Source organism: Parabacteroides sp. AM17-47, assembly GCF_003434625.1.
GTDB classification, from domain to species: domain Bacteria; phylum Bacteroidota; class Bacteroidia; order Bacteroidales; family Tannerellaceae; genus Parabacteroides; species Parabacteroides distasonis.
In genome coordinates, this window is the sequence record NZ_QTLI01000022.1 from 14,212 (window position 1) to 102,853 (window position 88,642).

Genomic DNA, 88,642 nt, shown 5'->3' on the forward strand with positions numbered 1-88,642 from the left:
AGAAAGGTTCAAGAACCTGCTCGCTTCATCGAAGCTAAGCACGTTCTTTGAAAGGAACAACATCTTTTCGAGTTCGGAAACTCTTAACTCCAAGTCTTTTTCCATATCGTTTGGGATTTTAGGTGAAACAATATGAAGGTGCGCACCCTCGTCTTTTGTGTTAACGGGAGCAAAGTTAAGAGGTTGAAAATGAAGTCTAATTGACCTTTGTTTGAGCGTTCAATCTATGCTCAACCTTTTTGCAGTTGTTTGATGTATTTGTCTATGATTTCATATCCTTTCGGATAGATGTTCTTCGCCTGGTCTGTCGCAATCGACAAGTCAGTACGTGTAAGCGGTTCTCCTTTTATCTTCTTCAATATCAACTTGTTGTTTGCTATAACTGACTGCCACTCATAAACGATGTAGTTATAACAGCTGAGTTGCATCATTAGGTAAGCCAACAGACGGGTATTATTAACTTTCAATACACCGTCCAACTTACAGTTGAAAAAATCGGTAAGTATTTTGGTGCTGACAGTAGTAGTAAACATATTCGCTTCGTTCACACATTCAGTCAGAAGTTTGATTTCATTGGCTTTCAAAGTGGATTTGAAGGGATTGCTTTTACCCACAATCTTGGCTGGAGTGGTTTCTACACTTTCATCTTTTTCTTTTGGCAAGACTTGTTCTTGGGAGGCAATAGAATCTGTATAGTATTTGCTTTCCTGTTCTTGCAGAAAGTACAAATACTTGGAAAGTACCACAAGGCTAACAATGATGGAAAAATAAGGAAGTCGTTCATCATAGCAAGACGGTTCATGCAAATATGCGTCCATATCAAAATCAGAACAGCGGAAAACGATGTACTTTTTCCTCTCATTAGAGTTTAAGTCCTCAAAATAACCGCTTTCCCACAAAAAATCGGGAACATCCATATCCTGTACAATATCACGCACGACACGGTATTTTTGCTGAATGGCTACTATATTTTCGGTAACACGGAAAATTTCCTGCCGCAAATAATCCTTTAGCTGAGCCTGTGTCAGATATTCACGCTTTAAAAATAGTGCATCTACTTTAGTTTTATAGCCATGCGATACGCAACTATCTAATATCTTCTGTATCTCTCTGAAATTGGTTTCTATATGATTTTCCATAACTGTACCTTATATAATTTTGTTCTCAGATACAAATATAAGGTGGAAATCGCATTTTCCGAGAAAACATCAGCAATAATAAGACAGAAAAGAATGCATAAGAGTTAAGAAATCATAAAGATGAAAGGATGAAAACCACAAAAGTACACTCTATTCTTGTTTTTGTCGCTCAGTACACATTTAGTACGCCTTACAGAAAGGAAAAACCCTGATAATCAGTCGATTATCAGGGTTTATTAGTACCCAGAGCCGGGATCGAACCGGCATGGAAGTGAATCCACTGGTGTTTGAGACCAGCGCGTCTACCAATTCCGCCATCTGGGCATTTTTGATTAACCTTTTAGCTTTAGCAGTAGGTTTGTTTCTCAAATGCGTTGCAAAGGTACAGCTTTTTTTTAAACCCGCAAGCGTTTGGGTAAAAATTTTCAAATATTTTTTTCACAGTGGGAATATGTATGGGATTGTTTCGCATAGAAAGATTATTTCGTTACATTTGTAAACGTATAATCATAATAACAGCCAATATCATGAAAGATAATTATTGCGTCATCATGGGAGGCGGAATCGGTAGCCGTTTCTGGCCTTTCAGTAGAGAAAGTTACCCAAAGCAATTCCTTGATTTTTTTGGGAGCGGACGGTCTTTACTGCAAATGACATTTGATCGCTTCGCAAAAATCATCCCTACTGAAAATATATACATCGTTACCAACGAATCTTATGCGGACTTAATCAAGGAGCAGTTGCCGGAATTAGCGGAAGAACAAATACTTTTGGAACCGGCTCGTCGCAATACAGCCCCTTGTATCGCTTATGCGGCTTATCATATTAAGGCATGCAATCCGGAAGCCAATATTGTCGTAGCCCCTTCCGACCATCTGATCTTAAAAGAGGATGTTTTCTTGAGGGACGTTCAAAAAGCGTTGGATTTCGTGAAGAGAAACCGTGCGTTGGTCACCTTGGGCATCAAGCCTAGCCGCCCGGAAACAGGATACGGATATATCCAAAGCAGTGATACGGTAGTAGATGATTTCACCAAGGTAAAGACCTTTACTGAAAAACCGGATCTCGAGTTGGCAAAGGTATTTATGGAAAGTGGAGAATTCTTCTGGAATTCTGGCTTGTTCGTCTGGAACGTGAATACGATCTTGGAAGCGTTCTCTAAATATCTCCCGGATATCAGCAGCCGTTTCGATCTAGGTAAGGATAAATTTAATACCCCGGAAGAAAAAGCGTTCATCCAAGAGAATTTCCCTTATTGCCTAAATATATCCATCGACTACGGTATCATGGAGAAAGCGCACAACGTATATATGCTATGTGTAGATTTCGGTTGGGCCGACCTCGGTAGCTGGGGATCTTTGTTCGACCTAGCGAATAAAGACGAAAATGAGAACGCAGTATTGAAAAATAACGAGGCAATGCTATACGAATGCTCCGGCAATGTGATCGCATTAAATAACCCGAAACGTCTAGCCGTTATCCAAGGGCTAAAAGATTGCATCGTGGCTGAGTCCGGAAACGTATTATTGATTTGTAAGAAGGATGACGAACAACGTATCAAACAATTCGTAGCCGACGCTAAAATCAAATACGGAAAAGAATACAACTAATTAAGAATTGAGAATTGAGAATTATCGGCAAGCGGTATTCATTCTCAATTCTCAATTTTCAACTTCTTAGCAAGATATCGTACAGGATACCACGCAGCCAAAAAGCCTATCGTTAATACCGTTACAAAGACTGTTATTATATCCACCGTGACTACACGTACTGGATAAGCCTCTATAATAAACGCTCCGGCAGCTTCCCCTAGTTTTATAAAGCCAAACTCTTGTTGTAGCAAGCAAAGTACAACCCCGATCAAGACTCCGATCAAAGCTCCAAAACCGGAGATCATCCAGCCTTCAAACAAGAAAATCCGACGGATCAGACTGTCATCAGCCCCCATATTACGCAGTGTACTCACATCCTCCTGTTTCTCGATCATCAACATGGATAAAGAACCCACCACGTTGAATAAGGCGATCGCCAATATAAAAGTAAGGATCAAGAAGGTCATCCATTTCTCGACTTGCATCATCTTGAAAGAAGCCTCTTGTTGCTCAAAACGGTCTTGCACGATATATTGATCACCTAGGATACGTTGAATCTCTTTCTTTACCGGAGCGATATCTCCGCTATCTTTCACCTTCAATTCCACCGCTGTCACTTCTTTATCATAATTAAATAAAGAACGGGCCAATGACAAAGGCACGATCATATATGAATCATCGTAAACCTGTTGGTCCGTACGAAAGACAGCACCGATATAAGCATATTCCAAATTGAAAGAAGAAGCCGGATTCGCCATGTTCACCTTCTCCTCCCGCTTCGGAGCGTAGATCTCTAGCGGAGAGACGAAGCCAGCGTTTATTCCTAGCGAGAAAGCCAATCCGATCCCCATATTCGCATAATTCGCCACCTCGTCATTCAGAAGGAACTTTCCATCGATCAAGATACTATCGATCTGCGCCAGTTTCTCATATTGCTCGTCTACACCTTTCAAGGTAGCTACACCCTGACGATCTCGATAACGGACCAAGGCATTGTCCTGCAATACCTCACTAAAACAAACAATGCCGGGCAATTCCCTCACCTTACGTATCTCTTCCGAGGTCGGGTCGAAAACCTTCCCTTTCCGAGGCATGATCTTCAACTCCGGATCAAAATTGCTGAAGAGAGAAGAGACCAAATCGTTGAAACCATTATAGACCGACAAGGCGCATACTAAGGCGATCGTGGCGACAACAACCCCGCATACCGATACCATCGATATGATATTTATGGCATTGTGCGACTTCTTCGAAAAGAGATATCGCCGGGCTATATAGAACGGAAGATTCAAGGCTCCTCTGATTACTTATGCAAAAGATTGTCGATATTCTCGATATAATCCAATGAATCGTCTATAAAGAAGCTCAATTCAGGAATCTTACGAACCTGCAAACGAATACGTTGCCCCAAATCAAAACGGATCGCTTTCGTATTGCTCCGTATAGCCTCCAATAGCTCTTGCGATTTATCCGACGGGAAAATGCTTAAATAAGCTCTCGCCACACTTAAATCCGGACTTACACGAACTACGCTGACAGAGACCAATACGCCATGCATTCCTTGCGTCTGCTTCTGAAATATATCACTCAACTCCTTCTGAAGAAGGCGTTCGATCTTTTGTAATCTAGTACTTTCCATACGCTTTATTATTTACTTTTTCCAGATCATCGTCAAGCCGTCACGTAAAGGGAGGATCACCTTCTCTACCCGATCGTCTTGCTTAACCTTTTCATTAAAAACCAGTATTCCCTTCGTTTGTTTATCGGAAGGATGCACTTCTTCTACCACTTTACCGTCCCAAAGCGTATTATCCGCGAGAATCAAGCCGCCCGGACGGACCATCGGGAATACCAAATCATAATACTCGGAATACAGGCGTTTGTCGGCATCGATAAAAACCATATCGAACGTCTCATCCAAACGGGGGATAATCTCCATCGCATCCCCCAAATGGACTTTTATCTTGTCCTTATGTAGCGAGCGGGAAAGATATTTCATGATAAAATCCTCCATCTCGTCATTGATCTCGATCGTATGGATCAACGCCCCCTCTTCCATGCCTTCCGCCATACACAAAGTGGCATAAGACGTATAAGTCCCGATCTCCAAGACTCTTCTCGGACGAATCATCCGGCAAAACATCTTCAATATCCTACCCTGCAAATGCCCGGATAGCATACGCGGACGGAGAAGGTTCACATTGGCGTCGCGATTCAACGCCGACAGCAAATCCCCTTCTTCATCTATATGAGAAAGAATATACGCATCAATCTCGCCCGTAAACATTCCTCTTACTCTTTAAAAGTAGGCAACTGATATTGCGTGCCGGCATCCAGCACCTTTCCTACGTTGTTAATCTCCAAAAAGCTGGTACCGCCACCTTCGCCGAAGCTACCGCTCAAATACGCTACCATATCGTTGCGAGTGATACGTCCGCTATGGATCAGCTGGTTCAACGCATCATAGAAATATCCCCTACGACTGTCGTTGTACGGCTGATGAACCGCCCATACCCCATAAGAAAGACCCAACATACGCATCACACGAGGATTATAGCATATAGCGAACACAGTAGAGGTTCCGCGGAAAGCGGCCAGATAACGTGCCGTACGACCCGTATAACTATCCGTGATAATCGCCTTCACATGTAATTTAGAAGAAGACTTAACGGCTTGTTTCGCCAAGAAAGAAGTCACGTCTAAATCATTCCCCTCGATCGGCACACGGATATCATTCGCAGAAAGCTTGGTCTTCTCGGCTTCACGAGCCACTTTCGTCATGGTCTGTACCGCCTCGATCGGATATTTTCCATAAGCCGTCTCACCGCTTAACATCAAAGCATCCGTACGATAATAAATAGCGTTGGCGATATCCGTAACCTCGGCACGAGTAGGACGAGGATTATTAATCATGGAATGAAGCATTTGCGTAGCCACGATAACCGGCTTCTTCACCTCCACGCATTTACGGATCAGCATACGCTGGATACCCGGGATCTTCTCAGCCGGAACCTCGATACCCAAGTCACCACGAGCGATCATGACGCCATAAGCCACTTCCAAAATCTCCTCGATATTGTCTACACCCTCTTGATTCTCGATCTTAGCGATAATCTTGATAGGGCTGTTACGCTCGTCCAAGATACGTTGGATATCCAATACGTCCTGTTTGTTGCGAACAAATGAGTGAGCGATAAAATCGAGATCATGATCGATCGCCCAAAGGATATTATTACGGTCTTTCTCAGTCAACGAAGGCAAATTGATACGTACGCCCGGCACATTCACGCTCTTGCGGCTACCTAGCGTAGCGTCATTCTGGATCTCGCAAAGCAAACAATCGCCGGATTTCCCGGTAACCTTCATTTCCAGATCACCATCATCGATAAGGATGTCGCTGCCAATCGCCAAATCGTTCACGAAATTCTTATATGACACACAAATACAATCATGCGAAGTTTCCTGATCGGGATTACCGATTACCTTCACGATCTCTCCAGTCTTGAAAGGGATCGGTTCCTTGTTTACCGTCGTCGTGGTACGTACTTCCGGCCCCTTTGTATCCATCAAGATACCGATACGGTCGGATACGGTACGGACGTTATTTACCACACGGGTCAACCCCTCTTCCATCATGTGAGCCGTATTCAGGCGCACCACATTCATTCCCGCTTTATATAACGCCTCAACGAACGCAACGTCGCAGCGCTGGTCGGAAACTGTAGCAACAATCTTCGTATGCTTTAACATATACCTTAAATTATTATAACCTAATTATTAATTCTATTTGATAACCTACTAAACCTTCTATCACATAAACGATTCGATCGCCAACCGATACGAATCCAGCCCAAACCCAAGAATCACTCCCCTGCATGCCGCCGATATCATCGACACATGACGAAACGATTCACGGGCATGCACATTCGAGATATGCACTTCCACGACTGGCGTAGTAACCGCCTTGATAGCATCGTGCAACGCAATGGAAGTATGCGTATAAGCGCCGGCGTTCAACACGATACCGTCATATTCAAAACCCACCTCATGGATCTTGTTAATTATCTCTCCTTCCACATTACTTTGATAATAAGATATCTCACACTGAGGAAAGCGGGCACGTAACTCGCTCAAATAGTCCTCGAACGAGGCATTTCCGTATACTGTCGGTTCTCGCTTGCCCAACAGATTCAAATTAGGGCCATTGATGATCTGAATCTTCTTCATTCTTATTGTAAGTTTATTACCTTTGTACCGCCCGTTGAGGCCGGAATTATCCGGCAAAGGTAAGGATTTTATTTGACACATTCATAACGACATACCGACAATGCGACAAGGAAAAGATATAATAAACCGATATAACACCTATTTACGGTTAGAAAAATCGCTCTCAGCCAACTCCATCGACGCCTATTTGACAGATCTTGACAAATTGCTACGTTTCGCAGAGGATGAGAAAAAGGACGTTAAGGAGATCAGCTACGACGACTTGCAACAGTTCATCGCCCAATTACGTGACATCGGTATCCATCCCCGATCGCAAGCACGCATCATCTCGGGTATCAAATCGTTCTATCGTTTCTTATTGCTTGACAATTATATAACAAATGATCCGACCGAATTGTTAGAGTCTCCCAAGATCGGATTGAAGCTGCCGGAAGTATTAACCGTCAACGAGATAAATAGCATTCTCGACACGATAGACCTCACGCTTCCCGAGGGACAGCGGAACCGTGCGATGCTGGAGGTTTTATATAGTTGTGGACTGCGCGTATCGGAGCTTACTGGCCTGCGTTATTCGGATATATATCCCAAGGAAGGTTTCATCCGGGTAGAGGGTAAAGGAAGCAAACAACGGCTTGTTCCTATCTCCGAAGTTGCTTTGCGGGAAATTAAAAACTATCTGTATGACCGGAATTCGGTCGTGGTTAAAAAAGGCTTCGAGGATATTTTATTTCTAAGCCGGCGAGGGACGGCCCTCTCCCGTATCATGGTATTTCATATCATCAAGCAACAGACGGAGGCCGCCGGTATCCATAAAAACGTAAGTCCCCATACCTTCCGTCATTCTTTCGCCACCCACTTGCTGGAAGGCGGCGCCAACTTACGCGCTATCCAAGAGATGCTGGGGCATGAGAAAATCACCACCACCGAGATATATACACATATCGACCGGGAATTCCTTCGCAAAGAGATACTGGAACATCATCCGAGGAGCAGGCCAAGAACTTAAAAGAACCGATCCTGCTCCGCTAGCAAAGCCTCAAGGATGTCATAAATTATTTATTTCCTCCTCTGACAAACCAGTATAACGCACGACCATTTCCATCGAAAGCCCATCAGACCGCATACGCCGAGCTGTTTCTAGACGTTCTTCCACACGGCCTTCTTCTCGACCTTCCGCTAATCCCTCTTCCCGTCCTTCAAACTTAGCAGTGCTCAACACGTCATTCTGGATCATAATCGCATTCAGATGTTCGTCATAAGCATAACGTTCCTCGGGAGACATTGAGTAATAGCGTAATTTCTCTCGTGCCTCTTCCAAGCCAGGGGCTGTCGTTTCGGAAGTTATGATCCCATCTTTCAAGTATCGCACCCATTCCTCCAAGGGGGTCACGGCCACCTTATCAAACTCATTCACCCGGACCAATATATACTCCGGAAAGATCTCCGAGGGAAGACGCTTGACGATCGCACCCCTCTCCTTGGTATTTACCTGTAAATGATCATGGGTATGCACGCCGACAAATTGGTTCTGCCCGTGATACAGATAATCGGTTCCTACGCCTATATCAAAATAAAGGATACTGATAGAATAGACCTTTTTCACCCCGGAATAGTCCTGTCCCAAATGAAGATGCTCGGTGACGGCTTTCGCCACGCCATAGAGCACACGTTCCAAATAATAAAGCTCGCGGGTATTCTGGATCTCGATAAGGATGATATCTCCCTTTGTGTTCTTAGCCTTGATATCCACCCGATTGAATTTATCATCGGCCATTTGCTGGTTTCCCTCACTCTCCAATATCTCCTCAATCTTGATCTGCTCGCCCAAGAACACGGTAAGAAAGCCTTCTAGCACTCCGAAATTCGCTTTTTGCCGGAGTAGGCGTTTGATGGCCCAGTCGAAACGGATATATCGATCTTGTAATTCCTTCATATACTTCTCCTCTTTTTCTGTTTTCTTTTCCATAGTCATATCATGTTTTAGTTACCCCACTATTGGGTGGCTTCAAATGTACATAAAAAGATCTGGAATACAAGCCTATCCCATCTAAAAAGAAATGTCCTTCTTTTTGGATCCGTAAGTGAATAGCCAACGAACGGGATCGTAAGCGGTCGCAAATGGGTATTCGTGTACCGTTATTACTCTATTTTAATCTCATATTTTATCGATTTAAACTATTTACTTAAAGACAAAAAACATGGATGTGGACAAATGATCACACATCCATATCTAATTATCAACAAATTAAAAGCTATCAGGTTCTCCTAAAATGAACAAATGTAAATACAGCTCAATTCTTAGAAATGAGGGTTCTGTACCAAATGGCCATCCGACTTATCAATCTCCGACTGAGGGATCGGTAAGTATTTCTTTGTATCATCCCAACCTTTGATAAAATCTTTTGCTTGGTTCGTACGTACTAAATCCCAATAACGAATACCTTCCATCGCAAACTCATAACGGCGTTCCTTATAGATATTATCCAATGAAACCACCGGAACCTTATAATCATCCCCCATCGCACGTTTAACGACTCTCGCATAATAATCCTGTGCCTCGCCTACGCTACCTCCACTTCTCAACAAAGCTTCCGATGCCATCAATAATACGTCGGAGAAACGAATTACACGGTAATTGTTCTTATAATTCAGCGCTTCCGTGCCAACCGTAGAAGAATACCCCGCACGAGGATGATATTTGCGTACGCTATATCCTGTATATTGATTCACATCCGAGCTAACCGTCCCGCCTTCCGCTCTAAACTCCTCATGATCTATGATTGTTGTCCACTTTCTAGGATCATTTGGTAAAAACGCATCATTCAATGCTTTTGTTACAGGCGCAAAACCCCAACCTTCCACATATACATTATTAGGATCTTTCAAACCTCTGGCTCCTAGCATTATTATATCGGAGTTACCTTGATTAGCCTTGCCTGCCCAATCATTCGAGTTCCCGATTTCCGTATAATTGACTTCAAAAACAGATTCTTTGCACCATTCATACTCATCATCAAAAAGAACTTTATAATCCGGGATCAAATCATATTGATAGGCAGGATCGGTAATTAGTTCTTTCAATTGGCTGGCGATCTCCTTCATTTTAGTATCATCATTCTGATATAGAACGATACGTGCTTTCATCGCGATAGCGGCACCATTCGTAGCTCGTCCTTTCTCATTAGCCGGGACTATCTTAGGTAACTTCCCAATAACATTATTATCTAAATCCTCGATTAATTTCGCATAGACCTCATCCGGCTGTAACTGAGGGACAGTTGTTATATCATCCAACCCCAAATTCGTCTCGTAATACGGTATGTATCCAAAGAAACGCCACAACTGGAAATAATAAAATACACGCAAGAAATGAGCCTCAGCCACATAACGATCACGAAGCTCCTCCGACATCGTCCCCTCCGGAAGAAGAGGGCATTTCTCTATCACGATATTCGCACGGTTCACACCCTCATACGAACGCCCCCATAAACCCTCGGGTAAGTTTGTCGGTGTCACCCAATTGGTAAAATCATTCACTCGCTGCAACTGCGGTTGATCCGAGACCGTCGATCCACCGGTCTCCGCATCATCCGACATGATATTACTTACCAGTTCATAAGAGCTATACGCATTATAAGCGTTCCATTTCAACGGGTCATAGGCAGCGACCAATGCCTCGGTCAAATCCTCCTGTGTCTTGTAATAATCCGTTTCGATAACCTTATTCGTCGGAGACAACTCTAAAAAATCATTGCAGCCACTTAGTCCGAATACAACGGCTAGCAGATAAATATATTTATTCATAACACTAATTTTAATGATTAAAATGTCAAATTCAATCCAAATGTATAAACCCGGGCTTGAGGATATACACCCTTATCTATACCCATTGTCGAACCGATTTCCGGATCCATTCCCTTGTATCCCGTAATAGTCAACAAATTATCGAACGACGCATAAAACCTCAAGCGTTGTATATAAGCTTTTCGGGTCAACTGGGCCGGCAGCGTATAACCTACCTGTAAATTACGTAAGCGCAAGAAAGAAGCATCGTGAACCAACAAAGTAGACGGACGGAAGTTCTTAGGCGTATCACCCAAGACAATCCTTGGCATCGAATTGGAGGTGCCCGGTCCTGTCCATCTTTCCAAAGCATCCGACGTATAATTGACCGCCGCCAGCTCATAACGGCGTAACGCATCGAAAACATCCGCCCCGAAAGAACCTTGGAAAAAGGCACTTAAATCAAAGCCATTCCAATCAGCCGCAACAGTAAGTCCAACTATCCAATCCGGATTAGGTTTGCCTATCATCGTACGGTCCTCGTTATCATCGCTGATCACACCGTCTCCATTCAAATCCTCAAATTTCGTATCACCGGGTACCGCATTCGGTTGTATAGGCTTACCGGTAGCAGGACTGATATAGTTATCGATCTCCTCTTGTGTCTGGAAAACCCCAATCGCCTTATATCCGAAGAAATAACCGATCGGATAACCATTTTGGTTCCTTGATACCGTACCTAAAGTCGGTAAACTCTCCTTATCGATATATCCTGTTTGATTTCCTAGATTCTTGATCTCATTCTTCACATAAGAAGCATTCGCCAAGAAAGACAGATTCACTTTATCTACACTTAATTTATAACCGACTTCAAGCTCGATACCTTGGTTGGTCAATGTCCCGACATTCGACAAAGGCGAGCCACTTCCCACATATAGGGGTATCGGACGCTCCATCAACATGTCTTTTGTATCTTTCTTGAACCAATCAAAACTGAAAGAAAGGGAGTTATTAAAGAAGCGGGAATCAAATCCAAAGTCCAATTGCTCCGAGGTTTCCCAACGCAAATCAGGATTGGCCAAAGAAGTAGGTTTTGTTCCGCTATGGATGACACCGTTCGAACTTGCCCCGAAACTATAGTTATTTCCTCCGGTCATCGTCGTAGTATATCCAAACGACCCGATTTTCTCATTTCCGTTTTGGCCCCAGCTTCCGCGTACTTTTAAGAAATCGAACCATCCCGGTTTATTTTCCATGAAAGGCTCGTTAGTCAACGTCCAGCCCGCGGAGACAGAAGGGAAATAAGCATATTGATTATTCCGGCCGAAGTTAGAGGAACCGTCCCGACGAAGGGTTAACTCTAGCATATACCTTTCGTCATAATTATAGTTTAATCGTCCGAAAACGGACGCCATCCGATGCTCTGTCGCACCACCTTCCGAATGCTGATCGCCGGGAGAGGCACTATTGGTAAAATCGATCCATGCTTTATGATCATCTTCCGCTCGTAAATTCAATGCTGTTCCCTTTACCTTTTTACTATCATACCGTTCCATAGAGGTTCCCAGTAAAACGGCGAAATTATGTTTATCGATCGAACGTTTATAATTCAACGTATTCTCCCAAAGAAGCTTCATGCCACGATTCATCGTTTGCTCCACCCTCGATTTCTCAGTCTTGACCATATAACACAAATAGCTAACTGGGAACCAATTCCTTTCGCCCCAAAAAGCCATATCCGTGGAGAGAGAGGTCTTAAACGTAAGATTCTCGAATACTTCCAATTCACCCCAAACAGAACCTACAAATTTATCCCAGTCCTTGTTATTGTTTAAGGTCTGCATCATAGCGACCGGATTCACGATCTCTTGATTCTCGATCACGTTATAGATGCGGCCTTCATCATCCTTGACATAGCCGGGATAATTTTTCTCGTAATAAGCGAGATCTTCCGCCGAAGGATTCTCCAGATAGACCGATTCGTTCGGTGGAGTCATCACCGCACTTGCTAACGGGCCGGAGAAGTTGTCATTCTCCGAAATACCTTTGGATATGATCCGTGTATATCCTAGGTTCGTACCGACCTTGAAACTACGGAAAAATTTATTCGCCTTATTCTCAAACACATTATAGGTATTGTTGAAACGTAAGCTATATCGTTTATAATCCGACTTATCTTTTCCTCCAACAATTCCTTCTTGATCTAAATAACCAAAAGAGAGGAAATAGCTTCCCTTATCACCACCCCCACTGATGCTCGCTTGATGATTCATGATCGGGGCATTCTCGTTATAAATCTCATTCTGCCAGTTCGTCCCTACACCTGCTTTCGAAGGATCATCGTAAATAGGGTCCATCCCGGCATTCACGTAAGCCTCATTCATTATTGTCTCATATTCGGTGGCATTCAAGACCGACATTTTTCGCCAAGGATTTTGCCAACCGATTGAGAAATCATAATTGACAACCGCTTTTCCTTTTTTCCCGCTCTTTGTCGTAACCAAAATAACACCATTAGCCGCACGCGAACCGTAGATAGCGGCTGAAGCGGCATCTTTTAAGACCTCGATAGATTGTATATCCTGCGGATTCAGATAATCGACACCTCCTTCAAGTGGCATTCCATCCACAATATATAAAGGGTTACTATCATTAATAGTTCCTGTACCACGGATACGGACTCTCGACTCGGCTCCCGGTTGTCCGGAATTCTGCATAATGCTTACTCCCGAAACCTTTCCCCGTAACACATCCTCTACCCGGGTAGGTGTCAGCTTCTCCAAATCATCGGAGGTGACCCGGCTTATGGCCGCTGTCATCACGCTCTTCTTCTGGACGCCATAACCAACCACGACCACCTCATCCAAGGCTTGCGTGTCCTCTTTCAAGACAACCTGCAAATCAGTCTGCGTACCGACCTTAACCGTATGGGAGAGATAGCCGATAAACGAGATTTCCAAGATATCGCCATTTTTCACATCTAGCGTAAATACACCATTCATGTCAGAGATCGTACCGGTAGTAGTTCCTTTTACGGAAATACTCGCACCGATAACCGGAGTTCCATTCGTATCCAAGATCGTTCCTCGCAATTTTCTTACCGTTTGAGAAACTTCCATCGGATTTACATCAGGATGGGAAAGGCCGCTTGCCTCCAGATTGCCACTTAAGGAAGCGAGCAATAATGACCCGGCACATATCCAACGCCATCGCTGATCCTTACTTTTCTTTTTCATAAATTATTCGAATTTAAAGGTTTAAACAATATTCCTAACATTACTTTTTGGTTATTCGGACTCTGAGTATTTTCAAAAAAGGGGTAGCATTCCCCTCGACAGCACTCACGAGGAGTGCCGCCGTAGGAAATTGGATATAAAAGCTAACCTAACTAATTTAATGTATACTCAAAGTAATCCTTGAAAGAGGTTACCGCATCGCCTACTTTTAGATAACGGCGACTAAGTACTGGTTTCGCCCCCCCCTTCTCATGATACTCGGCTATCAAAAGATAACCTCCTGCTTTTGAGGGCAATTTCAGAAGGCAAGGTTGAAGCCGCTTGCCAAAAGGTTCAATCACAATAGACTCTTCTTGTGTCGAAATAATAGTTCCTTTCTCGTCTAGTAGTTTCAAGAGAACTTTTCCTGACGAGTCTTTATTCAAGTCGTTCACCCCAACCAAGTTGAAGACTAAATCACTACCCGGTTTCAAGGCAGGGAGATGTTTTGTATAACGATGGTCCGTCAAGTCGATAAAGACCGCCGTTGGAGCGAAGCAATGCTTGAACCACCGGAAAGCCGGCGAAGGTTGCAAGTCCTTAATATCATTGATAAACCAATCTCCCGTGAAACCATAATTATTGGTCAGATGGCAAAAGGCCAAGATTCCACCCACCGAGCGTTCTGAACGCAGCCACTCGGTCTCAAGCTGTAACCAATAGGCTTGCAATTCACGGCATTGAGCCGGAGTAGCGTTCTCGCCGAGATAATAATTATAATTATTGAGTGTCAATTTCGAGGGCCGTCCATCACGCCATAACCAAATCCATCCGTACTCATTGACCAACTGAGGAACGCCCGCATCTAGTATAGAAGAGAAACCTACCCAATTCTCATGCAATGCACCTAAGTTATAGGGATTGTTTTTGAAGTAGTCGTTCAGTTCACTGGAATGCATCAACGTTAGCGCACGATATGGGTGTGGCTCATCCATCTCATCATTCGTTCCCATCTGATCAGATGTCATATAGCCGGCATCCCAGATCCGGGTCGGGTCTAATTCCTTTAGTTCGGGAATCAGCGTATTTCCTATATAACTGTCCCAATTCTCATTGATCGCATCCCAGATCACGATACTGGGATGATTGCCATCGCTCCATACCCAATTCGTATACTCCTTACGTACCTGTTCATCCCATCCATGATTTTGCCAATAAAGCCACTCATTTTGCAATACGATGCCATACTCATCGCAAAGATCATACCAGAAGTCCGGAACAATACCGACACATATTCGCATAGCGTTCCAATCAATCGACTTTGGCAAGTCTATCATCAGCTTCTTCACCCATTCCCGATCCCAAGCCAACGCTTGACAATCCGGGTCCTCAAAGAAACGTTGAAGCGTGATATTGGAGCCTCGTAAGTAGAATTTATCCCCATTAAGCGTAAAGAATTTGCCTTTTCTCGAAAAATCACGCATCCCGAAGTTCACCGAATAACGATCTACAAGCTCATCTTGGTCATACACCGAGACCTCGCCTTCGTACAAGAAAGGGGAGTCCGGAGTCCAAGCCTTCGGATTATCCAAAGAGATACTCGTTTCGAAATAAGTCCTATTATCCCGTTTAACCTCACCTTCAATCACTTTCTTTCCAACCACCTGCCCTGTGGTCTTCTCCTTGACACAGAACTCAATCTTACAAGAGTCCTTCATTTTATCCCCATACAACATTTGGGGTGGATACAAACTTCTCACCAAAGTCTTAACTGTCACCAATCCTTTAGCCAGAGAAGGTAGGAACAAAATCTTGTCGACCCGCATCTTACCGGTAGCCGTGATGAACACGTCGTCTCAGATTCCGGGTAGGTAATGGACTTTCTCCTTATCCGTACCACCGGCAGCCTCGCTAGGCAACCACGCCCGGTCGCCCACCTGAATTAAGATCTCATTGTCCGAGCCATATTTTACGGCACTCGTAATATTAAAATCCATTGGAGTATAGCATTCCATGAAAGACCCTACTTGATGTCCATTCACGAAGACTCGTGTAACGTATTGGCTTTTCTTTATCGTAAGGAATAATTGCTCATCCTTGAATTTCTCGTCGATAAATACTTTTCGCTTATACCAATTATACATTGGCGTATAATCTCTCTCCAAGAAATTAAACTGTTCCACCAACTCCACGCCGTCAGGCTTCTTGAAGAATTTCTCGTATTGAGAGATTTTCGGCCTAGCTAGATGCACCAATCCCGGAACCGGTATCTTACGGGTATATTTCCGTGGGGGAAAAGCCTGTTCCGTCTGATCAAAATCCCATTCCCCATTTAATGAGATCGTTGTCCTCCCGTCATCGGCCCAAGCGAATACGGATAGGAAGCAACACATAATTAAAATTATTCTTTTCATGACATCCGATTTATTTAACTCTTTCACGAAGGCAAGTTACAATTATTAGAAACATAAACTTTTTAGAAATTTACCTCCTGCTTTTAGAATCTTATCAAAATATAAGAATGATCGTAATACATACCATCCCAAGATTAAAGTCGTTTCAACAATTTGGCTGCTACCTCATTATTCTTCATGAGAGACGCATCAATCGGAGAAGAACGGATAATAGAAGTCAATCGTTTATGCCATTCCACATCTCGCCACATCCCAACAAACTGAGGCCCACAAAAATTACTGGTCGCTACACCGACCCACATACCCGTACGGGCCGCTGTAATAGCTCCTAACTCGCAAAGATCCTTTATCCAATCCCATTTCAATAAAGGCCAATCCTTATAATCCACCAATCCCCAACATTCTGTCGTAACAAGAGGACGGCGATTCTTCCGGGCCACAGAAGCCATAAGCTCTATCTTATCAGTCAACAACTTCTGCCAATATCCAGGTCTTTCCCGATAAACCCGTTCCGCGTTTTTCACCACATTCTTATAGTCATCCGGAGAAAAACGATCGTAGCCATATCCTACCTGTTTATAAAATTCGCCACCATTCTGTTGCGCCATCCAAATATGATGCTCATACAAATCAAGGAAAGAACAATCTACCTCTTCATACTTCTTGACATCTCCATGATCAAACGAATATAAGAATGGCATATCCGGATATGTTTTCCGCATCTTTTCCAATGAGGTCTTCATCCATCGTAAGGATTCCTCCTTATACCAATTCCCCCAACCGACATTCGGGTATATCTTAGCGAAAAAAGGCGCCCACGAATCACCGGGCCACTCATTACAAAGATCCACATAAAGGATCGTATCCAATAGTCCATCCTCCTCGATCGAACGAAGGGTTGTCAACCAGCAATCTGCCAATTTTTCCGGTGTATCCAATTTCAGGCAAACCTCATCCACATCGAGGCGATACCAAGAAGAAAGCCCCACCTTAATATCCCGCTCCTTACACTTCGACAAAAACAAGTTCAAATTCGGTTGAACTTGCACCTCATTCATATCCGGACTTCCCCAATCTTGTTGATTCCAGACTTCTTTAAGCAACCATTTCTTCGTTGGATTCTCTGCGATTAAATGGGGATAAGCGTCAATACGTATCGCATTATACCCCCGTTCCGAGAGTTCGTTCAATACTTGGTCCCAGTTCTCATAACCGGCTCCGGGCCAACGTCTCTCCAACCAAGAAAAATCCCACATGGTAATTGCACGGGGCGATATCTTTCCTTTCCCCGCAAAAGCCATTTCATTTTTAGCTGATGCCTTTGATAAATCGAAAGCCGCTAAGCTGCCTAATGCCACTACCGCTGTTTGTCTAATAAATACTCTTCTATCCATATTATGTTATATTATTTTATCTTTCGGATGTCCTCCTTTTCTCCAAAAAGCCTCGATCTTTTCCAACGGTACCCCTTTCGTTTCCGGTACATAGAAATATCCCCAAATAATCGCCAAAATTCCAATGAACGCATAGAACAAGAATGCTCCCGCCGGATTCCCTTGGCTTTCGCCATTGATCGTTAAATCGGTTCCCGGTATTGAAAACACCTTCAATATCTTGAAGAAAGTAAACGATACGATCGCATTGAAAAACCATACGGACAACGAACCGAGAGAAGACCCCAGTCCTCTCAACTTTTGCGGAAACACTTCCGATACAATCAGCCAACCTAGCGGTCCGATACTAATAGCGAAGAATCCCACATATAAGAAAATAAGGACGATGGAAAGCCATTTCCCAGAATCCCCTAATCGCACAGCGAATATAAAAGAAGTAGCGAGTAGCAACAAGGAAATCACGATACCGCTCAACCCCAGAAAATAAAGCTTACGCCTTCCCAATCGATCTACAAAGTAAACGGACAACAGCGTGAACAATAAATTGACAACTCCTACCCCGACAGAAGCCCCTATCGCAGAAACCGCACCATCGAAACCAGCCATCAAGAAGATTTTAGGACTATAATAAATCACGGTATTGATACCTACAAACTGCTGGAAGAACATGATACCGATAGCGATAACTAACGCATTCCGTAACCAAGGCTGAGCCAGATCCTTAAAACGTCCTTGTCGCTCATCATTTTTTCGCATCTCATTCCGCATCTGCTCAAACGAGGCATTTACCAAATCCGGATGCTCAACCATCTTTAATACGGATAGACTCTCTTCCTCCCTGCCAACAGACATCAACCACCTTGGAGATGGCGGAACGAGCAACATACCCACGAACAAAATAATAGCGGGAATCACCCCCACATAAAACATCGGCCTCCAACATGAGACAGACGCCTCATCCGCAAAATACAAATCCGAAAGATAAGATACCAGAAGCCCGATCGTAATCATCAATTGGAACATAGCGACAAACATCCCCCGTGATTTCGCCGGAGAAACTTCTGCGATATAAAGAGGCACCGCAAAAGAAGATATCCCGATAGCCACTCCCAAGAATAAACGGGCGGCGATCAAATGATAAATGTCCGGAGCCCATCCCGACCATAACGCACCGATAGCGAAAATAACAGCCGAAGTCAAAATGACTTTCCTACGCCCTATGCGATCCGTCAACTTACCACAACACAGCGCTCCCAGAATAGCTCCCAGCAAACCGGAGGAAGTAACGACCTCCACCATACTATCGTCTATGCCAAAATCTTTCTGGAAGAAAGGAATCGCCCCGGAAATCACGCCGGTATCAAAACCAAACAATAGTCCTCCCATGGCGGCGACAATCGCTATCACATAAATCATCCAATATCTATAGCTCGTGTTTCTCATGTTTTTCTTGTGTATTTAATCCATCTATAAACTCAAGGCTCGAAATCACGCCAGACCTCCGCTTTCAACGCAGGATTAGGCACATATAAGAAAATCTCCGGATTTTCCTCGAATTGTCTGTAAATAGACACCCCTTTCCGAATATCTAAAGAAATATAATCCGAAGGAGATTTACAAATCAAATGAGAGGAATCGTACATCGGATTCGCGATCCATTCTAATTCATCACGTCCATTAAACACAGGAAACCAAGCGATTCCCTTGTGCTTACGAACCCCCTCATATACAAAGCCATATTCCCTATCGCACCACGCCCCGAAAGTCAAAGGCAACCTCGGATTCGCGCTAATCGTCGCATGTACCCAACAAGGCGGTACGATTACCACATCCCCCGGAAAGGCATGCACCGCATAACACCTACCCGGCTGATCCTCCGCATACTCCTGCATATAAATAATCGCCTCTCCCGACCAAATCTCATAGATTTCCGGCGTAGACCAACCGCTATAAGGAGAAATCTTGTGAATATGCCCTTGGCTTCTGACCGGTTCCTGCCCCAACTTACCAGCGCTATATGTCACTACCCCGAATAACAAATGTAACTTATTCAGCAACGCACGATGTTCTTCTTTGCCGACATCCATAGCGATCGAGTAAACCTGCTCCGGTCCCTTGCATTGAGGATCACGCAAACTAGCCCGTATATCTTCCAGCCGGCGAATCTCGACCTCCGGACCAAATACACCCGCCCCATAGGTAAACCCCATAAGCGATTGAACCGGTGTTATATCAATTCCTTTATCAAATACAAATCCGTTCATTTTGCTGTTGTTTTACCATGAAATACTCCAAGCCGAATAAAGCGGCGTCATCGCCCAAGATTGCCGGGACAATCGGGACTTTCCCGGAAGGACACCAAGCTAATTCATCCACTCGCTTACTGATATAAGGAATGATTACCTCTTGGCTTTTTAAAATCCCCCCTCCCAGAATCACCACTTCCGGATCATAAGCATGTATATAGGTTATTATCGCCGATACCCAGATATCCATGCATTCGTTTCTAATCAATAAAGCGTCTGTATTCCCCTCCTGCGCCAACCTAAAAATGCGCTTGAAATCATAGATATCCGCATCTCGCTTAAATGATTCCGATAAAAGGGCATGCTCCCGGATAATGGTCGGCAAGAAGAAAGAGGAAGACAGAGCTTCTACACAGCCTTTATTCCCGCATGAACATCGACGGCCCTTATAATCCAACACAAAATGTCCTCCCAAAGAACCCGCTTGAAAATGCTGTCCATACAGAAGCCGTCCATCAATCACGACTCCCGTACCGATACCGGTTCCGATTGTCATCATGACTACATTGTTCTTTCCCCGGGCCGCACCCTGCCACCATTCTCCAGCTACGGCCAAACGAGCGTCATTATCCATGCAGAAAGGAACTTCCCAATTCTCCCATGCCCATTTATCCAGACTAATCGAACAGGCATCATCATACTTCTCATTCGTAGAGATTACCCGGTTATGAATTGGATCTACCAGCCCGGGAAAAGCCAGGCCGATACAACGAAGCGCCGCCACATCAATACGCCAAGCGGCCAACAACCGATCGATCGCCTCCTTTATCTTAGGTAAGTTCGGAGCTAATCCCAGAGCCAGACGGGAAGGTAATCTCACACAGTCTACGATCTCACCATCAGACAATAGTCCGATCTTTACGACCGTCCCCCCTAAATCTATCGCTATCGTATACATAAGCTATCGCAATTTAGGGGTACCGTCCACTTCTACCAATCGGGCCGAGAAGCCCTTATTCGCGATCTCTTCATAATTATGCCCGGCATCCGAAGGCCAGCACGCGGCAAATGACAAGACGCTATTTCCAGTATTAGCTACCCGGTGCGCTACACCGCCCGGTATATAATGCAGGCTACCCGGCATCATCCTTTCCGCCCACGTATTCCGTTCCCGGTCCATCAAGATCAACATACCTTCGCCTTCCAATCCCCAATAATACTCCGAACGATCCTCTTGTTGATGAAAATGGCCTTTCGTCATGAAATACTCATCTCCCACCTTTCCCGGATATAATTGAGTAATACCAAAATAAAGCCCTCCCGGAGAGCCTTCCCGCTCCGGTAAATAACTATATACCTCGTATGCTAATTGATCTAATGGTAATTGGGAATAAGCATCTTGATTCTCAAAAATTCCGGCAAGCTCGCCTAAAGTTCTCCGGCTCTTTACCACACCTTCCCCCTTTAGCTCATCTTGAAAAAATGACAAGGATGGGATTACAATCTTTTTATGTTCCATGATATTCTATTTTACGATACAACTTATATCGCAAAAATAGATCGAATACCTTGGGCTTTATTTTAGTATTTTTCCAAACAACTATGAAATCCTGTCCTTATTCTCCATCCAGGCGCTCCTTATATTTTTTCTGGTACTCGGATGGAAGCATATTCGTGGTTTTCTTAAATTGGCCGATGAAGTTGGATAGATTATTGAATCCGGCCTCGGAACTAATCGTGGATATCTTCAGGTTTCCCTCTATCAATAGTTTTTTCGCGTGTCCTATGCGCATGTCATTCAGGTACTCCACGAAAGTCTTCTTGGTCCGTTTCTTGAAATAACGACAAAAAGCGGTCGGAGTCAAACCTACCAAAGCGGCGACTTCCTCCAGCTTCACTGGAGACGTGAAGTTCTTCACCAGATATTTATAGACCTTATTGAAACGCTCGAAATCATCCGAGTTGACCGTTTCCGTAAACCCCGTACTGGCTAATATCTCATATTCTTCGGAAGTCGCCATTAATTCCAGTAAAGCAATCAATTTGATCACCCTACTCGCTCCCGTCTCATTGGCGGATTGGCTGATCAGCTCGGCAATCTTCTTCCGGGACTTACCCACAAACTTAATCCCTCTACGGGAACGCTCTATCAATTCCCGGATATTATTCATCTCCGGAAGACGGATTAAATTAGGTTCAAAAATCTGACGCTTGAAGAACAAGCAAATACAAGTAGCCCGCAAGCCGGAACTCTTATCGAAATAAACAGGGTCATTTCTCCACTCATGCGGTAGTTGAGGGCCGATCATACAAACATCGCCCTCGAAATATCCTTCCACATGATCCCCGACAAAGCGAGTACCCGTACCACTTGTGATATACATTATCTCAATAGCCGGATGGTAGTGCCAAGGCACTATAAAATGCGGTAGATCCTCCACATAGAAATGAATGTGACTATCTATCGGGAATGGCAGTTCTTGAAATAATGGTTTCATAGGCTTTATACTAAAGGTTTCAACCTCTCGATCAGTTCATCCCCAAGCGCCCGTTTATTCACGATATGTTCCTGCACGGCGGTAACAAACGGATTATTCATGAAATCTCCTCGAACACCCTCGAAATCCTGTTGTTTTTCCTTGTTGGAACCATCCACACCGAAACCGATCATAGAAGTCAAAGAGAATTCCTTACGGGCATCCTCATAAAGCATCTCATCCAAGCGGATCACACATTCTTGCCAACGACGAACCAGATCAATAATCTCCGCGGCGGAAATCGAACGGAGATCCACCCCATAATAACGTTCGATCATCTCGTAGGCCCATGTCCATTCCAAGGAATAATAACGTCCGTGAACCAAACGGAAAAAGCATTCCACATCCTCTAAGGAAGCAATTTCCCCCTGTTCGATATCTTGCAACAAGGCATCTAGCGGTTCCCTCGGGAGGATCAAGCCCGCCAAGTCCAGCCATTCTCCGGAGCCTTTGGATTCCGTAGGACGCAATTGCTCCCAGACCTCTTCCATAGAATAATAGGTCGTACCTTCCAAACGCTTGATTAACGAGTTACCAAAGAACTTATTAATTGCCATGCCATAAAAGTTCAACGCATTCCGGAGGGAGGAACCTTTTATACGAGTATTCTGATAATAATAAATCTCGGAAGTCTCTCCAACCAATGCTTGTAGGTTTTTCAAGATATCTACTGCTTTCAACATCTTCTGGATCGTATAGGGACTCAATAGATTATAGTTAATCATATCCAAGCGATCCGGGTCCGTACGTTTATCACGCTTCGGCCATTTCTGGGCATCACGGATCGTACCTACGCTGCGAAGATTAATTCCCGGGACTAAGTAAGTCTCATCATCCTTCTCTATTAAATAGGAGAATGGAATATCGGAAGTATCGCTATGATGATGATGGCGGCCCATTACCAAAGAGAAAGCGCCGATACGGGCCGGCCAAAGGATATACGAGTCGCTGGTCGTCTTGGAACCACGTTCCACGATCCCTTGATGAATCGGTCCCAGCTTATACATATGATTACTCTGGTTGGAGCCACTTCCCGCGTTCAAGAACGAATACATTCCCGCTATCAGCAAACTGCTCTTATGCATAGACACCGTAAACGGACCGGCGAAAATAGCGCAAGCCTCCCCATTCTCGAAAGCGCAGTTGCTGAACAACAAGGAATCATGGGCCGAGAAGTTATGCGTCACTTGGCAAGCCTGTCCGATAAAGCAACGGATAATCTTAGCGGCATCCGCGATCTTGGCTCCCGAAGAGACAATGAAATCTTGCGCGATCACACTATCCCCGATAAATACCGGGGCCTCTCTCTTACTATTTACGGAACCATTTTCCAGACGTGCGCTATTCTCTATGGTCGCGTAATCACCAATCTTCACGTTACGGATCGTACCGGTATTGACAATCTTGACCTTATCGCCAACCGTTCCCTCCGTAGAGGCGATACCCTCCGTATAAGCGGTAATCATATCCCGCAAGCGTTCGATCAAGGCCGGACGATGGCGGTACAAAGCGATAATATAAGCCAATGAAGCCGACAGGCCATCGTAAATCGGAACCTCACGCCCGCCGGTCTCATTCAAGACCGACACCTCGACATTATTCCCGAACGTAGCCTTGCCTTCCACCAACATAACATTTATATTCTGGATAAAGCAGTCATCACCGATCCGGTAATTAGCGATATAATTCTGTACGTTCTCGATCAGCACATTATCCCCCAACGTACAATTATGCAGGGTAACATGACGAAGCCCGCTATGCTTTACCAATCCTCCCGGCAGGGTAAACACCTTACGAAAGGCTCCTAACTTAACCACTCCTGAAAAACGTACATGGTTCACATATTCAATATCAAACACCTCTGGAACCCAAACTTGATTCCAATCATCGGCCCGGCAAGCCTGAGATCGCAAGGTGGCGATCTCATCCGGCCGCAAATTTCTCAAATGATTCATTGGTACTAATTTTGTAAGACTCTACTCTTCATCATATTGCTGAAAGAGGAAGTCATTGTAGGGGAAACGGGTGATATGGATTTGTTTGACCCGTTCATACAACATCTCTTTCAACGCCTCTATATTCGTACGTTCCTTGGCGGAGATAAAGATGCAATTATCTTGCAATTTTCCCATCCACGTACGTTTCAGTTCATCCAGATCGATATTCTCACGACCACGAGGGGTCAAATCATCTTCCTCTTTCGGGACAAAGGTAAATGCGTCCACCTTATTGAAAACCATAATCATCGGTTTCTCGGTCTTATCGATCTCCGCCAACGTACGGTTCACAACCTCTATTTGCTCCTCAAAAGTAGGATGTGAGATATCCACGATATGTACCAGCAAATCCGCCTCCCGTACCTCATCCAAGGTCGATTTAAAAGATTCCACCAGCTCGGTCGGTAACTTGCGGATAAATCCGACCGTATCAGACAGCAAGAACGGCAAGTTCTCGATAATGACCTTGCGTACGGTCGTATCTAACGTAGCGAACAACTTATTCTCGGCAAAGACCTCACTCTTGCTCAATAAGTTCATCAAGGTAGATTTACCTACGTTCGTATATCCGACCAACGCTACACGTACCATCTTACCCCGGTTTTTCCGTTGTACGCTTTTTTGCTTGTCAATATCCACCAGCTCTTTCTTCAATCGTGCGATCTTATCCAAGATAATACGTTTATCAGTCTCCAACTGTGTCTCACCCGGACCACGCATACCTACGCCGCCTCGCTGACGCTCCAAGTGTGTCCACAGACGAGTCAAGCGGGGTAACATATATTTATATTGTGCAAGCTCCACCTGTGTCTTCGCATGGGCGGTCTGTGCACGGCTAGCGAAGATATCCAAGATCAAGCTCGTACGATCCAAGATTTTCACCTGCAATTCTTTCTCAATATTACGGAGTTGCTTCGGACTCAGCTCATCATCAAAGATCACCAAACCGATCTCATTCTCTACCACATACTCCTTAATTTCCTGCAATTTACCGGTCCCGACAAAAGTGACGGAATTCGGGTAATCCATTTTCTGGGTAAAACGCTTTACCGCATCCACCCCTGCCGTATCGGCCAAGAAAGCCAATTCGTCCAGATATTCCTTAACTTTTTGCTCATTTTGCTCAGGGGTAACCAAACCCACCAAAACGGCCTTCTCGGTCTGTGCCTCAGATATGATAAATTCTTTCATGCCACAAAGATATATTATTTCAATTATTTACGTATATTCGCGAACATATTTACAAATATAAATCAACTTAGCTATGAAAAAGAGAATTTGGCATCTATCCAGACGCGTTGTCGTTTGTACGGTATTCCTATTCGTACAACAATTTATCCAGTCACAAGTTTCAAATCCGTCTACATGGGAAAGCTTTGTGCAAAGTAACGCAAATATATCTATTCGAGATACGTTTCGGATGCAGACATTTGAGGGACTTGCTTCTGATAATTGGGATTATGCCATTACAGGTGAAGCCCTTATTGAAGATATCTCCGGCGTGAAAGATATTCCTAACAGCCACGGAAACTACGGGTTACGAATGCCAATGAATACGCAAGCGGCTTTCGAGCATTTCACGTTAACAGATCATCAAGATATAAAAATCAGTATACGGAAAGGGGGCATCCATTTAATGCTCGGAGAAAAGATGCAAGTTAAGACTTACCGCCCTAACAAACCAGAATATGTGTCGATCATAACTTTAAATAAAGACGATGCTACTGCTTCATTCGAAAAGACGGATATAGGCAGCAATCCCCCGGGATTGGATATTATCGTCCCCACACAGGCCGCCAATACCAAAAACGGCTATTATTATGTAGACAGCGTTTACGCACACGGCATGATTCCTACCTATTCCCTATTTACCGGAAACAGCGATTGGAACCATGAGGATCGCTGGAGCCACCTACCCGCCTACCGTCACCGCAACGCCTTGATTAACGGCAATATCTCCATAAATACAAATATCAGCTGTAAAGATATCTTTATTGGCAATGGAAATATCCATATTTTACCAACCGGAAATCTATCCGCAAATAACCTTACCATCTATCCTAATGATGGTATCTTGGCGTCTTCCTCCACCTTGCGATCGTCTGGAACTATTAACATCTCCGGCAAAATAACAATCGAGAAGACCTTCGCTCAAAAAGGCAAATGGTATTTTATCTCCTTCCCCTTCGATGTATTCGCTTCCGGCATAGACCCGGATTTCCAACTGGGTGATGACAAAAGCGATACAAACGGTAATTACTTTTACGTACAAACCTATAACGGAGAAAAGCGAGCTAATTCACAAAGCCCTTCCAACAACTGGGAAGTCATACCACAAACAATAATCAATACATCCCAGCCCATCTTCAAGAAGAACAAGGGATACCTAATCGCTATTGACGCTTCCGCCGATCGTCAGAACCTTCGTTTCTCCTCGAAAGCAGGAGATATCCCTATAGATTTCGGAAAAAACGGTCAAGCCTCTATTCCGGTAAGCATTAACAACCAAAGCCAGAACCAGAATCATAACGGCTGGTATCTATGCGGTAATCCTCTGCCGGCTCCTTTATCTCTTAGTCAAATAGAATCAAACTCGGCCTTAGACGGATACATTTATATATATGACGGCTCCACCTACCAACCCTACGTGATCGGTAGCGATTTCGCCATCCCTCCATTCTCCGCTTTCTTTGTCAAAGCGAATAAAAGTACCAGCCTATCTGTATATAATACATCCGAACCAGCCAATTATAAATTATTATCAACGAACGCACCCATATCTTTCCCGACATCGGAACCTCAAGCCCGACAAGATTCCCCTGTTTCCAATCAAGTATTTTCATTTCCGGAATTAAGCTATCAGCTAGAGAACAAGACTTTATTCATTACTAATCTTCCATCCCCCGGTAAAGTCGAACTGTTTACTCCGGCAGGCATATTAGTATTCACGCAAGCGGTACAGGCAGGGAACCCTATCCTCCCGATTCCCCTCCCACAAGGTTTATATATCTTAATTATTCAAACAGAACATTATCGGGCACAGTACAAATGCGTTTTAACCTCCTAAAGCCCGAAACAATCTTATATCTTTGCCCTGTTTTTAGAATAAAACGAATATGAAGAAGATCAATATCACAACAATTGCCTTACTTGTTTACTTAATCGTAATGAGTATCATCGGCTGGCCGGGAAACAATCCCGGAAACAATTATACCGAATATTTCTTGATGATCGGCGCTACGCTCGTCATCATCATCCTTCTACGCTATCTGCAAGTCAAACGTCTGAGAATGCGAGATAAGTGGAATAAAGACGATGATCCTGCCAAGCAATAAAAACACAGCCTGTTTTTCTTCACAGAAGAACAGGCTGAATGAACTTTATTTTATTACACTAGTATTAATATTACTGCTTTTTCGCCCTCACAGGCTACTTGAATGTCTCATAAAGACTACGCACAGTATAAATTATTCGATTATAAATAAGTACAATCTTAACAGGACACACACACCACTTGTTTCGCTTACTTTCTTAAAATGAGTTACTTTCATAATTCTTACATTTTATTCACTAGTACTAAAACGTCATTAACCAATACGCAAAAGACAGCCAATATCATTTTTGTAATCGTAGCCTAATCGTCATATCCCTGAAAGGCAATACAATCGTGAACATATTTTTAATAACATAGACATATCATCGTAATATAATCACACGTCCTTTGCGTTCTGAAAAAATAGATTAATTCTAATATATTTTAAGGACAAAAGGATGGACAACAGAAATTACTTTACGATGGCGATTCCCGCTCTTTTGCTAGGCGTAGCATACTTACAGCCAATCAATGCGGCACCGGCGGAGGATCTGCCAAACGTTACTGGACGAATGACGATCACTCAACAGACATTCACGGTAAGTGGCGTAGTCACCGATACGAACGGAGAACCAATTATCGGGGCTAACGTGATTGAGAAAGGGACTACAAATGGAGCCGTAACCGATTTTGACGGCAAATTTTCTCTCTCGCTGCAAAACAAGCAAAGCATATTGGTCGTTACTTATATCGGTTATAACACCAAGGAGATTCCAGCCGGGAATGGTTCTCCCCTCACGATCCAATTGCAGGATGACACCCAGAACCTAGACGAGGTTATCGTGGTAGGTTATAGTGTACAGAAGAAAAAAGACCTTACCGGTGCTGTTTCCGTACTGGAGGTAGGCGACCTGAAAGATACCCCGGTATCCAGTGTAGATCAAATGATGCAAGGCAAATTGTCCGGCGTAAACGTAATCCCGGATAATATGCCCGGCGGGGGTGTAGCGGTACGTGTACGCGGTTTCAGCACGATCCGTAACAATGATCCGCTTTATATCATCGATGGCGTGCCAGTAGAGGGCGGCATCAATTTTCTCAACCCGAATGATATCGAAAGTATGCAGGTATTGAAAGATGCTTCTTCCGCTTCCATCTATGGCGCACGTGCGGCAAACGGCGTGGTTATCATCAGTACAAAAAAAGGGAAGGAAGGTACTTTCCGGGTAAACCTAGACGCTTACGTGGGTGTACAAACCTCGGCAAAACAGATGCGTATGCTAAACGCCCAAGAATATGGCGACTTATTATGGCAGGCACAGCGTAACGACGGGAAATCACCAGTAAGCGACGTGTATGGCTCCGGCGAGACCGCCGTAATTCCGGAATTCCTTGACGCAGATCACCGTCTTCCCTCGGGAGACGTGGATTGGGTTGACGAGATCATGCAAAAAGCCATGGTCCAGTCCTATAACCTCTCTCTGGCGAAAGCAGATAAAGTTAGCAGCCACTTGTTCTCCCTAGGCTATTTCAACCAAGACGGTCTTATGAAATATACTGGTTTCGAACGTATATCCGGACGTTTCAACAATGAGTTCAAGCTCTTCAACGATCGTTTGAAAATCGGTGAGAACGCCACATTATCACATGCGTGGGGAACCTCGGTCACCAATAACGCCGCACTGGGAGGTATGTTATACAACGCCTATAAGACCGTATCCATTACCCCTGTTTACGATCTGGACGGGAATTTCGGCAGCAACCCGATCGCCGACATCTCCAACCCGTTAGGCGAATTATACCGTAATAAGGATAATAAAGATCGTACCACCCGTCTATTCGGTAATCTATTCGCCGAACTGAATATCCTAGAGGGACTTTATTTCAAGACCAACTTCGGAGCGGATTACAAAAACCTGTATAAACGAAGCTTCAAGGCCAAATACAACGAATTGAACACCCAGCAACCCTTGAGTACGTTGAGCACGCAAAACCGTTGGAACTTCAATTGGGTATTCACGAACACGTTAAACTATTTACGGACATTCGATAAACATACGATCGGAGCCTTATTAGGTATCGAGACAAACCGTTATCAAGAGGAATACTTCTCCGCCTCCCGTGAAGGCTTTGCCTCGGATGACGATAACTTCCATTTCCTCGATGCGGGCGATAGTGGCTCCCAGAAGAACGCAGGTTCTGCCTTTACTTCCAAGATGATGTCTTATTTCGGTAAAATTGATTATAATTTCGACAACCGCTACTTATTCGCAGCCACGTTCCGACGTGACGGATCTTCTAAACTTGGTAACAATAAATGGGGTAATTTCCCGGCTGTCTCCGCAGGCTGGCGTATCAGTAGCGAACCGTTTTATGATATTCCGGCTATCAGCAACATGAAAGTCCGCATAGGTTGGGGACAAAACGGCAACTCTGATATCCCGGCTTATTCTACGATCGATTCTTACATGAGTAATCCGAACCACTCCAACTATCCGATCGACGGTAGCCAAAGTTCCGTGACAACCGGATACACCCAAACCCGTTACGGTAACGCAAACCTGAAATGGGAGACCACCACGCAAACTAATGTCGGGCTGGATCTAGGCTTCCTAGATAACAGCCTAACCGTTGTGCTGGATTGGTTTAACAAAGATACCAAGGACTTATTATGGGAGCGTCCCTTGATCGGTACCGTGGGGGGTACGAACCAAACGGTATGGGACAATGTCGGGAAAATGCGCAACCGGGGTTTCGAAGCTGAGGTCAGCTACAATAAGAGCATCAATAAAGATTTCGGGTTCAATGTCGCCTTCAATATGTCCGCTATCAAAAACAAGATGACTGAATTAGACGGTGATGTCTCCTATATCGGACTGCCTACCAGCGTGATTCACTCCCTCAACTTCGATCAAGAGGTTTCTCGTTCCGCCATCGGACAACCAATCGGCTCTTTCTACGCTTATAAAGAAGACGGTTTATTCCAGAGCGAGGCGGAGATCAAATCATATACCAATAATAAAGGCGAACTGCTCCAACCTAACGCAAAACCGGGTGATATCAAGTTCGTAGACGTAAACGGAGATGGCGTAATAGACGGTAACGACCGTGACTATATCGGTAACCCGCTCCCCGATGTCACGGCAGGCCTTACATTAGGAGTCAACTTCCATAATTTTGACCTCAGTCTATTCTTTCAGGGAATGTTCGGAAACGATGTATACGACTTGACCCGTTATGTGGGTGATTTCTACAATCAATCGCAATACAACAAAAACAGCCGTGTCGTTAATGCATGGACACCAACCAACACGAATACGGACATACCCCGTGTCACCATGGACGATCCGAACAATAACATCCGGCCCTCGTCTTACTATGTGCAAGACGCTTCTTTCGTTCGCTTAAAGAACATGAAAATCGGTTATTCCGTACCTCAGTCCATCCTATCCAAGATTAAGTTCAATAGCTTGTATATCTATGCGCAAGCAACCAACTTATTCACGATCACCGGATACGACGGTATCGATCCGGAAGTGGGATTGCAAAGTTACTCCAGTGACTACCGTAACCTAGATATGGGTGTGGACCGCGGCATCTATCCGTTATCCCGCACCTTCACCTTTGGAGTAAACGTAAGTTTTTAATCATCAAACAACAACAAACAAGAATATGAAGAAAATGATTATAGCGGCCTGTGCCGTATTCGCATTGACATCATGCAGCGATTTTCTGGAAGAGACACCTGTAGGCGAACTGACTCCCGAACAAGCACAAGATCCCAATAACATCGAGGGATTGATTATCTCCGCCTATTCCATCCTAGACGGGCAGATGGACGATGCCAGCTCCGGCTTGAATTCAGGATGCTCCAACTGGCAATTTGGCGATGTGATCTCAGACGATACCTACAAAGGCGGAGGTGGTACGGGAGACCAGAACCCGGTTCACTTGATGGAAATCTTCCATATCGACCCGACTATCCAAGATTACAATCGGAAATGGCTAGCCTTATACGAGGGCGTGAACCGCTGTAACCAAGCGATCCGTATCCTCAAAGGCAGCGATTATGATAAAAAGGAGACCCGTATCGCCGAGATGCGTTTCCTGCGTGCCCATTTCTATTTCAACTTAAAGATCATCTATAACCAGATCCCATATTTCGACGAGAGTGTCAGCGATCCTTCTGCGTTCGCCTCTATCTCGAATAAGGAGTATACATCCGATCAATTATGGGAGAAGATACTGAATGATTTTAAGGCCGCCTACGAAGGTCTCCCGGATTCCCAGCCGGATGTGGCACGTCCATGTAAGATGACGGCCCGGGCTTATATGGCTAAAGTTTACTTGTTCCAAGGCAAATGGCAGGAATGCGCTACAGCGACGGATGAGGTGATCAATTCCGGCAAATACCAGCTACTCCCCGACTTCCGGAATATCTTCTTGCCAGAAAATGACAACTGCTCTGAAATTTTATTTTCAGTCCAAGCCTCTATCAACGATGGCTCCCCGAACAACTACAACGGAAATCCGGGCGACCGTTTGTTACCTCCGGGAGGCCCTTATCCCAACTATGGTTTCCTTCGTCCTTCCCAAAACCTAGTAAACGCTTATAAGACCGACTCCAACGGCTTGCCTTTAGAAGACGGCATAGACGTTTCGGAAAATGATTATGTAGACACCCGCCTAGACCACACGGTAGCCCGCCCCGGAATCATGTTCCTTGATGTCCAACTCTATGACTGGACTCCTCGTGAGGCTACGGTTTACGGTCCGTATAGCCCGAAAAAACGTATTGTCTCCAAGAACTCAAGTTACTATTTGGCTATCTGGCCATACGTAAACGCATTGAATGTTTATATTATTCGATATGCGGACGTGTTATTGTGGCGTGCCGAAGCTGCTATCGAACTAGGCGATTTGGCTACCGGATTGAAATACATCAACCAAGTTCGCGAGCGTGCCATGAACAGCCAGACCGTAAAAACCGCTGACGGGACAGCGGATGCCGCCAAATACCGGATCGGATTATATCCGTCATTTTCCGACAAAGAGGAGGCGATCCGAGCCTTACGTACCGAACGACGTCTGGAATTCGCCTTAGAAGGTGAACGTTTCTTTGATCTAGTCCGTTGGGGAATCGCCTCAGACGTGATGAACACTTATTTCGAGCATGAGAAGACATTCCGCTCTCATCTCCAAAATGCCCGTTTCATCAAAGGGACTCACGAATACGGCCCGATACCGCAAGCGGTTATAGACCTTGCGAAAAATGGAATCATCGAGCAAAACCCAGGATATTAATGGGAATGCTCCCATTCCTCTTAAAAGAAATAGCTCCTATCCGAATATTCGGGCAGGAGCTATTTACATTTGTCTTTTTATATCGTCTCTTTATAACTTATCCCTTAAAAACCTTCCGGTATAGGATGCCTCGCAAGCCGCGATCTCCTCCGGTGTACCGGCACAAACCAACTGCCCGCCGGCCTTTCCGCCTTCCGGTCCTAAATCGATCACATAATCCGCGCATTTGATCACATCCATATTATGCTCGATAATTACCACGGAGTGACCTTTCTCGATCAAGGCATTGAAAGCTTTCAACAAAGTCTTGATATCATGAAAATGTAAACCGGTCGTAGGCTCGTCGAAAACGAACAAGGTAGGTTGCTGCTTCTCTTGGCCTAAGTAATAAGCCAGTTTCACACGTTGATTCTCACCACCGGATAAAGTGGAGGAAGTCTGTCCCAGCTTGATATAGCCCAAACCTACGTCTTGCAGCGGTTTCAAGCGTTTCACAATCTTCTTCTCTTGGGAGCCGGAACCTTTCTCGAAGAACTCGATCGCTTGATTCACGGTCATTTCCAATACATCGTATATGTTAGCGCCTTGATACTCTACATCCAATACATCCTGCTTGAAGCGTTTACCGTGGCAAGCCTCGCATTCCAAGGTGATATCCGCCATAAACTGCATCTCTACCGTGATCTTGCCCTCGCCCTTACATTCCTCGCAGCGACCTCCTTCTTTATTAAAGGAGAAATAGGCGGCGTTATATCCCATCTGTTTCGCTAGGGGCTGCTCGCCGAATAGTTTACGGATCTCGTCGTAAGCACCGATATACGTCACGGGGTTCGAGCGAGAACTCTTTCCGATCGAGTTCTGGTCTACGAACTCGATCGCCTGAATCATATTCAAATCTCCACTGATACCGGAGCAATCCACGGTCAGGCGGGCGGCATCATCCAAATGACGTTTCACGCCCTCGTAGAAGATATCACGAACCAAGGAGCTTTTACCCGAACCGCTCACACCGGTAACCACCGTCATCACGTTCAAAGGAAACTTCACGTCCACACCCTTTAAGTTATTCTTCCGAGCCCCTGTCACTTCTATATAATTATTCCACGGACGCCGATAAGGCGGGATCTCGATCTGATCCTCTCCCGTCAAATAACGTACCGTGTGGCTATCGGTACATTTCCGGAGGTTATTCACATCGCCTTGATAAACGACCTCGCCCCCCAAACGCCCTGCTTTCGGACCGATATCGATGATATAATCCGCCGCACGGATAATCTCCTCATCATGCTCCACCACGACCACGGTATTCCCCAAGGCTTGCAACTGTCGCAATACCTTGATCAACAAATCCGTATCCCGGGAATGCAGACCGATACTCGGCTCATCCAAAATATACAACGAACCCACCAAGCTACTACCCAACGAGGTAGCCAGATTGATACGTTGGCTCTCTCCTCCGGATAAAGAGGCCGAGAGGCGATCTAAAGCCAGATAACCCAACCCCACATCCAACAGGAATTGCAAGCGATTATTGATTTCCGTGAGCAAACGTTTAGCGATCGCCGCATCCGTCTCGTCTAGTTCCAGTTGATCAAAGAAAGCCTTTGCCTCCGAAACCGGCATCGTTACCAGCTCGGCGATATTCTTACCACCCACTTGCACATACAGCGCTTCCGGCCTCAAGCGACTCCCCTTACAAACCGGGCAAGTCGTCTTTCCCCGATAGCGGGCTTGCATCACCCTGTATTGTATCTTATAAAGATTCTCTTCCACGAACTTAAAAAAATCGTCGATGCCGTGTAAACCTCTCGCCCCATGCCACAACAAATCTTTCTCTTTCTGTGTCAAGTCGTAATACGGGCGGTGGATCGGGAAGTTATATTTCTCGCTCTTCACGATAAAGTCTTTCAGCCATTCCCCCATCACCTCACCTTTCCAGCAAACCACGGCTCCTTGGTAGACAGACAAACTTTTATCGGGCACCACCAGATTCTCATCGATGCCCAGCACCTTACCGAACCCCTCACAAGTCGGACAAGCGCCCAACGGATTATTAAAGCTAAACATCATATCGGTAGGCTCCTCGAATATCATGCCATCCGCCTCAAACTTCTTCGAGAATTCCTTCACGACTACCCCTTCCTCCGTATAAATACGGATCAAACAGGTACCATGGCCCTCAAAGAAAGCGGTCTCGGCCGAATCCGCCAAACGGCTTTTCAAGGTCTTATCGTCCGATACCGTCAGGCGGTCCACCAACAACTCGATCGGGTAAGACAGTAACTCCTCGCTGGCCAGTACCTCCGAGATACGATATACCGTATCATTCACCGACAGACGGGCATATCCTTCTTTCCGCAAGATCTCCAGCTGTTCCTTCATATCCCGGCCTTCCGGCAAGACAACCGGGGCGAATACGGCAAAACGAGTCCCCTCGGGGTATCGCATGACCTCCTTGACAATATCGCTCACCTGATGTTTTTTCACCTCGGTGCCGGAAACCGGCGATATCGTCTTCCCGACGCGAGCATATAACAAGCGTAAATACTCATAAATCTCGGTAGATGTACCGACCGTGGAACGCGGATTACGGGTATTCACCTTCTGCTCGATAGCGATAGCCGGCGGTATTCCCTTAATATAGTCGCATTCCGGCTTACTCATCCTCCCCAAGAACTGGCGGGCGTAAGCGGATAAACTCTCTACATACCGACGCTGTCCCTCCGCATAAAGGGTATCGAACGCCAACGATGATTTTCCACTCCCCGACAGCCCGGTTATCACCACCAGCTTGTCCCTCGGAATCTCTACATCTATATTTTTCAAGTTGTTGACACGTGCCCCCTTGATGAAAATCGAATTGCTCTCAGACATATTACCTTTATCTTTTTCTTTAACGCAAAGATAGCCAAAACTAACCGATTCTGCCTTATCTTCATCGAACTAATTCACACAGTTAGACAGGGTGTGCCTCGTCTCTACTGCCAAGTAAATAAAATAACAAGGGTGAAATATTTCATATTTACAGGGAATCTTCTACATTTGTTGAAAATTTCATAGACAAACACAGCAAGGCACCCATGTACATTAAATATTTTCGCTTCTTAGTAGCGATTCTCTTTTGTGCGATAACCTCATGTTCTACGGTTCGCGAGAAGCCTCGTCCGGCTACGAGTACGGGCAAGGAGGCCAAGCGAGAGTTTAGGGGAGCATGGATACAGACCGCTTTTCAAGGCGAATACAAGGATATGACTCCCGCCCGGATGAAAAAAGACTTCATCCGCAAGCTTAATTACCTGCAAGCATGCGGCATCAACGCCATCATCTTTCAGGTGCGCCCCGAGGCGGACGCTTTCTATAAATCCGATATCGAGCCGTGGAGCCGCTTCTTCACCGGAGAGCAAGGCGTAGCCCCGGCAGGTGAGTTCGACCCGATGGCCTTCCTGATCCAAGAATGCCATAAACGGAACATGGAGTTTCACGCTTGGTTGAATCCTTACCGGGCGAGCACGGCGGGAAACACCCGTTTCGCCGATTCCCACATCTATCATAAGCATCCCGAATGGTTTGTCACCTATAATAAACAAATCCTTTTCGACCCGGGATTGCCGGAAAGCCGTCAGTTTATCTGCCGGGTAGTGCGTGATATCGTCGGCCGTTACGACGTGGACGCTATACATATGGACGATTATTTCTATCCCTATCCCGCGGCGGGTATGCCTTTCCCGGATGATAACAGCTTCCGGAAATACGGCTTGCGAAAAGGATACAGCGAGGCGCAAAGGAACGATTGGCGCCGGGAGAACGTGAATACCCTGATCCGGGAATTGAAACGTACCATCCTGCTCACCAAGCCTTGGGTACGCTTCGGTATCAGTCCCTTCGGCATCTACCGCAACAAGAAAAGCACCGCAGACGGATCGGGTAGCAATACCAACGGTCTGCAAAACTACGACGACCTCTACGCCGATATCACCTATTGGGTACAGCAAGGTTGGATCGATTATAACATCCCCCAGATCTATTGGGAGATCGGACACCCGGCGGCGGATTACATCACGCTTATCAAATGGTGGGACAAAAACGCCAACGGAGGTCATTTATATATCGGGCAAGACGTGGCCCGCACCATGAAAGCGGACCAATTAACCCGCAAGATGCGTTACGAGCGTGCCTTGCCTCACGTGAGCGGCAATTGTTTCTGGCCCGCCAATGAGATTCTATGGAACAACAAGGGCGTAGCCGACAGCCTGAAACGGAACTACCACCGTTACCCGGCCCTTATCCCGGCCTATACCCATATGCATAACCGTCCGCCAAAAGACGTAAGCAAGCTAAAGACCGAATGGACACCTAAAGGCTTCTTGTTACATTGGCAAGCGGAGCAAAGCCCCACGAATCCGGAGCTAGCCTCCTATTTCGTGGTCTATCGCTTTAACGACAAGGAGCCGATAGACACGAGCGATCCCTCGAAGATCGTGGCTATCACCCGGGAAACCGGCTACTTGATGCCTTACGAGAAAGGAAAGGTAAAATATCGCTATGTAGTGACCGCCGTAGATCGCTTTCACAACGAGAGCGAGGGCAAGACAAAGAAAGTAAAATTATAAAGACAACAATATATGTTAACCGACCATCGCTGCACCAAATATACCGACTGTTCCTCTTGTAGTTTCTACCAGAGGGACATATTCAAGTATCGTCTTTATCCGAAAGGGTACGTGATCCCTCAGACAAGATGCATGCAGAACATGGTCTTTTTCCTAGTCAAGGGAGAGATCTGGCTGAACAGCGAGGAGCACCCGGACACTACGTTCCGGGGCGGACAGTTCGTGTTGCAACCGATCGGCTCGAAAGTGGAATGCAAGGTACTCGACTACACCGAATGTATCATCTATCTCTTCGAGCGTCCGCAAAACATATGCGACAATCGTTTCAACAAAGGCATCTCCATCGTGGAGAACGAACGCCAGCAGCCCATCGTAATGACGATGGTCCCGCCGATACAACTCTTCATCGAGGGCATGAAGCTTTACCTCAACGATGATTTAAGATGCTCCGGACTGATGCAAGCCAAACGCTCGGAGATGGTCTACTTGCTGAACTGCTACTACCCCATCAAGGAGCTAGCCGCCTTTTACGCCCCGGTTTACCGGTATAGCCACAGTTTCCAGTATTTCGTGATGCAGAACTACCAAAAGGCAAAAGACGTGGAGACCTTCGCCCAATTGGGAGGCTACAGCGTACCCACCTTCCGCCGTATCTTCAAGGATACGTTCGGAGAGCCCGCTTATCAATGGATGCTGAAACGCAAATGCCAAGACATTCATAACGACCTTATCATGACAGAGCTTTCCATATCCGAGATTTGCTACAAGTATGGCTTTGAGTCGCTTTCCAACTTCTCGCACTTCTGCAGGGCTAATTTCGGCCAATCTCCCCGCTCTGTCCGTTCTCTAAAGGATGAAAATACATAATATTCAATGATTTTTTTTAAATCTCTCAACTTTTGCAACTCTTTGGACAAAAATAACAATTCTCCCCTTTAGCATTCCCTATACATTTGCGTCCAGAAGATCAATCATAATTGATTTTCAAAGATAAATAAAATGTATAGGTACAATAAGACAAGTATTATCTTAAAGATCTCTATTGCGGTTTTATTCATTATCGGCATGGTGCTGGAATGTAGTTGCGAGAGATCCGAGGAACCGGAGAAAAGAGGCACGGGCTACATCACTTGCACCCTTCGTTGGGATAGCGTGGTAGCAGTTTCCCCGGTACCGGAGAAACTTCGCTATTGTATCTACCCGTCGGAGGGCGGGCCGATGATACAGACGGATGGGAACGCCAATGGCATCACCCTGTTCTTACCACCGGATAAATATAATGTATTGGTTTTCAATTACGACGCGAAAAACATAGGTTTTCGTAATATGTCGAAGTTCGAGGAAGCGGAAGCATATATCTCCTCTCTAAAGGATCTGGAGGCATGTCAAGACGAGGTGATCCCGTTATATGTCGCCACGATCCGTTCGGTAGAGGTTGAGGGGGACACGGAGAAGCATAAGGAATTGACCTTGTCGCCGTTTTTCCTATCGAAGGACAGTTCCTTGAATCTAAGCAATGAAAGGAAAGGGATCGCAAACAATATCAACGGGCTAAAGAAAACGAGTATCCGATGAGAGAGAGCCGGTTATTTATCATCTTGATCTCGCTTGTCATGGGATTGGCGGGATGCTCGAAAGAGACTATGATCGGCGAGTATGTAGACCGTTGCGCAGTGCGCCTCGACATAGATTGGGGTCCTTGCGGTATCGACCCGGATGGTATGACCGCGCTCTTTTACCCGGTCGATGGAGGGGAGCCAAGCCGTTTCCTTACCAACACGGTGACGGGCGACGAGGTGCGATTGAGGAAAGGGATCTATAACGTAGTGGTATTTAACCAAGCGGCCGAAGAATACAGTTATCTCACGATCGAGGGTCAAGATCAATACAGCACCCTGCGGATCGTGATGAAGACGACGGATAGCGATTGGTACACGCCCACCGAGGGAGAGCGGCTGATCTACGATCCGGAACCTTTAGCGGTAGCTACATTGGAGGGTTTTGAGGTGACGCAAGAGATGGTACGGGCGAACCTTAAGGAGGGAAAGGAGTTTTCCTTGGCTTGCCGGCCCGAGAAGGTAATCTTCACGACCCATCTGTCCTTAGAGATAAAAGGATTGCACAACATGCGGACTGCGAGGGGATCGATTAAAGGGATGGCGGATACATATTGGATAGCGGATAGAAAGACCGGAAGTAGCGTAGCGACGCAACTCGTGGACTTCTCGGAAAAGACCTTTCACGAGAACTCAACGACCGATGGTATCTTATCCGGCTCTTACTTGACACTCGGCAGACCAAACGTCACATCGAAGGCCACGGACGAGATCAGTAATTTGCTTACGCTCTCCATCTTATTGGTCGATAACAGAACGGTCATTACGAAGCAATATGATATAGCTCCACGTGCCGCGATCAATAATGAGACGAAAGAGGTAGAGGTGGTGCTGGGTACGAAAATTGATCCGGATAAGGAAGAAGTTCCCGAGGATATTCCGTTGGAGCTACCAAACGTGGAGCCGGAAAAGAATGGCGGCGAAGGGGGATTCGATGCGACAGTAGACAATTGGGGAGATGAGACGAATATCGTAATCCCCGCATAACTATAGAATGATAAATAGTAACAACATAAAACAACATTAAAAGACTAAACATTATGAAGACAAATTTATTTATCGCAGCATTAAGCCTAGTAGTATTGGCGGGCTGCTCAGGCGAAGATGAGATTGGCACATTGGTAGCAAAGAATGACAATGCGATTAATTTCGGAACTTATGTGGGGAAACAGACGAAGGCCAGTATTATGGATGACACCAAACTACAAACAACGGGATTCAATGTTATAGCAACTTATACAGGTGTCGATACATGGGCATCATTAAGTGGAGACAAAGCTAAAGCTCCAAACTTCATGTACGATCAAGCCGTTACATATACTGATAGTAAATGGTCTTATTCTCCTATACAATATTGGCCAAATGAACAAAATGAGGATGGAGATCTTGGTAAAGTAACTTTCTTTGCCTACAGCCCTAAAACAACTAGTATCACTACAATATCAGATAAAGCAAAAACAGGAGCACCGACTATTAAACTGACTGTTTCCGATGAAATTGATACGCAAATAGATTTAGTAGCAGATATGGTCACAGATCTTACTAAAACAAGCACAACTATAGATGGAGTTGCAGTAGATGCAGGTACTGTTAAATTCAAAATGGATCACCTTCTTTCTCAAATTAAGTTTCAAGCAAAGCTCAAGGCACAGTACACTGGAGCAACAAAGATTACCGTAACAGGATTTAAGTTATCATTTGCAACCAACAAAATTAAGAATGCAGGAACATATACATTTAACACTAATAACACAGATAATATATGGGTGCTGGATAATACTTACCACAACGTAGCCATCGAAAAAACGAACTTAGCAAATGAGTTGGACAATACCGTAGCACTAGCAGCGACCGACTTACTAGATCCTATGTTTTTACTTCCTCAATCATATGCAGAAAAAGATATAACAGCTGTGATCAGTTACACTGTAACCACAAGTGCAGGTGATGTTAATAATGTAAAGAAAATCGATTTACCGGTAGTTACAGACGGATGGAAGCCTAGTAAAAAATATTTATATACTTTTGAGATCGAATTACAGAATGTAACAGTTGGAGTAGAATCCGCAGAATGGGGTAATGGTGAAATCAAGTAATATATTATCTTTATTTTCATAGATTAAGGGATTAGGCTTCTTCAACATAGAAGACCTAATCCCTTAATTAATTTTTAATAGCCGGTCTTCATATCACCGCCTCTCTTCTCTATCATAAAATCCATTCTCATAAAAACACGCCACTCTATATTTAGCTAGGATTACTTACAATAAAATAAATATCAGAAAACCTTTCGATAGCAATACGGTCATTATCCCACCTTTTTGAGCAATATAAGCCATATATCGTGACATCCCCTTCCCGCAAGAACCACAAAACAACGAGAAGGAGATAGCCATTAGTGCCCTTTTCCATCTCAAAAGTACCCCTTTTCACACACAATAGGTTGCGAAAGCCAACGCGAAAGGCCGCGTTAGGCGACACATATGGTTACGTTGGGCATCGTAAGCAGCTAAGAATAGGGTTATAACCTAATGAGAAAGGCGTTATAACCTTATTATAACCCTATCGTAACCTTATGGAATCGCCCAAACACCCGGCAAACCATGAGTTACGATGAATTAATTTCGCTAGAATAAAAGGCCATTTTCCAACATCTGTCTGTCTACTAAACAATTGCTGTTTTTTTCTTGCGTATTTGGAAGCGAGACGTACATCCGCCCGAAATAATCGACTCTCACGGACTTCCGTTTACATTTTGTCAAAATGTCAATCCGCGAGGAAACTTCTCCCCACATAGCATACGGATATCAATTATTCTTCCTATATTTGCGATAATCCCTCATATCTAAGCGTAGGTCACTGAAGGAGGACATAAGTTAACGAAGAGCGTTTAAAGATATTATCCCGTATTGAAATCTGGACAATTTCATATCCATGGATAATAGACAATAAACGCTCACGTCGGTGCTATATTTACCAGTAATCGCTCTGGACGATATAACAGCATGGCGTGGGCTATTGTTTATTACATGGATAGGGCCGTCCAGAGCCTCAATACGGTAATATCAATAGTTTCCACGCTTCTGTATTTTTAGCCCGGCAACCGATGGAGACAGGTTGCCCTTATCCATTAAATGAAGACGATCCTCCTGTTACCCGTCTTGTCGCTATGGCTCCTGCTTGCCACGCAAGCCCATGCCCAAGTCTATCACCTACATTTATCCGACAACACTTGCCGGATAACAGAATGCGTTGATACTCCACAAGGCGTCAAGCCCTTGGGTCAGACATGGAAAGGAAACACCTTCCATGATCGTTTCACGCTAGATTTCGATCGCGCTATCTTCACGTGGGAAAAGGAAGGAAAAGAGACGTATGCCAACAAGATCATCAACCACACTGCCAAATACGCTCACCACTCATTCTCCACGGAGCAGATTACCGCCAACCTCACCATCAACAGCCATCGGGCCGTCCTTCAACTTATCCACTTTCAGAATGGCCAATGGATACAAGTCACTTATTTTTGCGAGATAGGGAATTAACGGCTCATGCGAACATCTACAACATCTACCACTTATACTTGATATTTGTACTTTTTATTTGTGAGTGAAAATTCCAGCCTTAAAAAAGGAGGCCTTAAAGTTTACGATAAACATCTTCAAAAGGTACTCTGCAACGTTCTCCCCAAATGCCTTTATTTCCATCCCGTATCCCACAAGGAATAGCCATGTTTATTTCAGCACCATGAGGTAGTTTCAATGTCCTTTTTAGCCGACGGCTGTCCAGCCCTTCTAAGGGACACGTGTCATAGCCTTCGTTTGCCATCGCAATCATAAACGTTTGTGCGGCAAGCGCACAGGATTTATGGGCTGTCACACGTATGTCATTCTCGGAAACTTCAAGCATCATAGGACGGAAAATACTGATTATATTAGCCAACAATTTCCTGAGCAATCCGAGAATACCGAAGAACCGGGCATAAACAAAGGGCATCAATATACCGTAATATATTTCCCGATCCTTAATACGTTTGTCCTGACGTTCTTTAGGACTGTAATGACGAATGTTCTCCCGTTCAAAATTGAGTACGAATCGCGCATGTTTCTTGTACCAGTCACGCCGAACCACAAAAATGACAATTTGTGAAGCGGTAGAAGCCGCTTTCTGACCAAGGCAGTCCCTTGAAATTTTTGCCAATAATTCAGGTTCTGTAATATGGTAAAATTCCCATAATTGCATATCAGAACTGTTAGGAGCCAATGTAGCCAGTTCCAAACAATGTTTTACCTTTTCCGTATCTATTGGTTTTTCTTTATCATACACCCGTACAGAACGACGTTGATGAAGGACTTCATCTAAATTCATAATGATACTGATTTGAATTAAACATTTATTCCCAGCTGATTACTTCAGCCATTTATTATTGTGCTTTATTTAATTGCCGCATAACGACCTTCGCCATTTCTTTAGAACTGAACGGGTCCTGCCCAGTAATCAGATTATTATCTACAACTATTTTTGAAGTCATAGGTATCAATGCTTTTTCATAATCCGCTCCTCTCTCTTTCAACAACGCTTCAAGATCAAAAGGCACGTCTTCTTTTCTTCTGGCAAGACTTTCCTCAAACCAACTGAATCCCGTCAGCTTTTTGCCTTTAATCATATATTCGCCATTGGATAGTTTGACATTCAACAACCCACTGACCCCGTGGCAGATGGCCGACACTATCCTCCCACTTTCATCCTGTTTCCTTACGATAGTCTTTAAAGCTTCATTGTCAGGAAAGTCATACATCGCACCGTGTCCGCCGGCTAAATAGACACAATCAAACTGTTGTTCCAACAGGTTATCCAAACTGTTTGCATGATCCAACAGCTTTTTGAATTCTGGCTTTTCCCAATACTTTTCGGACATTTCATCTAAAAAAATTGGTTTTAAACTTTCGGGATCAATGGGAGTATAACCTCCTTTCGGATTGGCTACCGTTATGTCATAGCCGCTTTCTTTTGCACTATGATAGATATGAGTAAACTCACTAAGCCATAATCCGGTCGCGAGTTTCCCATTGGCAAAAGTCCCTGTGCTAGTAACTATTATTAAAATCTTCATGATAATCAAATTATTGATTCATATTCTTTAAAAGAAAACATACACATGGATAGATTGTTTTTCAGAATATGGAATCTTTAACATAATCCGAAAATATGAAAACCTGCAAATCCTTTTTTCGCCTCGGATGAGAAAATGTGCTATTTTTGAAAGACATTGATCCGTCTAGTTTTTCAAGCGTATGAGACCTTTTCAAAAATTCGCAAAGTAAGTTAACTTCGTTGGCAAAGTAAGCCAGCTCAAATCACATAAAGTCATAGAAAAATCATTATCTTTGTCAATCCTGTTTAAATCACATAAAGTCATAAAATGGAGACGATCATAAATCATATTCATATAAGCAACTTCAAGTCACTCAAAGATGTGACTTTAGACCAATGCCGGAGGATCAACTTGATTATTGGCAAGCCGAATGTGGGTAAAAGTAATCTATTGGAAGCGATGTCCTTGTTTTGTCTGCCCTATTTGAAATATACCCGGAAAAGAAGCATCCAGCAGTTTATCCGTACGGAGAACGATGCAGAGTTATTTTTCGACGGCCATGTAGATAGCCCAATTTCTGTGAAAACGAACAAGGTGAATGTAGAAGTAAAAATGGACAACATGGGACTTCTTTATTCGCAAACCAATCCGGCTCATCCCGCACAAGATGTAGCTTTTACTATTTCCAACTTGACGATACCCGCCAAGAAGAATATAGATATTCCAACGGCAAACCCTTTCAAATGCTATCTCTATCCACCAGCATTCGATAAGGAGAAATTACCGATCCCTTTCCTATTACCTCCGGGAGGAAGCAATTTGATGAATATTGTTTCCATGATGCCCAAGTTGAAAGAAGAATTAAGAACTATTTTCAACGACTATGGCTTGAAATATGTCTTCGATACCAATAGCCAGGAGATTAAAGTAATGAAAGAAAAGAAACCGGGAGAGATATTTTTAATTCCATTTCATTCCATAGCCGATACCCTGCAGCGTATGATTTTCTACAAAGCGGCTATTGAAAGTAACAGTGAGTCCGCATTAGTTTTTGAAGAACCGGAAGCCCACTCATACCCTCCTTTCATATCAAAGGTAACGCAGGATATTATCCAATCGGACAGAAACCAGTTTTTTATAACGACACACAGTCCTTATGTGGTTAACGACTTTCTGGAATTACCGAGTGACGAACTTGCCATTTACCTAGTTGACTTCAGGAATGGGGAAACTTTCGTGAAAAGAGCCAGTGACACAGAAATACAAGAAATGTACGAATATGGCATCGACCTATTTTTCAACACCGAAACCTTCTTAAGATAATGGCAGAACTCTACATAATTCCGGAATGCTACGTCGATACAAACCTAATCGAGACGTTGGTTCCCACCGCTAAAGGATATAATCATCAGAAAGGCTGTAACAACGTCGTAAAAGTGATGAAAGAAAAGTTATCGGATAAATTCGCGGTTGGAATAGTGGATAAAGACAAACGACAGGTCAGTTACGTCAACGAATTTGAGGAAATAGGACATACGGACTCCCTATATTTTTACAAACACCCGGACAAGGCTCATTTCTTAATAATGATCGATCCTGCCGTAGACCGCTTTATCCTAAAATGCGCTAAGGAAGAGAAAGTTGAGATGAAACAATTCGATCTTTCAGATGAATTGAGATCTTTTACAGCGCAGACAAAGCAAGTATCGAGCAAAGAGGATACGAACTTCAAAAAGTTATTTCACGAAATTAAGAGCGCAGAAGAAATAACAATCCTAAGGAATGCCATTAAATATTTGAAAGGAAAGCAATATAGTTCTAAGAGCGCAGAAATGAAAGCTCTTATTGATGGGCAAACATCAAAACTGTAGCAAGCTTCTTGGGATATTGTGGACTGAAACATAGCGAAAGATACAGAACACATTGCAGGCGCAAGCCCATACCCAAGTCTAACGCCTACGCTTATTCGACAGTACTTACAGGATAACGGAATGCGTTAAAAACTATTTTACGGAATGTCCAAATGTTCTGTCAATACGTTTACGAATGTTCGTAATGGCGCACCTTCATAATTATCCAACTCCCCAACCAAGATCAGAGCGGCGTTCTTCATCCATGGGTGGTATGGAATGGATAGTTCATAGGGGATTTCTCGGATCAGTTCCGGGGTGTTCTTGATTACCGTATAAGCGTCGCCATCGGCGGCTTTCTTGTCTTCGAAAACTAAGGTACGGTCGTACATTTTTTGCTTGTTTGCCCCGTTTAGTACTACCGGGGCCATGACTACGGAATCTCTGTCGCTACGCAACATCGGCATCAAGGACAGGGTTTGATATCGTCCCACGGAGAGTCCGCAGACACTGATCGTTAGGTCTAGACGCAAGGAGTTGCCCTCCCGCTCGATGCGGTTTTGCTTCACGGAGACTTGCCCCCGGTAAGATTGTATAGGCACCTGCGCTCCTGCCGGAAGAACAAGGCCGATCACAAGCAAGCATATATAAATGAATGTCTTCATAGATTTATCTCTTTATTTGATGATGTAAACGATACTGATACCCGCCTTTGTTAATCCCCAATACTCGTTGCGGAACTTGCCGATAGGCGCATCTCCTCTAGGAAAAGCGTACTTATCATATTCGAAATGCAAGTATCCGAAACCCGCCGTGAACTCCACGTTCCAACGGGGCGACACGTATAACTGATAACCATAAGAGATACCGCCGCCATAAGCGTTACCGTTATAACTATTCTTTTTCTCCATCCCATACAGGAGCTTCAAACCGGCGAAATCGTAATCCATATACTGGGCATGAACCCCGAAGAAATGTCCGTTGAAACGCTCGTGTATCCAGTAGCGCGCCTCTGGTTGTATCATCCAATGCTTAAAGGACTTATCGCTCGAGAATGTCCAACCGTTATAATACCCCGATGCCTCAACCGACCAATGCTTGTTGAACGCGACCTCCGCCCCTACGTTCGGCGTAGTGATCGCGTCATAAAGCACATTGGTCTTCACGGCCACGACCTGTCCTTGAATATCCATAAAGGTTGACAAAAGAAATACTAACAGTAAATATAGTTTATTCATATCTCCCGGTTCATTAGGTTTGTTTATTTAAGAGGCAAAACCGTACAAATATAAATATTATTTATCAGTTCATTTGTACGTTAACTTATATAATATCCATGATTTACGGATGAAAAACGTTATCTTTGTAAAATAAATCCAGAATATGACTCATGAAGGCTAAATATATCGTGATTTTTTTCCTGTCACTCCTTTCGTTTGTCGCTTGCGATAAAGAGGAGGTCGTTATCCCTACTACCGCCCCTCGTACGGTTCTTATCTATTTCGCGGGGGATAATAGCTTGAGTGGATACGTGAGCCAAAACCTGAGGGCGATAAAGGAAGGGATTGAGCGAGATGGATTGAACAACGGCAATTTGTTGATCTATACGGATAAGCAGAACGAGGCTCCCCAGCTTTTTCAATTAAAGCTGGAAGCGGATACCATCCGGCAGATCGTGCTCGAGACCTACGACTCGAACCAGAACTCGGCCTCTACCGAGACGCTGACGCAAATAATCGACAAGGTACAAAAGGAATATCCGGCGGATAGTTACGGGTTGGTGCTGTGGAGTCACGGAACAGGATGGCTGCCTTCTGATATCTATAGTTATTTGCGTTCCTTCGGGCAAGACGGGAAAAATAATTTCATGGAGATCAATGATCTGGCCTCCGCTTTATCGAAGTATCATTTTGATTTTATTTTGTTCGACGCTTGTTATATGTCGTGTGCCGAGGTAGCTTACGCTTTCCGGGGATGTGCGGATTATATTATCGGCTCGCCAACGGAGATATTGGCGAACGGCTTCCCTTATCAATCGATAATGGGGGATATGTTCAAGAAAGAAGCTGATGTGGTGGGGATAGCGACAAAGTTTTATACGTATTATCAAAGTGAGGCAGGAACGATCTCGGTCATGAAAAGCGATGAGTTGGATGAATTGGCTGCTACTTGCCGTACCCTATTCCATGATAAGACGGAAAGAGATCTTTTCGCCGTACCCGTTAGCGAATTGCAGATCATGGAGTATTTGACGCCGAATTATCATGCCTTATATGATTTTGATGATTACGTGAGCCGTCTGGCCACGGAAGAGCAATATAACGCATTCAAGCGGAGCATGGAAAAGGCGGTTATTTACAAGGCTACTACACCCAAGGCGGTTTACGCTTATCCGTATCCGTATGGAAGCTATCTGCCGGTCAATAAATATAGCGGCTTATCTATCTACGTCCCCCAAGAAGCCTTGCCCAAACTAAATGAGTGGTACAAGGATCTTGAGTGGTATAAAGATGTATATCAATGATTAAAACTCATCTCTTAGCCAGCGTTTACCACGAGGGGTATACAGGAATATCAAGAAGCCTGCCGCCATTATAGAAATAACCGTAAAGAATACTGCTAATAACATATTTCTCTATTTTAATAATGCGCTTCCTACTCCCAATACAAGAGCGGCAAAAGTTAATTTTGACAAATCGAAGAAATACTTTGAAGTATTTTCTCTTCTGTTCTTCATTAAATCCTGAGCCGCTTTTCTTTTTTCAATGTTACCGTTATAGTTACTCATAGCAAAAATACTAATATTATTTCACAAATGAACTTATTTCACTAAAAACACTTCCTTATATCGTTTTACCTGTCCTTGAGGATGAACAAGTTCCGCATAGAAAATATAAACGCCGGTTCTCACCTTGGAACCATTCACCGCAAGGCCGTTCCAAGCCAATTCACCTTCTATCCCTAATAAGTCATGATTTACCACCTCACTGATATGCCTTCCGGAGATATCAAATATCCAGGCTCGACAGGTATAGCCGGATTCATCAAGATGGTAGGAGATCGTATATTCCTTCGTTGCCTCAGAATAAACGGGAGACTCTATGCCCGTGACCTCGCCTTCATCTTGCTTTCCATATTGGGAATTCCGATAGCCGGGCGTACCGTATCCCGCCGTGGCCGAAGCCGAAGTCCAATTCATCTCATCCTGCGTATCGCTATCAGGATTAATCCGCTCCAAGGCAATCCCCTTCTCATTTTTCACGGATGGGGCATGCCATTTAGAGGAATAACGAATCTCATCGATCATAACCTCATCTTCTGTACGAAACAGGACTAGCGTAGCGGAGGTATTTGCCAAGACCGGAAGTTTTAATTCATGCAAAGCATCCGGCGAAGATATCAGATAAAAATCGCTCACTCCTCCCATACTTTTAGTCAGCAACACATAATCTTGTGGTTCTACCAGAGAGACTATAGAAGATAAAGGATAATGCGTACTCAATGTACCATCGGATTTGCGGGTAGCAACAGACAGTCCAGCCAAAGACAATGTCCGGTCCGAACGATTATAAAGCTCGATATACTCACTCCCTTCCGGATAAGGATTCGGCAACAACTCATTAAAAACGATCTCATTGGGTAAGACTATAATGTCCGTGGGGATACCCGGTTTATGGGGAGTGTCCGGACGATCCGGATCTTCTGGTTCATCGTCAGGAGAAGAGTTTGCGGAACCCGGCGTGCCTCCTCGCTCATCCGTTGATAAATAAAAACCGATTTCAGAACGTTCCCAAGCGATTCCGGCTTTCGCTTTCTCATAGGCAATCCGGTCGATCTCCTTACCGGAAGGATCGAATAAAGCAAGCTCCTTCCCCGTGTTCGCCAAAGACGCCGGGAATTTATCCAAGGGCATATCTTGTCCCGAATCGTCAATATGTATATCCCTACCAGACCGATAAAGCACGATATATCCATCCGCTTCCAAAAGCAAAGCTGTCAATACCGTTGGCTTACTACCATATAAGAATGACCAACCATTTAACTCTATAGCCTTATCCGTCGTATTATAAAGTTCCACATACTCCGTTTCCGGAAAAGCCTTTTGTCCTTTCGGATCAGCCATCACCTCATTAATACGGATACTACCGGCGGGGAAAGAAGGAGTATCCGGCACTTCTGGTTCCTCCGGAGCGTCGGGCTCTTCTTCATATTCTAACCGAATCTCGGTAGAACTCTCCGGAATCTTATTTCCCTCAAGATCCATTAACCCCGAGCACAACAAATCATAACCCATACCAACCTTCAACTCCTTATCAAAGCTGACATTCACATGGATCCGCATATCATCCGCATAGGTCATACGAGAGGCATTACCGATACCCGATATAGAGAATATCGCCTCACGGATATCCACCGGAAGATTATATTGTAATTGGAAAACAGACTCGGTGATCGGTTGGATAGCAAGAAGCCGCGGAAGAACCAACGGCTCATCGGGTTCATTGGGTTCTTCTGGCTCTTCGGGAGTATCCGGCTTCTCTGGTTCGATCGAGATATTATCGGATATAATGATGTAGTTACACGCAAAATCATTTACTCGAGTTTTAGAATAGCGGCATTCAAAACGTAGTTGTCCCCCTTTACATGAAGAAGAAACTTCAGACTCACAACTCCCTATCAAGACAAACCTACCCTTCTCTAGCACATATAAGTTCCATATCTTATGATTTTCTAAAGTAAGTTTCACTTTCAAATCCACGGCTCCCAACAAGACATCGAGCGCTTTCTCTATTAAGATCTTTGGATTCTTCTCCGTTGCGGTATGTTTCCGAAAAGTTATCGTTTTCTTATTACTGCCGATTTGGACATAGTAATCAGTTTCAAGTCCAAGCATCCTCTGATCATCTAAATAAACATGTAGCCGGATATGGTTTTGATCGCTTGGTTTGAAATCCATCCGAATCTCAAATTCCCATTCCATTGTAGCGGAATAAACGAGAGGAGTTTCTATGGAAACACTTTTCCGGGTAGGATCCGCACGTGAGACCAGCCATCCGTTCTCAATCACAAAGCAATCTAAATCACCCGTCCAAGGGTTATCCGATGTAATCTCCGGTCCATTAAACGGTTCTTTTAACTGGGGATAAGCGCAAAGCGGAAGTAAAAACGCAAGAATTAATAATAATTGTTTCATAGCTATATCGTTTTAGTTATAAATTTCTCTATCTTTGCACCCTAATAAGTTACAACTGTAAATAATAGGGCGCAAAAGGCAAAAATATGAAAGCCCTTTACAGACAGCAAAGTTATAACTATTTTACATTATTCAAATTAAATCAGTGCTCAAAATGAAAGTAGCAATTGTTGGTGTAAGTGGAGCCGTAGGACAGGAGTTCCTGCGTGTACTCGACCAGAGAAACTTCCCGATGGATGAGCTGGTACTTTTTGGCTCATCTCGTAGTGCCGGACGTGTTTATACCTTCCGTGGTAAACAGTATACCGTTAAGGAACTGAAGCATAACGACGACTTTAAGGGAATCGATGTTGCTTTTGTTTCAGCCGGAGGTGGTACTTCCAAGGAATTTGAGAAGACGATCACGAAACATGGTACGGTGATGATCGATAACTCCAGTGCGTTCCGTATGGACGAGGATGTTCCATTGGTCGTACCGGAAGTAAACCCGGAGGATGCCTTGAATCGTCCTCGTGGTGTGATCGCTAACCCGAATTGTACCACAATCCAGATGGTTGTAGCGTTGAAGGCGATCGAGAACTTATCTCATATCAAGCGTGTTCACGTATCTACTTATCAAGCTGCCAGTGGAGCAGGCGCTACCGCTATGGCTGAGTTGGTAAAACAATATGAGCAATTATTAAAGGGCGAGGAGCCTACAGTGGAGAAATTCGCTTATCAATTGGCATATAACGTAATCCCTCACGTAGACGTATTCACGGAAAATGGCTATACGAAAGAGGAGATGAAGATGTATAACGAGACCCGTAAGATCATGCACTCGGATATCGAGGTGAGCGCTACTTGTGTTCGCGTACCGGTTATGCGCGCGCATAGCGAATCTACTTGGGTAGAGACAGAGCGTCCGATCAGCGTGGAAGAGGCTCGCAAGGCTTTCGCCGAGGCTGAGGGTGTGGTATTGCAGGATGAACCGGCAAACAAGGATTATCCGATGCCGTTGTTCGTAGCGGATCACGATCCGGTTTACGTAGGCCGTATCCGTAAGGATATCAGCAACCCGAATGGTTTGACATTCTGGACCGTGAGCGACCAGATCAAGAAAGGCGCCGCTTTGAACGCCGTACAAATCGCCGAGTACTTGCTAAAGGTGGGTAATATCAAATAACAGACAACTTTGTAAATTCTATATACGTGGAAGCGGGATCAAGAGAATACTCTTATCCCGCTTTTTTATGCTTAGCGTAATTCCTTCATGCCTTCTCAAAACGTATAAATCAATACGCCCAATACCCGATGGTTGGTTATCGAATGTGTGTCATGAATCCGTCCGCCATCTTGCAAATCCACATTGCCATACCATGCGATGGAAGGGCTATATTCAACACCTAATTTCCAGTGCGGAAGATTATACGAAAGCTGCAGGTTGGTCGTAAATACCTGATCTACGTCCAGACCTACGCCATAGGTTTTGCCTACCAGTGCCTCGTTCGCTCCCAAGTTCTTCAAATAGCCTAAGAACAAACCCGGTTTCCATTTCTTTCCGTACACGATATTCAACCAAGAAGTAGAGAAAAGATACGGTGAATATTCCTGTTCGCCGGTACGTGGGTCGATAGAGGTGACGCCGTAACCACCCAACATACAAGTCTGCGTCAAGTTAGAAGCCAGCAATGTTTTCGCCATCACCAACCAATTCGCATCCTGATATTTCACGTGCGCCTCGCCGGATACGGAAGTAACCCGCTCGCTGACTTTATAAATCTTGCCATCCACCTCGTTCTGCGTTCTCGGCACTAACGACAAGATTTCCATACCGGCTCCTACCTGCCAACCGGGTTTCTTATAATCCACCCCGAGATAGACTTCCGGTACGCAACTATTCTTGATATATTCCTCACTCTTTCCATTCGGGCCGGCCGATAGATATTGCAACTGCCATAGAACCGACCCGGTCAATTGCCATCCATTGTCCGTATAACGATAACGAATTTGCGGGCTGCGGTTAAAGGGCTGGAACGGGGCGCCGGTAGAAAGATTCAACATCTGTGGAAAGACCTCGCCAAATAGCGGATGCCACGTCTGTCCGATCAAGACAGCGGACTTGCCCCAATCCAGATTCACATAGGCATGACGGATACGAAGCACCGCCCAATTGCTACCCGAACCCCGGAAATCGGCCTCCAGTTTCAAGGAAGTCTTGGCCGAACCAACCTTCGGTCCTTGTACATCGATTCCCAAACGGGAGTAAAGCAGGTAAAAACTACCGTTCGGACTAGCGTTCAAGTCCTTGCCATCCGCATCCAACGCCACGTCCTTCGGATATAGGTGGAACAAACCATCCACGATCTCGGCGTTCGCACGGGAATTATAGAACAAGTCTCCACGTACCTGTCCGTAAAATTTGTAAGAGAAGTTTTTCTTTTGCGCCTGTACGCATACCGCCATACATAGGCCGATCAAAAGAAGCAAGTTGCGTTTCATTTCCATTCCGGTCAATCTATCTTTAAAAATAATACATCATCAAACCTAATATACGATGATTCGTTATCGCATGTGTTTGCTCGATACGTCCGCTCTCTAAGTCGGTCGTGCCATAATAAGCTGTCGCCGGACAATACTCGAAACCGAACTTCCAATGCGGTAAATTATACGATACGTTTAAGCTGACGGTTATTAATTGATCGATATCCAATCCCATACCATACACCTTATCCGCTGAGACCAAGGACTTCCCGGTTCCCAAATTCTTCGTATATCCGACGAAAACTCCCGGTCTCCATTTCGTTCCGTAGGCGAAATTCACCCATGTCGTAGAATGGCGAAAAGGCGTATATCCCTGCTCGCCCGTACGGGAGTCCACCGAGCTCACCCCGTAACCGCCCAATAAAGCGGTATGATCCAAGGCTGAGGCCATCAAGGTTTTCGCCGCAAAGGTATAGTTTCTTCCGCTATACTTCAAATGTGCCTCGTAAGAGAATGCGGTCATTCGCTCGTTCACCTTAAAAGTTTGCTCCTTCCATTCCGTGGAAGTACGGGGTTTCAAGGAGATCATATGAGCGCCGAGCCCCATCAACCAACCATCCGCAGGGGTAAAATCCGCCCCCACGAACATCTCCGGAATGCAGCTATTCTTAATATAATCCTCGCTCATGCCTTTCGGTCCGCTGGAAAGGTATTGTAATTGCCACAACACGGAAGCCGTCAATTGTACCCGGCTATTCGCCTTATACTGGTAACGGATCTGAGGGCTACGGTTGAAAGGCTGGAACGGCGCTCCGGTGGAAAGATTCAAGACATCCGGCATCACGGCGCCAAACAAGGGATGCCACGTGATCCCTACTAATACCGCCGATTTTCCCCAATCCAAGTTTACGTATGCCTGCCGGATACGTAACATCGTATTACTACCGGAAAAACCGCCAAAGTCCGTCTCTATCTTAGCGGAGGAACGAGCCTTGCCGATATCGGGACCCGTCACGTCCAAGCCCAAGCGGGAAGTGAACGTATAGAAACTGCCATTCGGCGTGGCGTTCAAATCCTTGCCATCCGCATCAAAACTCTTATCCAAAGGATAGAGATAAAAGTTCCCATCGATCGGAGCCATATTAGCCCGGGAATTGTAGAAAAGATCTCCACGGACGAAGCCGTAGAATTTGTAAGTGAAGTTTTTTCTTTGCGCTGTCGTAGAAAATAAGGCTAGCATCCCCACGAGCAACAGGGTAATCCGTCTCATTATAATTCAGTTTGTTATTTTTCTTACCTTATAAGCCGCGAATGTATATATTTTTATGGATTCAATTTGAAGAAACGAAATATTATTTGTTCCTTTGCTTCCAAGTTGTAAGCCTTAAAGGTCAAATTAGATTAATATTGTAAACACCAGATAAAGAAAATGAGTACTAAAAAGTTTTTGCTAGAAGAAAAAGATATACCTACGGCATGGTATAATATCGTAGCGGATATGAAGAACAAACCGCTGCCGATCTTAAATCCACAAACTAAACAGCCCTTAAAGGAGGAAGATTTATATCCTCTATTCTCGAAAGGCGTCTCTCATCAAGAAATGAACACGACAGACACATGGATCGAGATCCCCGATGAAGTACGCGAGCTTTATAAGGTATGGCGACCGACTCCGTTGGTTCGTGCCACTGGATTGGAAAAAGCGCTGGATACGCCCGCCCATATCTATTTCAAGAACGAGAGTGTAAGCCCGATCGGTTCACATAAGTTGAATTCGGCCTTGGCTCAGGCTTATTATTGTAAACAAGAGGGTACGACAAATATCACGACCGAGACAGGCGCCGGACAATGGGGTGCCGCTCTTTCTTACGCGGCAAAAGCTTTCGGCTTGGAACTTGCCGTTTATATGGTAAAGGTTAGTTACCACCAGAAGCCCTACCGTCGTTCGATCATGCAGACTTTCGGAGCACAAGTTGTTGCCTCCCCAAGTATGAGTACGAAAGCCGGACGCAAGATCTTGACAGACCATCCTAATTATCAAGGTAGCCTAGGTACCGCTATCTCCGAGGCGGTAGAGTTGGCCATGCAGACACCGAACTGTAAATATACATTAGGTAGCGTATTAAACCACGTTATGCTGCATCAGACCGTTATCGGACTGGAAGCTGAGAAACAAATGGAAATGGCTGGCGAGTACCCTGATGTCGTTATCGGTTGTTTCGGGGGTGGTTCCAACTTCTCCGGTATCACATTCCCATTCCTGCGCCATAAACTAACGGAAGGTAAGGATATCCGGGTTATAGCAGCGGAACCGGCATCTTGCCCGAAACTTACAAGAGGGCAATTCCAATATGACTTCGGAGATGAGGCTGGCTATACCCCGCTAATCCCGATGTTTACGTTGGGACATAATTTCTCTCCAGCGAATATCCATGCGGGAGGTTTGCGTTATCATGGCGCCGGCTCCATCGTCAGCCAGTTGATGAAAGACGAATTGATGAGCGCCGTGGATATCAAGCAATTGGATACCTTCAAGGCCGCTACTTTATTCGCGCAAGCGGAAGGAATCATACCGGCCCCGGAATCATCCCACGCTATCGCCGCGGCTATCCATGAGGCAGAGCAAGCCAAGATCGAAGGTAAACCTCGTACGATCTTGTTCAACTTATCGGGCCACGGCTTGATCGATATGGCCGCTTACGACCAATATCTATCCGGTGATCTAACAAACTATGAGGTAACGGATGAGGAAGTAGCTAACAATTTGAAAGATTTGGAGAAAATCATCTGATAAAAACAAGAAAAGGGGCGATACCAAATCGCCCCTTTCCCTTATTTGTCTATGAAAGTCTTAATTTAAAGTATGTATTATGAGAAAATTTCTTCGTAATTAGTACTCGGGATAATCATGTTCTGGACATTTAAGCTAAAGTTTTTCTTCTTCTTATCCCACATACCGTAATTTGTCTTTATCTCTCCACTTCGATCATCATATTGATAAGTGATCTGATAGAATGGAACCCATTCGTCGTTTGTCCGATCCCAACGAAACGCTTTCTTCTCGGAAACCTTGCCGTTCTCGTTGTACTGGAACTCATATCTTACCTGTTTGTTCAACAGTCCGTTTTCCTGTAAGAATACCACTTTAGAGATAATCTTACCATTCTCCTCTTTTGTATCATATAGATAATCTTTAGGAGACGCTGCGCTTATCGCTAAACTACACATGAAAGTAAAAACTAGCGCAAGAATACTTTTACCCCAAACTGATGTCTTCATACTATTTTAATTTATAAGGTTACTATCATTTTGTACCGCGAAGTAAGGAAGTTTCCCGACAATCACCAAAAGCAAAGTGACAAATCGTTAGCAATATCACAATATTTAACACATTCAAGACCTTCATTCCCTTCGATTCCCCCATGTTTACTGACATATTGTAAACCAAATCGTAAGTTCCCCCGATTTTTAAATATCTATTATTTACCACCAGCCGGATGTAACTTTCAAAAGAAAACTTTAGACACCGCTTTTTTAATAAATTAAAAATCTATTGATTAATAAATATATTCTTACCTTTGCAAAGGCAGAATGCAAATTGATTTCTTGACATGCGACAAATAATGAAACTATTTATCACATCCTTTCTTTTTATCCTATTCTCAGGATGTACAAAGGATGTATATGATCCTTCCGATAAAATTCCGGGAGAAGGTACTAATCCATTCTCAAAGGTAACAATTTCCTCTAATTTCGATTGGTCGATGATACAAATATCCCACCTTACCGTACAATCTTTCGACCCCTATGATGGCACCTATAATTATCTGGTAGAAGTATTTGATAAAAGTCCGGAAGATCAAGATGCGAATCTTCTCGCTACCGGGGTTTGCTCAAAGAAAACGCTTTTCGATAAGAAAATTATCTATCCAAAGGGAGAGTCGGATCAAGTTTACATACAATTGACGACCCCTACCGGATATCAAGTTACCGCTCCTGTCACCTTAACACCGGGTAATGATAATGTCTGTGCTTTCGATTCGTTAGCCGTATCGCAGGAAACAACCGCTACTCCGGTTAGCCGTACCCCGACCCGAAGCGTGTCTTCCACCTATACATTTATAATAGAAGACTCTTTCCCTAATTATGGAGATTATGATTTTAATGATGCCGTGATAAAAGTCCAGATGAAAACTTCCATGAAAGACGATTATGTACAATTCGCCAATATAAAACTGACTTTCCGTGCATTAGGTGGAACTAAGCGGGCCGGAGCTTTCATCCATCTCCCCGGCATAAAGTCCAAAGACATCCAAAAAGCCGAGTTAAATGGCTGGACCACGACTCCAGAATCGGAAACCGAGACTCCGGTTTATGCCCTATCGGATGATATACATGGATTATTCTCTTTTCATGAAATGATTAATACAGATAATGACCTTCCATATAGGGGAAAGCAAGAACGTTTGATCACCTTTTCGTTCGCAGCCGGTGCCTTAAAAGATTTGACCATTGATGACATCGATCTTTTCACGACCGTATTAAAGCGGGAAGGAGAGGTCTTACGCACGGAAATCCACCAACGTAATTATAGCTATACCCCCAAAGGGGTCAGATACCGTTATTACTCAAATGATAATTGCATATGGGCCTTAATGATACCGGATGATTTCAAATACCCTGTGGAACATGCTTTTATTGGTGATGCCTATCCGGATCTATTGAAATGGGTAAGTGGAGATAGCAAACATGTACAATGGTATAAAAGTAAGAATACGGTTGATAAGTGGATTTATACCCGAGAACAATAACAACCTAAAATCCTCCGTAAAATGAAAACGACCGCCATCTTATTTCTTGCCTATCTGGCTTTATGCGTTCAGTGCTCAGTGCCGGAAAACAAGAGCACGAAAAAAGAGATTAGTACTCAGCCGATAAAGGTGGGTGTATTCGATGGGCATGGAGGAGCACAGACCTGTATTTGGGAAACTGTCGCCGCTATCCGGCTAGACCCGGAAATGGAGGTATGTACCATTACTACAGCAGATATAGCTAATAATGTGCTCGATTCGATCGACGCTATTATTATCCCGGGAGGAAGTGGCAAAAGTCAGTACTTAAACCTAGGGACCTTAAATCAACAACGTATCAAGGACTTCATCGCTAAAGGTAAAGGGGCTGTCGGGATCTGTGCCGGAGCCTATCTATTCTCGAATACTCCTGATTACACCTGTATACAGCTAAATGGACAGCAAGCGATCGACATCGAGCATGACAACCGAGGGCATGGATTAGCGAAATTCACCTTATGCGAGGAGGGTAAGAAGATATTCCCCGAATTAGCCGACCGCGATACGAGTTTCGTCATTTACTATGAGGGACCGGTATTTATAAACAATCCGGCTGATACGATCCAAAGCAACACGCTTGCCATCATGGAAAGCGATGTGCATGAGGAAGGAAACGCCCCGGCTAATATGACAAACGGTAAGCCATTCTTCGTAGCCAATAACTACGGGAAAGGGCGTGTTTTTAGTTCCATCGCCCACCCCGAAGGTACTCCCGGCATGATGTGGATGATCCCCCGGATGGTACGTTGGACCTTGAATAAGCCTTTTATCCCTTATCAATCCTCCGCCGTACGTCCAGACCTGTTCAATCATGAATCATTAATGGCTACCGATGATTTAAAGCAGGAAGAAAAAGCCTTTCAAATCCTTTTAAGCGGAGAAAGCGAGCAAAAGGTTGCCGCCTTGGATTGGCTGGAAGCACATCATTCATGGGACGCCAAACGATGGGTACAAGGATTGCTTTATGACGCTTCACCCGCCGTCCGTATCCGGGCAGCCCGATATATAGCGGATACCCATTACTTACCTTTCTTACCCAACTTACAGGCGGCTTACCGGACAGAAACCGATAAGGCGACCCAAGAAGAGTTAAAGACGCAGCTGGAGAAACTAACAGCCCTACTTCCTTAGGCTAGGGAGATTTAAACTCTCCCTAGATATTCATCTACCGTATAGTTTAAGAAACGATTGAATGGTAATAACAATTTAAAGTCATCCACCGCCTTATCCATCCAATCCGTAGCGTAAAAGAAATTATCCGGCTTATAAGACACCACGCTGAAATCCTTATGCTTCATGATATAACCATAAGGGGAATCCATTGGATAGCCGGCAGGCATGCGTTTCAGCATCTCCCCCTCTAACACCGGGAATGTTTTCTTAAATGTAGGTTCCTCGATAATAGCCGTAAATTCCTCGATATGATCGTATATATCCTGACGAAGTTTCTTTAATAGCGCAGGTGGCGGGCACCATACACCTCCGGAAAGCAAGCAACCTCCCGGCTCCAGATGGATATAATAACCACTCCGTTCGCTGGCACGACCACCTTGGGAGATGTAAGCGGCGAAATGACATTTATAAGGAGTCTTATCCGGAGAGAAACGGATATCCCGGTATATCCGGAACAAACAATCTTTCGCCTCCAACCCGGCTACCTCGGGATCGAATAAGGAGATACGACCTATTAAATCTTGTACCTCATCGATAAACCCCTTACGTAGCGCATCGTAACGATTTTTATTGTCTTGGAACCATTCCCGATTGTTATGGCTCCTCAACTCTGTCAAGAACTCTATGATCTGTTCATTCATAACTTTCTATTTTTAATCCTTACAAATGTAAGAAATATTAGAAACTGTAACCCAGATTCAGATAAAATTGCAGGTTATTATTCCGGTTCGACAATCCGAAGTTCGTATTCATCGGACCGAACATACTATTATAGGCATAACCGATGCTGCCTCCCCATACACTTTCTCCCTTGAGCAGGTCGAAGAAATTATCCTCATGGATCGCATAGTTGGCTATCAATGAGATATAGTGCCGCTGCCCGATACGCTGACGTAAGTTCAAACGGACGATCGCCACGGAATTATCGAATATCTCCATCCGATTGATCCCCGCGAACGGTAACTGCTGGGGAAGGTACCTTTCCGGCATATCGCCTCCCACCACATTCAAAAAGGGATAAGCCGGATCTTTCCCGATCAACACGCGACCATCGATAGACGGCAACAGACTCAAATGGGAAGTCAGCGGCAATACTGAAAGGAAACTGAGTTTCAAAGCGGAGAAGAAGGTATGTCCCTTATAAGTCACGAAGTTATCCGTATAAATGGAATAATCCGCTTGCAGAGAAACGCCTTTACTCGGGAAGTAACGGCGGTCCAAGGTTTCCAGATGGGCCTGAGCGAAGTAACTGATAAAGCCTTCCGGTTTTACTTGATACTTTTGGTTTTCCGCCGTATAAAGGAATGAGTTATAATCAAAATACTCATAACGGGCTCCTAGCTTCAACTTGAAATTCAGCCAGTTCATGTCCGAATATCCAAGTTCCACGAAATGGTGGCGATACGTCGTATTTACGATTTTATCCCCCCGGTTATAGACGTCGAGATCATGGTACGTGAACATGTAAGACAGATTGATGTTACGCAAGGAATTACGCTCTATCGCATAGTCCACTCGCCCATACATACGTTTCCCGATCCTTCCCGTTACGGAGAACTTCGAATGGTAACGAGCCCGATTGTCAAAAGTAGCATTCAGCAACAGGGCGACGATATCCTCACTATTAAAATTCAAGCCCACATTAATCGCACTATTTGATTTTTCCTGTACCGTAAGCACCAAATCCTCCTGCCTCTCACCGACCAATTTATAGCTCACATTCGAGTAAAGATTTGTACCGATCACGATAGACATGGCTTCCTGCAATTTCTTCACGGTAAGCAAGCTATTCTCTTTCAAGCCGCTGATTTGCGTCAACCATTTCTCATCACGAGGATCTATACCTTCAAACAAGACACGCCGGATATGAAACGTATCGGTAGGGGCTACCGGATAGGAATGTACTAATCTCTTTCGGTGCATATCCGAACTATCGGATAAACCAATCTTCTTCTTTAAGGCAAGAATCTCATCCCATTGCTTGCGGGCGACTTGCTCACCCCGGTCAATCAAGGTATCCAGGGCCGTCTCCCCAAAACTAGCGGAATTATAAGGGTCTGTATTCGGGCGGAACAACAGATCGGTTTGTTCCTTATTCGGTCCGTATTTCTCATAACCATGCAAGGCGATGATCTGCCCTACGATATCCCAAGGGGTATTTATCCGCTCCAACTGTTTCAAGTCGCTAGTACCCAGATCTACGCCAATAATGATATCCGCCCCCATATCCCGTGCGACATCCGCCGGATAGTTATTCTTGATCCCACCATCTACCAACACCATGCTATCCAAACGTACCGGCGCAAACACGGCAGGAATCGCCATACTGGCACGCATAGCCAACGGAAGACTTCCATGATGGAAAACATATTCTTGCCCGTCCACCACATTCAACGCCACACAAGCGAAAGGTATATTCAATTGATTGAAGTCCACGGAATCATGATAACCGATCGTTAAATCAGAGAAAAGGTTCTGGAGATTTTGACCTTTTATCATCCCTTGGATCGTTATCTCTTTTTTACTCCGGCCAAAAGGAAGGGAAAAGACATATCGCTCGGAATTCTCTTTCTCCGGAAAAGTAAGGTTACTACGTTTCACACGGTCACTTAGCAACATGCTCCAATCCTGCCAACGTACCATGCTATCGATCTCAGCGGCAGTATAGCCAACGGAATACAAGCCACCAACGATAGCTCCCATACTGGTTCCGGCAATATAATCAATCGGGATACCGGCCTCCTCCAATACCTTCAACACCCCGATATGAGCGACACCTTTCGCCCCACCGCCTCCCAGCACCAAGCCAACCTTTTTCCGCTCAGCCATCACAGAAGGCACCAACATCAACCCAACCAACCACAATAAAAGGAACTTCCTCATCTAGATATTCTTTCCGGCAAATGTAGCTGGTTTACTCGAAAACGCAAACGGATTCATCTAGAATAAAACGTATGTTTACCTATATATAAAGTTTATCGCTATCTCATCTATTCTATAAACCATGCCGTGAACTGTATAAACCAAGGCGTGGTCTGCACATTCCACGGCGTGGTTTATACAGTTCACGGCGCTGATTTAAGAATAAATACTTATTCGCTATGGAATGTATAGGTTATCGGAGAACTATTTCAACAGGAGAGGAACATTTTATTTCCGGAACATAAGTGGGCAATAGATAGTATTTGATACAGTCTCCCTAGAATTAATAGGCATTTCTCTCTAAAATCGATTTACGTATTATGAATCAGGTATGTACGTGTTTATCAAAAAATAATATAGCCATCAACTTACTTTTTTCCAGCAAGGTAGCAGCCGGAGCAATATATTACTTTTTCTTTTTCAGCAGCATGGCCACAGGATTCGACTCTTCATCCAAGTTTGCGGCGATCTCCTTCAACTTTCCTTTTAGCTGGCCTTTCTCGTAAGCCTCAACTAAGTCCGGGGCATCTAGAGTTTGGCAGATAGCTATTTCGGGGTTTCTTGGCTCTGATGTTAGAGAGACTTCTTCCTTATTGATGAAATCATCATTGTATAGAATATAGCTGAATAAGGCATTTTCTTGTTTATCATACACCAGATCTTCACCAAGGAAACCTTTAAACGTCGTAAAGTCAACCTCTTTTCTCATGGTTCTCATGAAACAGTAGCGATCGGTGATGACGGTTGGAAAAAGAAATACTTTAGTATCCATGGAGGATATGGAAGGGCTTCTTACGATAAAAGGACTCAGATTACCATCCGGCAAGTAATGGAATATGGTATCAGACGATGTATTGACAAGTATCCATTTATCCCGATCCGGGAACGTAAGATAAAATTCCGGCGTAATGATAAACTCCCCTTCTGTTACAACCGGAGTCTCAGTCCCCTTAGAGGGAATTTGGATCTCATGAATGATACGGCCATCTTGCTTGGAAATAATCAAATGACACTCCCGCTTGCCTTTTTCCGATGGATAACTCTTATAGCAAATCAAATGATCACGATCATAATTAAATATATAATTATAATAACTGGTATCCGTGAACTTAAAACTCCTTTTATAGTTTCCCAATAAGTCATAGACACCTATTTTTCTCGCCGGATTATCCTTGACGAATATCTCATCGTTATCCTCATCCAAGACAAGCCCTGTAAGTTGCGTGTATTCCTCACCGCTTTGCCCTAAACGGTTTATCTTCCTTAGTCCCTTTCCGTTTCTATCGAAAACAAGAATATCCCCATCACTGCCCCGATTCGTCACCAGCATGATATCCTTTCCGATCGCTTTCACGGCACCTTTAGTTATAAAATCATCCGTGGTTTCCAACGCGATGTATTCCACGTCCATGAGGTCTTGAAGTATCAGTTCCTTTTCCGGATAATCGGCCATGACATCAACCCTTATAAGGTTATCGACAGAGGAAGCGGACCGATTGCCACATCCCATACATCCGACTAAAGCGAGTAGCATAGCCACTGCGTTCGTAGTTAATTTTCTCATTTTCATGATGTTTAAAGTCTTTCGTTCGATGTCATTTCTTGCTCTTTAGCGCTTTCTCTTTGTTCATCATCCGTATCATCTCTTTTACCTCATCGAATGTCTCCGGCAGTTGTTGGATCAGAGATTGGAGTTCATCTATAGAAAGCTGGCTTTTCCGGTTATCTGGAGCCAGCATGGTTTGCTCCGTGATACCCCGTTTGGACATATCCGAATTTAATGACTCCAAGAAAGGCCGGGTAAAAGTCAGGTTACTCAGATCCGACTCGTTTTTCAACAGTTCCTTTGCGTAAGTCACTTGAGCGAATACACCTCTCTGTAGCTCCTCCGCATTCTTGAATCCGGAGATATCCGGATGGCTATATAGGTTCGCGATCTCACGAAGCAATTCTACACGAGTACCCTTCACCTTCCACGCCCGATAAAGCAGACGGGCCGCCTCCTCTATCTTACCCGAGCTTCTGGCGCTCATGGCACGAATCTCCATGACCATCTCCGATTCCTCCGGCAATTGATTGATCAAGTTACGCAAATCCACGATAGAAATCTTGCTCTTTTTTCCATCCGGGTCTATCATAGTCTCCTCCGCCACATTACGGAAGAACATATCCTCATAGAAGGATTGCAGAAGCGCCCGGCTAAACACCATCGTCCTCTCGTCCGCTTTTTTCTTTAAACTCTCATTCATATAAAGTACCAAGATAAAAAGCCCTCGCTGGCGATCCTCCTCGCTCTGGAATTTAGACACGTCAATCTCACTATACATATGCGAGATCGCCGCCAGGAAATCCAGTCGTTCCGGATTCTTCTTCCATGCCTCATAGTAGAGACGGGACGCTTCCTTGTATCTCCCATCCTTTTGGTAAGTCTCCGCACGGAAGGCCAATAATTGATTTACCAAGAAACGATTGGGTTCCAATCCCTTTTCCGCCCGGTCAAATAAGTCGTAAGCCCGCTTCCGGTCATACGTCTTACCCAAGGCGGAACCCAATAAGAGGCATACCTCGACCGAGGTCGTATCCTGCTCATATGCCATATCCAAAATATCTACCGAGGGCATATACAGACCGGCATAATACTTCGAGGCTCCCCCATATTTCAAGGTAAGGTAGGTGGAATCACCATCAGCCAACAAACTGGAATAGACAGAATCCGCCTGAACAAATTGTTTCACGATATATAGCCCCAATCCTTTACTACGCAATAATTGACGATTCCCGGGATTATAAAACAAGGCGGTATCGCAAATCGCTATTCCTTCCGATATATAATCCGGGCTACTAGCCCCCATCCGATACAATGAATTCACTAACGCAACCGCCAACCCCGCATTCTCACGATTCAAGTTATACGCCTGAAAATAAGCGGTCGTAGCAGAAGGATATTGTTCCATTCGAGTATAGCAATCGCCAATCGCACGGTATAAGACAGTATTATCCTCATTCTGAGCTTGCAATTTCTCATAGGCATCAACTGCTTTCTCATACTCCCCCAATTGGAAATACAGACGTGCCAACTGATAATTAGCGTAGAAGTTCGAGCTATCGGCGGATAATACCTGATGAAAATATCGCTCGGCATCCTCCGCACGGCCTAAGTTCGTCGCCGTCCGAGCCAAGATGTTTAAGATATCCAAGTTCGTCATATCCATAGAAAAGCAAAGACGGTAATAGTCATAAGCCTTCTGATACCGAAGCATACCCTCATAAGCCTGCCCGATAGCGTTCATAATCTCATAATTCGAAGAATCAGCTAGTGTAAGGCTATCAGCATGAGCGATCACAGCCGCATATTGCTTACGGTTCACCAAGTCTTGCCAATTAAACTCTTGAGCATTTCCGGGAAAAATAAGGCAACAAAGTAACAGAACTGTAACTAAATTACATTTCGCATTCATATCTGTATATTTTTAAGATTACTGATTAAGCGACCAACATAGCCTCTATTCTTATTTCACTGTAACCGGAAAGTAATAGGCACCGTATATAAGACGCGGACCGCCTTTCCGTCCTGACGACCGGGAGTCCACCGGGGCATCATTCCGATGACTCGCAAAGCTTCCGCATCCAAGGAGGGATCTATCCCCCGTATGATTTTAGGTTCCACGATATTTCCTTTCTTATCTACCACAAACGAACAGATCACACGACCTTGCACTCCCGCTTCCTGCGCATCCGTCGGATACTTTATGCTTTGAGCGATAAACTTTAATAATTCACGATCCCCTCCGGGATATTGCGGCATCACGTCCACTACCGTCAAAGTCTCTTCCTTCATTTCTTCTACCGGACTTTTCAAACGGAACGTAATCGGGACCGTATATTTCACGGCGACCGCCTTTCCACGTTGCATTCCCGGATTCCAGCGAGGCATAGTGTTTATTACCCTTACGGCCTCCTCATTCAATAAAGGAGTCACTCCCCGAAGCACCTCCGGATTATTGACAGAACCATCACGCCCGACGATAAACGAGCAGATTACACGCCCTTGCTCCCCGTTATCCTGGCTCTCTTTCGGATACTTTATATTCGTGGCTATGTATTTCAACAACTCCGCATCCCCACCCGGAAAACTAGGCATCTTCTCTACCACGGTAAATACTTGCTCGTTCATCTCACGGGATTTGGAAGATAAGGACAAATGGGTATTATTTGTCATATCAGCAGCCAAGACCTCTTGGGACTCCCTTCCTTGATAGCTGCATCGCAAAATCGCATTCGCAGGGACCTCCAAAGAGAAAGCCCCTTTCCTATCCGTGATAGTCCCCTCTTTACCGCCCTTCACCACAACTGATGCCCCGATCAAAGGCTGCCCAGTCTCATCAACCAGAATGCCCGTAGCCGTCACCACAGCGTTCGAGACCGTAGCCTCATTCGCCAGACGGACAGTCAAACGGGCTACCGCCTCGATATTACTTAACAGCATCAAGATCCCTACCAATGGAATAAATATCAGATATTTCGTACGTACGATACCCGGGCTCCGCTTCTTGTTCATCATCATAATCCGGTTCTTCAGATGCAGCACATTGAAACTATTATACAAAGTAGTAACGGACTGATGATGAGCCAATCCCAATAAATGGTATTGATAGCTCTTACTATCGTAACCAGACTGGATCACCGTGTTATCCGCCAGATACTCCAGATTATGCCTAACCTCACGCTTCAATAACCATACAAAAGGATTAAACCAGCAAGCCATACACATCATCTCGCTCAAGATCACGTCAATCGAGTGCCATTGGGATACGTGCGTACATTCATGTGTCAATATCTCATCCGTTTCCTTATCCGAATGACTCTCCGGATGCAAGAAGACCATACGGAAAAAGGAGAATGGCCCGGCGGCCTTCCGCAACGCATAAACCGGAGTTTCATGAATAACAACACGCTCACTGGTATGAGCCAACCATAAGATACTGCTTAATTGCACGAGAAAACGTCCGCATAAGAACGCTACGATCCCCCAATAAATAAACCCCAAAGATCCCAACAACCATCCATACCAATCCACGGACGCCGCGGCATCCGCTTTCGCCGTCGCCTCAGGCAACATAGCGGAATACATATAAATCACGTCCGCTATAGGCTCTTGTTGCCTTACCCAATCTTGGATGTTCAGCAAAGGATAAAACAGAGCCAAGCCAAAGAACGCCAGCAAGATCGCACGACGTAGCTTGAAGAACGTGTCCTTATAGAAGAACAACCGGTAGAAGGCGTAAAAGAGTACAAAGGCTACATTTACCTTCAATAAGTAGGCAAATTCCGGTGTCATGGTATGTGGGATTTAGGTTATTCTTTTCCTTTCTCAATCAAATCGATGATATCCTTTAAATCATCCGTAGAGATTTTCTGATCTTTCGCAAAGAAAGAAACCATTTCTTTATACGAGTTAGCGAAATAATTCGTTACCACGCCCCCAAGGAACGTACGTTTATATTCCGTTTCCTCTATCAAAGGACGGTATTCATACGTATTTCCATAACGTTTCGCCTTCACGTACTTCTTTCGCTCCAGATTCTTGATCACGGAAGCGAGCGTCGTATAAGGAGGTTTCGGGTCCTCGTATTTGGCCAGCACATCTTTCACAAAACAAGGACCGATCCGCCAAATCCAGCGCATCGCCTCTTCTTCCTGCATCGTTAGCTTCTCCATAAATCTTATCCTTTTATTTAATGTATATCCACAAAGCTACGAAATAGTCGTAAACGGCATGCGGAAGGCACGTTAATTAACATTAAATAAGAATCACAAGACCTGCAATCGTGAATTATTGCAACTTAAACGTGATCGGCACCGTATATTTCACGGCTACCGGCTCGCCTCTTTGCGTGCCCGGTGTCCAACGAGGCATCATTTGCAAAACTCGAACCGCCTCTTGGTCTAATGCCGGGGAGATTCCTCTAAGGACCTTGTAATTCGTAAGCGTTCCATCCTTCGTTACCACAAACGAACAAATCACACGCCCTTGCTCTCCTTTGTCTTGGCTCTCTTGTGGATACTTTACATTCTTGGCTATAAATTTCAAAAGCTCCGCATCACCGCCGGGAAACTTCGGCATCACCTCTACTACCCTAAATACCTGCTCTCCATTTTCCAGCGTATCTTCGTCCTCCGCTTCCACCTGTACTTGCTCTTGTTTTTCTGCCTTTGTTACATCTGTCGGAACACTTTCTTCTTTTTGTTCCGAAGACTGTCCGCATCCTACGCACATCGCCAAAGCGAACAGGATGATCATTGTGTTCATAATCGCCTTTTTCATTTTCAATCCGTTTTAATGTTATTTATACCGTTATTACACATACTTACCAACCTCTAAGCATATCCGGATATTACGTTGGTTTCGCAAATATACGAAATACTCGTAATATAAATATAAACAATACATTAATTAACACTAATAGCCATCAAAGGCATAGAAAAGATAAAAGAACACGATTATTTACCGAACAGTTAAAATACACAATATGCCCACTTTGCACGTAAATATTAGTATATGGCTGATATCTAAGCAGTTATACATACACGCCTATTACCGATCCAATTACTATCTATAATAAATCAGATTACTATCAATAGTAAATCAGATTTTCTATAGATAGTAACCATGAATACTATAGCTTCTATCGCTAGATTATTACAAGAAGTACAACCGAGCGATACATATCGAAGTCAGATAAGCGAATAAAACACAAAAACCGGATTGCCCTCCTCTCCTTTTAAGTCCAACTCCTGCGGAATCGTGATCGAGCGAAGCGATTTATATAAGTTTAGCTCATACGGGGTCACTACTTGTACCAGCTCATCTTTTATGACCCTCCCCCAGACCGGGAAATTCCGATAACTTCTCGTACCCTGCATGCCATGTTGAAGGTTCGCATCCGCCAGTTCATAGATAGAACCCGGCATCACACATTTTTCCACAAGTGTCTTTCCCGTCTTTTTATCTACAGAGGCTATATAATAGCCTTGGTTATACAATAAACGGAAATAATAATGTCCCGGAAACTCAATCATATCTTGCACAAAGATATCCTTGGGGTCCTTTTTTTCAATTCGCAAATTACTCATGTCCGTAACATCCAACGAACGAATCACTTCCGCATCCGAGTTTTTCAGATCAAGGACACAAGCCGCACTTATTCGATCCGCCGAGATACAGAAGACCGTATCATTACTACCGGTCTTAAACAACACAGAGTTTTGCGCATCAGAATAAGCGGGGGCGATACTTGTCGTGAACCCGCTCTTCTCATGGGGTAATAAAAAGGAATAAAAATCATTCTTGATCGCTATCGTATCCCCTTTCCTCGAAAATAGGCCTAATCCGAATCCTCCTCCGTTGAAAGGCTGAAAAGGGAATGATATGGCGGCGAAACGATCCTTTCCGATATGACGCATATAGATTACCGAATACTCATGGGTGGATTGTCCGATAAATTCACCTTCCAACGTATATTCCCAAACTCGATTATTACTAAATAAAAAAAGGCGATCATTACGTTCGTCCACTTGGATACATGGCAGAATACCTCTAAATTCACCCGGCCCCTGCCCTTCTTTTACCAACGTCCGGATAAAACGCCCTTGCCGATCGAACAGGACGATACGGGGCTCTTTTACGGGAAGCACATAGATATATCGATCTGTCACGGCATAATCATAAACTCCGTCTATCAACGAGGCATCATCCGTGGTCACCTCTAAAGGGACAAAAGTAACCCCCCTTGATCTCATCGCCTAATCCCAATAGCCCCGGTTTATCCATCCCCCCTCTTATATCTGCGGTTAAAAGAGAGGACGCTTCCGTTGGCGAAGAACCGCATGACACGAAACAAAAAACGACAAAAACACTATTTAAATAAAACAAGATAGAGGCTAACTTTACACTTTTCATAACCATGCTTTTTTGCCTCCAAAAATATCCCGTATATCTCACAAATCACATGATAAATGAGAACAAAAATGAGAACAAACCTGCCAAGACCACTATAAATATATAATAATCAAAAGTTTGATATAAACTCCACAAATGCCTCCGTAGAACCTTCTTTCTTAAAAATCTTCCGGAATAGACGAGGACGAAGTACCGAACTATTATATTTCAATACCCGTGTGATCTGGTTGGCGGGAACACCGATTTTCGTGAGCATACAGGCCTTCAACTCCGTATCGGAAATAACAGGATATAGCTTTTTCAGCCGTAAGGTAAAGTCATCATAAGCCTTATTCAACAAAACCTCCAAAAGCTCCCAATCCTCAGAGATAATCTTGCCGGCATCCCGATCGTGAAACTTCTCATAGACCTCCGATTTCCGCAAGATCGCAACAGATAATAAATGCTTACTCTCCTTATTATGAATCGACTCGTTACAAATCTCCAGCCGTTGTTTTTCCAATTGTAAGGAAACCAACATCAACTCTTGATCCTTTTCTTCCTTCATTTTCGTAATTCTCTTTTCCAAAAGGGCGATTTGCCGTTCATTCTCTTCTTTTTCTTCTCGCATACGTTGTTGCTGGCTAGCAATCGAGCGTCGCAAGGCTTCTTCCCTTCGAAGAGCGTTTTCCTGCGTATTTCTCCATCGCCGATAAAGGAGGAAGCAAATAAATAGGATTATGCCGATAATAAATGCGTACAGATAACGCTCCTGTCCCCTTTGCGATAGCATCAATTCTTTCCTATACAAGTCCTCACGAACCGGCCTTACATCATACCGGGAAGTGATCTGATAAATCGATTCTCTCGCTGACAGCGATCCGATAGAATCCCGTAACGCCTCGTATTTCTTGACTTCCTCCAGTATCCGGCCTTGTCCGGCCGTATCATTCAAGAGCTGATATTGGGCACTCGCTTTTCTCAAAAAAGACATGGCCTTGCCATATAATTCCTGCTCGGCGTACAGCCTTCCTATCTGGTTATATAACCGTCCCCAAAATTCGTAATCCCAATTCCCTCCCTCATATTCCAACGCACGTAAATAGCATTCCAAAGCTAGGGACGGTTGATCCATATCCTCATAGACTTTCCCCCGGTAAAACCACGCTTTGGGAGGCCAGTAACAGCCTCGTGTCGTCCTATAATAATCCGTAGCGATAGAGATTATGGAATCCGATGTATGCCTCAATCCCGCCTCATCCCGTGATTCGGTCCATAACAGACAATAACGGGCTTTCTCTCGAAGCGATAATCCATTGATATCCGTCACTTTCTCTAATAACACCAAAGCGCTGTCCGGATGATGCGGAATCAATTTCTCTACCTGCCAGAACAGGTTGCCATGCTTGTCGCTCCTATACGAAAAAAGCACAAGAACCAAGATTGCGATCGTAAACAATAAGATCGTAAACTTGATCCCTATAGAAAAATGCCGTGCCCCATTCAAATCCTTACGCATATAGGCAAATGTATATAAATTATTCATAAGGAAAGCCTTTTCCTTCCGCATTATTTCATGTGTCGGGGCACATGCCCTGACCTCTCCCATTAATGCAGAAATATTTCTTTAATCGTTTGCGCGATATATGGATTTAGCATACCTTTGCGTGATAATTACATAGTTTAAGTAGAAATTTCTAAATACAATTAAATAACTTAAATTATTATCTTATGTGGTTACTTAATTCTTCTATCGGGAAGAAGCTGATAATGAGTATATCAGGCCTCTTTCTTGTTCTGTTCTTATTGTTCCACCTGTCGATGAACGTGGCGGCCGTTTTCTCCGGAGAGGCTTATAACATGGTTTGTTCGCTGTTGGGCTCTAATTGGTACGCTGTGGCAGCTACTCTCGTATTGGCCGCAGGCGTTGTGATCCACTTCGTGTACGCTATCATTCTTACCTTGCAAAACCGTAAGGCACGTGGTAACGACCGTTACGCTATCAACGCTCGTCCGAAAGGCGTGGAATGGGCATCTCAGAACATGTTCGTTTTGGGTTTGATCGTTATCCTGTTCATGCTGTTGCACTTCAGCCAGTTCTGGTATAAGATGATGTTCGCCGAATTGATCGGTCATCACGAAGTAGCATTGGGGTCAGCTATGGTATCTCCACAAGACGGAGCCGCTTTTATCAACTATTACTTCCAAGGTAATGCCGTGATCACCGTTCTTTATTTGATCTGGTACGTGGCTTTGTGGTTCCACTTGACTCACGGGTTCTGGAGCGCTATCCAAACAATTGGTTGGAATAATACGATCTGGATGAACCGTTGGGAATGTATCTCTAAGATCGTAGCTACGGTTATTTGCGGACTTTTCGCGATCATTACTATCATCTTCTTCCTAAACGGAGTAGGTGCTTAATTGCAAGCTACAGGTTTTATAATTAAGAACTTTTGAAATTAAATCATTATGTCTGAAATAAATTCTAAAATACCTCAAGGCCCGTTGGCTGAGAAGTGGACTAATTATAAAAATCACCAGAAATTGGTGAACCCCGCTAACAAGCGTCGTTTGGATGTTATCGTAGTCGGTACAGGTTTGGCCGGAGCTTCCGCTGCCGCATCTTTGGCAGAGATGGGATTCAACGTATTGAACTTCTGTATCCAAGATTCTCCCCGCCGTGCGCACTCTATCGCCGCTCAAGGTGGTATCAACGCCGCTAAGAACTACCAGAATGATGGTGACTCTGTTTACCGTTTGTTCTACGATACGATCAAAGGTGGTGACTACCGTGCTCGTGAGGCTAACGTTTATCGTTTGGCTGAGGTTTCTAACTCAATCATCGACCAGTGCGTGGCTCAAGGCGTTCCTTTCGCTCGCGAATATGGTGGTTTGTTGGATAACCGTTCATTCGGTGGCGCTCAGGTATCGCGTACGTTCTACGCCCGTGGCCAGACGGGTCAGCAGCTTTTGTTAGGCGCTTATTCAGCGTTGAGCCGTCAGATCGGTTTGGGTAAGGTTAAGATGTACACTCGTCATGAGATGTTGGATGTAGTTAAGGTAGACGGTCGTGCTCGTGGTATCATCGCCCGCAACTTGATTACAGGTAAGATCGAGCGTTACGCCGCTCACGCTGTAGTTGTAGCTACGGGTGGTTACGTTAATACGTTCTTCTTGTCAACCAACGCTATGGCATCTAACGGTTCCGCCGCATGGCAATGCTACAAGAAAGGCGCTTACTTCGCTAATCCTTGTATGGTTCAGATCCACCCGACTTGCGTACCGGTGAAAGGTGACTTCCAATCTAAATTGACTTTGATGTCCGAATCCTTGCGTAACGACGGCCGTATCTGGGTTCCGAAGAAACTGGAAGACGCTAAAGCTCTACAGGCCGGAACGAAGAAAGGTAAAGATATTCCCGAGGCAGACCGTGATTATTATTTGGAGCGTCGTTATCCGGCATTCGGAAACTTGGTTCCTCGCGACGTGGCTTCTCGTGCCGCTAAAGAGCGTTGCGACGCAGGTTTCGGCGTGAACAGCACGGGCTTGGCCGTATTCTTGGATTTCTCCGACGCGATCAATCGCTTGGGTAAAGAGGTCGTTAAGCAGAAATACGGTAACTTGTTCGATATGTACGAAGAGATCACGAACGATAATCCATACGAGACTCCGATGATGATCTACCCGGCATTGCACTACTCAATGGGTGGATTGTGGGTTGACTATGAGTTGATGACCTCCATTCCGGGTCTGTTCGCTATCGGTGAGGCAAACTTCTCCGATCACGGAGCGAACCGTTTAGGTGCTTCCGCTTTGATGCAGGGATTGGCCGATGGTTATTTCGTATTACCATACACGATCCAGAACTATTTGTCCGACCAAATCCAAGTTCCTCGCTTCAGCACGGATCTGCCGGAGTTCGTCGAGGCAGAAAAGGCCATCAAGGATCGTATCCAAAAATTGATGAACGTCAAGGGTAAAGAAACCGTAGACACTATCCACCGCAAACTAGGTCATATCATGTGGGAACATATCGGTATGGCACGCGACGCAAAAGGTTTGCAAGAAGCTATCCAGATGCTGAAAGACTTGAAGAAAGAGTTCTGGAGCAACGTATTCATCCCAGGCAACGCAGACAACTTGAATACCGAGTTAGAGAAAGCATTACGTGTAGCCGACTTTATCGAGATCGGTACATTGATGGCACACGATGCTTTGGACCGCGCTGAGTCTTGTGGTGGTCACTTCCGTACGGAGCACCAGACAGAAGAAGGTGAGGCCTTGCGTCATGACGATAAGTTCATGTACGTATCTTGCTGGGAGTACCAAGGCGAGGACAAAGATCCTGTCATGTTGAAAGAGGATTTGAACTATGAGTTCGTTGTTCCTCAAACACGTAACTACAAGAAGTAATAATCATCAATCTCAGAAAAAATTAGAATCATGGATAAAGATATAAGTGTAACACTTAAGGTTTGGCGTCAGAGAGGTCCGAAGGAGAAAGGACAGTTCGAGACATACAAAATTGAGAAGATCAATCAGAGTGTCTCTTTCTTGGAAATGTTGGATATCTTGAACGAGCAGTTGGTCAACGAGGGTAAGGAACCGATCGTATTCGATCACGACTGCCGCGAGGGTATCTGTGGCATGTGTTCATTGTATGTAAACGGACACCCGCACGGACCGGCAACTGGAGCTACGACTTGCCAGTTATATATGCGTCGTTTCCACGATGGAGAGACGATCACGATCGAACCGTGGCGTTCCGCAGGTTTCCCTGTTATCCGCGACTTGATGGTAGACCGCTACGCTTACGACAAAATCATCCAAGCGGGTGGTTTCACATCTGTCAACACAGGTGGTGTACCCGACGCTAATGCGATACCTATCCCAAAGAAGGACGCAGACTTAGCCATGGACGCTGCCGCTTGTATCGGTTGTGGCGCTTGTGCTGCCGCTTGTAAGAATGGTTCCGCTATGTTATTCGTATCCGCTAAGGTTAGCCAGCTGGCTTTGTTGCCTCAAGGTAAAGTCGAGGCTGCTCGCCGTGCCAAAGCTATGGTCGCTAAAATGGATGAGCTTGGCTTCGGTAACTGTACGAACACACGTGCTTGCGAGATGGAATGTCCGAAGAATATCTCCGTTAGCAACATCGCTCGTTTGAACCGCGAGTTCATTTGCGCTAAATTACAAGACTAATATTTGATTAGTATATCATGGAAAAGGCGTCTTTCTCTAAAAGAAAGGCGCCTTTTTGTTTTTGTTATATGTCGTAAAACATAATTTAGCATTATAGCCCTTGACAGGAATTGAAAAGTCCGTATATTTGCATCGTGGTTTTTTCATAATAGTATTAGATTTAAGGTTAACAAAGTTTGGTTAGGGCTTGTCGTGAGACAGGCTTTAATTGTTTATAGACCTACCTTTTAAACATGGACCATAAAATACTGCAAATAGAGATTGTTTAGCGTCATTTTATCGTCGATCTTTGCCTTTAAAGATCATATAGTATATGCTAATAAGTATTTTATTTGGCTTCTTATGTTATTTTCTCCGGGTGTTGATCAAACACAAGGAAAAAATCATGCGCCAGATAAGACAAATGGTAAAACAAAAATAAAATGGACAAAAAACGAACCACCAGTTCTTTCAGGGCAATGAGCACGGAAAGAAAACTCGAGTCGATCTTCCTTTTCGTAACAGGCCGATGCAACGCCAAATGCGCGATGTGTTTCTATGCCCAAGAAATGGATAAGAAGCAACCCGACCTCACTTTCGATGAAATCAAGAAGATATCAGAAACCGCCGGGCAATTCAACCGATTATGGATATCCGGAGGTGAGCCTACCCTGCGTGAGGATCTACCGGAAATATTGGAGTTATTCTACAAAAACAACCATATCAAAGATGTGAACATCCCTACGAACGGCTTAAAACCAGCCCGGATCGTCGAATGGGTAAAACGGTTCCGCCAGAACTGCCCGGATTGTAATATTAACGTAAGCCTTTCCTTGGATGGTTTCGGTACGACCCACGATACACAGAGAGGCGTACCGGGAAACTTCTATAAGGCCTTGGAAACCCTGCGTAAGATACAGGAGAATTTCGGAGACGACGGCAAGGTCCTGAAAAATATAGCAACCGTTATCACGAAATACAATATAGACCAGGTAGAAGACTTCATGACTTGGGTATACGGACGTTTCCGCACCTCCACGCATACGATTGAGGCCGCCAGAGGCATGACCCGTGACGATGGCGTGAAAATCCTAACCGAGTCAACGCTACGCAAAATACAAGACGACATATCCCCTATCTATTCTGCTTATGCGGATCGGATGGTAGCGGATACCACCGGCTTAAGGAAACCGATCACACGCTTCTTCTATCTCGGCCTTATACGTACCTTATATAATGTGCGTGCCAGCAACATAGATCACCCGACCCCTTGGGGGATGGATTGTACGGCCGGAGAGACTACCTTGGTAATCGACTACGACGGACGTTTTCGTGCCTGCGAGCTACGGAAACCGCTCGGAAATATAAAAGAGTATGGTTGCGATATAAGTAAAGTGATGAATAGCGAAGCGATGAAACAGGAAATAGCCGCTATCGGACATGGGTATAAAGCCAACTGTTGGTGTACGCACGGCTGCTGGATCACCTCATCCGTCATTTTCAATCCACGTAAGATGATTCGCTCCGTATATAAAGGATACCGGGAAACGAAACGATTGAATCATCCCCTAGCCATCAATGAGCAGAAACTACAAACGATGGAAGCCAAATACCATCTGGACATCGAGCGTTTGCGTCAACTGAATATCCGGTGAACAAGACCCTCATAGCCCATAAATAAACGTAGCATGAAAATACTATTAGTAACCAGAGGCTCACAAGGCGACGTCCTTCCTTATTTGGCCATAGCGGCCGAATTGGAAAGACGTGGCCATAAGGTGACCATCAATCTCCCTCAAATATTCGAGGAGACCGTTAAACCCTACGGATTTAAATACGTATTGCAGCAGTTTGACGATATCGGCGGCATGATCGATAGCGCAGCGCAAAACTCACATAAATTCCGGCCATTCCTTAAATGGATGAGGAACGTGATCGATAAACAGTTCGATCAATTGATTCCCCTACTAAAAGAGCATGATATTTTAGTATCGACCAACTCGGAATTTGCTGTCGCAAGTATCGCCGAGTATTGCAAGAAGCCCTTGATACGTACCGCCTACGCCCCGTTCTTGCCGGGTAAGAAGATTCCCCCGGCCGTATTGCCATTTCCCAAACCCAACCCGATCATCACCCCTGCCATCCTATGGAAGTTGATGAACCGGATGACCAATTTCATGGTCAAAGACACGATCAACAAGAACCGGGCTAAATACGGACTCGCTCCGATCCGCAATTTTGGCTATCACGCGGGAGAGCGTTCATATAATTACTTGCTTTTCAGCCAGCACCTAGGAAACGTAGATCCGGACTGGACGTTCGAATGGTCGATCGGAGGCTATTGCTTCAATGACACTTTTCAATATGATGAGAAGGCTTACGAGGAAATGATATCATTCGTCGACAGCGCTCAAAGCCCTATTATCTTTTTTACCCTCGGGAGTTGTAGTTCCAAGGATGGTAACCGTTTCAGCAAAGCCTTGGTCGATATTTGCAAGAAACATGATTATCGGCTCATCATCGGTTCCGGTTGGGCAAAGACAGGAATCACCTTACAAGCGGATAAACATTTATTCTTAATGAAGCAGCCGGTTCCGCATAATTTGATATTCCCGCACTGCGACGGCGTTATCCATCATGGAGGTTGCGGCACGACCCATAGCGTAGGAAGGGCGGGAAAGCCCCAATTAATCACTCCGTTGATTATCGATCAACCCTATTGGTCCTATCGAATCCACCAATTAGGGTTAGGGCCGGAAGGGGTTAAGATAGCGAAAGCGAGCGAGCAGGAGATCGAACGCAAGGTTTGTGATCTGGTCACCAATCCGCTTTATAAGAAAAATGCCGCTCATATAGGCGAGATGATCCAAAAAGAGGGAGGTATAAAGAATATATGCGACTCTATCGAAAGATTTCAATGAGGCATAAGTTCCTATTAGATTTTATTACATGTTACAAAACACAATTTAGCACTTAAACCATTGACAAATAACAGTAACTCCGTATATTTGCATCGTGGTTTTTTCATAATAGTATTAGATTTAAGGTTAACAAAGTTTGGTTAGGGCTTGTCGTGAGACAGGCTTTAATTGTTTTATAAGGTCTGCTTCCCGCAAAGCCCTTCGATTACATCAGAATAATCCGATGCGTCAATAAAGTTGATATCTTGTCTTTTAAGATCTTCCCATTAATCGGTTTCGCCGTATAGGCATCAAATCCACTATTAATGATCCGTTGCTCATCTTGGGCGAAAGCATAAGCCGTCACCGCAATAATAGGCACGCTAGCAGAAACCTTACGAATCTCTGCGGTAGCCTCGTATCCATCCATGACCGGCATCTTTATATCCATCAAGATCAACTGCGGTTTGTGCTGATGAAATAGCTCCACAGCCTCCTTTCCATTCCATGCATGAATCAATTTATATTCAGGTTTCAATATAGACTCAAACAGGCGATAATTACTGGAATTATCCTCAGCGATCAAGATCGTAACCTCACTTCGGGCGATCTTCTCCAAAGTAACAGGCTTCTGCTCTTCATTAGGCAATAATTCTTTCTTCGGCTGAAAAGGCAATGTAAACCAGAACCTAGAGCCTTTCCCTTCCACGGAATCAACCCCTATCGTTCCTTTCATCTGGGTAACAATCATCTCACAGATGCTTAAACCCAATCCTGTTCCTTGAGCGAAAGTATTCAGTTTCACAAAACGTCCGAAAATATCTTTCCGTTTATTCTCCGGGATTCCGCAGCCCGTATCCTCTACATAGAACCACAACGTATTATCATCCCGCAGTTTATAGCCAAATAAGATCGATCCTGCCTGCGTAAATTTCATGGCATTGTTCAACAGATTGATCATCAGTTGAGACAGACGATTTCGATCCGTATAAATCACGCAAGGCTCCAGATAATCCTTAAATGAGATCTGTACATCCGGATTCTTATTCTTCAAATGAGCCGATTGCTCCAAATCCCTCAATACAGCGTTAATATCCACATAGTCATAAGTAAACTCCAAGGTACCCGCCTCAATCTTTGACAAATCCAAGATATCGTTTATCAACTGCAACAATAGGGAATTATTATTCTCGATAATATCAGCGAATTCCTTCTTATCCTCAAGGTCATCGGTCGAGGCAAGGATATTAGAGAAACCTACGATCGCATTTAACGGTGTACGTATCTCATGGCTCATATTTGCTAAAAACGCTGATTTCAATTTATTCGACTCTTCCGCCTTATCCCTAGCCATTCGAAGGTCATGTTCCAATTGCTTACGCTCGGTAATAGATATCGTAGACCCGATCAACGCTTTCGGTTTACCGGAAGCATCATATTCGGCCATTACCTGTATCTCCTCCCACTCATGGCGATCTTCTCCCGGAATCAACCGCTCCAGACAATATTCTTTTCGTACTTTCTTTATTTTCCCATTACACAAATCATCGAAAGCCTTTTCCACGCAAGCCCTGAAAGACGGGTGTATCTTGCTGAAATATTCCTTCAACGAAACCTCATGGGTATGCACCTCCGCTGTCTCTATATTATCTCCCGGATGTACTTTCGACTCATAGATAATCTTCCCTTCAGCCAGATTATATCGCCACGGTAAAAGATCTGCCGCCTCTAACGCCATAGCCAGCTTATGATTCATGGCTTTCAAATGCGTCTGGAATTTATGGATATCCGTAATATCAATAAAAAACGCATCAACCACATTCTCTTCCGAGGTAGGCATGATGATAATCGTATAGTAAAGCCCTGTCGGCTCAAAATAATACTCACAAGTAAAGGATTTCCCACTCTCCAGAACTGTAGGTACAGCCGATAGAAGCAAAGGATAACTTCCCCCAATTAAATTAGCGATCTCTTTTCCATGCTTATTTACCACGAAATCTTTAGGAGCGATTTTTTCCTCGAAAGCATGGTTTACATCCAAAACCTGCACATCGATTTGCGTACCTTCCCGAATCAGCCGCTGCCGTATATAAGGCAATGGCATATTATTAAATAAATCACGGTAACGGGATAATAGCCTCAACTCCACTTCCTTCATCTTTTGCTTAGAACGATACACGTAATGCCACGCTAAAAACACGACTACCAGAAAGAATATCAGAAAGCCTAACAGTTGCATCCAATATTTTTCCAAGAAAGAGGGAGGCGCATTCAAGTAGATCGCATCACGCGGGAAATTATCTTCATTAGATATCGCACTTATCAACGAAACATAATTCAAGTATTTATGAGGATCATCCACCGTTGAAACCGGGATCTTGCCCATATCTTCACCGTTATAAACTTGTTGTAGCAAGGGGATTAGAGCAGTCTCAATCGTTTTAGCGCTATTATAATATCCACCAATCGTATATCCTTCTTCCACACCCATATCATATAAAGAAAAAACAGGATGCCTAGAAATACCGTTTATACCTTGATATAAAGTACTATATAATAACGAGTGATTCAAGAAAGGTTTCTCGGTAATCCACGAGTAATACATCACGGCTGTCGCTCGATGCGGATCTTTCTCCGACAGAACCGCCAATAAACTATCCATGGAGCAAGAACCCTCCGTATAAAAATCCACTTTCCCCTCAGGGAAAGAAGTTTCCATATGTTTCTCCATCTCATCCCGGAGCCATGTGGAAACATAACGTCTGTCGGATATGAAAATCAGACGTTTCAAACCCGGGATTAATTCCTTCACCAAGTCGATCGAACCTTTAACATAATAAGGGATAACCAATCCCGTAGCGTTATACCCCTTAACCGCCTCTTGTAAAGGAATCACCCTATCAGAGGAATGCCTCTGATTAAAATAACATTCATTTTCTGCCATTTCCCCCGTCTCCGAACAGACCAGAGTGGGAATATCCCCCCATTTCTCCCGGATCTTATCCCGCATAAAAGCCCATCCATTTACGCCTAAGTAGATAATTCCATCCGGCTTCTTCTTGTTAGCTTCAAAGAAGACCTCTTGTTTCTCTTTTAATTTCTCTGGCGTATCAACCAACATCACGCTTATATGATCTATCCGGAGAGTGTACTCCTCCGGGGTAGCGAACTTCGAGATCATGTTTAATAAATTACCAGACCAACGTTCGCCATCCACATATGAATTTATCACCAATACATACGATTCCTCCTTGACCGGATATGAAGAACTCCCATAAGCCGGAGTCGGCATACCGGCTATCAAGCATAAAATCAATCCAAAATAAAGTATTATTGCCTTTAAATTTATAATATTTCGTATCATTCCCTACATTCCTCTATTGCAGTTGTAAAGACAAAGATATTCCTTAATTATCAACTAATCTTATCAAACTAGTTTTTTTATCAAGTTTTGGTGTCAAATTCACGTTTCTTACAAACTAAAGGCTTTTTTAATCGGGATTATTCGGTTATTTACCGATACTCGTATAGAAATCAGCGGTATTTACTTGTGTATAGAATGACGAACCCGTACATTTGATAAAAAACAAAAAAATTGAACTTATGGATATGAAAGATTATGACATCAATTTTAAAGAGAAGAGGACAAACGGGTATCTGATCGCTACCTTATTTATCATTGTCGGTATATTATTTTTACTGCGGAATCTAGGAATGATAGATCCATCCTTATTTGACTTGCTTGTATCTTGGCCGATGCTGCTTGTCGTGTCGGGCATCTTTACGATTTTCCACCGTAATCCGGTAGGAGGTATGCTCCTCGTGGGCGTGGGAGTCTATTTCCTTTTCCCGCAGTTAAATTGGATCACGAACGATTTTTTACGTGTATATTGGCCGTTAGGATTAATCCTGTTAGGATTGGTCATCATGCTGAAGCGGAAAGATTCTATCCGCACGAAAAAGCATAAACGTCCCTTTAACCATCCCCCTTTCGGGCACAGAAAGCCTAACGATGAGATCAACTACGAGACAGATAACGGTTTCGTATCGGTTGACACCACTTTCAACTCGGTAAGGCACATCGTACTGGACCCCGTATTCAAGGGGGCGGACATAGACGTATCTTTCGGCAACGTGATTCTTGATCTTAAAAAAACAACATTAGAGGCTGATGAAACCATCATAAACATAGATAGCTCCTTCAGCGGCGTAGTAATATACGTTCCTAAAGGATGGCTGGTTCGTCTAAAGGTTGGTTCTTTCTTGGCAGGATGCCAAGATATGAGGGAACTGACAGAAGCAACCGACATGACGCATACACTATACATATGTGGAGACTTGTCGTTCAGCGGCCTTGAACTAAGAGACTAAACTCATCATGCAAGAACATCCTATTACAACATCCATATTACATAAAGGGCTGGGAAGCCTATTATTACTTTTAGCCATAGCGATCCAATGCGCATTATTAACTCTTTATGGCGATCTTCCGTTGAGCATCACTTTGATCGATAGCTTACTTTCCATCGCATTGTTCGCCGTAGCGGGATATTATCTTTGGTATGTACAATGTACGTTACATATCATGCAAGCACGAGTGGCTTTCGCCGTACTCGTACAAATCGCTTGCATAGCCGGATGCTCGATCTTGCTACAAATATTCGGATTGGAAGATTGGGAGGAATTCTCGATCACGATTCCTTTTCGATTCCTGTTCGGCCTAATGGCATGGATCATTCTATCCCAATGGTATGCCAGTCGGGAAAGAAAGAGTGAGGCGGAACCTATCGTGAGACAAATGGAGGAAAAGACGGCACCTCCCCCGACTACCGTTCCGGAGGAGATTCTAGATCGTATATCCGTAAAAGACGGGGCACGTATTCATATCATCCCGATAAAAGAGATATTCTATTTGCAAGCATGTGGCGACTATGTGACCTTATTCACCACTTCCGGTCAGCACGTAAAGGAGCAAACCATGAAGTATTTCGAGCGAAGCCTTCCTTCTCCGGAGTTCGTTCGTATACACCGCTCTTATATCGTTAATACGGAACAGATATTGCGAGTAGAACTATTCGGAAAAGAAACCTATCAAGTACGATTAAAGGATGGAACATATCTTCGTGCCAGTAGCGCTGGCTATAAGCTACTCAAAGAACGTCTTTCCCTTTAGCAGTCCTATAAAAGGGACCTAATCATCGTTAAAATTAGAAGATTTTGATTGTAATATATAGAGTTTTGTGTTGTGTAACACTTTTTGGCAAGCATAGATATGTTACTTAACATATATTAGTTGCAAAAGACTTGACAAATGGTCTTGACGAACGTATCTTTGCACCGTGGTTTTTTCATAATAGTATTAGATTTAAGGTTAACAAAGTTTGGTTAGGGCTTGTCGTGAGACAGGCTTTAATTGTTTATAGAGGTTTGCTTCCCTAGATTTACATATAACTATAAAAAAACGGCCACCCCTAAAAAGAGGCGGCCGTAATTATTCTTAATGAAAGAACCTACTCTTTGACAATCCTTGTAACTTCCAAATCAAAGATCAAAGTCGTATAAGGCTTTATTATGACACTTCCCGAAGCACTCCTTCCAGCCGAACCGTATCCCATCTGTTGAGGAATCCAAATCTCCCAACGATCTCCTGGGTGCATATTCTGTAACGCTGTAGCAAAACCATCTACCATCTCAGAAACAGTAAGTTCGGCAGGGGCACCTGCCTCAAACGATTTATCATCAAAAACCGTTCCATCAATAAACGTCCCTTTATAATAACATTCCACCTTGCTCGTATAATAAATCGGCTCCTTACTCTCTCCTGTCTTCAAGACCTTGTAAAGGATAAATCCGGCATTACTTTGAGAACTCAATTGCTCGAAACCCGGAACCAGCATCTGGGCTTGAAAAGCCTCCTCATTCTGGACCTTCCAAACCTCATCCACCTCTAGTGCCTCATCATCATCCCCACAAGAGGTGATCATGAACACGCAAAACAACATCAACGCGATATGCCAGTACTTCTTCATTCGTTTACTCTATTACCTTTTTCAATAAATTCTTCATGCTCACCTTCTCCGTGATAATATCGTGAAGCTTATCGATGCTTACGCGCTCTTGCTCCATCGTGTCACGGAAACGGATCGTTACGCAATTATCCTTCAAGGTGTCATGGTCTACCGTAATACAATACGGGGTACCGATCGCATCCTGACGGCGATAACGCTTACCAATAGAATCCTTCTCGTCGTATTGGCAACGGAAGTCGAAACGCAACATATTTATAATCTCCTCAGCTTTCTCGGGCAGGCCATCTTTCTTCACCAATGGCAATACGGCCAACTTGATCGGAGCCAAGGCTGCGGGCAACTTCAATACCACACGGCTCTCGCCATTCGCCAATGTCTCCTCGCAGTAAGAACCCGCCATGATGCTCAAGAACACACGGTCTACACCGATCGAGGTCTCGATTACATACGGAGTGTAACTCTGGTTCAACTCCGGATCGAAATATTGGATCTTTTTACCGGAAAACTTCTCATGCTGACTCAAGTCGAAATTCGTACGGCTATGTATACCCTCCACTTCCTTGAATCCGAACGGCATCTCGAACTCGATATCCGTAGCGGCGTTAGCGTAGTGAGCCAACTTCTCATGATCGTGATAACGATACTTCTGATCTCCCAAGCCAAGAGCTTGATGCCATTTTAAGCGAGTAGACTTCCATTTCTTGAACCACTCGATCTCCTCACCCGGACGAACGAAGAATTGCATCTCCATTTGCTCGAACTCGCGCATACGGAAGATAAACTGACGAGCCACGATCTCATTACGGAACGCCTTACCGATCTGGGCGATACCGAACGGGATCTTCATACGGCCAGTCTTCTGCACATTCAAGAAGTTCACGAAAATACCTTGAGCCGTCTCCGGACGAAGATAAATCTTAGTCGCTCCATCAGCGGTAGAACCCATATCCGTAGAGAACATCAAGTTAAACTGGCGAACCTCCGTCCAGTTACGAGTTCCGGAAATCGGGCAAACGATCTCGCAATCCAAGATCAATTGGCGAAGATCCTCGAAGTTAGACTCGTTCATCGCCTTGCTATAACGCTCATGGATCTCATTCCATTTCGCTTGATGCTCCAATACACGAGGATTCGTCTCACGGAATTTAGCCTCATCGAAAGCGTCACCGAATTTCTTTGCGGCTTTCGCCACTTCCTTATTCATTTTCTCCTCGATCTTGCCCAAATGGTCTTCGATCAAAACGTCCGCACGGTAACGTTTCTTCGAGTCCTTGTTATCGATCAACGGATCATTAAAAGCGTCAACATGGCCGGAAGCTTTCCAGATAGTAGGGTGCATAAAAATAGCGGAATCAATACCCACCACATTCTCATGCAGCAAAGTCATGCTATCCCACCAATATTTCTTTATATTGTTCTTTAACTCAACACCATACTGGCCATAATCGTATACCGCTCCCAAACCGTCATAAATCTCTGAGGAGGGAAATACGAAACCATACTCCTTACAGTGTGAAACTAATTTCTTAAATACATCTTCTTGTGCCATAATCTAATAATTTGCCAATTTTGTTAATATGCCAATGTGCCAATGATAAGTCCATCGGAGACCCGCCTGAGTGGCACATTAGCACATGGTCTCCTTTATGAGGTTACAAAGTAAATGATTTTTTCCGTAACTATAGAAAGTTTTGTATATTTACGACGTAAATCATTAGTGTTTGCGCAAACAGTATAATTTAAACAAGATAATACCATGAAATCAGAAGAAATCTCACGCCGCTCGTTCCTTAAGCGAGCGCTAGCCTTATCGGCAGTATCGGCCATCCCGTCGTTCTGGACACCCGCCCACGGACGTGTTCTACCTACTTCCCCGTTAATCAGCGCTAATGACCGGGTAAATATAGCGTTCATCGGCATCGGACAACGAGGGGGCGAGATCGCCAAGGAATTGTATAACACAGGTCTGTGTAACGTAGTAGCTCTCTGCGACGTGGACATGGGAGCCCCTCACACGCAAGAGATTATCAACATGTTCCCGAAAGCGGCCCGTTTTCAAGACTTCCGCACGATGTTCGACCGGATGGCGGACAAGATCGATGCCGTAAGCGTAGGTGTGCCGGATCATTCCCACTTCCCGATCACGATCGAGGCGATGGCGCACGGCAAACATGTATATGTAGAGAAACCGATGGCCCGCACGTTCCAAGAAATAGAGATCATGATGCGTGGAGCGAAGAAATACGGCGTTGTCACCCAAATGGGTAACCAAGGACATTCCGAGGCGAACTATTTCCAATTCAAGGCATGGAAAGAGGCCGGTATTATCAAGGATGTTACCGCCATTACCGCCCATATGAATAATCCGCGTCGCTGGCACGGATGGAACCCGAATATTAGGCATATGCCTATGGGAGAACCGGTTCCCGAGACGATGGATTGGGACACATGGATCGGCGTAGCTCAATATCATGATTACAACCATGACTACCATTTGGGACAATGGCGTTGTTGGTACGACTTCGGAATGGGTGTCTTAGGAGACTGGGGAGCGCATATTTTGGATACGGCACATGAATTCCTAGATTTAGGATTGCCTACAGAAATAAATCCGCTTTATTTGAAAGACCATAACCCGTTCTTCTTCCCGATGTCATCCACCCTTTTGTTTAAATTCCCGGAAAGAGGGAATATGCCGGCCGTGGATATCACTTGGTACGATGGACTGGACAATATCCCCTCCGTCCCGGAAGGTTACGGTGTTTCCGAGCTCGACCCGAATATCCCGACCGTAGCCGGCGGCAAGATACAACCGGCGAAGTTGAACCCGGGCAAGGAAATCTACTCGAAAGAATTAACCTTCAAGGGTGGTTCTCATGGAAGTACCTTATCTATCATCCCGGATGAGAAAGCGAAAGAGATGGAATCTCGCTTACCGGAAGTGCCGAAAAGCCCGTCTAACCATTTCGCGAACTTCCTGCTAAGTTGTATGGGTAAGGAGAAAACCCGCTCACCGTTCTCTATCGCCGGCCCATTAAGTCAGGTATTCTGTCTCGGCGTATTAAGCCAGCGCTTGAACCGCAAGCTCGTCTTCGATCGTGACACGAAACAGATCACGAACGATCCGGAGGCGAATAAGATGCTATGTGGAGTACCGCCTCGCAAAGGATGGGAACAATATTATACCATTTAATTGAAACATGGAGAATTGAAAGTTATTCGCTCATCGCTTTAACTTTCAATTCTCTCATATAGTTTATAAGCCTATTTGCTACAACATCTACAACTATCCCTGCATTCATCTGGTCTTAGGATGATTAACTAATGGTGGTAGATAAAAAACATCTACAATTATCTAGCTCTATCTACCACTATTTACCGCTATTTACCACTATTTACCACTTTTCCATCACCTAACACAACGCTCCTCCACACTCACCATATAGCATTATCCGATCTCCTTTCAACACGGATAAAATATTAACATCTAGCCATTTGTAGTTTTTTAACCTAAAAAACAAAAGTTTTCCCATATGAAAACAAAAGTTTAATAAGCGGAAAACTTTTGTTTCTCTATAGGGAAACTAAAGTTTCCTCAGTATGAAACTTTTGTTACCTCTAAGAGAAATGTCTTTTCCTGATTTATCTAGACACTTTTT

General features: G+C 44.4%; 67 protein-coding genes, 1 tRNA gene and 2 pseudogenes. 27 read left to right on the top strand and 43 right to left on the bottom strand.

The window, feature by feature from the left end:
- The 3 genes and pseudogenes from DW205_RS22880 to DW205_RS17135 form a co-directional block, all read right to left on the bottom strand.
- A pseudogene (locus DW205_RS22880) lies at positions 1–201 on the bottom strand (DNA-binding protein); the annotation flags it as partial.
- A gap of 29 nt (positions 202–230) precedes the next feature.
- Entirely contained in the window at positions 231–1,139 is a 909-nt protein-coding gene (locus DW205_RS17130; RefSeq protein ID WP_005863309.1) for a hypothetical protein, read from the bottom strand.
- Positions 1,140–1,379: 240 nt separating this feature from the next.
- Positions 1,380–1,463 (bottom strand) — tRNA-Leu (locus DW205_RS17135).
- Positions 1,464–1,666: 203 nt separating this feature from the next.
- Here DW205_RS17135 and DW205_RS17140 point away from each other — a divergent pair.
- Positions 1,667–2,749, top strand: coding sequence for a mannose-1-phosphate guanylyltransferase (locus tag DW205_RS17140; RefSeq protein WP_005863311.1), 1,083 nt, complete (start codon positions 1,667–1,669; stop codon positions 2,747–2,749).
- 44 nt (positions 2,750–2,793) lie between these two features.
- Here the strand turns inward: DW205_RS17140 and DW205_RS17145 are convergent, their stop codons facing one another.
- Genes DW205_RS17145 through aroQ form a run of 5 tightly spaced genes read right to left on the bottom strand, consistent with a single transcriptional unit; the run spans position 2,794 to position 6,958 of the window.
- Positions 2,794–4,023: an FtsX-like permease family protein gene (locus tag DW205_RS17145; protein ID WP_008778805.1), complete on the bottom strand. Its 1,230-nt coding sequence runs from the start codon at positions 4,021–4,023 to the stop codon at positions 2,794–2,796.
- Positions 4,024–4,034: 11 nt separating this feature from the next.
- Positions 4,035–4,370 carry a 30S ribosome-binding factor RbfA gene (gene rbfA / locus DW205_RS17150; RefSeq protein ID WP_005859883.1) on the bottom strand — a complete coding sequence of 112 codons (336 nt, stop codon included), beginning with the start codon at positions 4,368–4,370 and terminating at the stop codon, positions 4,035–4,037.
- Positions 4,371–4,382: 12 nt separating this feature from the next.
- Complete coding sequence (locus DW205_RS17155) at positions 4,383–5,018, bottom strand: O-methyltransferase (RefSeq protein WP_005863313.1); 636 nt, start codon at positions 5,016–5,018, stop codon at positions 4,383–4,385.
- 5 nt (positions 5,019–5,023) lie between these two features.
- The gene (gene pyk, locus DW205_RS17160) at positions 5,024–6,481 is read right to left on the bottom strand and encodes a pyruvate kinase (RefSeq protein ID WP_005859887.1); all 1,458 of its coding nucleotides are present in this window, start codon (positions 6,479–6,481) and stop codon (positions 5,024–5,026) included.
- 60 nt (positions 6,482–6,541) lie between these two features.
- The gene (gene aroQ / locus DW205_RS17165) at positions 6,542–6,958 is read right to left on the bottom strand and encodes a type II 3-dehydroquinate dehydratase (protein WP_005859889.1); all 417 of its coding nucleotides are present in this window, start codon (positions 6,956–6,958) and stop codon (positions 6,542–6,544) included.
- Between the two features lie 100 nt (positions 6,959–7,058).
- On the opposite strand from aroQ, the gene xerD reads away from it, so the two are divergent.
- Positions 7,059–7,964, top strand: coding sequence for a site-specific tyrosine recombinase XerD (xerD, locus tag DW205_RS17170; protein ID WP_005859891.1), 906 nt, complete (start codon positions 7,059–7,061; stop codon positions 7,962–7,964).
- 39 nt (positions 7,965–8,003) lie between these two features.
- On the opposite strand, the gene DW205_RS17175 is transcribed toward xerD, so the two are convergent.
- The 13 genes from DW205_RS17175 to hflX form a co-directional block, all read right to left on the bottom strand.
- Complete coding sequence (locus tag DW205_RS17175; RefSeq protein ID WP_005863315.1) at positions 8,004–8,924, bottom strand: Rpn family recombination-promoting nuclease/putative transposase; 921 nt, start codon at positions 8,922–8,924, stop codon at positions 8,004–8,006.
- A gap of 332 nt (positions 8,925–9,256) precedes the next feature.
- Positions 9,257–10,762 carry a RagB/SusD family nutrient uptake outer membrane protein gene (locus DW205_RS17180; protein WP_005863316.1) on the bottom strand — a complete coding sequence of 502 codons (1,506 nt, stop codon included), beginning with the start codon at positions 10,760–10,762 and terminating at the stop codon, positions 9,257–9,259.
- Positions 10,763–10,779: 17 nt separating this feature from the next.
- Complete coding sequence (locus DW205_RS17185; protein ID WP_005863317.1) at positions 10,780–13,977, bottom strand: TonB-dependent receptor; 3,198 nt, start codon at positions 13,975–13,977, stop codon at positions 10,780–10,782.
- A 152-nt stretch (positions 13,978–14,129) separates the two neighbouring features.
- Entirely contained in the window at positions 14,130–15,806 is a 1,677-nt protein-coding gene (locus DW205_RS17190; protein WP_008778807.1) for a glycoside hydrolase family 2 TIM barrel-domain containing protein, read from the bottom strand.
- Between the two features lie 6 nt (positions 15,807–15,812).
- Entirely contained in the window at positions 15,813–16,370 is a 558-nt protein-coding gene (locus DW205_RS22605) for a sugar-binding domain-containing protein (protein ID WP_128616841.1), read from the bottom strand.
- 134 nt (positions 16,371–16,504) lie between these two features.
- Positions 16,505–17,764: a cellulase-like family protein gene (locus DW205_RS17195; RefSeq protein ID WP_005863322.1), complete on the bottom strand. Its 1,260-nt coding sequence runs from the start codon at positions 17,762–17,764 to the stop codon at positions 16,505–16,507.
- 6 nt (positions 17,765–17,770) lie between these two features.
- Complete coding sequence (locus tag DW205_RS17200) at positions 17,771–19,207, bottom strand: sugar porter family MFS transporter (protein WP_005863324.1); 1,437 nt, start codon at positions 19,205–19,207, stop codon at positions 17,771–17,773.
- Between the two features lie 32 nt (positions 19,208–19,239).
- On the bottom strand, positions 19,240–20,028 hold the full coding sequence (locus DW205_RS17205) for a glucose-6-phosphate isomerase family protein (RefSeq protein ID WP_005863326.1): 789 nt from the start codon (positions 20,026–20,028) through the stop codon (positions 19,240–19,242).
- The gene (locus DW205_RS17210; protein ID WP_005863328.1) at positions 20,009–20,968 is read right to left on the bottom strand and encodes an ROK family protein; all 960 of its coding nucleotides are present in this window, start codon (positions 20,966–20,968) and stop codon (positions 20,009–20,011) included. The genes DW205_RS17205 and DW205_RS17210 overlap by 20 nt, the downstream gene beginning before the upstream one ends.
- Positions 20,969–20,971: 3 nt before the next feature.
- A complete protein-coding gene (locus tag DW205_RS17215) occupies positions 20,972–21,529 on the bottom strand; it encodes a glucose-6-phosphate isomerase (protein WP_005863330.1) in 558 nt (185 codons plus the stop codon).
- Positions 21,530–21,626: 97 nt separating this feature from the next.
- A complete protein-coding gene (locus DW205_RS17220; RefSeq protein ID WP_005863332.1) occupies positions 21,627–22,508 on the bottom strand; it encodes an AraC family transcriptional regulator in 882 nt (293 codons plus the stop codon).
- A 5-nt stretch (positions 22,509–22,513) separates the two neighbouring features.
- On the bottom strand, positions 22,514–24,502 hold the full coding sequence (locus DW205_RS17225; RefSeq protein ID WP_005863335.1) for a DUF4954 family protein: 1,989 nt from the start codon (positions 24,500–24,502) through the stop codon (positions 22,514–22,516).
- 21 nt (positions 24,503–24,523) lie between these two features.
- A complete protein-coding gene (gene hflX / locus DW205_RS17230; RefSeq protein WP_005859898.1) occupies positions 24,524–25,735 on the bottom strand; it encodes a GTPase HflX in 1,212 nt (403 codons plus the stop codon).
- A 73-nt stretch (positions 25,736–25,808) separates the two neighbouring features.
- Between hflX and DW205_RS17235 the strand changes: the two genes are divergently transcribed.
- The 4 genes from DW205_RS17235 (at position 25,809) to DW205_RS17250 (ending at position 33,161) form a co-directional block, all read left to right on the top strand.
- Positions 25,809–27,611, top strand: coding sequence for a T9SS type A sorting domain-containing protein (locus DW205_RS17235; RefSeq protein ID WP_005863337.1), 1,803 nt, complete (start codon positions 25,809–25,811; stop codon positions 27,609–27,611).
- A 49-nt stretch (positions 27,612–27,660) separates the two neighbouring features.
- Positions 27,661–27,879, top strand: a complete 219-nt coding sequence (locus DW205_RS17240; protein ID WP_005863339.1) for a hypothetical protein — start codon at positions 27,661–27,663, stop codon at positions 27,877–27,879.
- 436 nt (positions 27,880–28,315) lie between these two features.
- Positions 28,316–31,504: a TonB-dependent receptor gene (locus DW205_RS17245; RefSeq protein ID WP_005863341.1), complete on the top strand. Its 3,189-nt coding sequence runs from the start codon at positions 28,316–28,318 to the stop codon at positions 31,502–31,504.
- 25 nt (positions 31,505–31,529) lie between these two features.
- Positions 31,530–33,161: a RagB/SusD family nutrient uptake outer membrane protein gene (locus DW205_RS17250; protein WP_005863343.1), complete on the top strand. Its 1,632-nt coding sequence runs from the start codon at positions 31,530–31,532 to the stop codon at positions 33,159–33,161.
- A gap of 90 nt (positions 33,162–33,251) precedes the next feature.
- On the opposite strand, the gene uvrA is transcribed toward DW205_RS17250, so the two are convergent.
- A complete protein-coding gene (gene uvrA, locus DW205_RS17255; protein WP_005863345.1) occupies positions 33,252–36,035 on the bottom strand; it encodes an excinuclease ABC subunit UvrA in 2,784 nt (927 codons plus the stop codon).
- Positions 36,036–36,241: 206 nt separating this feature from the next.
- On the opposite strand from uvrA, the gene DW205_RS17260 reads away from it, so the two are divergent.
- The 6 genes from DW205_RS17260 to DW205_RS17285 all read left to right on the top strand — a co-directional run bounded on the left by DW205_RS17260 (position 36,242) and on the right by DW205_RS17285 (position 42,932).
- Positions 36,242–37,771 carry a glycoside hydrolase family 10 protein gene (locus DW205_RS17260; protein ID WP_005859910.1) on the top strand — a complete coding sequence of 510 codons (1,530 nt, stop codon included), beginning with the start codon at positions 36,242–36,244 and terminating at the stop codon, positions 37,769–37,771.
- A gap of 12 nt (positions 37,772–37,783) precedes the next feature.
- Complete coding sequence (locus DW205_RS17265; protein ID WP_044545027.1) at positions 37,784–38,638, top strand: helix-turn-helix transcriptional regulator; 855 nt, start codon at positions 37,784–37,786, stop codon at positions 38,636–38,638.
- Between the two features lie 132 nt (positions 38,639–38,770).
- On the top strand, positions 38,771–39,346 hold the full coding sequence (locus tag DW205_RS17270) for a DUF5119 domain-containing protein (protein WP_005863349.1): 576 nt from the start codon (positions 38,771–38,773) through the stop codon (positions 39,344–39,346).
- Positions 39,343–40,374, top strand: a complete 1,032-nt coding sequence (locus DW205_RS17275; protein ID WP_005863351.1) for a DUF5119 domain-containing protein — start codon at positions 39,343–39,345, stop codon at positions 40,372–40,374. The genes DW205_RS17270 and DW205_RS17275 overlap by 4 nt, the downstream gene beginning before the upstream one ends.
- A gap of 53 nt (positions 40,375–40,427) precedes the next feature.
- Positions 40,428–41,483 carry a fimbrillin family protein gene (locus DW205_RS17280; RefSeq protein ID WP_005863353.1) on the top strand — a complete coding sequence of 352 codons (1,056 nt, stop codon included), beginning with the start codon at positions 40,428–40,430 and terminating at the stop codon, positions 41,481–41,483.
- A gap of 1,038 nt (positions 41,484–42,521) precedes the next feature.
- On the top strand, positions 42,522–42,932 hold the full coding sequence (locus tag DW205_RS17285; RefSeq protein WP_005863355.1) for a hypothetical protein: 411 nt from the start codon (positions 42,522–42,524) through the stop codon (positions 42,930–42,932).
- Between the two features lie 94 nt (positions 42,933–43,026).
- On the opposite strand, the gene DW205_RS17290 is transcribed toward DW205_RS17285, so the two are convergent.
- Positions 43,027–43,755, bottom strand: coding sequence for a nitroreductase family protein (locus tag DW205_RS17290; RefSeq protein ID WP_005863357.1), 729 nt, complete (start codon positions 43,753–43,755; stop codon positions 43,027–43,029).
- A 55-nt stretch (positions 43,756–43,810) separates the two neighbouring features.
- On the bottom strand, positions 43,811–44,500 hold the full coding sequence (locus tag DW205_RS17295; protein ID WP_005863359.1) for a type 1 glutamine amidotransferase domain-containing protein: 690 nt from the start codon (positions 44,498–44,500) through the stop codon (positions 43,811–43,813).
- Positions 44,501–44,809: 309 nt separating this feature from the next.
- Between DW205_RS17295 and DW205_RS17300 the strand changes: the two genes are divergently transcribed.
- Both DW205_RS17300 and DW205_RS17305 read left to right on the top strand, forming a co-directional pair.
- The gene (locus DW205_RS17300; protein ID WP_005863361.1) at positions 44,810–45,805 is read left to right on the top strand and encodes an AAA family ATPase; all 996 of its coding nucleotides are present in this window, start codon (positions 44,810–44,812) and stop codon (positions 45,803–45,805) included.
- Positions 45,805–46,353, top strand: coding sequence for a hypothetical protein (locus DW205_RS17305; protein WP_005863363.1), 549 nt, complete (start codon positions 45,805–45,807; stop codon positions 46,351–46,353). Before DW205_RS17300 ends, DW205_RS17305 begins: the two co-directional genes overlap by 1 nt.
- A 137-nt stretch (positions 46,354–46,490) precedes the next feature.
- Here the strand turns inward: DW205_RS17305 and DW205_RS17310 are convergent, their stop codons facing one another.
- Positions 46,491–46,997, bottom strand: a complete 507-nt coding sequence (locus DW205_RS17310) for a DUF3868 domain-containing protein (RefSeq protein WP_005863365.1) — start codon at positions 46,995–46,997, stop codon at positions 46,491–46,493.
- A gap of 12 nt (positions 46,998–47,009) precedes the next feature.
- Entirely contained in the window at positions 47,010–47,570 is a 561-nt protein-coding gene (locus tag DW205_RS17315) for a DUF3575 domain-containing protein (protein WP_005863367.1), read from the bottom strand.
- A 152-nt stretch (positions 47,571–47,722) separates the two neighbouring features.
- Between DW205_RS17315 and DW205_RS17320 the strand changes: the two genes are divergently transcribed.
- Entirely contained in the window at positions 47,723–48,856 is a 1,134-nt protein-coding gene (locus DW205_RS17320; RefSeq protein ID WP_005863369.1) for a clostripain-related cysteine peptidase, read from the top strand.
- A 111-nt stretch (positions 48,857–48,967) separates the two neighbouring features.
- Here the strand turns inward: DW205_RS17320 and DW205_RS22345 are convergent, their stop codons facing one another.
- Positions 48,968–49,120, bottom strand: coding sequence for a hypothetical protein (locus tag DW205_RS22345; RefSeq protein WP_008778811.1), 153 nt, complete (start codon positions 49,118–49,120; stop codon positions 48,968–48,970).
- A 33-nt stretch (positions 49,121–49,153) separates the two neighbouring features.
- Entirely contained in the window at positions 49,154–51,526 is a 2,373-nt protein-coding gene (locus DW205_RS17325) for a lamin tail domain-containing protein (RefSeq protein WP_005863371.1), read from the bottom strand.
- 154 nt (positions 51,527–51,680) lie between these two features.
- Between DW205_RS17325 and DW205_RS17330 the strand changes: the two genes are divergently transcribed.
- Entirely contained in the window at positions 51,681–52,691 is a 1,011-nt protein-coding gene (locus DW205_RS17330) for an aspartate-semialdehyde dehydrogenase (RefSeq protein WP_005859941.1), read from the top strand.
- A gap of 95 nt (positions 52,692–52,786) precedes the next feature.
- Here the strand turns inward: DW205_RS17330 and DW205_RS17335 are convergent, their stop codons facing one another.
- Both DW205_RS17335 and DW205_RS17340 read right to left on the bottom strand, forming a co-directional pair.
- On the bottom strand, positions 52,787–54,007 hold the full coding sequence (locus DW205_RS17335) for a DcaP family trimeric outer membrane transporter (protein WP_034530824.1): 1,221 nt from the start codon (positions 54,005–54,007) through the stop codon (positions 52,787–52,789).
- Between the two features lie 22 nt (positions 54,008–54,029).
- Complete coding sequence (locus tag DW205_RS17340) at positions 54,030–55,259, bottom strand: DcaP family trimeric outer membrane transporter (protein ID WP_005859945.1); 1,230 nt, start codon at positions 55,257–55,259, stop codon at positions 54,030–54,032.
- A 159-nt stretch (positions 55,260–55,418) separates the two neighbouring features.
- Here DW205_RS17340 and DW205_RS17345 point away from each other — a divergent pair, with 159 nt between their 5' ends.
- Positions 55,419–56,780 (top strand): TrpB-like pyridoxal phosphate-dependent enzyme, encoded by a 1,362-nt coding sequence (locus DW205_RS17345; RefSeq protein WP_005859947.1) that lies wholly within the window; start codon positions 55,419–55,421, stop codon positions 56,778–56,780.
- 77 nt (positions 56,781–56,857) lie between these two features.
- Here DW205_RS17345 and DW205_RS17350 read toward each other — a convergent pair whose 3' ends face one another.
- The gene (locus DW205_RS17350) at positions 56,858–57,268 is read right to left on the bottom strand and encodes a DUF3836 domain-containing protein (protein ID WP_005863376.1); all 411 of its coding nucleotides are present in this window, start codon (positions 57,266–57,268) and stop codon (positions 56,858–56,860) included.
- A 332-nt stretch (positions 57,269–57,600) separates the two neighbouring features.
- Here DW205_RS17350 and DW205_RS17355 point away from each other — a divergent pair, with 332 nt between their 5' ends.
- Together DW205_RS17355 and DW205_RS17360 are read left to right on the top strand one after the other, a co-directional pair.
- Positions 57,601–58,800 carry an LruC domain-containing protein gene (locus DW205_RS17355; RefSeq protein ID WP_005863378.1) on the top strand — a complete coding sequence of 400 codons (1,200 nt, stop codon included), beginning with the start codon at positions 57,601–57,603 and terminating at the stop codon, positions 58,798–58,800.
- 21 nt (positions 58,801–58,821) lie between these two features.
- The gene (locus DW205_RS17360; RefSeq protein WP_005863380.1) at positions 58,822–59,970 is read left to right on the top strand and encodes a BPL-N domain-containing protein; all 1,149 of its coding nucleotides are present in this window, start codon (positions 58,822–58,824) and stop codon (positions 59,968–59,970) included.
- Between the two features lie 11 nt (positions 59,971–59,981).
- Here the strand turns inward: DW205_RS17360 and DW205_RS17365 are convergent, their stop codons facing one another.
- From DW205_RS17365 to DW205_RS17405, 9 genes and pseudogenes are all read right to left on the bottom strand, one after another.
- Complete coding sequence (locus DW205_RS17365; RefSeq protein ID WP_005863382.1) at positions 59,982–60,653, bottom strand: DUF2461 domain-containing protein; 672 nt, start codon at positions 60,651–60,653, stop codon at positions 59,982–59,984.
- Between the two features lie 37 nt (positions 60,654–60,690).
- Positions 60,691–62,895, bottom strand: a complete 2,205-nt coding sequence (locus DW205_RS17370) for a patatin-like phospholipase family protein (RefSeq protein ID WP_005863384.1) — start codon at positions 62,893–62,895, stop codon at positions 60,691–60,693.
- Between the two features lie 445 nt (positions 62,896–63,340).
- The gene (locus tag DW205_RS17375) at positions 63,341–64,498 is read right to left on the bottom strand and encodes a 6-bladed beta-propeller (protein WP_005863385.1); all 1,158 of its coding nucleotides are present in this window, start codon (positions 64,496–64,498) and stop codon (positions 63,341–63,343) included.
- A 31-nt stretch (positions 64,499–64,529) separates the two neighbouring features.
- Positions 64,530–66,392, bottom strand: coding sequence for a tetratricopeptide repeat protein (locus DW205_RS17380; RefSeq protein WP_005863387.1), 1,863 nt, complete (start codon positions 66,390–66,392; stop codon positions 64,530–64,532).
- Positions 66,393–66,448: 56 nt separating this feature from the next.
- Positions 66,449–68,272, bottom strand: coding sequence for a TonB family protein (locus DW205_RS17385; RefSeq protein WP_005863389.1), 1,824 nt, complete (start codon positions 68,270–68,272; stop codon positions 66,449–66,451).
- Between the two features lie 17 nt (positions 68,273–68,289).
- Positions 68,290–68,652: a BlaI/MecI/CopY family transcriptional regulator gene (locus tag DW205_RS17390; RefSeq protein WP_005859967.1), complete on the bottom strand. Its 363-nt coding sequence runs from the start codon at positions 68,650–68,652 to the stop codon at positions 68,290–68,292.
- 115 nt (positions 68,653–68,767) lie between these two features.
- Entirely contained in the window at positions 68,768–69,259 is a 492-nt protein-coding gene (locus tag DW205_RS17395; RefSeq protein ID WP_005863391.1) for an energy transducer TonB, read from the bottom strand.
- Between the two features lie 410 nt (positions 69,260–69,669).
- Positions 69,670–70,894, bottom strand: a pseudogene (locus tag DW205_RS17400) (6-bladed beta-propeller).
- 109 nt (positions 70,895–71,003) lie between these two features.
- Positions 71,004–72,419 (bottom strand): tetratricopeptide repeat protein, encoded by a 1,416-nt coding sequence (locus DW205_RS17405; protein ID WP_008778813.1) that lies wholly within the window; start codon positions 72,417–72,419, stop codon positions 71,004–71,006.
- Positions 72,420–72,604: 185 nt separating this feature from the next.
- Between DW205_RS17405 and DW205_RS17410 the strand changes: the two genes are divergently transcribed.
- The 5 genes from DW205_RS17410 to DW205_RS17430 all read left to right on the top strand — a co-directional run bounded on the left by DW205_RS17410 (position 72,605) and on the right by DW205_RS17430 (position 78,975).
- Complete coding sequence (locus tag DW205_RS17410; protein ID WP_005859976.1) at positions 72,605–73,297, top strand: succinate dehydrogenase cytochrome b subunit; 693 nt, start codon at positions 72,605–72,607, stop codon at positions 73,295–73,297.
- Positions 73,298–73,345: 48 nt separating this feature from the next.
- Positions 73,346–75,289, top strand: coding sequence for a fumarate reductase/succinate dehydrogenase flavoprotein subunit (locus DW205_RS17415; RefSeq protein WP_005859978.1), 1,944 nt, complete (start codon positions 73,346–73,348; stop codon positions 75,287–75,289).
- 30 nt (positions 75,290–75,319) lie between these two features.
- Positions 75,320–76,075, top strand: coding sequence for a succinate dehydrogenase/fumarate reductase iron-sulfur subunit (locus DW205_RS17420; RefSeq protein WP_005859980.1), 756 nt, complete (start codon positions 75,320–75,322; stop codon positions 76,073–76,075).
- Positions 76,076–76,497: 422 nt separating this feature from the next.
- Positions 76,498–77,709 carry a radical SAM protein gene (locus tag DW205_RS17425; protein ID WP_005863399.1) on the top strand — a complete coding sequence of 404 codons (1,212 nt, stop codon included), beginning with the start codon at positions 76,498–76,500 and terminating at the stop codon, positions 77,707–77,709.
- Between the two features lie 33 nt (positions 77,710–77,742).
- Positions 77,743–78,975 (top strand): glycosyltransferase, encoded by a 1,233-nt coding sequence (locus DW205_RS17430; protein WP_005863401.1) that lies wholly within the window; start codon positions 77,743–77,745, stop codon positions 78,973–78,975.
- A 205-nt stretch (positions 78,976–79,180) separates the two neighbouring features.
- Here DW205_RS17430 and DW205_RS17435 read toward each other — a convergent pair whose 3' ends face one another.
- Positions 79,181–82,318, bottom strand: a complete 3,138-nt coding sequence (locus DW205_RS17435) for an ATP-binding protein (protein ID WP_008778814.1) — start codon at positions 82,316–82,318, stop codon at positions 79,181–79,183.
- A 239-nt stretch (positions 82,319–82,557) separates the two neighbouring features.
- Here DW205_RS17435 and DW205_RS17440 point away from each other — a divergent pair, with 239 nt between their 5' ends.
- A complete protein-coding gene (locus tag DW205_RS17440) occupies positions 82,558–83,325 on the top strand; it encodes a LiaI-LiaF-like domain-containing protein (protein ID WP_005859987.1) in 768 nt (255 codons plus the stop codon).
- A gap of 7 nt (positions 83,326–83,332) precedes the next feature.
- Entirely contained in the window at positions 83,333–84,127 is a 795-nt protein-coding gene (locus tag DW205_RS17445; RefSeq protein ID WP_005863405.1) for a LytTR family DNA-binding domain-containing protein, read from the top strand.
- A 337-nt stretch (positions 84,128–84,464) separates the two neighbouring features.
- On the opposite strand, the gene DW205_RS17450 is transcribed toward DW205_RS17445, so the two are convergent.
- Both DW205_RS17450 and DW205_RS17455 read right to left on the bottom strand, forming a co-directional pair.
- Positions 84,465–84,983 carry an FKBP-type peptidyl-prolyl cis-trans isomerase gene (locus DW205_RS17450; RefSeq protein WP_005863407.1) on the bottom strand — a complete coding sequence of 173 codons (519 nt, stop codon included), beginning with the start codon at positions 84,981–84,983 and terminating at the stop codon, positions 84,465–84,467.
- A 4-nt stretch (positions 84,984–84,987) separates the two neighbouring features.
- Positions 84,988–86,532 carry a glycine--tRNA ligase gene (locus tag DW205_RS17455; protein ID WP_005863410.1) on the bottom strand — a complete coding sequence of 515 codons (1,545 nt, stop codon included), beginning with the start codon at positions 86,530–86,532 and terminating at the stop codon, positions 84,988–84,990.
- Positions 86,533–86,739: 207 nt separating this feature from the next.
- Between DW205_RS17455 and DW205_RS17460 the strand changes: the two genes are divergently transcribed.
- Positions 86,740–88,176, top strand: coding sequence for a Gfo/Idh/MocA family oxidoreductase (locus DW205_RS17460; RefSeq protein WP_005863413.1), 1,437 nt, complete (start codon positions 86,740–86,742; stop codon positions 88,174–88,176).
- Positions 88,177–88,642: the final 466 nt, after the last annotated feature.

Excerpts from the sequence above, each read along its gene's own strand:
- DW205_RS17130 (WP_005863309.1), bottom strand. The coding sequence starts at position 1,139 with ATGGAAAATCATATAGAAACCAATTTCAGAGAGATACAGAAGATATTA.
- DW205_RS17140 (WP_005863311.1), top strand. The coding sequence starts at position 1,667 with ATGAAAGATAATTATTGCGTCATCATGGGAGGCGGAATCGGTAGCCGT.
- rbfA (WP_005859883.1), bottom strand. The coding sequence starts at position 4,370 with ATGGAAAGTACTAGATTACAAAAGATCGAACGCCTTCTTCAGAAGGAG.
- DW205_RS17155 (WP_005863313.1), bottom strand. The coding sequence starts at position 5,018 with ATGTTTACGGGCGAGATTGATGCGTATATTCTTTCTCATATAGATGAA.
- pyk (WP_005859887.1), bottom strand. The coding sequence starts at position 6,481 with ATGTTAAAGCATACGAAGATTGTTGCTACAGTTTCCGACCAGCGCTGC.
- aroQ (WP_005859889.1), bottom strand. The coding sequence starts at position 6,958 with ATGAAGAAGATTCAGATCATCAATGGCCCTAATTTGAATCTGTTGGGC.
- xerD (WP_005859891.1), top strand. The coding sequence starts at position 7,059 with ATGCGACAAGGAAAAGATATAATAAACCGATATAACACCTATTTACGG.
- DW205_RS17175 (WP_005863315.1), bottom strand. The coding sequence starts at position 8,924 with ATGGAAAAGAAAACAGAAAAAGAGGAGAAGTATATGAAGGAATTACAA.
- DW205_RS17180 (WP_005863316.1), bottom strand. The coding sequence starts at position 10,762 with ATGAATAAATATATTTATCTGCTAGCCGTTGTATTCGGACTAAGTGGC.
- DW205_RS17185 (WP_005863317.1), bottom strand. The coding sequence starts at position 13,977 with ATGAAAAAGAAAAGTAAGGATCAGCGATGGCGTTGGATATGTGCCGGG.
- DW205_RS22605 (WP_128616841.1), bottom strand. The coding sequence starts at position 16,370 with ATGAAAAGAATAATTTTAATTATGTGTTGCTTCCTATCCGTATTCGCT.
- DW205_RS17195 (WP_005863322.1), bottom strand. The coding sequence starts at position 17,764 with ATGGATAGAAGAGTATTTATTAGACAAACAGCGGTAGTGGCATTAGGC.
- DW205_RS17200 (WP_005863324.1), bottom strand. The coding sequence starts at position 19,207 with ATGAGAAACACGAGCTATAGATATTGGATGATTTATGTGATAGCGATT.
- DW205_RS17205 (WP_005863326.1), bottom strand. The coding sequence starts at position 20,028 with ATGAACGGATTTGTATTTGATAAAGGAATTGATATAACACCGGTTCAA.
- DW205_RS17210 (WP_005863328.1), bottom strand. The coding sequence starts at position 20,968 with ATGTATACGATAGCGATAGATTTAGGGGGGACGGTCGTAAAGATCGGA.
- DW205_RS17215 (WP_005863330.1), bottom strand. The coding sequence starts at position 21,529 with ATGGAACATAAAAAGATTGTAATCCCATCCTTGTCATTTTTTCAAGAT.
- DW205_RS17220 (WP_005863332.1), bottom strand. The coding sequence starts at position 22,508 with ATGAAACCATTATTTCAAGAACTGCCATTCCCGATAGATAGTCACATT.
- DW205_RS17225 (WP_005863335.1), bottom strand. The coding sequence starts at position 24,502 with ATGAATCATTTGAGAAATTTGCGGCCGGATGAGATCGCCACCTTGCGA.
- hflX (WP_005859898.1), bottom strand. The coding sequence starts at position 25,735 with ATGAAAGAATTTATCATATCTGAGGCACAGACCGAGAAGGCCGTTTTG.
- DW205_RS17235 (WP_005863337.1), top strand. The coding sequence starts at position 25,809 with ATGAAAAAGAGAATTTGGCATCTATCCAGACGCGTTGTCGTTTGTACG.
- DW205_RS17240 (WP_005863339.1), top strand. The coding sequence starts at position 27,661 with ATGAAGAAGATCAATATCACAACAATTGCCTTACTTGTTTACTTAATC.
- DW205_RS17245 (WP_005863341.1), top strand. The coding sequence starts at position 28,316 with ATGGACAACAGAAATTACTTTACGATGGCGATTCCCGCTCTTTTGCTA.
- DW205_RS17250 (WP_005863343.1), top strand. The coding sequence starts at position 31,530 with ATGAAGAAAATGATTATAGCGGCCTGTGCCGTATTCGCATTGACATCA.
- uvrA (WP_005863345.1), bottom strand. The coding sequence starts at position 36,035 with ATGTCTGAGAGCAATTCGATTTTCATCAAGGGGGCACGTGTCAACAAC.
- DW205_RS17260 (WP_005859910.1), top strand. The coding sequence starts at position 36,242 with ATGTACATTAAATATTTTCGCTTCTTAGTAGCGATTCTCTTTTGTGCG.
- DW205_RS17265 (WP_044545027.1), top strand. The coding sequence starts at position 37,784 with ATGTTAACCGACCATCGCTGCACCAAATATACCGACTGTTCCTCTTGT.
- DW205_RS17270 (WP_005863349.1), top strand. The coding sequence starts at position 38,771 with ATGTATAGGTACAATAAGACAAGTATTATCTTAAAGATCTCTATTGCG.
- DW205_RS17275 (WP_005863351.1), top strand. The coding sequence starts at position 39,343 with ATGAGAGAGAGCCGGTTATTTATCATCTTGATCTCGCTTGTCATGGGA.
- DW205_RS17280 (WP_005863353.1), top strand. The coding sequence starts at position 40,428 with ATGAAGACAAATTTATTTATCGCAGCATTAAGCCTAGTAGTATTGGCG.
- DW205_RS17285 (WP_005863355.1), top strand. The coding sequence starts at position 42,522 with ATGAAGACGATCCTCCTGTTACCCGTCTTGTCGCTATGGCTCCTGCTT.
- DW205_RS17290 (WP_005863357.1), bottom strand. The coding sequence starts at position 43,755 with ATGAATTTAGATGAAGTCCTTCATCAACGTCGTTCTGTACGGGTGTAT.
- DW205_RS17295 (WP_005863359.1), bottom strand. The coding sequence starts at position 44,500 with ATGAAGATTTTAATAATAGTTACTAGCACAGGGACTTTTGCCAATGGG.
- DW205_RS17300 (WP_005863361.1), top strand. The coding sequence starts at position 44,810 with ATGGAGACGATCATAAATCATATTCATATAAGCAACTTCAAGTCACTC.
- DW205_RS17305 (WP_005863363.1), top strand. The coding sequence starts at position 45,805 with ATGGCAGAACTCTACATAATTCCGGAATGCTACGTCGATACAAACCTA.
- DW205_RS17310 (WP_005863365.1), bottom strand. The coding sequence starts at position 46,997 with ATGAAGACATTCATTTATATATGCTTGCTTGTGATCGGCCTTGTTCTT.
- DW205_RS17315 (WP_005863367.1), bottom strand. The coding sequence starts at position 47,570 with ATGAATAAACTATATTTACTGTTAGTATTTCTTTTGTCAACCTTTATG.
- DW205_RS17320 (WP_005863369.1), top strand. The coding sequence starts at position 47,723 with ATGAAGGCTAAATATATCGTGATTTTTTTCCTGTCACTCCTTTCGTTT.
- DW205_RS22345 (WP_008778811.1), bottom strand. The coding sequence starts at position 49,120 with ATGAGTAACTATAACGGTAACATTGAAAAAAGAAAAGCGGCTCAGGAT.
- DW205_RS17325 (WP_005863371.1), bottom strand. The coding sequence starts at position 51,526 with ATGAAACAATTATTATTAATTCTTGCGTTTTTACTTCCGCTTTGCGCT.
- DW205_RS17330 (WP_005859941.1), top strand. The coding sequence starts at position 51,681 with ATGAAAGTAGCAATTGTTGGTGTAAGTGGAGCCGTAGGACAGGAGTTC.
- DW205_RS17335 (WP_034530824.1), bottom strand. The coding sequence starts at position 54,007 with ATGAAACGCAACTTGCTTCTTTTGATCGGCCTATGTATGGCGGTATGC.
- DW205_RS17340 (WP_005859945.1), bottom strand. The coding sequence starts at position 55,259 with ATGAGACGGATTACCCTGTTGCTCGTGGGGATGCTAGCCTTATTTTCT.
- DW205_RS17345 (WP_005859947.1), top strand. The coding sequence starts at position 55,419 with ATGAGTACTAAAAAGTTTTTGCTAGAAGAAAAAGATATACCTACGGCA.
- DW205_RS17350 (WP_005863376.1), bottom strand. The coding sequence starts at position 57,268 with ATGAAGACATCAGTTTGGGGTAAAAGTATTCTTGCGCTAGTTTTTACT.
- DW205_RS17355 (WP_005863378.1), top strand. The coding sequence starts at position 57,601 with ATGCGACAAATAATGAAACTATTTATCACATCCTTTCTTTTTATCCTA.
- DW205_RS17360 (WP_005863380.1), top strand. The coding sequence starts at position 58,822 with ATGAAAACGACCGCCATCTTATTTCTTGCCTATCTGGCTTTATGCGTT.
- DW205_RS17365 (WP_005863382.1), bottom strand. The coding sequence starts at position 60,653 with ATGAATGAACAGATCATAGAGTTCTTGACAGAGTTGAGGAGCCATAAC.
- DW205_RS17370 (WP_005863384.1), bottom strand. The coding sequence starts at position 62,895 with ATGAGGAAGTTCCTTTTATTGTGGTTGGTTGGGTTGATGTTGGTGCCT.
- DW205_RS17375 (WP_005863385.1), bottom strand. The coding sequence starts at position 64,498 with ATGAGAAAATTAACTACGAACGCAGTGGCTATGCTACTCGCTTTAGTC.
- DW205_RS17380 (WP_005863387.1), bottom strand. The coding sequence starts at position 66,392 with ATGAATGCGAAATGTAATTTAGTTACAGTTCTGTTACTTTGTTGCCTT.
- DW205_RS17385 (WP_005863389.1), bottom strand. The coding sequence starts at position 68,272 with ATGACACCGGAATTTGCCTACTTATTGAAGGTAAATGTAGCCTTTGTA.
- DW205_RS17390 (WP_005859967.1), bottom strand. The coding sequence starts at position 68,652 with ATGGAGAAGCTAACGATGCAGGAAGAAGAGGCGATGCGCTGGATTTGG.
- DW205_RS17395 (WP_005863391.1), bottom strand. The coding sequence starts at position 69,259 with ATGAAAAAGGCGATTATGAACACAATGATCATCCTGTTCGCTTTGGCG.
- DW205_RS17405 (WP_008778813.1), bottom strand. The coding sequence starts at position 72,419 with ATGAATAATTTATATACATTTGCCTATATGCGTAAGGATTTGAATGGG.
- DW205_RS17410 (WP_005859976.1), top strand. The coding sequence starts at position 72,605 with ATGTGGTTACTTAATTCTTCTATCGGGAAGAAGCTGATAATGAGTATA.
- DW205_RS17415 (WP_005859978.1), top strand. The coding sequence starts at position 73,346 with ATGTCTGAAATAAATTCTAAAATACCTCAAGGCCCGTTGGCTGAGAAG.
- DW205_RS17420 (WP_005859980.1), top strand. The coding sequence starts at position 75,320 with ATGGATAAAGATATAAGTGTAACACTTAAGGTTTGGCGTCAGAGAGGT.
- DW205_RS17425 (WP_005863399.1), top strand. The coding sequence starts at position 76,498 with ATGGACAAAAAACGAACCACCAGTTCTTTCAGGGCAATGAGCACGGAA.
- DW205_RS17430 (WP_005863401.1), top strand. The coding sequence starts at position 77,743 with ATGAAAATACTATTAGTAACCAGAGGCTCACAAGGCGACGTCCTTCCT.
- DW205_RS17435 (WP_008778814.1), bottom strand. The coding sequence starts at position 82,318 with ATGATACGAAATATTATAAATTTAAAGGCAATAATACTTTATTTTGGA.
- DW205_RS17440 (WP_005859987.1), top strand. The coding sequence starts at position 82,558 with ATGGATATGAAAGATTATGACATCAATTTTAAAGAGAAGAGGACAAAC.
- DW205_RS17445 (WP_005863405.1), top strand. The coding sequence starts at position 83,333 with ATGCAAGAACATCCTATTACAACATCCATATTACATAAAGGGCTGGGA.
- DW205_RS17450 (WP_005863407.1), bottom strand. The coding sequence starts at position 84,983 with ATGAAGAAGTACTGGCATATCGCGTTGATGTTGTTTTGCGTGTTCATG.
- DW205_RS17455 (WP_005863410.1), bottom strand. The coding sequence starts at position 86,532 with ATGGCACAAGAAGATGTATTTAAGAAATTAGTTTCACACTGTAAGGAG.
- DW205_RS17460 (WP_005863413.1), top strand. The coding sequence starts at position 86,740 with ATGAAATCAGAAGAAATCTCACGCCGCTCGTTCCTTAAGCGAGCGCTA.